The sequence below is a fragment of the Rhizobium rhizogenes NBRC 13257 genome, from assembly GCF_000696095.1.
GTDB lineage: Bacteria > Pseudomonadota > Alphaproteobacteria > Rhizobiales > Rhizobiaceae > Rhizobium > Rhizobium rhizogenes.
The window spans coordinates 1-115,343 of the sequence record NZ_BAYX01000004.1 but is presented as its reverse complement, the minus strand read 5'-3'; the positions used below and the strand labels follow the sequence as shown (position 1 = coordinate 115,343).

Here is a 115,343-nt window from a genome sequence, read left to right as displayed (position 1 = left end):
CGGCATGACCGCTCTTTACGCGCAACAATTGCCGGGCTGCAGCTAAGGACGGCGCGGGCCTCTACAGCCGCGCCTCCAGCAGGTTCAAACCACCATCCTCGCCCCAGATATCGGCGATCGAAACCTGCTGGCCGGTGCGACTGCTTTCCAGCGCCGCGATGCCACAGAGAACCGACATTGCGCCCGCGCGTGAACCGGCGCGTTGTCTGAGTTCATCGTTCGGCCCCGAGCGCAGCAGCATGTTGCGCAGCCGGTCGTCGCCGCCATAGTGGCCGCCGGAGGAATGCGGCACCCAGATGCGCTCGACATCGCCGAAATTCTTCATGACGACGATTTCGTCCGCCGGTGGCGTTGTCCATTTCTGCTTCTCATATTGCCGCATCTCGATACGGCCCTTGTGACCGTTGAAGGCGATGTGGTGGCCTTCGATCGGCATGTAGGTGTTCAGCGAGTAGGAGACGTTGACGCCGTTGCGGTAGCGGATCGAGGAAACCATCGTGTCGGGGATATCGATATCCTCGCGGAAAACGCAGGCGTCACGGACATAGCCATCGACCGTCGACGGATCCTCATAGAGACTTTCGAGCAGCGGTGTCGCGCTGATATCGAGATAGTAGTCGCACTCGTCCTTGTACCGACAGCTACGACAGCGCTCGCCGCGGAAGGGACCCTTGCGACCGTAATGCTTGAGATCGGCGAAGGCCGAGACCGTCTCGGGATCGGAATCCAGATACCAGTTCAAAAGATCGAAATGATGCGTCGCCTTATGGACGAAGAGGCTGCCGGAATTTTCGACGAAGGCATGCCAGCGGCGGAAATAATCGGCACCATGGCTGGTATCGAGATACCAGTGAAAATCGACGGAGGTGACATCGCCGATGACGCCTGAATTGATCAGTTCTTTGATCTTCGCTGCCGTCGGCGCGAAGCGGTAGTTGAAGGAGATGTCGAGCCGCTTGCCGGTCCGCGCCTCGGCGTCGAGAATGCGCTTAATCTTGTCGACCGTCGTCGTCATCGGCTTTTCGCTGATGACATTGGCGCCGGCCTCCATCGCCTTGACGATCAGGTCGTCATGGGAGGAATCGCGCGTACAGACAATGACGAGATCCGGCTTTTCGACCCGCAGCAGTTCGTCGAAATCGGTATAGATCGGCACCCGGGCGCCGATATAGTCCAGAGCGCGCTTGGCGCGCATCGCATTGAGATCGCAGACGGCGACAAGCTCGACCTCGTTGCCCCAGCGCTCGACTAGATCCTTGCCCCACATGGTAGCGCCGCGATTGCCGGTTCCGACCAGGGCATAGCGCTTCTTCGATGACGACGGCATGTTCTTCCTCCAGAGTCTGGTTACTCCTTCTCCCCCGAGGGAAGAAGGTGATTACGACCTCTCCATCGCACTCCAATCGGGCGCGACGGACGAACCGAGACCGATGGCGCCGATGACCGAGCCGATGGCGATCCTGCCGCCTTCGATCCTCAGCCGCGTCCGCCCGTCGCGAACGGCATAGAGATCGTCATGCGCCCGCGCGAAAGCCGCCTGCTCGGCCTCGGGGGCACCGGCCATGCCGTCGACATAGTGGTGACCGTTGCGCTCGATATGCGTCATGCCGATCAGCGAGGCGAGCGCCAGATCCTGCTGCACGGCAAGGCCGCCCTGCGTCGTCAGGTCTTCCGCCGACATGAAATAGGCAATGCCGTCGTCAGCGCTCCAGTTGGCAACGCGCGCCCGGTTCAATAGCGAGCGATAGAAACCCTTGCAGGATTTGGAGGAGATGCCGGTATAGCCAAGCCGCCTCGCCGTGATGAAAGCGTCGATATCGGCATCGGATTCATCGATTTCGACCGGCTTGAAGGCGGCAAGCGCCGTTACCGGCTTCTCGAAAGCATAGGCGCGAGCGATCGGCTGCTCGACGAACAGGATCGACGAGGCGAACCGCGCCAGTTTTGGCTCGGCCCGGATACGCGCCAACAGATCGGCCACCGCCTCGGCGGACGCGAATTGCTCGTTGCCATCAAGCGTTACCGAATAGGCCGGCACCTTGGCGTCGATCACCGCGGTAATGCGGCAAAGACGATCGATATCGGCGTCCAGAACGCCCGACACCTTCACCTTGAAGAAGGTCAGGCCATAGGCATCGATCGCCTCTTCAAAGCTTTCCGGCAGCCCGTCATTGAGGCGTTCACCCGCTGCAATATCGCGCGTCTCTATGGCATCGACGAGGCCGACGGTGTGGCGGGCGGCAAGGCTCCTGGCCGGCGCCAATGTCGAAAGGAAGCCTGAGAGATCAAAACCTTCAAGATCGGGCGTGGTCGAGGCGTCGATACCGGGGCGGTTGGCCTTGATCGCCTGCGCCACCGTCAACCCCTCCAGCCGGCAGAGAGCGTCGAGCACCGCCCTGTTGGCGAGCGCCAGGCCGAAAGAGGCGACCAGACCGTTCAGCCTCTCGGCGGCGGCGCGCGCATGATGGGCCGCTTCGACAGCCGCATGCAGCGTGAAGGCTGTCTCCAATCCCGCACCTTGCAAGGCATCAAGCGCTAAGGCCAGCGAGCGGCGAAGCTGGTTTTCATTATCGGCATTGGTGAGCTCAGGCGACTTGTCGAACCATTTCGGCACCATCAGCTCGGCCGCCATCCCGCTTGCCGAACGGCCGTGGGCATCCTCGATGCGGACCCGCAGAAAAATCTGTCGCGCCTCCCGCAGCGTCGCCGCCCCAAAGCGGAAGGGAAGCCGCAGCTTGACGGGGCGTTCGAAAGCTTCCGCCTCGACAAGTCTGATTTTCAATGGCTCGGTCATAGCAGGACATTCCTCTTGTGGCGGTGAGCCGGCTTAAATCTCCAGCGGCTCGACATCCAGCCAGCGGCGCTCGGCCCAGCTTTTCAGGCCGAGAGAGGCGAGCTGCACGCCCTTGGCGCCTTCCGTCAGCGTGTAGCGCCAGGGCGCGTCCTCGAGCACATGGCGCAGGAACATTTCCCACTGGATCTTGAAGCCGTTGTCATAGACCTGATTGTCCGGCACCTCGTCCCAGGTATCGAAGAAATCGATCGTCTGCGGCTGATCCGGGTTCCACACCGGCTTCGGCGTGTTGACACGGTGCTGCGTGAAGCAACGGGTCAAGCCGGCCACCGCCGAGCCATGCGTACCGTCCACCTGGAAGGTGACGAGATCGTCGCGGCGAACGCGGACAGCCCAGGAGGAATTGATATGGGCGACAATGCCGCCTTCAAGCTCGAAGGTGGCGTAGGCCGCATCGTCGGCATCGGCGACATAGCGCCGGCCGGCCTCGTCGACACGTTCGGGGATATGGGTGGCGCCGAGGCAGCTGATCGCCTTCACCGGCCCGAAGAGATTGTCGAGCACATAGCGCCAGTGGCAGAGCATATCGAGGATGATACCGCCGCCATCCGCCTTGCGGTAATTCCACGACGGCCGCTGCGCCGTCTGCCAGTCACCCTCGAACACCCAATAGCCGAACTCGCCGCGCACGGAGAGGATCTTGCCGAAGAAACCGCTGTCGCGCAGCATGGCGATCTTGCGAAGACCGGGCAGGAACAGCTTGTCTTGCACTACGCCGTTTTTCAGTCCGGACGCCTTGGCCTTGCGGGCGAGCTCCACGGCCGTGTCGAGATCGTCCGAAATCGGCTTTTCGCAATAGATATGCTTGCCGGCGTCTAGAGCCTTGGAGACCAGTTCGGCGCGCATCTGCGTCGTTGCAGCATCGAAGAAGATCGCATCGTCAGGATCGGCGAGCGCGCCGTCGAGATCTGTGGTCCAGCGCTCGATGCCATATTTGCGGGCCAGCTCCTCCAATCGCGCCGCATTGCGGCCGACAAGGACCGGATCGGGCATGACGCGTTCGCCGTTCGACAGCAGCACGCCGCCCTCGGCGCGCAACGCCACGATCGAGCGAATGAGATGCTGGTTCAGCCCCATGCGTCCCGTGACGCCGTGCATGATGATCCCGATGCGTTTCATGATCCCTCCCGATCGTTTGATCCGACTCCCTCCCGAGTCAGGAAAAGCAAAGGTTTGGCCGCGCAGCCAATGTAACTATATAGTTACACGATGGCGCGATCCGTCCGGGCTTGTCAATCGCCTTTCGAAAATTTCTCTAGGCCTTGATCGAGGCGAGCGTCACCGAGACGATATGCTCGCCCCAGGCCTTCAGCGCATCAGGCGCCGTCAGCTTGCGGGCAAAAATCGTCGATAGCGTATGGCGGTTGGACAGATAGAAGAAACCGAGTGCCGCGACGGTCAGGTAGACGGATACCGGATCGACAGCGGGCCTGAAGATGCCAGCTGCTTCACCACGTCGCAGCACCCCGGCCAACTCGGCGATGAAATGCGAATGCATCGCCAGGATCTTGTCGGAACGTTTGAGGTAACGCGCCTCATGCAGGTTCTCGGTGACGAGCAGGCTCAGGAACTCCGGATGCTCGAGAAAATGATGCCAGGTGAACAGCGCCAGCTCCCGCATTCCCTCCTCGGGATTGCGGTTTGCGAGATCCAGATGTTTCTCGGCGCTGCGGATTTCCGCATAGGTCGCCTCCAGCACGGCGACATAAAGCCCCTCCTTGTCGCCGAAATAATGGTAGAGCATGCGCTTGTTGGTCTGCGCCCGTGCCGCGATCGCATCCACCCTGGCGCCGCCGAAACCATGCGCGGCGAATTCCGCCGTCGCCGCATCCAGGATCGTGGCATGGGTGCGCTGCGGATTGCGTGGCACCTTCGTCGGCTTGGCGATCACATCGCCATCCGCACCGGTCTTTGAGGATTTTTCAGGTCCTTGCCTCGCCTTTGTCGCCATTGGCATTTCTCCTCCCCGATCCATCTCTCTCACGTCGGACGCCTCAAGCTTCAGCGCACGCCGTTTTGAGTGTGATACGATTGGCGCTTGACAGCGGTCGTGTTTCTATCCAACTTGTAACCAAATAGTTATATCTTGCAAAGCAGTTCGTAGATCATCGGTTAACTGGGGAGGAGACCAGGATGACTTTAACGATCGACCGCCGGCAATTGCTTGCCAGCATGGCAGCAACGCTTGCTTTCGGCAGTATCGGACTTGGCCGCGCCAATGCGGCAACCGCGATGCGGCTTCTTTGGTGGGGGTCCAAGGAACGCGCCGACCGCACATTCGCAGCCGTGAAAGCCTATCAGGCCAAGAATCCGGATGTTTCCATCGCCGGCGAAACCTTCGGCTGGGACAGCTATTGGACGCGTCTCGCCACGCAGACCGCCGGCGGCAATGCGCCCGACCTCATCCAGATGGACTATCGCTACATCTTCGAATATGCGCGCCGCGGCACGCTGCTCGACATGACGCCCTATCTCGGCAAGAGCCTTACGATCGAGGATTTCGGCGCCCCGAACATCGATTCCGGCAAAGTCGACGGCAAGATCTATGGCGTCAATCTCGGGGTCAATTCCTCCATGGTCGTCGTCAACGCCGCCGCCTGGCAGGAAACCGGCGTCGAGCAACCGCATGACGGCCTCACCTGGGAGCAGCTCGGTGACGCCTGCGCCAAATTCACGGCCGCCAAGAAGCGCCGCGGCGTCTACGGCACCGGCGATGAAAGCGGCGGCGAACCCGCCCTCGAATGCTGGCTGCGCCAGCACGGCAAGGCGCTCTACACCAATGACGGCAAGCTCGGCTTCGAGGCCAAGGACGCCGCCGATTGGTTCGCTTTCTGGGCCGAATTGCGCAAAAGCGGCGCCTGCGTGCCGGCCGATGTACAGGCGCTCGACCAGCAGACCATTGAAACCGACACGCTCGTGACCAAGAAGTCGGCTGTCAGCTACGCCCACTCCAATCAGTTCGTCGCCATCCAGGGCCTCGTCAAGGAAAAGCTGGATCTGATCGCTTATCCCAGCAATCCGGATAGCAAGCCCGGCCAATATCTGAAGCCGTCGATGCTGATGTCGGTTTCGGCGAGTTCTGCCAACAAGGACGCCGCCGTCGCCTTCATCAATTATCTGGTCGAAAGTCCAGACGGTGCCAAGACACTCGGCGTCGAGCGCGGCGTTCCCGCCTCGCCGAAGATCCGCGATCTTCTGACACAGGACCTCGATGCGACGAGCAAGCAGGTCGTCGACTATATCGGCCGCCTGACACCGCATGTCGGAGCATTGCCGCCGTCTCCGCCGAACGGCGCCGGCGAAAATGCGTTCCTCTTGAAGAAGATCGCCGAGGAAGTCGCCTTCGGCAAAAGCAGCGCGCAGGACGGCGCAACGAAATTCGTCGAACAGGCAGCAGCAAACATAACGCGAGGCTGATACCGTGGGTACAAACAGCAACAGCGTTGCCGGTGGCCTGGCCATCGGCGCGAACGCGCGAGCGCGCACAGAGACCATTTACAAGGCGCCGAGCGCATTCTCGCGCAATGCACCGGGCTACCTCTTTCTCCTGCCCTGGCTGATCGGCTTCTTCGGCCTGACGCTGGGGCCGGCGATCGCCTCGCTCTATCTGTCCTTGACCGACTATAACCTGCTGCAGGCGCCGGATTGGGTCGGGCTGGACAATTACGTGCGTATCGCCACCGCCGACGACAAGTTCATCTCGTCGATGAAGGTGACGCTGTTCTACGTGGTCTGTTCCGTGCCGCTGAAGCTGACCTTCGCGCTGCTGGTGGCGCTGTTGCTCAACCGCGGCATTCGCGGCCTGCCGGTCTATCGCGCCATCTTCTACCTGCCGTCGCTACTCGGCTCCAGCGTCGCCATCGCCGTGCTCTGGCGGCAGATTTTCGATGCCGACGGCGTCGTCAACACGCTGCTCTGGTACTTGTTCGGCATCAACGGCCCGAGCTGGATCTCCAATCCGGACTATTCGCTCTATACGCTCGTGATCCTCGCCGTCTGGCAGTTCGGCTCGCCGATGATCATCTTCCTGGCCGGTCTTAGGCAGATCCCCACCGATCTCTATGAGGCCGCCAGCCTCGACGGCGCGTCCAAGGTGCGGATCTTCTTCAAGATCACCCTGCCGCTTTTGACACCGGTGATCTTCTTCAACGCCGTCGTGCAGACCATCGACGCCTTCAAGGCCTTCACGCCGGCCTATGTCATCTCTTCAGGCACCGGCGGGCCGATCGACTCGACGCTGTTCTACACCCTCTACCTCTACCAGGAAGCCTTCGGCTATTTCCGCATGGGCTATGCCTCGGCGCTCGCCTGGATCCTGGTGATCATCATCGCGATCTTCACCGCCTTCTCCTTCCTCTCCGCTCGTTATTGGGTCCACTACGATGACTGACGCGAAGCTCACCCACTTTCCCGAAGACCTGAGCCCGCCGCGCGAGCGTCCCTGGTTCTTCTCCATCCTCATCCACATCGCGCTGATCGGCGCGTCGATCGTGATGCTTTATCCGCTGCTGTGGATGCTCTCCGGTTCGATCAAGGACCAGAACGAGATCTTCGGCACGGCATCGCTAATCCCGTCGCATTTCGACTTCAGCTCGTTTCCGCGCGGCTGGTTCGGCGGGCAGGTGAACTTCGGCTCCTTCGTCTGGAACTCCGTCGTCATCGCCGTGCTCTCGGTCATCGGCAACGTCATCTCCTGCTCGCTGGCGGCCTATGCCTTCGCTCGGCTGAACTTCTGGGGCAAGAATTTCTGGTTCGCGCTGATGCTCGGCACGCTGATGCTGCCCTATCACGTGACGCTGATCCCGCAATATATCCTCTTCCTGAAGCTCGGCTGGGTGAAGACCATGCTGCCACTGGTCGTGCCGAAATTCCTTGCGGTCGATGCCTTCTTCATCTTCCTAATGGTGCAGTTCTTCCGCGGCATCCCGCGCGAGCTGGACGAAGCGGCAATGATGGACGGCTGCAGCCCCTGGCGCATCTACTGGCGCATCATGCTGCCGCTGTCGCTGCCGGTCCTTGCCACCGCTGCCATCTTCTCCTTCATCTGGACCTGGGACGACTTCTTCGGTCCGCTGATCTATCTCTCCGATATCAACACCTACACGGTTCAGCTCGGCCTGCGCTCCTTCGTGGACTCGACCGGAAGCTCCGACTGGAGCAGCCTGTTCGCCATGTCGAGCCTCTCGCTGATCCCCGTCTTCCTGATCTTCCTGTTCTTCCAGAGGCTGCTGATCGACGGCATCGCCACGGCCGGTCTCAAACGCTGAAAACGAAAACGCAATCCCAAAAGCCTGAGAGCAATTGGGATCGCATCGCAAAATCCACTGAAAGGAATATCGCATGAGCGCCCTGCGCTTCGCCGCCATCGGTATCAACCACGATCACATCTACGGTCAGGTCAACGTCATGCTCCGGGCAGGCGCGGAACTGGTCGCCTTCCACGCCATCGAGGACGACCTTGCGGCCGTCTTCGCGGAGCGCTTTCCGCAGGCAAAGCGCGTTGCCGACAAGAAAGAGATCCTCGAAGATCGCTCCATCGCGCTGATCGTCAGCGCCGCGATTTCCAGCGAGCGTGCCGGTCTCGCGATCGAGGCCATGCACCACGGCAAGGACGTGATGCTCGACAAGCCGGGCATGGTGACGCTGGATCAGCTTGCTGAAGTCCGCAGGGTGCAGGCCGAGACCAAGCGTATCGTCTCCATCCTCTATTCCGAGCATTTCGAGACGGCGTCGACCGTCAAGGCCGGCGAACTGGTCAAGGCCGGTGCCATCGGCAAGGTCATCCACACCACCGGTCTCGGCCCACACCGGCTGCGCAAGCCGACCCGGCCGGAGTGGTTCTTCGACCGCAAGCGCTATGGCGGCATCATCGCCGACATCGCCTCGCATCAATGCGAGCAGTTCCTGTTCTTCGCCGGTTCGCTCGAAGCCGAGATCCTGTCGGCCACCGTCTCGAACCGCGCCAATCCCGAGACACCAGGGCTGCAGGACTATGGCGATTTCCATGTGAGAACGCCCGACGTCACCGGCTATGTCCGCGTTGACTGGTTCACGCCCGACGGCCTCTCCACCTGGGGCGACGGCCGCCTGTTCATTGTCGGCACCGAAGGCACGATCGAGCTCAGAAAATATATCGACGTCGCCGGCCGCCCCGGCACGGACCATCTCTTCCTCACCGACCGCAAAGGCATGCAGCATATCGATTGCAGCCAGGTCGACCTGCCCTTTGGCCGGCAACTGGCCGCCGATATCCGCGACCGCACCGAAACCGCGATGGGGCAGGAACATTGCTTCAAGGCCATGGAGCTGGCGTTGAAGGCCCAGGCTCTGGCCGAAGCGACATCGCTCAACAGCTTGCAGAGGTAATTGGACATGTCCGACATCAAGAAAGTCGCGGTCATCGGTCTCGGCATCGGCCGCTCCCACATTGTCGAGGGCTATCTGCCGCATTCCGATCGCTTCGAGGTCGCCGTGCTTTGCGATCTCAACGAGGAACGCCTGAACGCTGTCGGTGACGAATTCGGCATCGCCAGACGCCTCAAGGATTTCGTCGAGGTGCTGAACATGCCGGATATCGACATCATCGATATCTGCACGCCGCCCGGCTCGCATTTCGAAATGATCCAGCAGGCGCTCGCCGCCGGCAAGAGCGTCGTCTGCGAAAAGCCGCTGGTCGGCTCGCTCGCGGATATCGACGCCGTGATCGCCGCGGAGAAGACGGCAAAGGGCCGGCTGATGCCGATCTTCCAGTATCGTTATGGCGACGGCATCCAGAAGGCCAAGCGCATCATTGAGGCCGGTATTGCAGGCAAAGCCTATGTCGCGACCTCAGAAACCCATTGGGTACGCGGCGCCGACTATTATGCGGTCCCCTGGCGCGGCAAATGGGCGACGGAACTCGGCGGCGTGCTGATGACGCATTCGATCCACCTGCACGACATGCTGACCTATCTGATGGGACCGATCGCCGGCCTCTTCGGCCGCGTTGCCACCCGCGTCAACGATATCGAAGTGGAAGATTGCGCCAGCGCCAGCCTGCTGATGGAGAACGGCGCGCTTGCGACGATCAGCGCCACGCTCGGCTCGCAGGAGCAGATCAGCCGCCTGCGCCTCTGCTTCGAAAACGTGATGATCGAGAGCAACCACGAACCTTATAGCCCCGGCCAGGACCCATGGAAAATCGTGCCCGCCAATGACGAGATTGCGGAGAAGATCGACGCTTTGCTCGCAGACTGGCAGCCTGTGCCGATCCGCTTCAACACACAGATGAAGCTGTTCCATGAGGCACTGGTGTCCGGCGGCCCGCTGCCGGTGACCACCGTCGACGCCCGTCAGGCGCTGGAACTGGTCACCGCCTTTTACGAATCGTCGGAAACGCGTACCGAAGTCCGCTTTCCGGTCGGCCCGGAAAGCACGAAATACAAGAGCTGGAGGCCGGCATGAACGTTGCCCCGCGAGCGATCAGGAACAAGGAGGATGCGCCCATGGCGACCAGCGTCTCGCTGCAAAAGATCATCAAGCGCTATGGCGAGCTTCAGGTCGTCCACGGCATTGACCTCGAGATCGAACCGGGGGAATTCACCGTCTTCGTCGGCCCGTCCGGCTGCGGCAAGTCCACGCTGCTGCGCATGATCGCCGGGCTGGAGCCGATTTCCGGCGGCGCGCTCTATCTCGACGGCACCCGCATGAACGATGTTCCCGCCTCCAAGCGCGGCATCGCCATGGTGTTCCAGTCCTATGCGCTTTACCCGCATATGTCGGTCTACAAGAACCTCGCCTTCGGCCTGGAAACCGCCGGCATGAAGAAGCAGGAGATCCATCCGCGCGTCGAAAAGGCGGCCGAGGTTCTACAGATCACGCAGCTCCTGCAACGCAAGCCGAAGCAGCTTTCCGGCGGCCAGCGCCAGCGCGTGGCCATCGGCCGCGCCATCGTGCGCGAGCCCAATATCTTCCTCTTCGACGAACCGCTCTCCAACCTTGACGCCGAGTTGCGCGTGCAGATGCGCGTCGAAATCGCCCGCTTGCACCAGCGGCTCGGCAACACGATGATCTACGTCACCCACGACCAGACCGAGGCCATGACCATGGCCGACAAGATCGTCGTGCTGAACGGCGGCAAAATCGAGCAGGTCGGCGCGCCGCTCGATCTCTACAACAAGCCGAAGAACAAGTTCGTCGCCGGCTTCATCGGTTCGCCGAAAATGAACTTCCTCGGAGCAAAGATCGTCGCCTCGGACGATGGCTCCGCCGTCATCGATCTCAACGGCCAGACCATCCGCTTGCCGCGCCGGCTGGGCGGCATCCAGCCCGGAGACACCGTCACGCTCGGCGCGCGGCCGGAACACCTGAACGTCGGCGATCGCGGCCTGGCGCTTGGCAGCGCCCATGTCGATCTGGTCGAGCATCTCGGCGGCCAGACGATCCTCTATGCCACCCTGCACGGAGGCCAGTCACTGACCATCGCGCTGGAAGACCAACAGGCGATCCGCGCCGGCGAAACGGTGAATATCCGCATCGATCCCGAGCGCTGTCATTTGTTCGGACCGGATGGGACAACGTTGTAAGAAGGCTGCTGACGCAGGTGGGGCCTGTCTCGCCCCTGATGGGCGAGAACGCAGAAGCTGGGGATTAGGCGAGGGTTCGTCCCTCGTCTAGTTCCTGGTTTTACAAGAGCGGGGTAGGCAGAGACGCATTCAGTTTCCGGCCTACCAGCGCGAAAAACAAACCTCTGCTCTTGCAATTTCAATGACTTGGAATTTGCCACCGACCATCAAACTTCGATTATTCGCCGGCTACCGATAGTTTTGACCTGACCTGTCGGAACGGTCCCGATCGCAGTTCCGGCTCTCGGCTGAAGTCGCAGCCGTCGTTTCAAACCAGGCGCCAGATGGAACCAGTCATCCTCAGCCCGATAGGCTTCGAAATCGACTTGGAGCGACTGAGCCAGCCGGTCACCGCGCAGATCGAGGAACCAGTGGCCATCCTGCTGTGAAACGGATGCCATGATTTCCGCCTCGTGAAAGGCTTTCGTCCTGCCCAGAGGAAAATGGAAAGCCTCGGCGATCAGCGAACCCGTGTCGCGCGCCGTAATCTGCGCCACCGTGACATCATGCGACGGCGGGCCGAAGCGGAAGGCATAGGTGGTGTCGAAGAAGGCGCCGAACAGATCCGTGCAGGCGATCTTGTTCTTGGAACGAGCCTCGATCGACAGCTCTCGTTTTCCACCCACGACCCTCTGCCGTCCGTCTCTCAGGCACGAGACGTCAAGATCGAGCTCAAGCGCCGCATCGCTCTCGTTGATCACATGCACATCGAGGCCATTGGTGCCCTCGTCGGTGAGCAGCACCTGCACCGGCCGGAAGGCGCGGCGTAGCGCATACCATACGGGCTTCGGCTCGCCGGTCGAATCGATCACGCCCCAGCCGGGGCCGGGGAGCAGGTCCTGCAGCGTCCAGACGAGAGCGCCGTTGCAGCCCGAACCCTGCCGGCGCCATTCCGCATAGGTCTCTTGCGCGACCTCGCCGGTGACGGCCCGCGACAGAGCGAGATAGAGATCGGGATCCTCCCGCCGCAGCCGGTCCGGCTCGAAACCGTAGAGTTCGCAAAGATAATGATCACGCACATCCTCGAAATCCCAGGAAGCGCCGCGATCGCGCGGTACGCGCTCCTTCCATAGCGGACTATGCACCACCGGGACCGGCAGATGCCGCGACAACGTCCGGGCCTGCGGCACATGCGCGAAAGCCAGGCTTTCCGCCGCGAAACGGACATCGGCGCGACGCGCATCGTCGAGCGGCCGCATATAGGCGCCGACGCCGTAGTAGTGCGTCACCCCTTCATTCGCGGAAAACGGCATGGGCCCGCCGGAGGGGGAGTTGACGACATAGGGCACGTCGGGCCGCAGCGATTGCGCGACCGCCGGAATGATCTCCTCCACGATCGGACTTGCCCAGAACCTTTCCGGCAGGCCGAGCATCGCCGCCTGCTGATGCATCTCGCTGCCGCCGCAAAGCACAGCGAGCGATGGTGACAGGCGTGTATGGCCAAGAAATTGCGCCACTTCCGCCTCGACATGGGTGTTGAAACCCTTGTCGCCCTTCGGATAATCGAAATTGGCGAACATGAAATCCTGCCAGACCAGCAGGCCGAGCTCGTCGCAGAGCCGAAAAAACTCCGGCGTCTCATAGGCCATGGTGCCGCCGATGCGGATCATGTTCATGCCCGCTTCCGCCGCCAGCCGCAGCCAAGGCTCGTAATCCTCGCGGCCACCGGGCAGCCGCACGATATCCGCCGTAGTCCAGACCGCGCCACGGCAGAAGATGCGCTCGCCATTGACGATCAGGCCGAAATCCCGGCCATCGGCACCGCGATCGACAGCCAGCCGGCGAAAACCGGTTCGCCCAAGCGGATGCTCGACACCATCGACGACCAGCGTCACGTCATAAAGATACGGCGTGCCATGCGTGCGCGGCCACCATGGCGTCACACGGGGGATTTTCAGGATCGCTGTGCAGCGGCCATGACTGTCTAGCTCGAAAGCCTGTTCGACCTCGCCACAGCGAAGCGTGACGTCGCTCACATGTCCTTCGATCGACAACGAGGCATAGAGCCGGCCCTCGCCGTCCTCCAACAGATCCGGACGCAGCGAAAGATCGCGAATGACAGGTCTATGCGGATGCAGCAGCGACACCGGTCGCCATGGCCCGACGGCATCGATTTCCGGGCACCAGCCGGGCATATGGCCGAGCAGCGTCGTTCGTACCAGCCGCAGTCCCTGCGGCGTGATCATCTGCGGCCGCCAGCGGGCGCGCGGGCCGGGCTCGGCAAGGCGCGGCTCCAGCGCTCGAAAACACAGGGCCAGCTCATCGCCGCCCAGCAGATGAACGGCAAGATTATGCGTTTCGAACATGCTCTCGGAGACGAGAATTTTGCGTCCGTTCAGGAAGACTTCGCAGAGCGTTGCCAATCCCTCAAGCCGCAGCACGGCATTGCCAGCCTCGGCATCGACCAACCGGCAGAGATACCAGGCGTCCCGGTCGTTCAACGGATGCGGATGCTCCCGATTAAAAAGCCCGGCCTTTTCCAATGCCTCGGCCACGGTACCCGGCACTGGCGCGGGGATGAGGCCAGCCGAAAACGACAGGTCCGAAGGCGAAGCGCAGACGCTCGCATCCGTCAGAACCAGATTCCATCCTTCGCTCAGCGGCGTCTTGCCGCTGATATCAGCCAAACGCCCGTGCATTGGATCCCTAAAGCTTTTGTTCCAGCAGCCCCATCATGGAATCCCATGCATCCGCCGCCGGATCAAGCGCCGTCTGCAACGGCTCGAATTTCTTGCGCGTGATGGCGCGGGCAAGCTGGAACTGTACCGATTTCGCCACTTCCGAAATCCGCCGTGCCTGGGCAGCAACCTCGGCAAAATCCGCAGACAACCAATCGAGATGGCTGCCCGCCAGCTCGAAATTAGCGCCGACTTGGCGCAGCGTGTTGAAGGCATATTTATGGAAGAAGCCGAAGGGTCGCTCGGCCAAGGCTTCGACCTGCGCCGGGAAAACCGCCGCGAAGGAGCGGATGGGATTGGCGACGGGCCGGCGGCGGAAATGGAAGGCCAGCAGCTGCCTGGATGTTTGCCGGATAGCCGCCTCGCCGGGCTTGATCTCCGGGAACTTCGCGAATTCCGTATAGGGTAGGAAGGGCAGATCCTCGTCCGTCAGATGCAGTTGGAACAGCCCGTCGAAATCCTCGCCCGACAGCTGAAAGAAGCCGCCATTGTGGAAATAGTCGAGCTCGCGGCCCGCCAGATTCAGCCGGTTGATGGCAACGGTCGTCTTGCCATGCTCGCGGCGATAGCCGACACCCTGGGTGTCCGGCATGTAGAAGGAATCCATCTCGACCAGGCAGAGCCGGCCGCGACCGATCTGCTCGGCGACATGGCGCTCGACCTTGTCGTAGATCGCAAGCTCCGTGCAGCGGATGCCGTAGAGCGCTTCGAGATCCTCGAGCGGCACCTTGAAGAAGGTGAATTGATCGCCCTCGAAATCCTGACCCATCGTAAAACCAAGCATGGCTTCCGGCGGCAGTTTCAGACTCGCCAGCACTTCGATCCAGAGATCGATATAGCAATTGGTTTCCGGCCACATGCGCTCACTGTCGTGCAGTGCGTGCGGTTGATAGGCGGCAGGGTCCAGGCCCGCAAAGATGGAAGCCACGATCAGCCCCACAGCGCCTTGCGCACGCCCTCGGGCCAATCCTTCGTATCGAGACCATGGTGATGGAACAGCGCCAGCGCGATACGCTCCAGGCCGAAGCCGACGCAGGCCGTATGCGCGACACTGCCGTCGGCAAAATTCAGACCCCATTTCGCGCCGAAGGCGTCCTGGTGATAGTTGAAGCTCATGCAGGCGGTCGGATTGGCCGACGAAGTGATCGGGATCAGCAACTCGAACTTCAGGTTCTGGTCGCGCTGGTTGTTGGCGAGCATCTTGCCGGCGCGGCCGAAGAACGGATCATTAGCGACATCGATGACGACGTCGAGACCAACGGCCTTCATCATCTCGATACCGCGATCCATCCAGCTCTGGCGGAAGTCGGTCACATGCTTGTCGGTGCCCATGCAGACATATTCGCGCATGCGGAACAGTTGCTGGCGGGCCGGATCCTTGGAAGGCTCATGGCGGAAGCAATAGGACTGCAGATCGAAGAGCGCACCAGCTTCCGGCAGGGAACCACGCTTGGCGACCGTTGGATAAAGCGGATAGCAGGCCGCCGGCGTCAGCACGATATCGGTCGCTTGCTGATCTTTCGTCCAGTCCTCTCCGACTTCCATGCACTTCAAGAGGCTCATATGGTCGAGCTCATTGCCGCAGAAGCTATGCACCGTGCCGGCAAGCTGCGGAAAGCTCTTCATATAGCCGCTCGTCTCGAAGAAAGCGCGGTTCATGCCCGGCGGAAAGCGGATGGCTTCGGCGCCATCGGCACCGCCGAACCTGTCGATCAGCCGCTCGAAGGCGGCGATGACATCTTCGAACTGGCCGCTGCGGCCATAAAGACCGTCAACGCCGGTGTCGATCAGAAGACCGGATTCGAAAAGGCGGTCGAGAAACGATGTTTGCATATCCATGACGATTACCCCAACAGGCTGGTATCTTGTTTGTGGACGAGCAGCATGGTCGACGTATTGCCGAGAATGCGGTCATTCGAGATCATCAATTGAGCGGAATGCGCGTCGCGCAGATGGCGACCGAGGCTATAGGGCGTGCCGTTCTTGTAGCCCATGATGCCGCAGATCAGCATGGCGTGGTTGATGATCGGCAGGATCATCTCCGACGACGCGATCTTGACGTTGTTCATCGCGACGGCAAAGGCCATCGAGGAGAGACGATCGGCATCAGCCTTCGCCTCTTCATAGGTTTTCAGGCCGGCGACGACATTGGATTTCACCATTTGCAGCAGGCCGGAGACCTCCGCCAGCCGCAGCGCGCCGGGCGGTTGAGTGCCGGGCGATTTGCGGGCGGCGGCGCGCACGAAAGCCTGGGCGCGAGCGACGGCGTCGGCGGCGATGCCATACCAGACGCCGCTCCACAGCAGATGCGAGCTTGCCAGCATCGACTGCGCGGCAATCTCGGCAAAGGGTTTCGGCAAGATCTGCACGGCAGGCGCTTCGCCCTTGAACAGGAAGCCGTCGGAGCAGGTGCCGCGCATGCCGAGCGTGTTCCACTCGACGGTGCGTTCAAGCGTATATTGATCTCTCAAGAAAACGGTCAGCACCTGGTCGGAAGAGACCGCTTCGGCATGGCTGCGCGAGGTAATCAGGATCGCATCCGCATGGGCGCCATAGGAGATGACGGTCGCGTCTTTCTCTAGAAAGCAACTGTCACCCTCGACCTTGATGGCGCAGGTGCTGTTGCGCAGATTGCCGCCGATACCGCCTTCCGTGGTCGCCGAGGCCAGCAGAAGCTGTTCTTTGGCGATGCGGCGCATGAAGTCGCGGTGCCAGTCGCTGCCGGCGCCGTGTTCGACCAGGCTCGACAGCTTGATCTGATGCATGGCGAAAACCATGGCGCTGGCGGCACAGGCCTGACCGAGGATGGAGCAAAGCTCGGCGATCTCGGTGATCGACGCGCCCTCGCCGCCAAGTTCGTCGGAGATCTGGACCGACAGCAGCTTCTCCGCTCGCATCGCCTCGACTGCCTCACGGGGGAAGCGGCCTTCGACATCGACCGAATCGGCATGCTTGCCCGCAATCGCCGCGACGCGCGCGGCCCGCGCCGTCATCTTGTCGCCGGCCCCAGCATCAACCAAAGCGACCGCCACGTTCATCAGGCGACCTTTCGGCTATCCAGGATCATGCCGACCGTTTTTTCGATGGCGACGATACTGGCAAAGGATTTGCGGTTGAGCAGATTGTCGGGAAATTCGATGTCGAAGGCATCCTCGATGCCGAGCATCAGTTGCACTGATGCAAAGGAGGAGAGCCCCGCCGCATAGAGATCGGCATCGTCGGCAATCTGATCCATCGTAACGGGAAGTGCGCCGAACTTGGCCAGCAAATCGCGAATCGTCTCATTCATCCTGTCGTCCCTCCAGGCAATCACAAACACGACCACAGTAACGCGGCCTTATCTTCGCCTGAGAAGTAACAGGTAAAATAGAACATTCCACTAAGCGACGTGGTAAATATAACGACGCTATACTTAGCAAGAATATCTTTAATATAAGATTTATCTAAATGAAATTTACGATATTTAAGCCATGCAACCTGTCGTTTATAGCGCAATATTTCAGAATGCTAAAATTTATCCGCTGTGATGCGAGAAAGAACGGCACGTCGCAGCAAGGTTAATGTGCCAAATTTCCACGCGAGTTCCTATGAAATTTGGAGTTGCAGACAGCGCAAAACAACACAGGAACGGAAAACCGCTTCACTATCCCTCCGGCGGATAGAGATGCTCACCGCCGCGATAGTCCGAGACGGAATAGCAGCCTTCGCCAAGCTCGCGAACCGCACTCTTGCCAATATCCGCCTTGCCGTGACCGCCGGGAATGTCGAGGATATAAGTCGGCTGGCAAAGGCCTGAGATACGGCCCCGCAGCGCCGCGACGATTGCCTGGCCTTCCGCGATCGTCAGGCGGAAATGGCTGGTGCCGGGAGCAAGATCAGGGTGGTGCAGATAATAGGGCTTGATCCGCGTTTCGACGAAGGCCTTCATCAATGAAGCCAGCACATCCGGATCGTCATTGACGCCCTTCAGCAGCACGGATTGGCTGACCAGCACGATGCCGGCATCCACCAGCCGGGCACAGGCGGCGCGCGCCTCCGCCGTCAGTTCGCGCGGATGGTTGGCATGCAGCGCCACATAGACGGTCTTGCCGCTCGCCTTCAGCGCCGCAATCAGCGCCCCGTCGATCTTCAGCGGATCGACCACAGGCACGCGGGTATGGAAGCGAACGATCTTCACATGCTCGATATCGGCAAGCTGCCGCAGCATCTCTTCGAGCCGGCGCGGCGACAGCACCAACGGATCGCCGCCGGTGAGGATCACCTCCCAGATCTCCTCATGGTCACGGATATAGGCAAAGGCAGCATCGAGCGCCGCGCCATCCAGCGTCCCGAGCCCCTGCGGCCCGACCATCTCGCGGCGGAAGCAGAAGCGGCAATAGACCGGGCAGACATGCACGGCCTTCAACAGCACACGGTCGGGATAGCGATGGACGATGCCCTCGACCGGGCTATAGGCATGATCGCTGATCGGATCGGCCCGCTCCTCAGGCGTAACGACGAGTTCGGCCATGTCGGGCACGAATTGCCGGGCGATCGGGTCGGCGGGATCGGCCTTATCGATCAACCGGGCAACCGTCGGCGTCAGGGCGATGGCATAACGCTCCGCCACCACTTCCAGCGAAAGTGCCTCGGCGCTATCGATCAGTCCGGCCTGCTCGAGGTCATCGACAGTTCTGATTGGGCGCATCACATTCATGAACCAAACTCCGATACTGGCGCCCAGAGCACCTGCTCGATCCTGGAAGCCCCGGTCGCCAACATTACCAGCCGGTCGAAGCCGAGCGCAATGCCGCTCGCTTCCGGCATGACGGCAAGGGCCTGCAGAAAGTCCTCGTCCAGCGGATAGGTCTCGCCATAGATCCGCGCTTTCTCCGCCATCTCGATCTCGAACCGCCGCCGCTGCTCTTGTGCATTGGTGAGTTCGCCGAACGCATTGGCGAGCTCGACGCCGCAGGCATAGAGCTCGAAGCGCTCGGCCACTCGATGGTCCGCAGCCGAAGGCCGGGCAAGAGCCGCCTCCGAGACCGGATATTCATCAAGGATCGTCGCCCGGCCAAAGCCGAGATAGGGCTCGACCTTCTCGACCAGCACACGGCTGAAGAGATCTGCCCAATGGTCGTCGGCGGCAACGCGCATGCCGACACGCCGCATCTCGGCCGCCAGATGCTCGCGATCCGTGGAACCGTCGGGGCCGACCGAGCCGAGCAAATCGATCCCGGCATGACGCTCGAAGGCGGCGGCGACGCTGATGCGTTCCGGCGCGAGAAACGGATCGGTCTCCGCGCCGCGATAGGTAAGCTTCTTCGCCCCAACTGTCTCCGCTGCTAGCGCCAGCAAGACGGCGCAATCATTCATCAGCGTCTCATAGGTCTCGCCGGCCCGGTACCATTCCAGCATGGTGAATTCCGGATGATGCAGCGGCCCGCGCTCGCGATTGCGATAGACATGGGCGAAACAGGCGATGCGCTCCTCGCCGGCGGCCAGCAGCTTCTTGCAGGCAAATTCCGGCGAGGTGTGCAGATAGAACGGCGCCGCCTGGCCATCCGTCGTCAGCGCCTCGGTGGCAAAAGCATGCAGATGCGCCTCGTTGCCCGGAGACACCTGCAGCGTCGCCGTGTCGACCTCGATAAAGTCGTTGCGCGCGAAGAAACCGCGCAGCGCCGCCTGGATGGCGTTACGGCCAAGAAGGAACGGCCGCCGGTCCGCATGGACGCTGCGGGTCCACCAGGGGGACGCTTTGCTGCTCGTTGGCTCCATCGATGCTTTCTTCTTAAGACCGCCGGGGTTGGGGGGGTGGCTATTTCCGCTGATTTAGGGTAGTTGCGCCCCCAAGCAAACAATAGCTGCGTCCTGGGGTGTATTTCGACAGTCCTCTACGACGCGACAAGCTGAGTTACAAGGAAGTCTTATGGTAAAGGTCATCGCCTCTTCAGTCCGCAAGGGCAACGTTCTCGACGTCGACGGCAAGCTCTACGTCGTTCTCACCGCCGCGAACTTTCATCCGGGCAAGGGTACACCGGTCACGCAGGTCGACATGCGCCGCATCGTCGATGGCGTGAAGGTATCCGAGCGCTGGCGCACCACCGAGCAGGTCGAGCGCGCCTTCGTCGAAGACGTGAACTTCCAGTATCTCTATGAAGACGGCGAAGGCTTCCACTTCATGAACCCGGCCACCTACGACCAGGTTGTCGTCGATGTCGAAACCATGGGCGACCAGAAGGCCTTCCTGCAGGAAGGCATGACCTGCGTCCTGTCGATCCATGAAGGCATTCCGCTGGCCATTCAGCTGCCGCGCCACGTCACGCTGGAAATCGCCGAGACGGAACCGGTCGTCAAGGGTCAGACGGCCTCCTCCTCCTATAAGCCTGCGATCCTGTCGAACGGCGTACGCACCCTGGTGCCGCCGCACATCAACGCCGGCACCCGCGTCGTCATCGCCACGGAAGACGTTTCCTACGTCGAGCGCGCCAAGGACTGAGCAATCGGCCTTGTGATTTCATGAAAAACGCCCTGTCTTACGACGGGGCGTTTTTATTTTGGGGTCTTGGTATGATGATGGCCAGATGGGTGGCCACGCAAATAGTCGCAACATCGACGGCCATGCTCGGCGACCACCCCCAATTACCTCGACGGCGCATTCGCCTTCTTACTATTCACCTCCGGCTCCTCGGCCGGTTCCTGCGGAGCGGTTGCGGCAGCGACCTCTTCCTCATGCGGCACCAGCGCCTGCAGATGCAGCACGCGCGGCGACATCGCCTGGAGGTAGGCATCGGAGCGGCCGATATAGATCACGGTCGCATCGGTAAATTCCGTCAGCAGTGCTGAGAACTTGGCCTGGACATCCAGCTCCAGCCCTTCCATGACTTCATCGAGGATGATCCATTTCGGCTTTGCCAGTAGCAGATGCGCAAAGGCGATGGCCTTCTGCTCATCATTGTCCAGCAACCGGTCCCAGCGCGCCTGCGTATCGAGCCGGCCCTTCAGCCGGCCAAGGCCTACCTTGTCCATCGCGGCTTCGACAGCGGCATCATCATAGGCATCCCGATCCTCGGGGAAACAGATCGCTTCGCGGAGCGTACCGCCCGGCACATAGGGCGTGTGCGGCATGAACAGCATGTCTTCCATCGGCGGCATGCTGATTGTGCCGGAGCCGCAATTCCATTGATGCGCCAGCGACTGGAACAGCAGCCTGCGGTTCACGCCATGATCGCCATTGACCATGACATGCTCGCCGGCGGCAATGGTCACCGAGCCCTCGCGAATGCGGAAGCCGTTTTCCATGGCATCCTCGCTGGTCTTGGTGGAAATCTCCATGTCGGTCCATGCCATCGTGCCGGGAGGCGCCTGGTCGAAGGTGATGGTGTGCGGCATCGGCGTCGTATCGTCCATTTCCATCAGCGCCTGGCGGAAATCGGTAACGCGCATAAGCGTCGCGCGCCATTCGGCGATCGGGCCGAAATTGGCGACATACCAGCGCAAGGCCGTGTTGACCTGATTGAAGGCGCCGACAGCCACCATCAGCTGGCCGAAGGTCAGCCCGCCGGAGAAATAGGCGGGCGCGGCCACCAGGATCGGGATGATAAGCACCAGCCAGCCGTAACCGGCCGAGACCCAGGTTAGATTGGTGTTGGCGATGGCAAGCTGGCGGATGACGGCAAGCACGGCGGAAATATCGAGATTGATCCGCCGGCGCTCATTCTCCTGGCCGCCGGCAATGGTGATCGCCGGCATGTGTTCGTTGGCATGCATCAGCGCAAAGCGCAGCTCGGCTTCCTTGGAATAGCGGTCGGCGTTCAGCCGTACCAGTCGACGGCCGACGAACTGGCTGAGAAACGACGCCGAACCGGCATAGATAATCGCCGCCCAGACCATGTAGCCGGGGATCGAAAAGCTCATGTCGTTGTAATGGAAGACCATGCCGCTGGACAATTCCCAGAGCACGCCGATGAAGCTCAGGAGCAGGATGGTCGCCTGCACCAGGCCGATCGCCAGGCCCGTGGTGCTCTCTGCGAGATTGCGCGCATCCTCGTGCAGCCGCTGGTCCGGATTGACGCCGATCAGGCCAGAAGAGGCAAGCCGAAGCGCGCGCTTGGCCTTCAGCCATTGATCGACGAGATCACGCGCCAGACCCTCGCGCATATAGAGCGCGGTCATCTGGTTGAACCAGGCCTGGATGACATTGAGGACAAGAAGCGAGCCGGCAATCATGCCGAAAACGCCGAGCTGATGGAAGAAGGCGCCGGTATCGCGCCGCGCCAGCGAATCATAGAAGGGCGCATTCCAGCTGTTGAGCAGGACCTGAACATAGGCCGTGACCAGAATGATCACGAACAGCGCGACCGTGAGCGAAATGATCCTGATGCGGACCGCCGAACCCCAAAAGGCGGAAAACATCATCCTCAGCCGATAGAGAACGCTGAAATCGTATCCGACTCGGTCGTTCCCCTGAATATTCGGCGCGGCTTGCGTTTCAACTGCCATCAACACTTCCCTGCGACGCACGTATCGTCAGTTAACCATCACCTGCCCACATGTCCATCCATGCAGCTCATCAGGGCGATCACGTTCAATATATACACCGTCTCATGCCTTGAACCGAGTAAGGCCAGAAGCTAGCTTGCACCTCAAATATTGATGAAAGCCTTCCGATGCAATTTCAGGGAACTGCGGACTACATCGCCGACAAGGATTTGATGGTTGCCGTCAATGCCGCCATCCGGCTGGAACGGCCGCTTCTGGTCAAGGGTGAGCCGGGCACCGGCAAGACGGAACTGGCCCGTCAGGTGGCAACCGCCCTCGGCCTCGACCTGATCGAATGGAACATCAAATCGACCACCAAGGCGCAGCAGGGCCTCTACGAATATGATGCCGTCTCGCGCCTGCGCGACAGCCAGTTGGGCGACGAGCGCGTCCATGACGTCCGCAATTACATTCGGCAGGGCAAGCTCTGGCAGGCTTTTACCGCGCAGAAGAAATGCGTGCTGCTGATCGACGAGATCGACAAGGCCGACATCGAATTCCCGAACGATCTGCTGCAGGAACTCGACCGCATGGAGTTCCATGTCTACGAGACCGGCGAAACCATCCGCGCCGCCATCCGGCCGATCGTCATCATCACCTCGAACAACGAAAAAGAGCTGCCGGACGCCTTCCTGCGCCGCTGCTTCTTCCATTATATCCGCTTTCCCGATGTCGAGACGCTGACTCGCATCGTCGAGGTGCACTATCCCGGCATCAAGCAGGCTTTGGTGCGGGCGGCGCTTACCCAATTCTTCGAGATCCGCGATGTGCCGGGCCTGAAGAAGAAGCCGTCTACCTCCGAAGCCCTCGACTGGATCCGCCTCCTCGTCGCCGATGATATCGACCCAGTGACCTTGCGCAGTGACGCCAAAACGGTCCTGCCGAAGCTGCACGGCGCGCTGTTGAAGAACGAGCAGGATGTCCACCTCTTCGAACGCCTCGCCTTCATGGCGCGGGGTCAAGGGAAATGACGCAGCCGGATGCCATTAAAGTCCTGATCCATGCGCTGCGCGGCCGGCATCTGCTGGTCTTCGACGAGCCGGACTTTCCCACCGTCAAGCTGCAGGTTCCCGGCGGTACCGTTGAGCCGGGCGAAGATCTAGCGACCGCCGCAGCGCGTGAATTCGAGGAAGAGACCGGTCTTGCGGCAGTTGATCTTCATCCGCTCGGCATTCAGGACTACCGCTTCGAGAAGGACGGGCGCGAATACCATCATCAGAGACACTATTTCCGCTGTACCCTGCCCGAAGCGGTACCCGATACCTGGCTCCATCTCGAAATGACGCCGTTCGACGGCAGCGACCCGATCCGCTTCCGCTTCTTCTGGCTGCCGATCCCCATAGCGAGGCAGCGTCTCGGCTATGGCATGCAGCACTTCCTAGAACATCTGTAGAGGTCGGCGGTATGAGGCATGATATCGACCTTTTCCCTCAAGAGCTCCCCCATTGACCGATAGAGGCCGCGGGTTTATTGAATTTCCCTTGTGGTGATTTGGCCGGCCGGCTTGCAGCCACGTTAAATAAGTCGCTAAAGGGCCGCGTGCGGACCGGTAGCGATTCATGATCGCGGCCGGTTTTTTGTTTTTTGGTCGAGTGATAACGATGCCCATCAAGATTCCCGATACGCTTCCCGCGTTCGAAGCCCTTCAAAACGAGGGTGTGCGGGTGATGACTGAGACGATGGCGATCCGTCAGGATATCCGTCCCCTTCAGATCGGGCTTCTCAATCTCATGCCGAATAAGATCAAGACCGAGGTGCAGATGGCGCGCCTGGTCGGCGCCTCGCCGCTACAGGTCGAGTTCTCGCTGGTGCGCGTCGGCGGCCACAAGGCCAAGAATACCTCCGAAGAGCATCTGCTCTCCTTCTACCAGACCTGGGAAGAGGTGAAGCACCGCAAGTTCGACGGCTTCATCATCACCGGCGCGCCGATCGAGCTGCTGGAGTATGAAGACGTTACCTATTGGGACGAGATGAAGCAGATCCTCGATTGGACCATGACCAACGTGCATTCGACGCTGAACGTCTGCTGGGGCGCCATGGCGGCGATCTACCACTTTCATGGCGTACCCAAATATACACTGAAGGAGAAAGCCTTCGGCGTCTATCGCCACCAGAACCTGAAGCCGTCCTCCGTCTATCTCAATGGTTTCTCCGACGACTTCGCCGTGCCGGTGTCGCGCTGGACGGAAGTGCGTCGCGCCGACATCGAGAAGGTGCCGAACCTCGAGATTCTGATGGAGTCGAGCGAGATGGGCGTCTGTCTGGTGCACGAGCAGGCCTGCAACCGGCTCTACATGTTCAATCATGTGGAGTATGATTCCACCTCGCTGGCGGACGAATATTTCCGGGACGTGCATGCCGGCGTGCCGATCAAGATGCCGCATAATTATTTCCCGCATAACGACCCGGAAATCCCGCCGCAGAACCGCTGGCGCAGCCATGCCCATCTGTTCTTCGGCAACTGGATCAACGAACTCTACCAGACCACGCCCTATGATCTGGAGGATATCGGCGAAGAGAGGCTCTGACCCTTGTTCATTCCCTTCTTCCTGAAACTGAAGGAAGCGAAGGTTCCGGTGACCCTCCGGGAATTCCTGTCGCTTCTGGAGGGAATGGAAGAGGGGATCGCCGATTATGATGTCGAAGCCTTCTACTATCTGGCCCGCGCGACGCTGATCAAGGACGAGCGCTTCATCGACCGTTTCGATCAGGTCTTTGCCGATTACTTCCGCGGCGTCGAGGCGATTGGCGGCGGCCCGGAGACGGTCGAGGCGGCCACCATTCCCGAGGAATGGCTGCGCAAACTCACTGAGAAACATCTGACGGAAGAAGAAAAGAAGCTCGTCGAGGCGCTCGGCGGCTTCGAGAAACTGATGGAAACGCTGCGCCAGCGCCTCGACGAACAGAAAGGCCGGCATCAGGGCGGCTCGAAATGGATCGGCACCGCGGGCACCTCGCCTTTCGGCGCGCATGGCTACAATCCCGAGGGCGTCCGCATCGGCCAGGAAACCTCCAATCACCGCAAGACGGTGAAGGTCTGGGACCGGCGCGAGTTTCAAAATCTTGACGACGGCGTCGAGCTCGGCACCCGCAACATCAAGCTGGCGCTGAAGCGGCTGCGTCGCTGGGTGCGCGAAGGTGCCGCCGACGAACTCGACCTGTCCGGCACGATCCGCTCCACCGCCGAACACGGCTATCTCGACGTGCAGACACGGCCGGAGCGGCGCAACGCGGTCAAGCTGCTGATGTTCTTCGATATTGGCGGCTCGATGGACGATCATATTCGCGTGGTCGAGGAACTCTTCTCCGCCGCCTGCGCCGAATTCCGGCACATGGAATATTTCTACTTCCACAATTGCCTCTATGAAGGCGTGTGGAAGGACAATCGCCGCCGTCGCATCGACATCACCGCGACATCAGACCTGATCCGCACCTTCGGCTCCGACTACCGCATCGTCTTCGTCGGCGACGCCTCCATGAGTCCCTACGAAGTCACTCACACCGGCGGCTCGGTCGAACACTGGAACAAGGAAGCCGGCGAGGTCTGGCTCAACCGCATGACCGGCCATTTCCGCAAATGCGTCTGGCTCAATCCCGTGCCCGAGGATTATTGGAGCCACACCACCTCAATCTCGATCATCCGCCGCCTGTTGGCCGACCGGATGTATCCGCTGACCCTCGGCGGCCTGGAAAAGGCGACGAGGGAATTGTCGCGGTGATCTCGATCAGCGCCTAGTTTGGTGATGGTCAGGCACAGAGCTTGATCGACGAGAATGGACCACGCCTATGCGTTTGCGTTGCGATAGGCCGCGACGGCAAGCCAGATTGCCGAAAGCAGGAAGTAGAAGGCGCCGAACCCGACATAAGGAGTGATGTCCAGAATCGTCGGCGCTGCGGTGCCAAGGGATCGACTGATCATGAAGCCACCGGCAAGCGCCGACTGGACACCACTCAGGATCATCACCCATTGCGCGCCATAGTGACGCCAACGCCTTACCGCCGTGTACAGTTGCAGGAGGCCGGAGAGGATTGCCCAAACCCCAAATACGGCCAGAACGGCATAGGTGCTGTTGCTGACTGCCACGATCACGGCGAGCGCGGTTATCGTGCTGACCACGACATTCAAGGCCTGGGACGAGTTGGCTTTCAGGCCGCCATTGACCCGGGCATCGACCAGATTGGCGAGGGCGTCCCACGCCGGATAGATCACAAGCAGAAAGGCGGTGAGATGAGATTGCCCGCTGAAGAGAATGGCGGCGGCAATCCAGGCGATAGAAAATATGGCGCGCACGAAATAATAGGATCGCAGCCAGCTGGGCTGGGTCGAAGATTGGTTCTGCATCGGTAGACTCCATGTTGCAATCTACCTACTAGTAGGGAGGCATAATTTTTGTGTCAACTCGACACTCGAACACCTCTTTGTGAGCAGCGGAAGCGCCGCATCGATCTTGACAAACGACCTACCAGAAGGTAGGCAGCGACATGAAATCAATGACTTCGACTTCGGAAAAAATTCTCGACACCGCGCAGTCTCTCATCGTTGCGGGAGGCTACAACGGGTTCAGCTATGCCGACATCTCAGCTGCAATCGGCATCAGGAAGGCGAGTATCCATCATCACTTTCCGACAAAGGCCGAGTTGGTCGCCGTGCTGGTGGATCGCTACAGGCAGCAGGCTGAAACAGGTTTAAATTCTCTTCGTGAGCAATTCTTAAGCCCTGCCGAACAACTGCGGGCCTACCTGAATTTCTGGCAAACATGCATTCGCGATACCTCGCTGCCCTTCTGCATCTGTGCCATGCTCGCTGGCGAGATGCAGATGCTGCCGGAGGAGGTCGCGTCGCGCGTCCGCGCCCATTTCCATAGTCTCGCGAGATGGCTTAAGTCGGTGCTTGCGACTGGAGCAGAGCAGGGCCTATTCCGTTTGGACAAGCAGCCGGAAGAGGAGGCCCAGATGCTGATGGCTTCAGTTCATGGGGCAATGCTCTCTGCAAGAGCGTTCAGCGATCCCGAACTGTTCACCACAATCGTCATCCCCCAGTTCACCAGGCTTCTGACACCGGCTCGCTAAGGAACTGGCAGGTAAAGGCATTCAATGGATGACTGCATAAGCCCAAACAGGAACCAATGCACTCACCTGTCATACGCCTTGCAAATTTCCAGCGCAGTCTGGCAAATCTGAAGCCAATGAAACAAAGCCGAAGCAAGCCTTGATAGGCATTCCATCACACCTAAATTTCGCATTCGAACTGGTTGCGGATCGGCGCGAATGGGGGCAGGGTCTGACCTCGAATTTCTGATAGGAATGGATGAGCTGATATGACGGAAAACAGTTTGCAACGGGAAGTTTTCGGAACGACGCCAACCGGTGAAACAGTCTATCGCGCCAAGATCGTCGGCGGTGGGCTTACGGCGTATATCATCAGCTGGGGCGCCGTCATTCAGGACCTGCGGCTCGACGGCCACGGCCCGGCCTTGCTGCTCGGCTTCGACAATTTCGCCGATTATCCGGCCCATTCGTCCTATTTCGGCGCCACGCCCGGCCGCTGCGCCAACCGCATCGGCGCCGGCCGCTTCACGCTTGATGGCAAGGACTACCAGCTCGAGCTCAACGAGAAGGGCGTCACCCACCTGCACGGCGGCAAGGACAATATCGCCAAGCGCAACTGGACGATCGTCGAGCATGCGGTCGATCGCGTCGTGCTGAAGATCGTCGATCCCGACGGCCGCGCCGGCTATCCCGGCAATTGCACGATCCAGGCGACCTATCGGGTGCATGGCAATGGCGAATTGTCCGTTACCTATGAATCGACCAGCGACCAACCGACACTCGCCAATGTCTGCCAGCACGCCTATTTCAACCTCGACGGCCGCGACGACGCGCTCGGCCACGACATCATGATCGCCGCCGATCACTATACCCCGACGGACGAAAAGCAGGTGCCGACGGGCGAAGTGCGCTCGGTCGAAGGCACCGTCTTCGACTTCCGCGAAATGGCGTCGATGAAGCGCTTTGACGGCGCCGAACAGGCGCTCTACGACCATAATTTCTGCCTGTCGCCGGAACGCACCGCCAAGCGCTCCGTGGTGCTGGCGCGCAGCGTCAATTCCGGCGTCTCGCTGGAAGTGCGTACCACCGAGCCCGGCGTGCAGTTCTATGCAGGCTTCAAGCTCGATGTTCCCGTTCCCGGCCATGACGGTCAGAAGATCGGCCCCTTCGCTGGCTTCTGCCTCGAAACCCAGGTCTGGCCCGACGCCATCAACCATGAAGGCTTCCCGAATGCCGTGCTTCGCCCCGGCGAAGTGCTGCGGCAGGAAACCGATTATATCTTCACGAAAAACTGAGCTGACAGCACTTCATTCCCCTTGGCATTGGCCGGGCGCACCTCGCGTCCGGCCGATTCATTTTCAGCCAGCACGTCAGAATCATCTTGCAGACTGGTTCTAAATAGGTTCTATGTAATCTCCATGGATAGAACCAGTTTAATCGCTGAGCTGAACAGCCGTGGCCTGCGCGACGAGGCGGGGACCGGGCCGCTGTACAAGCGCCTGGCGCAAGCGCTTGCGGGCCTCATTCAGGAAGGTCTGCTGAAAGCTGGAGCGGCGCTGCCGGGCGAACGAGATCTTGCTGAAGCGCTCCAGGTCGGCCGCGTTACGGTCCGCACCGCCTATCGCGACCTGCTTGCCTCCGGCGCCATCGAATCGCGCCACGGCAGCGGCACCTTCGTGTCGCAGCATGTCGAGCGCATCGAGCAATCGCTCTGGCGCCTCTCCTCCTTTTCCGCCGATATGCGCTCGCGCGGCCGCGAGCCGGCCGCAAGGATCCTGTCGCGCACCGTCAGCGCGCCCGCCCCGGAAGAATCCTTCCTGCTCGGCCTTCGCCTCGATGAGCCGGTGCTAAGGCTCGACCGGTTGCGCCTGGCAGACGGCCAGCCGCTTGCCATCGAGCGCGCTGTCGTTCCGATCAAATTTCTGGGCGAGGATGCCGTTTCCGACGGTTCGCTCTATGATGCGCTGGCGGGGAACGGCTTCAAGCCGGTCCGCGCGTTACAGCGACTGACGGCGGTGACGCTCGATCCGTCCTCCGCGTCGATCCTGAATGTGAAATCCGGCGCGCCCGCGCTTTTGATCGAACGTATTTCGCGCTTGGAAGACCAGCGCGTCGTTGAATACACCCGCTCGCACTATCGTGGCGATGCCTACGATTTCGTTGCTGAATTGAGAATCGGAGAAGACCTATGAGCGACACCCAATCCTTGATGCTGACCGAGGCCGGCCAGTCGCCGGACGTGGTCGCAACCCTGCTTGAGAAGGAAAAGCCCGTCTTTGCCGAAATCGCAAAGCTCGTCTCCTCGACCCGCCCGTCCCTGATCACCACGGCGGCGCGCGGCTCTTCCGACCATGCCGCCACCTTCTTCAAATATCTCTTCGAAATCTCCTGCGGCGTGCCCGTCGCCTCGATCGGCCCGTCGATCGCCTCGGTCTATGGCACACCCCTGCACCTGAAGGGCGGCATCCACTTCACCGTGTCGCAATCCGGCGGCAGCCCCGATATCATCGCGTTGCAGGCCGCCGCCAAGCTCGGCGGCGCCACGACCATCGCCGTCGTCAACGTCACCGACAGCCCGCTCGCCAAGGAAGCCGATATCGTGCTCGGGCTAAATGCCGGCCCGGAAAAGAGCGTCGCCGCCACCAAATCCTTTATCGCCGCCGTTGCAGCGCTGACCGGCGTCACGGCAGCGATTTCGGGCGACCAGGCGCTCGCCACCGGTCTCGCCAAACTGCCGGAAGCATTGGCTGCGACACAGGGTATCGACGGCAAGGCGGCCGAGGATGTGCTCTTCAACGCCACCTCGCTCTATACTGGCGGCCGCGGCCCGGCCTTCGCCATTGCGCTGGAAGCAGCGCTCAAGGCCAAGGAAACCGCCGGCCTGCATGCCGAAGCCTTCTCGCTTGCAGAACTGATGCATGGACCGATGCGGCTGGTGCAGCCTGGCTTTCCGATCGTCGCCTTCTCGCCCGATGATGCGGCCTTCGCCAACAATGCCCAGGCATTGGAGCGCCTGCAGCAGCTCGGCGCCACCGCCGTCTCCTTCTCCACCGCGGCCCTCCCCGGCATCAACCTGCGCATGCCCACCACCGGCAACGGCCTGCTCGACCCGCTGGTGTCACTGCTCTGCTATTATCGTCTCATTGAAGCAGTGACGCGGCGCAAGGGTTTCGACCCGGATAAGCCGGCTAATCTTCTCAAGGTCACGGAGACCATGTGATGGACTATCAGGTCTTTACCGGCGCGCGCATCTTCGACGGCGACCGGTTTCACGAGGATAGCGCGCTCGTGACCGGCAATGGCCGGGTGCAGGCGATCACCGCCGCCAATGATGTCCCCGACAATGCCGAGGTGGTCCGCCTTGCCGGCGGCGTGCTGTCTCCCGGCTTCATCGACGCGCAGGTGAACGGCGGCGGCGGCCGCATGCTGAACGACGACCCGTCGCCCGAATCCATGTACTTGATCGCCGAGGGGCATCGCCCCTTTGGCACCACGGCGTTGCTGCCGACGCTGATCACCGATGTCGCTGCCGCCACCACGGCGGCGATTGAAGCCGCGATCGAAGCCGTCAAGGCCAATCGCGGCGTCGCCGGCCTGCATCTCGAAGGCCCGCATCTGGCGCCGGCCCGCAAGGGCGCGCATCTGGCCGAACTGATGCGCCCCGTCGAGGACAGCGATGTCAAGACCTTCATCCGCGCCCGCGAGGCGATCGGCACGCTGCTGATCACCATGGCCGCGGAACAGGTGACCGCACGTCAGGTGCAGGCGCTGAGCGAAGGCGGCGTCATCGTCAGCATCGGCCACAGCGACTGCACGGCGGATGCGGCGGATGCCCGTTTCGACGCCGGTGCGCGAGGCGTCACCCATCTCTTCAACGCCATGAGCCAGATGGGCCATCGCGCGCCCGGCCTCGTGGGTGCCGCAATCGACCATCCGGTCCCCTGGTGCGGCATCATTGCCGACGGCCATCATGTCGATCCGCGCGCACTGAGAATTGCCTTGCGTGCAAAACGCGGTGAAGGTCGGCTGTTCTTCGTCACCGACGCCATGTCGCTGGTCGGCACAGCCCTCGACAGTTTCACGCTGAACGGCCGCACCGTCTATCGCGTCAGGGGCGGCTACTGCTCGAAGCTGACTTTGGATGACGGCACGCTCGCCGGCTCCGACGTCGATATGGCCTCGACCATCCGTTACGGCATCAACATCCTCGAATTGCCGCTGGCGGAGGCGCTACGGATGGCGACGTCCTATCCCGCCCGCTTCCTGAGGCTTGCCGATCGCGGATATCTGACACCCGGTGCCCGCGCCGATATCGTCCACATCACCGACGGCATCGAAGTGACCAAGACCTGGATCTCGGGCCAGCCATCGGCCTGAGACCACAAATGAGGAACTCGGCATGACCGCAGTCACGGACAGCTATTTCTCCGCCTTGATCGGCCGGCTGGAAACCCTGCGCGAGGCGCTTGCCGAGCCAATGGCGAAAGCGGCTAGCGTCATCAGTGCGGCGGCGCGCGCCGACCGGCGCGTCTATGTCTTCGGCACCGGCCATTCGCATATGCTGGCCGAAGAAGTGCATTATCGCGCAGGCGGTCTGGCCTTTACCATCCCGGTGCTGGTCGGCTCCGCCATGCTGCACGAGGGCGCCGTTATCAGCTCGGTCTACGAGCGCACGGAGGGCCTGATCCGGCCGATTTTCGAACGCTATGGGATGCAGCCGGGCGATGTGCTGATCATCGCCTCCAATTCCGGCGTCAACGCCGCCCCGGTCGAGGCCGCCGATTACGGCCGTGAACTCGGCACGACCGTCATCGCCATCACCTCGCTTGCCTATTCCGCCGCCATCGCCAATGGTCGTCGCAGGCTCGCCGATATCGCCGACATCGTGCTCGACAACGGTCTGCCGCCGGGCGACGCCATCATCGATCTGCCGGGGAGCGAGCTGAAGGTGGGGCCGGCATCGACCGCGATCGGCGCCTCCCTACTCAACGCCATCTTCGCCGAAGTCGCCGCCGAACTCTCCAAGGACGGCGACCCGCCCGTCTATCTCAGCGCCAACATGCCGGGCGCCAAGGAAACCAACCAGCGGCTGGTGAAGAAATACCGGCCGCGCAATCCTCATCTTTGATCGGCATCAGTGCACGGCAGCATCCGGGACCACGGTCTCCGCCGCCGGAGCCTCCGGCTGCTTGCGCCGCCTGCGCAACACGACATAGAAGACCGGGGTCAGGAACAGGCCGAACAGCGTCACGCCAAGCATGCCGGAGAAGACCGCCGTCCCAAGCGATTGGCGCATTTCGGCGCCGGGGCCGGTGGCGATCATCAGCGGCACGACGCCGAAGATGAAGGCGAAGGCTGTCATCAGGATCGGCCGCAGGCGCAGATGGCTAGCCTCGATCGCCGCCTCGACGGCGCTCTTGCCCTCCAATTGTGCCTGACGCGCAAATTCCACGATCAGGATCGCGTTCTTGGCCGCAAGCCCGATCAGTACGATCAGGCCGATCTGCGTCAGGATATTGTTGTCCATGCCCCTTAAATGCACCCCGATCAACGCGGCCAGCACCGCCAGCGGCACGATCAGGATGATGGCGAGCGGCAGGGTCCAGCTTTCATACTGGGCCGCAAGCGCCAGGAAGACGAAGATGACCGACAGGGCGAAGATGTAGACCGCCGTATTGCCGGTATTTCTTTCCTGATAGGCAAGCTCTGTCCATTCGAAGGTCGTGCCCGTCGGCAAGAGGTTCTTCGCCAGTCCTTCCATGGTGTCGAGCGCGCTGCCCGTCGAAACCCCCGGTCCGGGATTGCCCTGGAGGGGAACCGAGACATACATGTTGTAGCGCTGCACGAGCGTCGGCCCCGTCGTGTCCCTGATATCAACAAGGGTTCCAAGAGGCACCAGAGCGCCGGTGGCGGAGCGAACCTTCAGCGCCAGAATATCCTCGCGGTCCATGCGATATTGCTGGTCGGCCTGTGCCCGCACCTGGTAGACGCGGCCAAAAGCGTTGAAGTCGTTGACATAGGATGTGCCGAGGTTGATCGACAGCGTCTCGAAGATATTCGGGATCGGCACATTCAGCGCCCGCGCCTTGTCGCGGTCGACCGCCAGGAAATATTGCGGACTACTGGCCGAGAAGGTGGTGAAGACGCCACTGACCCCCTTGTTCTGCGCGGCCGCTCCCATGAGCTGGTAGGCAAGCGGCAGGATCCGGCGCATATCGGGATTTTCCCGGTCCATGATCTGCATCTTGAAGCCGCCCGAATTGCCGACGCCGCGGATGGAGGGCGGCGGAATGGCGATGATGAAGGCCTCCTGAATGCCCTGCAGATTGCCGAAGAGCTGGCCGATGATCTTGCTGGCCGTCTCTCCGCTCTTCAAGCGCTCCTCGAAGGGTTTGAACGGCGTGAAGATGACGCCCGAGTTGGAGGCGTTGGTGAAGGTCGCGCCGTTGAAGCCGGCAAAGGCGACGGCGTTTTCCACGCCGGGCGTCTTGTTGATGATCGCGGTTGCCTTCTGGATGACCGCGTTGGTGCGCGCCAGCGACGCGCCGTCAGGCAATTGCACGACGACGATGGCATAGCCCTGGTCCATGGTGGGCACGAAGCCTTGGGGCACGATCCTGCCCATATACCACGTCGCGCCGAGCAGCCCGACGAAGACGAGAAGGGCACAGCCAAGCGCGACCCAGGTGGTAACGAGATGGCGGATGACCCAGGAATAGCCCCGGCTCATCGCCTCGAAGCCTCGATTGAACCCGTCACCCAAAGCGTGGCCGAAGCGCGAGACGATATTGTTGGATTTCTTGTGATCGTGCGGACGCAGCACGATGGCGGCGATCGCCGGCGACAGTGTCAGCGAATTCAGGCAGGAAATCGCCGTCGCAATGGAGATGGTCACCGCGAACTGCCGGTAGAACTGCCCCGTTATGCCAGGGATGAAGGCCGTCGGCAGGAAGACGGCGATCAGCACCAGCGAAATCGCCAGCACCGCGGTGCCGACCTCGTTCATCGTCACATGCGACGCCTCCTTCGGCGTCATTCCGAGCGCCAGGTTGCGCTCGACATTCTCGACCACCACGATCGCGTCGTCGACGACGATACCGATGGCAAGCACCAGGCCGAACAGCGTCAGCATGTTCAGTGAGAAGCCGAAGGCGAGCAAGAAGGCGAAGGTGCCGATCAACGACACCGGAATGGCAATGATCGGTATGATCGCCGTGCGCCAGGATTGCAGGAAGACCAGCACGACGATGGCAACGAGCACGGCGGCTTCGAAGATCGTCTTGTAGACCTCGTTGATCGATTCCGCGATGAATTCGGTCGGATTGTAGATGATGCGGTATTCGAGACCCTGCGGAAAATCCTGCGCCAGGTTCTTCATCGTCTTTTCGATGTCGGCGGCGGCATCGAGAGCATTGGTGCCGGGCCGGGCGAAGACGCCGAGTGCAACGGCCGGACTGCCGTTCAGATAGCTGTTGGTGACGTAATCCTGCGCACCGAGCTCGATGCGCGCCACGTCCTGTAGCTGCACGAGCCGGCCGCTATCCGTCGCCTTGACGATGACGTAGCGGAATTGCCGCGCATCGGAAAAGCGCCCCTGTGTCGTCACCGTATATTGAAAGGCGTTGGTGCCCGAGACCGGCGGCCCGCCGATCGAGCCGCCAGACACCTGCACGTTCTGGTCCCGCAAGGCCTGCACGATATCGCCGGCGGTCATGCCGTAGGAAGCGAGCTTTTCCGGGTCGAGCCAGATACGCAGCGAATATTGCCGCTCGCCGAAGAGCTGTACGTCACCGACACCGTCGAGGCGGACAAGAAGGTCGCGGATGCGCGAGCGGGCATAGTTGGAGATGTAGAGCTGGTCGTAGCGGTTGCTCGGCGACAGTAGATGCACGACCATCATCAGGTCGGGCGAGCTTTTGACCGTGGTGATGCCGATGCGGCGGACTTCTTCCGGCAGACGCGGCTCGGCGATGGCGACGCGGTTCTGGACCAGAACCTGCGCCTTGTCGAGATCGGTGCCGAGCTTGAAGGTGATAGTCAGCGACATAGAGCCATCAGCGCTCGAATAGGAAGACATGTAGAGCATGTCCTCGACGCCGTTGACCTCCTGCTCGATCGGCGTCGCCACCGTATCGGCGATGGTCTGGGAATCGGCGCCAGGATAGGATGTTCGAATGACGATGGTCGGTGGCGCAACCTCGGGATATTGCGCGACCGGAAGCTGGAAATAGGCGATGCCGCCGACGATCAGCAACACGATGGACAGGACCGACGCGAAAATCGGTCGGTCGACGAAGAAATGGGAAAACCTCATTGGTCCGTCCCCTGGTCCGCCTGGGCTGGCGCGTCAGGATTCGATGCCTCCTGCGGCAGCTCGATCAATTGTGGCGCGACCTTGACGCCGGGCCGGATACGCATCAGCCCGTTGACGACGATGGTCTCGTCGCCGGTCATGCCCTCGCGGATGACGCGGTAGCCATAAAGCTTCGGTCCGAGCCGGACGGCCTTCGGCGTCACGTTGCCATCCGTGCTGACGGTATAGACGACACGCTGGTTCTGGTCGGAACCGATGGCTTCATCGGGAACGAGGATCGCCTTGTAGCTGTTGGAGCCCTCGACCTGAACGCGGCCGAAAAGGCCCGGCTGCAACACGAGAGCCGGATTGGGGAAGCGAGCGCGCACGCGTATCGTGCCGGTTTGATTGTCCACCCGGTTTTCCGCGAAATCGAGCTTGCCCTTGAACGCCTTCTGCGCGGCATCGGCAATCGTCACGGTGACATCGAGGCCGCCGCCACCCTGCTGCAGGGCGCTGCCATGCTTGCGCGCCTCGTCGGCATAGGACAGCAGCCGGCGTTCATCGACGTCGAAATAGAAATCGATCGGGTCGAGCGAGACGATGGTCGTCAGCACCGTCTGGTCGGCCTGAACGAGATTGCCGACCGAAATCAGCCGCCGGTCGATGCGGCCGCCGAGCGGCGCAGTGATCTTGGTGAAATCCATGTCGAGATTGGCGCGATCGACAGACGCCTGCGCGCCGCGGACATTGGCTTGCGCCGAGATAAGATCACGGCGGCGGTCATCCAGCGTCGAGGCCGACTGGCTGCCGGTCGTCGACAGCGATTGCGCGCGCTTGAACTGCGCATCGGCGAGCGTCAGCGACGAATTCGCCACCTCCAGCGATGCCGTCGCCTCGTTGAGCGCGGTGACAAACGGCCGCTGGTCGATGACGAAGAGCAGGTCTCCCTGCTTGACCATCGTGCCGTCCTCGAAATGCACTTCCTGGAGATAGCCGCCGACACGCGAGCGGACGGAGACCTCATCGACCGCCTGGAAGCGCCCGATGAACTCATCGCTATCGATGACGTCGCGGACCACGGGCTTGGCAACAGTGACCGGTGCGGCGGGCGGGGCGCTCTGCGCCAGCGCCTGAGACCCGGTGAAATGAGACCCAGCAAGAATAGCAATTGTGAAGCTGAATATAGCGATATGCGCCAGCGTCTTCGGCATGAATGCCCCCCTAGAACAACAAGCCACCCACGGCCGGAAGCCGCGTCAAGCATTCGTCATGTCTGCCTGCAATCTTCCGCGAAGGACCTGTCGCCACTGACGGCGAAATCCAATCAAGTCCTTCGGATTCCCCACTGCATCGCAGGTCGTGCCGACCCGCGTATCACCCAACCCGAAGGCTGGTATTTCAGCATAATGTATAAACGGTTTATCGAATTCGACAACAGAGATTAGCGTGTTGCGGCCATGCGCAACCATTTGTTTTTTCTAATATAGGTGAACACCCAGGAGCTGAAACAGCGGGATGGGTGAGACGTCAGTGGCTCCTCAGCCTTCCAGCTCTTCGCGCAGCATTTCCAGCTCCAGCCATTCCTCTTCCATCTTCGTGAGGCTGTCGCGCAGCTTTTCCATTTCGGCCGCCAGGCGATTGAAGCTCGTTGGATCCTTGGTAAAGAGGTTGGGGTCGGCCATCTTCTTTTCGCGGGCGGCGATCTCCGCCTCGGCCTTGGCCATTTCCTTCGGCAGGTTTTCCAGGGCGAATTTCTGTTTGAAAGAGAGCTTTCCCTTGCCCTTCGAAGCATCAGAGGCAGACGCTGATGTCCCGGCCGCCTTCGGCTTCTCGGCGGCCTTTTCAGCCCGCTTGCGCTCCTCAAGCGCGCCCTTGCGCTGAGCGAGCATGTCGGAATAGCCGCCGGCATATTCGATCCAGCGGCCGTCCGGATCATCCGGATTGGCGGGCGCGATGGTCGAGGTCACGGTACGGTCGAGGAAATCGCGGTCGTGGCTGACGAGGATAACGGTACCGTTGAAGCCAGCGACGATCTCCTGCAGCAGGTCCAGCGTCTCGATGTCGAGGTCGTTGGTCGGTTCGTCGAGGATCAGAAGATTGGTCGGCCGCGACAGGATGCGCGCCAGCATCAGCCGGGCGCGCTCGCCGCCGGAGAGATTCTTGATCGGCGTACGGGCCTGTTCCGGCTGGAACAGGAATTCCTTCATATAGCCGGTGACATGCCGCTGCTCGCCATTGACCAGCAGGTTTTCACCGCGCCCATCGGTTAGGTAGTTGGCGAGGGTATCCTCCGGATTGAGCTCCTCGCGCTTCTGGTCGAGGGTGGCGATCTCCAAATTGGTACCGAGCTTCACCTTGCCGCTGTCCGGCTTCAATTGGCCGGTCAGCATCTTCAGCAACGTCGTCTTGCCGGCGCCGTTCGGGCCGACGAGACCGATACAGTCGCCACGATGCACACGGATCGAGAACGGCGCGACGATGACGCGCTCGTCATAGGCCTTGGTGATCTTGTCGGCCTCGATCACCAGCTTGCCGCTCTCCTGCGCATCGGCCGCAGCTGCCTGCACAGAGCCCAGAGCGCCTCTGTGGCCGCGATGGCGTGATCGCATGTCATGCAATTCGCCGAGGCGGCGCATGTTGCGCTTGCGCCGCGCCGTCACGCCGTAGCGCAGCCAATGCTCCTCGCGCTCGATCGCCTTGCCGAGCTTGTGCTGCTCCAGCTCTTCGGCTTCCAGCACCTGGTCGCGCCAGGCTTCGAAATGGGCAAAGCCCCTGTCCAGCCGCCGCGAGGTGCCGCGATCGAGCCAGACGGTTGCGGTGGAGACTTTTTCGAGGAACCGACGGTCGTGCGAGATCAGCACCAGGGCGCTGCGGGTCTTCTGCAGCTCGCCTTCCAGCCACTCGATGGTCGGCAGGTCCAAATGGTTGGTCGGCTCGTCGAGCAGAAGAATATCCGGTTCCGGCGCCATGACGCGGGCAAGCGCCGCGCGGCGCGCTTCGCCGCCGGAGAGCGTCTTCGGATCCTCCTCGCCCGTGAGGCCAAGGTGGGACAGCAGATAGGTGACGCGATAGGGATCGTCGCCCGGCCCGAGCCCGGCCTCGGCATAGGCGGCTACCGTCTTGTAATCGCCGAAATCCGGTGCCTGCTCGAGATAGCGCACGGTCGACGACGGATGACGGAACACTTCGCCGGACTGCGCCTCGACTATGCCGGCGGCGATCTTCAGGAGCGTCGACTTGCCCGAGCCGTTGCGGCCGACCAGGCAGATCTTGTCACCCGGCTCCACCTGCAACCCGGCTCCAGCCAGAAGTGGCGCGCCGCCGAAGCTCAGGAAGATATCGTCGAGTTTCAAAATAGGAGGGGCCAAGATCAGACTCCGGTAAGATCATAAGGGCGGGCAAGGACGATCGCCCTGCCGCTGCCGAGCGAAAAGCGCACAGCGCCTTCCGCAACATTGGAAATGGTGCGCGACGCCCCGAAGGGCAGATTGAAATCGCGCAGGGGATAGCGGACGTTATGAATGAACAGCCCCGTCAGATCGCTGAAGCCGAGAACGGAAAACAGCGAGCCGGGGGGCAGCGCCAGCTCCATGTCGCCCGGCAGCAGCGGCACCGCCTCCTCGTCGCCCGAGGTCAACAGCACGTCGAAGCCCTTTTCGGCAAGCTGGATGCCGTAGAGCAGATGCTGGATCGCATGATCTGACCGTTCTCCGCCCATCGCGCCGGCAAGAATCAGCCGCTTGGCGCCGCGATCGATTGCCTCCGTGATGGCGATCTCGCCGTCCGTCGCCGCCTTCGCCGCCGGATAGGGCTGCTTTGGCACATCGGGAAAGGCGCCGCGCAGGTCCGGCGGTGTCGAGTCGAAATCGCCGACCCAGAGCTCGGGCGTCGCATTGAGCGCCACGGCATGGCGCATGCCGCCATCCGCCGCGATGAAACGGCTGCCGGCCGTCTCAGCGCGCAGCCGGTCCGTCAGGCGCAACTCGCCGCCGAGGAGGATGGTAAAGGTCGTGGATTGGCTCATGTGCCAAGCCCATAGCGCAAAGACATGTCCCTAGGAAGAGCGCTCTTCAGCGCCAAGCCGGCATTCAGTCGGCGGTTTCCTTGAGACGTGTCTGAAAAGCATGTTCGTAGCCACCGATGAAGCGGTCGAACAGGTGCGAAAAGACCGCGATATCCTCGGCCGACCAATCCGCAAGGATGCTTTCGATGAGAGCGAACTTCTGCGCCTGGATTTCGGCAAGCAGCCTTTGGCCGAGCGTGGTCAGCACAACGACGATGCGCCGTGCATCCGCCTGTGATGCCTTGCGGCGCAGCACGCCGCGCGTCACCATCTCGGCGACGATGCGGCTTGCCCGCGAAGGGTCGATGCGCAGGATCTCGGCGATCGTCCCGACGGTGACCTCACCGGACCCTTCCGCCCGCCTGACGGCATCGATGACGTCGAGATGCGAAAGCTCCAGCCCCGGCGCAACATTCTGGATCGCCAGCCGCCCGATCATACGGCGACCCGTCATCAGGCGCATGCGCGTCATCACCTGGCCGATGCGCAGCAGATTTTCGTCCTCAGGCAGCGGCGTTGCTTCAATTTCTCGTGTGGTCGTTGCTGATGTCATCCCGCCAGCATATCAAAGATGGGCAGACATTAAAATATGCAAACGGCATTCATCTGCCGTTGACAATTATATGCCAATAGCACATATATTGCCTTGCAACATGTTGCCCTCGAATAGCCCACCCGAAAGCAAGATGCTGCGGATTCAGGAACTGGAGCGACCCATGCCCGTTCGGTCGAACGCGCGGCACTCCAGGCAAGCTCGGATTTCTCGTTCCATGGACATGCAGACTACGCCCGCGCCGCTCGTTGCGGATCACCGCCGCCGGCTTATCCTCTTTCTCTTCCTGATGACCGCCATGTTCATGGCAACGCTCGACAACCAGATCGTCTCGACGGCACTGCCGACGATCGTCGGCGAATTCGGACATCTGGAGCGTTTCGGCTGGATCGGCTCTGCCTATCTGCTGTCCCTGTCCGCCGTCATGCCGGTCTATGGCAAGCTCGGCGACCTCTTCGGCCGCAAATATGTAATGATGACCGCGATCGCGATCTTCACCGTCGGCTCGACCGTCTGCGGCCTCGCGGTGTCGATGGATACGCTGATCGCCGCCCGCGTGCTGCAGGGTCTTGGTGGCGGCGGCATCCTGGTGTCGATCTTCGCCGTCAACGCCGATCTTTTCGAGCCTCGTGAGCGCGCCCGCTACCAGAGCTATTCCAGCCTAGTCCTGATGGCGTCCGGCGCCATCGGCCCGGTTCTCGGCGGCACGATGAGCGACCTCTTCGGCTGGCGCTCGATCTTCCTCGTCAACGTACCGATCGGCTTCATCGTCCTTGCCGGTCTCGCCTTCATGCTGCCCTACCGCAAGCCGGCCCGTAAGCCGAAGATCGACTATGCCGGCGCGATACTGCTGGCGCTCACCACCACCAGCATCGTCCTTGCCGCCGACGGCACGGAACTCTTCGGGTCGCTGCTGTCACCGCAATGCCTCGGCATCATCGCCTTCGGCGCGCTCTCAGCACTCGCCTGGGTCTTCGTCGAGCGCCGTGCGCCGGAGCCGATCGTACCACTGACGCTGTTTCGTAACCCGACCTTTGGCCTACTCTTGATCACCTCGATCACCAGCGGCGCGGTCGCGATCGGCATGGTCAATTATTTCGCGCTCTTTTTGCAGACGACGACGGGCCTGTCGCCGTCCGTCGCCGGTCTGCTCTTCATCCTGTTGACCGGCGGTATCGTCTGCGGCTCGCTTTCGGCCGGCCGGCTGATTTCGGCGAAGGGCCGCTACAAGCCCTTTGCCATCGCCAGCGCCGCCTGCAGCACCATCGCCTTCGCAACGCTGGCACAGGTCCATGCCGGCACGCCGATCGCCTTCATCGGCGCCTTGATGCTGCTGCATGGCATCGGCATCGGTCTTGCCCAGCAGGTACCGGTCATCGGCATCCAGAACACCGCCGCCAGCCGTGACGTCGGAGCCGCCACCGGCGCCGTAACGCTGTCGCGCATGGGCGGCGCCTCTATCGCCATCTCCATCTACGGCGCCATCATCGCCGCCAAGCTCGGCAATGTCGGTGTCTCCATCCCCGGTGTTCCCAACATCAAGGAGCTGACGCCGAAGATGATGGCCGCCCTGCCGGACGCGACACGCGAAGCGGTTGCCAGCGCCTATGCCAGTGCCTTCAGCCCGCTGTTCATGACCGCCGCCGCCATCTGCTTCGTCGGCCTGCTGACCGCGCTCACGCTGAAAAATGTCCAGCTTCCGAGCGCCACCAAGAAGATCGACAGCCAAGCCGCTGCCCACGCCGCCGAGTAAGTCGCGCATCCTCGCAATCGACAAGGGAATCATCCCCCTTGTCATCCCTTCGTCACGGGGCTAAATCTGCCAACGCTCTAACGGGGTGCCTTGTATCCATTCGGATATCTGGCTGAGAGGCTTTCACCGGCCAACCCGCGGAACCTGATCCGGCTAACACCGGCGGAGGGATTAGACGCGTGACGAAATCATAGCGCCCTTTTCCCGTTCAAGACGAAACCAAGAGGAGGCGCTGCCATGCCCAACCGATCGCTGATGACATTCTTTGCCGGCCTGGCCTTTGCCGCCGGCACCACGCTTCTTGCCGCACAGGCCGCAGAGGCCGCCGACAAGACGCTCACCATCTACACCTATGAAAGCTTCACCGCCGAGTGGGGTCCGGGCGCCAAGATCAAGGCCGCCTTCGAGAAGACCTGCGGCTGCACGGTCAATTACGTCAGCGTCACCGACGGCGTGGCGCTGCTCTCCCGGCTGAAGCTGGAAGGTGCCGGCACCAAGGCCGACGTCGTTCTCGGCCTCGACACCAACCTCGTTGACGAGGCCAAGGATACCGGCCTGTTCGATACCAGCGGCGTCGATACCTCCGCCCTCAAGGTTCCCGGCGAATTCAAGGACGACGTTTTCGTCCCCTATGACTACGGCCATTTCGCCGTGATCTACGACACCCAGACGATCAAGAACCCGCCGAAGAGCCTGAAGGAACTGGTCGAGGGCGATCCGTCGCAGAAGATCGTCATCGAAGACCCGCGCACTTCAACGCCGGGCCTCGGCCTGCTGCTCTGGGTCAAGTCGGTCTATGGCGACAAGGCGGCCGACGCCTGGACGAAGCTCAAGGGCCGTATCCTGACGGTGACGCCTGGCTGGTCGGAGGCTTATGGCCTCTTCACCAAGGGCGAAGCGCCGATGGTGCTCTCCTATACAACGTCGCCGGCCTATCACATGATTGAGGAAAAGACCGACCGTTATCAGGCCGCCTCCTTCTCGGAAGGTCATTACATCCAGATCGAAGTCGCCGGCCTGATCAAGTCGTCGCCGAACAAGGAGCTTGCCCGCGATTTCCTGAAGTTCATGGTCTCGCCGGGCTTCCAGGACACCATCCCGACCAACAACTGGATGATGCCGGTCTCGGCAACCTCGGAGCCGCTGCCGGATGCCTTCAGCAAGCTGGTCGTTCCCGCCAAGACTTTCCTGATGAGCCCGGACGAAGTCGAGAAGAACCGCAAGGCCTGGATCGACGAATGGCTGGCCGCCACCAGCACCAACTGACGCCAACATGATACTGACGGCACCCGAGAGACGACATGCCATTGCCGGCGGGGCATTCAGCCTCGCCGGCATCACCGTCTTCATCGGTGTCGCCATCGTCACCCTGCTTGCCACCGGCATCGGATCCGGCGACGGCAATCCGCTTGCCGACCCCTATATCCTCCGCGTCCTGCGCTTCACCCTGCTGCAGGCGACGCTCTCCACCCTGCTCTCCATCCTCCTTGCGATCCCAGTTGCCCGCGCTTTAGCCCGTCAGCCACGTTTCCCCGGCCGGCTCTGGCTGATCCGGCTGATGGCCATCCCCATGGGCCTGCCGGTGCTGATCGGTGCGCTCGGCCTGCTCGGCATCTGGGGACGTCAGGGCATTCTCAATCAGGCGCTGACGGGCCTCGGTCTGTCGCAGCCGATCAGTATTTACGGGCTGACAGGCATCCTGCTCGCGCATGTCTTCTTCAACTTGCCGCTGGCCGCCCGCCTGATGTTGGCCGGACTGGAGCGCGTGCCGACGGAATATTGGCTGGTGGCCGGCGGGCTCGGCATGCGCCCCGCCTCCGTCTTCCGCTTCATCGAATGGCCGGTGCTGCGCGGCTTGATCCCCGGTATCGCCGGCCTGATCTTCATGCTCTGCGCCACCAGCTTCACGCTGGTGCTGACGCTGGGCGGCGGCCCCGCCGCGACCACGATCGAGGTGGCGATCTATCAGGCGCTGCGCTTCGATTTCGATCCCAGCCGCGCCGTCACGCTGTCGCTGCTGCAAATCGTCGTCACCGCCGCCATTCTCGGCGCGATGGCACTGATGCCGGCACCGGACGACCACGGGCTGACGAGCGGCCGCGCAACACGGCGGATCGACGGGACATTGCCTGCCGCGAGATGGATCGACGGCGCACTACTGCTGCTCGCCGCTTTGTTCATCGGCCTGCCGCTCGCCTCGGTCGTCATCACTGGTCTCAAGGCCGATCTTCTGAAGCTCGTCAGCCAGACGATCTTCCTGCAGGCGACCGCAACGAGCCTTGCCATCGCCCTTGCCGCCGGCCTTCTGGCAGTCCTGACCTCCTTCGCCATTGTCCGCGCCCGCGCAACCGTATCAGCCGAGCGCCGGAAAGCGCCCGGCCTGCGCGGGTTGGCGATCGCCCTTAGCGGCACCTCCTCGCTGGTTCTTCTGGTGCCGCCGATCGTGCTGGCGACAGGATGGTTCCTGGCGCTCCGGCCGCTCGGCGATCCCGCCCGTTTCGCAGCCCTGCTGATCGTCATCATAAACGCCCTTATGGCAATCCCCTTCGTCATCCGCGTCATCGAACCAGCCTATATCGTTCACCGCCGCCGCACCGAACGCCTCGCCGCCAGTCTCGGGCTTCAGGGCGCGGCACGGCTGCGGCTAGTCGACTGGCCCGGCCTGCGCAAGCCCTTCTTCACGGCGCTCTCCTTCGCCATGGCGCTGTCGCTCGGCGATCTCGGCGCTGTCGCCCTCTTCGGCTCCGACAGTCTGATGACGCTGCCCTGGCTGGTCTACAGCAAGCTCGGCAGCTATCGCACCAACGATGCCGACGGGCTTGCTTTCATCCTGGGGCTGGTATGTCTTCTGCTGACCATCGCCGGCACTGCTGGCCAAGGTAGGCATGAGGATGAAGGCAGGCGGAATGACTGACGGGCAAGACATGGCGGAACGCAGCATCGCGATGACCGGCGTCGAGCTGCGGCTCGGCACGCATGATTTCCGCTTCGATTGCGATTTGCCGCAGGGTAGGATCATCGCCATCACCGGCCCATCCGGATCGGGCAAGTCGACCTTCCTCAATCTGCTCGCCGGCTTCGAGACGCCGGATCGCGGCCGCATCCTGCTGGCCGGGCAGGATGCCACCAGCCTGCATCCCTCCGAGCGGCCGGTATCGCTGGTCTTCCAGGACAACAACCTCTTCGCCCATCTCGATCTTTTCACCAATGTCGGTCTCGGCATCAGCCCGTCACTGAAACTTTCGACAGAGGATCGGAAACGGATATCGGAAGCTCTTGCGCGCGTCGGCCTTGCCGGTTTCGAGCGACGCAAGCCGGGCACGCTCTCCGGCGGCGAACGGCAACGCACCGCCTTTGCCCGGGCGCTGGTGCGCGACAAGCCGATCCTGCTGCTCGACGAACCCTTTGCCGCGCTCGACCCGGGCCTGCGCTCCGGCATGGCCGAGCTTCTGGCCGCGCTCCATCGCGAAACCGGCAACACGGTGTTGATCGTCTCGCATGATCCCTCGGAGGTCCGACGCCTTGCCGATCACGCCGTCTTCATCGACGGCGGCACGATCCGGCTTTCGGCCCCCATCGACCGCTTCCTGACCCAGGAGAGCATCCCGGCGCTGACCACATTTTTACAACATTAGGCGCAATGCAGCATTTCAGCGGCGATTTTGCCTTAATTTCGTCGCGGCATCCGGCTGAAAGTCCTGGTAAATGCTTGCCAAAATACAACGCAGTCACAATTAAGCGGAGTCTCGCTATGCAACGGCTGCCGAAATCGGCTACAGCAAAAGCTTGGATCATCCGGTCGAACTCAGGTCTGATCGCGGTGGATGCAATCTTAAACGACACGCGGCTATGATCGGCCCGATCATGAGCAAGCAAGTCTGGCATGATCAAGCAAGTTTGGCGCCCAGCCGGTATGGCAGCGAAATGAGTGGGATACAGGCACTGAAGCAGAGTAAGCACGCAGGACGAAGGATCAGTGCGACTACCGCGGCCCATGCGCGCCGCTTCGCTCTCGTCTTTCTCGCCGCGACGGTGCTGAACAGCTGCCAGTCGGTGATGGACCAGTCCTACCAGCCGAACGTGTCGCCTTCCGCCAATCCGCAGATCGTCTCCGAAGTGCAAAAGAACGATCCGCGCGCACAGATGGGCGCCCGCGAGCATCCCCGCATTCTGGCAAGCTACGGCGGCGAATATAAGGACGCCAAGACCGAGCGCCTCGTCGCCCGCATCGCCGGCGCTCTCACCAGCGTCTCGGAAAACCCGCAGCAGTCCTACCGCATCACCATCCTGAACTCGCCCTCGATCAACGCCTTCGCGCTGCCGGGTGGCTATCTCTACGTCACCCGCGGCCTGCTGGCGCTTGCCAACGACGCCTCGGAAGTCGCCGCCGTGCTGTCGCATGAGATGGCGCACGTCACCGCCAATCACGGCATCGAACGCCAGAAGCGTGAAGAGGCCGAGGTCATCGCCAGCCGCGTCGTCGCCGAGGTCCTGTCGAGCGATCTCGCCGGCAAGCAGGCACTCGCCCGCGGCAAGCTGCGGCTCGCCGCCTTCTCGCGCCAGCAGGAGCTGCAGGCCGACGAGATCGGCATCCGCACGCTCGGCCAGGCCGGCTATGACCCTTACGCCGCATCCCGCTTCCTCAATGCCATGGAAGACTACAGCCGCTTCATGACGGCAAACTCCGACGCCGACCAGAGCCTGGACTTCCTGTCGAGCCATCCGAGCACGCCGCAGCGCATCGATCTCGCCAAAGCGCATGCCCGCGAATTCGGCGAGGAAGGTAAGGTCGGCGACACCGGGCGCGATTATTATCTGAACGGCATCGACGGCCTGCTTTATGGCGACAGCCCGGAGGAAGGCTATGTACGTGGCCAGACCTTCCTGCATGGCGGGCTCGGCATCCGCTTCGACGTGCCGCCCGAGTTCCGCATCGACAACAAGGTCGAGGCGGTCATGGCGACAGGCCCCGGCGACATCGCCGTCCGCTTCGACGGCGTCGCCGACAGCCAGAACCAGAACCTGACGAACTATATTTCCAGTGGCTGGGTCACCGGCCTCGATCCGACATCGATCAAGTCGATCACGGTCAACGGCATGGAAGCAGCAACCGCGCGCGCTTCGGCCGACCGTTGGGATTTCGATGTCACCGTCGTGCGCGACCGCGCGCAGATCTTCCGTTTCCTGACGGCGGTGCCGAAGGGCAGCATTACCCAGCTCGAGCAGACGGCCGATGTGCTGCGCTCAAGCTTCCGGCACATGACGCCGGAGGAAGCTTCGTCGCTGAAGCCGCTGCGTGTGCGCGTCGTCACCGTCAAGGCGGGAGACACAACCACCACGCTCGCCGCTCGAATGATGGGCACCGACCGCAAGCTTGATCTCTTCAAGCTGATCAATGCAATGCCGACCGGTGCGTCGATCGCGCCCGGCGACAGGGTCAAGATTATCTCTGAATAGGGAAAAAGTGGCTTCGCCCCAACGGGGAGAAGGCGCGCAGCAGGCGCAGGCTGTGCTGGGCATCAGACTGCCCTCAACCCGCGCCAAAGGCGTTGGAGACGAACGCTCCTCGTCCCGTTATTGCCCCCGGCACCTTCTCCCCGAGGGGAGAAGGATGTCACGCATAGCTTGCCATGCGTGGATCGGCATCGACCAGGGCGCTGCGGAGCTTCTCCATGGCGCGGCTTTCGATCTGACGGACACGCTCCTTGGAAATACCGAGATCGGCGCCCAGCTCCTCCAGCGTCGCGCCATCCTCCACCAGGCGGCGCGCGCGGATAATCTTCATTTCGCGTTCGTTCAGATGCTTCAGCGCGGAAGCAAGCCAGACGCGGCGGCGTTCGCCGTCGATCATGTTGGAGACCTGTTCGTCCGGCAAAGGCTCGTCGCTGATCAGGAAATCCATGCGTTCGGCACTTTCGGCATCGCCGGATATCGATGGCGCCTGCAGGGAGGCGTCATTGCCGGAAAGGCGGGCATCCATGGTCTGCACGTCGGAGAGGCTGACCCCGAGGGCGACGGCGATTTCCTCATGGATGGACTGGACGGTAACGCCGGCATTGCCTCTGGCGAGCTTGGCGCGCAGGCGGCGAAGATTGAAAAACAGCGCCTTCTGCGCCGAACTCGTCCCGCCACGCACAATGGACCAGTTGCGCAGGATGTAATCCTGGATCGAAGCGCGGATCCACCAGCTTGCGTAAGTGGAAAATCTCACCTCCCGCTCGGGCTCAAACCTTGCCGCCGCCTCCAGGAGCCCTACATAACCTTCTTGTACAAGGTCGCTCATCGGCAGGCCGAAATTGCGGAATTTCCCCGCCATGGAGATCACCAGGCGCATATGGGCGGTGGCGATCTTGTTGCGGGCGCCACGATCCTCGTGGTCCTTCCAGCGAATGGCAAGATCGTGCTCTTCGTCACGGGCGAGATAGGGAGCGGCCATCGCCATCTTTATCATACGCCGATCTGCAGACATATTCATATGCATCTCCCTAAATTCGGCCTCAAAATCATCTCTGTGCCGCGGGTCGACGGAAAAGGCAGCAAATATCGTTTCCGAACATCGCTGCGCGGATGAAAAGCTATGAATGGAATTCTGTAGAAGACCGATGTCCAGAACCGGACGGTCGGTTACCGGTCTAGTTCAATGTCATCGAAATAACCTGGCAACGGAAACAACTTTAGATCGCCAGGAAATTTCCTATCAGAATGCATCGGCCGGCCCTCATGAGCGTCAGGGGGGAACGGCTAGTCCGAGAGTTCACTCCACGAGAAAACTCACACCAGCCGCAAACACGTGGCTTAAACGCGGCAGATCGCAAAAGGTTCCAAAGAAAAAACCCGGCACGAGGGCCGGGTTTTTTGGATGTGGTATTTTGACTTTCGTCCTATGCGGCTTCGTCCTGGGAATCGTCTTCTTCGACGACCTTACCGCGCTTCGGACCCTTGTTCAGATTGGTCTCGACCAGGCGAACGGCCTCGGTTTCGGACATCTTGTTGACAGCGGCGATTTCGCGCGCCATGCGATCGAGCGCGGCTTCGTAGAGCTGACGTTCGGAATAGGACTGCTCCGGCTGGTTCTCGGCGCGATAGAGATCGCGAACCACCTCGGCAATGGAAATCAGATCGCCGGAATTGATCTTGGCATCATATTCCTGGGCGCGACGCGACCACATGGTCCGCTTGACGCGGGCCTTGCCCTGGACGACCTTCAGCGCCCGTTCGACGAAATCCGTCTCGGAAAGCTTACGCATGCCAATGCTCATGGCCTTGGCCACAGGCACCTTCAGACGCATTTTGTCTTTTTCGAAGTCGATTACAAAAAGCTCAAGCTTCATGCCTGCGACTTCTTGCTCTTCAATCGCGGTGATCGTACCAACGCCATGAGCGGGATATACGATCGATTCACCAGTCTTGAAGCCATGGCGTGCTGCTGAAGGTTTTTTCTGCTGGGTCGTCATTCTTTTCAAAAACTCCCTGTTACGCACCCGGTGAGGGCCGGGGCCGGGTCAGTCAGGCCCGGATGAGACGGAAGCACCGTCGGGGTGACTTCATTCTGTTCCAACCATACGCATAAAAAAAGAAATCCGTTCATCGCGATCCCCGACCCGACAACTCAAATCGTTGATATGTCAAGGAAACCGCGTACGGATTGGTTATTTGCTTTCGTGATGGTTCAGGGCATGCGAAATGCCGCAGTGGATCAGTGTGAAGAAGATATCACAAAAATCTGAGGAAATCAATAATTTGCTTTACACGCGGCAAAACGGCCACGTTGACCGCTCAGCAAGCCAACGGCGATGATTCGTCTCGATGACAACCGACTACACCCTTATCGATTGCCTGTCACGGCCTTCGATCAGTCGCCGGCGCCGGGATTAGCCGAGAAATACTTCTCGAACTTGCCTTCTTCGCCATCCAATTCCTTGGCCTCGGGCAGCGCGTCGCGCTTCACCGTTATGTTCGGCCAGATCGCCGCGTAGTCCGCATTGATCTTCAGCCACTTGTCCAGGCCCGGCTCCGTATCGGGCTTGATCGCCTCGGCGGGACATTCCGGCTCGCAAACACCACAGTCGATGCACTCGTCCGGATGGATGACAAGAAAATTCTCACCTTCGTAGAAGCAGTCGACTGGGCAGACTTCCACGCAGTCGGTGTATTTGCAGCGAACGCAATTGTCGGTCACGACATATGTCATGAAGCACTCCAGGAATGACTCTCATTTTCCGTGGACGGGCAACCTGGAACGTCGCGCCTTTCCCCCGGAAGCCGGAACGGACAAGCGGATGTGCTGAGCACAAGCATGCCGCCCGGCCGGATTACCAACGGGTTGACCGTCAGGTATCCACTTTGACAGCCAATTTCAAGGATAAACAATCCTGAAAAATCCCAGAGGGCGACAGAGTTTTCTATTCGTCGCCGGAAGTGAGTCGGTCAATGGCGCGCCGTTCGCGTTTCGTCGGCCGTCCGCTGCCCGGCGAACGCAGTGCCTGCTCGAATGGCGTGAAGCGTTTTGTCGGGTCCGGCGGTGGCGTCAGGTCCTCGTAAAGCAGCTTCGCTTCCTCGAAAGGACCTCGGCGATCGCCTGGCAGGCGCACGATCAGGATGACGTCGCGTCGCTCCAGCGACAGCTCGATACGGTCGCCCGCCTTGACGCCGTGGCTCGGCTGCGTGATCCGCTCGCCGTTCACCCGCACATTGCCCTTCTGGACATAAACCTGCGCGAGCGAACGGGATTTCAGCATACGGGCGAAGAACAGCCACTTGTCGATGCGCTGTCGCGAACCGGAAGATGACTGCCTTTCGTCCGTCATGGCCTACTTCTTCATCTGCTCCTTGAGCACCGCGAGCTTGGCGAAGGGAGAATCCGGATCGATCGGCTTTTCCTTGCGCGGCGGCTTGGCTTCGAAACGCAGCGGCTGCGGCGCGCCGCGATTGTTGCGGTCGTTCCGGTCATTGCGCTCTTTCCGCTCGCCGCGATCCTGACGGTCGCCGCGTTCGGGGCGGTTGCCTTGATTCTGAGGACGGCCGCCGTCGCGGTTGTTGCCACGCGGGCCGCGATTGTCGCCACGGGCTTCGCGCCCTTCGCGATTGCCTTCGCCGCTCGGCTGCTGTTCACCTGAGCTGTTGCGGCGATTGCCCTGATGACCACGTCCCTCGCCCTGGCCCTGCTGGCCGCGGCGATCACCCTGGCCACGTCCACCCTGGCGCTGCTGGTTGTCGTTGCGTCCGCCAAGACGCCAGAGCAGAACCGGCTTCGGTTCGACCGGTTCGGCATCAGCAGCGTCGGTGGCAGAGGCTTCCACAGATTCAACAGCAGCAGCGGCAACAGCCGGTTCCGCCGGAGCTTCAGCGGCAGGCGCTTCCGTGGCCGGAGCTGCGCCCTCGGCAACGGTCTCGCTTTCCGCGGCCGGCTCGTCGCTGGCGCCATCGGCATCGTCATGATCGGCAGCAGCTTCCGCGGCCTGCGGCGCCGGAGCCGGCGTCGAGGAAGCATCCTGCTGTGCGAGGTAGGCCGTCGCATCCTCTGCCTTCACGGCATCGGCGCGATAGCCTAGACCCTTGAGGATCTCTTCCATGTCTTCCAGCGTTGCGCCGAGGATGGAGAGCATCGCCGTCGTCGTCGTAAAGCGGCGGCCGTCATAAGCGCCTTCCGGACGCGACGCCTGACCCGGCTTCCATTGCAGCAGCGGACGAATGATATCCGCCAGGCGCTCGAGGATGTCGATACGCACCGCGCGCTTGCCGAGGAAACGGAAGCCGGCGAGCTTGTAGAAGGTGCGCTCATAGGTCGGGTCGGTGACGACGGAGGTCCGGCCGGCGGCAAGCACCGGGATCAGGTCGCCGTAGCCTGGCTTGTCGAGTCCGTCATTCTTCAGCGCCCAGAGCAGAGTGATGAGCTCGGCCGGCGCCGGCTTCAACAGGGCGGGTACAAAGATATGATAGGCGCCGAAGCGAACGCCATAGCGACGCATCGAGGCACGGCCATCCTGATCCAGCGACTTCACCTCTTCGGTGACATCGCGGCGGAACAGAACGCCGAGATTTTCAACGAGCTGGAAGGCCAGCCCCTTGGCAAGCCCCTGCAGGTCCTCGGCGCGCGACAGATCGTCGAGCGGCTTCAGGACCGTGCTGATATGATGGTTCACGAAGCGCTCAATGCGCGCGGCGACATGATCACGCGCATTGCCCGTCAACTGCTCGTCGGCGAGCAGGATGACGCGCGGCCGCATGATGTGATCGCTACCCGACAGACGCGCCACGGGATCGCCGAGCCAACGGACGAGACCGTCCGCACTGATCGCCAGATCGCTATTGCCGGCCGCATGCATCCGGGCGGCGCGCGCCTCGAATTCCAGCGCGAGCGCCTTTAGCGAGGCGGTCTGGACTGCCTTGGCGTCCGGCCCCTCGGTTCCCGAGACCGGCGTAAACCGGAATCCGGTCAACTGTCCCACATGATGCCCCTCAACGAAGACATCCCCATTCACACTGATTTCAGCTTCCAGCATCGCATTCTCTCTCAGGCGCTTCATGAGCACAGATGTCCTGCGATCAACAAAGCGGTTCGTCAACCTTTCATGTAACGCGTCGGACAATCGATCTTCGATTTCCCGCGTCTTTTCTTGCCAGTGTGTCGGATCGGCAAGCCAACCGGGCCGGTTCGACACATAGGTCCAAGTTCTTATCTGCGCGATTCGCGCCGAAAGCGTGTCGATCTCACCATCTGTCCGATCGGCACGGTGCACCTGCTCGGCAAGAAATTCCTCCTTTACCGTGCCATAGCGAACGAGGTCGGAAAAGAGGGTAGCGATAAGATCGGCATGCTGGGCGGGCGTAATACGCCGATAGTCGGGAAGCGCACAGGCTTCCCATAATTTTTCGACCCGCGCCGGGCTGCTGGCGAGATCGGCAGTCTCCAGATCACGCGACAGCGCTTCCAGCGCTTGCTGATCGACCGCCGGCAGCGCGCGCGTCAGGCCCGGTACTCGGGGCGCCTCCTCAAGGCTCGCACGGAGCGAAGCGATCGACGAAAAATCGAACTGCTTGGTGCGCCACTGTAGCACCTTAACATTATCGAACTCGTGACCCTCGATGCGCCGCACTAGTTCGTCGTCGAAGGGATCGACCTGCCCCGTCACGCCAAAGGTACCGTCCTTCAGATGGCGGCCGGCACGACCAGCAATCTGGCCGAGTTCGCCCGGGTTGAGATTGCGGAACTGATAGCCGTCGAACTTGCGGTCCTGGGCAAAGGCAACGTGATCGACATCGAGATTGAGGCCCATGCCGATCGCATCGGTCGCCACCAGATATTCGACGTCGCCGGCCTGATAGAGCGCCACCTGGGCGTTGCGGGTGCGCGGGCTGAGAGCGCCGAGCACGACGGCCGCCCCGCCGCGCTGGCGGCGGATGAGCTCGGCGATGGCGTAGACCTCGTCGGCGGAAAAGGCAACGATCGCGGTGCGCTGCGGCAGGCGGGTGATCTTTTTCTGCCCGGCATAGAAGAGATGCGACAGGCGGGGCCGCTCGACGACGGTAATTCCCGGCAGCAATTGTTCAAGGATCGGCCGCATCGTGCCGGCACCGAGCAGCAGCGTCTCGTCGCGGCCACGCAGATGCAGGATACGGTCGGTGAAGATATGGCCGCGCTCGAGATCGCCGGCGAGCTGCACTTCGTCGATGGCAACGAAGGAGGCGCGGGTCTCGCGCGGCATGGCCTCGACGGTACAGACCGAATAGCGCGCATTGGGCGGCGAAATCTTCTCTTCGCCGGTGACCAACGCAACATTCTGCACTCCGACCTTCTCGACGACACGCGTATAGACCTCGCGCGCCAGCAGCCGCAGCGGCAGGCCGATCACGCCGTTGCCATGCGCCACCATGCGCTCGATAGCGTAATGGGTTTTGCCGGTATTGGTCGGTCCGAGCACCGCGGTTACGCCGCGTCCGCTCAGGATCATTGGCTGCGAGGTCTGAGTCATAGGTCCATGCATGGGCGAGAAACCACTGTCTTGCGATCAGCAAGCTCCCCTGGGAAGAGAAGAAGAGATGACGACCATATGTGACAAAGGCAAGACCTGAATCAAAAAACAACCGCCGCAACATTCGATTTCATAAATAACAAGCTCAACCAAAAGCTACATTATCGCTACATCCCAGGCGAGTCCCGACGAGTCCGGAACAGCTTGAGAACGAATCAGCGACGAATCGCTGACTCTGAAGAGTTCCCATTTTGTTCACTACAACATATGGATTTTGATTCATAGAGTCCCACCAGATGCTGAATCGTCTTTTCACCCGCTTTTCCGATGAGAGGAGAGTCAATCGGCTATTCGGCAGGGATCGAGTTCACCTTGCAAAACATGGTTAACCATTTGTAAATATGGCGACTTCCTTTACGAATCCGGCTCGCGAAAGCGCCCCGTTAAGATTCGGGTCAAAGCCGGAACGAATCGGCGACGAATCACCGACTTCCTCGGATTCTGCCTTTGTTCTCCACAATATCTAGCGCATTTACGGAGGAAACACACAGGACTCTGGATGGTTGAAGCGCAGAATCAGCCCGAATCGTGGATTGCAATTAACCTTTAAGCGAAGTCGAATAAAATAAATCAATAAATTCCCGCAATAATTGCGCCCGTTAACACCTCGACCAAAGCCGGAACGAATCGGCGACGAATCGCTGATTCCGCGCTGTATTCTATTTGTTCACGGCTACATGTAGCGATCGGACGAGGAAGCCGATCCAGATGGAGAATGGGCTGACGGAGTGGACGAGCCCGAAAGCGCGCGATTTTAACGATTTCCATCGATGGAGCACTACCTTGCGGCGATCGGGCCAAATGCCCACATATCGGAAGGCTATCATCGCTTCGAGGCCCAATCGCCTACCGGCGTTAACCAAAGCCCAAATGCAGAACGAATCGCTGACGAATCGCGGACAGGCCCATCTTCCCGTTTCGTTCACCGCAACATATTGTATTTAAATAAATTTTTAACCATAAGAAGAGGTCGTCGAAGGGCATTTTCGCGCGCGCGATGCGCTGCTCCGTTAACCTTTGCCTCGTCCTGCCGACGCGTCCCCACATCGCCGGTTATTTCTGAGCCGGAACAATTTCGTGCGGCGCGAGTTTCTTCGGGTAGCGAACACGGTGCGCCGCCCGTTTTGTATAAACGAGGTAGATGGGCACACCGATTGGAGCAACCACTGGAGTGAAGTCTCACGCCAGCGGGAGCTTCAAGCGCTGGACGCGGAGGAAATAAGCCATGCTTGGTACCATTTTACTCATAATAGTGATTCTCATGCTGATCGGTGCATTCCCGAGCTGGGGTTACAGCCGAAGCTGGGGATATGGTCCATCCGGCGGTCTCGGCCTCGTTCTTGTCATTGTTCTCATTCTATTGCTGATGGGCCGGATCTGATCGGGCTGATAACGTTGAAAACCTCGTCATACCAGGGAGCAAATACCATGAAAAAAATCATCGTCGCGATCGCCATCGTGGGCGCACTCGCCTCATGCAGTGCCACGGAGAGAGGCACGGCCATCGGTGCCGGAACCGGCGCAGTCATCGGCGGTGTTGCCACCAATAGCTGGGGTGGTGCCGCAGTCGGCGCCGTGGCCGGCGGTGTTGTCGGCAACCTCATCGGCCGGTCTCATGAGCGCCGCGGCTATTGCGTCTACCGCGACCGCTACGGCAGCCGCTACGAGGCTCGCTGCCGCTAAGGCAATGACAGGCTAAGACAGATTTCACGGCCGGCCGTCAGCACGTTGTTGACGACCGGCCGTGAAAGCCAAATGGTCATGCCAAAAACTTCGAACCGGAATTTTCTGGCGAATACAAGCACCCGCGCCGATCGCGCAGGGATGGGTCAACGTTTTTGAAAAGGGACGGACACCATGATTGCAATCATCGCAGGCACCGCAGCGCTCGCTCTCGTCGGCACCAGCTTCGTCGTGCTGATCTACGCCTCGCGGGTGCGTGACAGGGAAATGCGCCGGATGGTGTTCAAGCCCGTCATCCTGGAATTCAAACCCAGGCAGCAGCGCTCCGGGAATTCAGGCCGGAACTGATTGCCGGACACTCCCGACAATCAGCCAACTTGTCACTCCCATGCTCAAACGACGAACTGGCCGCCATTGGCGCTGATCGTCGATCCCGTGATGAAACCGGCATCATCGGCGGCAAGGAAGACAACAACGCGCGCGATCTCTTCCGGCTCACCCAACCGTCCCACGGGGATCTGCGGAATGATGCGCTCGTTCAGCACCTTTTCCGGCACTGCGAGCACCATTTCCGTGCCAATATAGCCGGGGCAAATGGCATTGACGGTGATGTTCTTGGCCGCCCCTTCCTGTGCCAGCGCCTTGGTGAAGCCGAGGTCGCCGGCCTTGGCGGCGGAATAGTTCGCCTGGCCCATCTGGCCTTTCTGGCCGTTGATCGACGAGATATTGATGACACGGCCGAAGCTTCGGTCGCGCATGCCCTGCCAGACATGATGCGTCATGTTGAACAGGCCGGTAAGGTTGGTATTGATGACCTCGTTCCATTGCTGCGGCGTCATCTTGTGGAACATGGCGTCGCGGGTAATGCCGGCATTGTTGACGAGGATCTCGACAGGACCAAGCTCGTCCTGCACCTTGGCGATACCTCTGCCGCAAGCCTCGTAGTCGGTCACATCCCATTTGTGGACGGAAATACCCGTCACCTCGTGGAAAGCCCGGGCCTTCTCCTCGTTGCCGGCATAGGTTGCCGCGACCTTGTAGCCGGCATTGCGCAGCGCCATCGAAATCGCTGCTCCGATGCCGCGCGTCCCACCCGTCACCAACGCCACTCTGCTCATGTGCCACTCCCCTTGTTGCGGCAGGGACGGGAACGACCGATCTTCGGTCGTCCGCTCCGCCTTCATCGTTTCTTCTGGAAAATTATTCGAAACCGTCTTGCGCGGCGCTGACGCGCGAAACGCGTCAGAACGCCTCGAAGCACATGGCAACACCCATGCCGCCACCGATGCAAAGTGTCGCGAGACCCTTCTTGGCACCCCGGCGCTTCATCTCGAACAGCAGCGTGTTGAGAACACGGGCACCGGACGCGCCGATCGGGTGGCCGATGGCGATCGCGCCACCATTGACGTTGACGATCGACGTATCCCAGCCGAGATCCTTGTTGACGGCGCAAGCCTGGGCGGCAAAGGCCTCGTTGGCCTCGACAAGATCGAGTTCGCCGACCGACCAGCCGGCCTTCTCCAGTGCCTTGCGCGAGGCCGGGATCGGGCCTGAGCCCATGATCTTGGGATCGACGCCCGCCGTTGCCCAGGAGACGATGCGCGCGAGCGGCTGGATGCCGCGACGCGAGGCTTCCGCCTCGGACATCAGAACGGCGGCGGCGGCGCCGTCATTGAGGCCGGATGCGTTGGCCGCCGTCACCGTGCCGTCCTTGTCGAAGGCCGGGCGCAGCTTAGCCATGCTGTCCAGCGTCGCGCCGTGACGGATATATTCATCGGTATCGACGATAATGTCGCCCTTGCGGGTCTGGATCGTGAAGGGAACGATCTCATCCTTGAACCGCCCGGCCGTCTGCGCAGCCTCGGCCTTGTTCTGGGAAGCGACGGCGAACTGGTCCTGTTCCTCGCGCGACAGCTGCCACTGGCGGGCGATGTTCTCCGCCGTGATGCCCATGTGATAGCCATAGAAGGCGTCGGTCAGGCCATCCTTGATCATCGTATCAATCATCTTCATGTCGCCCATCTTGGTGCCGGCGCGAAGATGGGCGGCATGCGGGGCCATCGACATGGACTCCTGACCGCCGGCAACGATGATTTTGGCATCGCCCGTAGCGATCTGCTGCATGCCGAGCGCGACGGCGCGCAAGCCAGAGCCGCAAAGCTGGTTGACGCTCCAGGCGGTCGCTTCCTGCGGGATACCGGCCTTCATCGCGGCCTGGCGGGCCGGATTCTGCCCTTCGGCGGCCTGCAGCACCTGGCCGAGAATCACTTCATCGACGTCCTGGGCATCGACGCCGGCGCGCTCCAGCGCGCCCTTGATGGCGGCAGCACCGAGTTCATGGGCCGGAACAGCCGCAAAAGCACCGTTGAAGGAGCCGACGGCGGTGCGGGCAGCACTGGCGATGACGATGGATGGATTGCTCATGGAAGCCTCCTCACAGGATGAACATATATGAGGCGAAACTGTCAAAGCTTTGCGCCCGAGTCAAACTGCAAGACGGCGGTTGCCCATATTTCATCCAGCCCGTCACCACCAACGAAAAATACAACCAGTAGAAAGGGCTTGCCGCATCGCACAAAGCGATTGTCACCAAGCTTCTTTTGCGTCTACACTTGGTAATGGAGGAGTATTCCATACAATCAGACGGGGTCAGGAGACTGAGTAATGGCGAAGAATGAGGGCCAGATCGTAATCAAGAAATATGCCAACCGCCGCCTATACAATACCGGCACCAGCACATACGTGACCTTGGATGACCTGGCGGAAATGGTGAAAAAGGGAGAAGAATTTACCGTTCAGGATGCGAAAAGCGGCGAAGACATCACGCATTCGGTCCTGACGCAGATCATTTTCGAACAGGAATCGAAAACCGGAAACACGCTCCTGCCGATCTCCTTCCTCCGGCAGCTGATCGGCTTTTACGGCGATCAGATGCAGATGGTCGTGCCGAGTTTCCTCGAGCACTCCATGCGCTCCTTCACCGAGCAGCAGGTGCAGATGCGCGAACAGATCAACCGCGCCTTTGGCGAGACGCCGCTCGTCAAGAATTTGCAACTGCCGATCCAGATGGTCGAGGAACAGGTGCGCCGCAACACCGAAATGTTCCAGCAGGCCATGCAGATGTTCTCGCCCTTCATGAAACCGCCGGCGAAGGAAAGCCGCAAGGCGGAAGCAAAGGACATCGACGAGCTGAAGGAGCAGCTCCGCGCCATGCAAAGCAAGCTGGATAGTTTGTGAGATAAAGAGCGCACGAGAAAATCGGCTGTGAATTTGCGGAGAGTGTTCACCCCCCTCTGTCACTGACGTGACATCTCCCCCACAAAGGGAGTTTGGTAATTCGTGGAACCCTCTTATCTCGAACGAACATCGAATCCGCAGAGACTGCAGTTTTTCGCCTTGCGAGTGGCGGGCGGCATCCTCCCACCAATCTCCCCCCTTGTGGGGGAGATGTCACGAAGTGACAGGGGGGTATCAGCGGTTCGGCATATCAACAGGCCGCTTTTCTTCCATCCATACAACCCGATCAAAACAGAAAAAGGCCGGCGAAACGCCAGCCTCTTCAATCTCACCCCTTAGGGGAGCGCTAGATTATGCGCTTTCCTTCGGCGTCAGAACCTGACGGCCACGGTACATGCCGGTCTTCAGGTCGATGTGATGCGGGCGACGCAGTTCGCCGGAGTTCTTGTCTTCAACGTAGGTCGAAGCCTTCAGCGCATCAGCCGAACGGCGCATACCGCGCTTGGACGGGCTTGTTTTTCTCTTCGGTACAGCCATTTTCGTTACTCCACTTTGCGGACGAAACATGTCAGCGGCCAGCCAGGCGGCCGAAACAGACATGGATCAATTTCGGAATTTGGTGGGGCTTATACATACCTTGCAGGGCTTTGACCAGTCCCTCACAGCATTTTTTGCCCGCGCCACCGGATTCAGATGGATTGACGCCGAATCGGCGCTCAAGCCTCGTCCACCGCCACGCGCCAGGTCTCTTCAAGGGCTGCCTTTTCCCATTTCTGCCAGGCGGGCAGTGCCTTCATCACTGCCATGTAGTCCAGCGTGTCGGCGGCGTTGACGAGGTCATAGCACTCGAAGCGGCTGACCACCGGCGCAAACATCGCATCTGCACCGGAAAACGCGCCAAACAGGAAGGGGCCGCCGGAACGATCCCGCGCCCCGCGCCAGATCGTCTCGATGCGCGCTACGTCGTCCAGGACGCCCCTCGGCAGGTCGAGCCGGCCGACCGGACGGCGCATGTTCATCGGGCAGGCGCCGCGCAGGGCGCCGAACCCCGCCAGCATCTCCATGCTGTAGGACCGGGCAACCGCGCGCGCCTGCCGATCCCCAGGCCAGAGCCCCACCTCAGGAAAAAGCTCGGCCGCATATTCGATGATAGCCAGCGATTCCCAGACCTTGAGCCCGCCATGAACCAGCATCGGCACCTTGCCCGTCGGCGAGACCGCGCGGATGCTCGGATTGCCAGCCTCGAAATCGAAGGGGATCAGCACCTCCTGGAAAGGGACACCGCACGCCTCCAGCGCGATCCATGGCCGGAACGACCATGAGGAATAGTTCTTGTTACCGATGTAGAGGGTCAGTCTGTCCATGGTTCGTCCCTTCTAGTCCCCGAAAGGCCGGCGGGCGCAGTTCGAGCGGCGTCATAATTCCAGCCGAAAATGCCAGATGTCGGTCACGCAATCGAACGACAAGTTCTGATATCAGTTATAAAGGCATTTGATGTACTCGCCGGAATTCGCCGCCCGGCGCTGGATCAGCGAGGCGAGCTGACGCAGCCCGCGTCCCGGCTTGCTCGCCACCCGGTCGATCGGATTGGGCAGGGAGACGGCGAGAAGGGCTGCCTGGCGCGCGTTGAGTTTCGAGGCCGGCACCTTGAAATGATAGCGCGCGGCCGCCTCGATGCCGTAAATGCCCGGCCCCCATTCGGCGATGTTCAGATAGACTTCCATCATCCGCCGCTTCGACCAGACGAAGGAGGAGGAGACCGACAGCGGCAGTTCCATCGCCTTGCGCACGAAAGAGCGGCCGTTCCAGAGAAACAGATTCTTCGAGGTCTGCATCGGGATCGTGCTGCCGCCGCGCGTCGACTGGCCCTTCAGCGTCTGCTGTACGAGCGCGCGCATCTCGCCCCAGTCGACGCCGCCGTGAAAGCAGAATTGCCCGTCCTCGGACGCCATGACCGACCGCACCAGCACCGGCGATATCTCGTCGAAGGAAACCCAGCGGCGGTCATACCCTTGAAAGGTCACGACATCGCGCAGCATCAGGGTCGAGATCGGATGAACGAAGGGCAGGATGTAGAACACGATCAGCACATAGGGCAGCAGCAGCACACCGGCGACGACGAGGACGATGCGCTGCGCGAGCGGACGGGCCATAAACCGCGCAAGCAGGGCCGACCGTCGTGGCATCTCGGCTTCCTCCTCGCTGTCCGTCGATATGTCCAATTGCCGAAGGTCCACCATCACCCCATCCCGGAACACACCTTGCACATTCGGGGAACGCGCTGGGAATGCTCCAATCGTCATACCGTCTACACAAAGCGATGACCAGAGTGCGACGAGATTCCCACCCCGGCTGTTGACAATTCCCGTTGCCAGCGACCGGCACTCATGCCAAACAGCGGCCATGGACAGCACCATCTCCTCCTTCGAACATCACCTCAGAGACAATGCCGGCAAGGTCGAGGCTGTGTTGAGCTGGCTTCTCGCGGATGCCCGCCTGAACGACGAGATCGCCCGCCCCGCCCGCCTGCTCGAGGCGATGCGCCATGGCGTGCTGAACGGCGGCAAGCGGCTGAGGCCCTTTCTGGTGATGGAAACCGCAGCACTTCTAGGCGGCAATGCCGATGCGGCGCTGCGGATCGGTGCAGCGCTCGAATGCGTTCACTGCTATTCCCTGGTGCATGACGACCTGCCGGCCATGGACGACGACGATCTGCGCCGCGGCCAGCCGACCGTGCATATCGCCTTCGACTATGCGACCGCGATCCTTGCCGGCGACAGCTTGCTGACCTACGCCTTCGACATCATCGCCGCACCGGAAACGGACCTGCCCGCAGACCGCAAGATGGAGCTTGTGCTGGCGCTGTCACGCGCCGCCGGCATCGGCGGAATGGCCGGCGGCCAGGCGCTCGATCTCGCCGCCGAGAAGGTGACACCGGACGAGCAAGGCATCACCACGCTGCAGGCCATGAAGACCGGCGCGCTGATCCGCTTTGCCTGCGAAGCCGGCGCCATCATGGCCGGCGCCTCGGCCGGGGACCGTCAACGGCTGCGCAGCTTCGGCGAAAAGATCGGCCTTGCCTTCCAGCTTGCCGACGACCTGCTCGACCTCACCGCCGACGCCGCCACCATGGGCAAGGCGACCGGCAAGGATGCCGCCCGCGGCAAGGGCACGCTGGTGGCACTGCACGGCCGGGAGTGGGCCGAGACGACGCTTGCGAGACTGGTGAGCGAAGCGGCGGGCTTATTGTCCGGTTACGGCGACAAGGCGGATGTGCTGGTGGAAACGGCGCGGTTCGTGGCGAACCGCAAGAACTGAGCCTTCGCGTCAGGCGCTTTCGGATCGCCGGACATGTCTCCATGACAAGAAATCACGCGAAAAACGGGTGACCTTCAGGCGTTTCCATGGCAGGTATCGTCGCCTGAAATCCCCCGGAGCCATCCCATGCATGAGGCGCTTGCCTATCTGCCGCAGATCCTGCCGGCCTATATCGCCTATCTCGTCGCCGTCGCGAGCCCTGGCCCGGCCGTCATGGCCATTATCGCCACGTCGATGACGCACGGCCGCAAGGCGGGCATGACGATCGCACTCGGCATCTTCGGCGGCTCGCTGACATGGGCGATCGCCGCTGCCGCCGGCCTTGCCACCTTGTTGCAGACCTATGCGATGGCGCTGGAGGTTTTGAAGATCTTCGGCGGACTCTATCTGCTCTATCTCGCGTACAAGGCATTGCGCGCGGCTCGCGCGGCCGGCGACTTGCAAACAGCCGTGACGGACGCAAAAGCACCGACCTTCAGGTCGCTGATCCTGCGCGGCTACGGCATCCACGTCACCAATCCGAAGGCGATCTTCGCCTGGCTCGCCATCATCGCGCTCGGCATGCCGCAGGGCGCGCCAGGCTCGGTCGCGATACTGATCATCACTGTCTGCGGGGCAACCGGCTTCGTCGCCTTCATGGGCTATGCGGTGCTGTTCTCGACACCGCATGCGCTGAAGATCTACAGGAGCGCGCGCCGGTGGATCGAAGGCGCCATGGCCGGCTTCTATTGCTTCGCCGGCATCAAGCTGCTGACCAGCAACATCTAAGAGGAGGATTGGCGGCGGATCACTCCGCCGCGACGCTCTTCTGGCCGAAACGTTTCTCGATATAGTCGGCGACCAGCGCTTCGAAATCCGAAGCGATATTCGGGCCACGCAGCGTCATCGCCTTCTGGCCGTCGATGAAGACGGGGGCAGCGGGCGATTCACCGGTGCCGGGCAGCGAGATGCCGATATCGGCATGCTTGCTCTCGCCGGGACCGTTGACGATGCAGCCCATGACGGCGACGTTGAGCGCTTCGACACCCGGATATTTGTCGCGCCAGACCGGCATGTTCTTGCGCAGGTCGTTCTGGATGTTCTGCGCCAGCTCCTGAAACACGGTCGACGTCGTGCGGCCGCAGCCGGGACAAGCCGCGACAACGGGCACGAACTGACGGAAACCCATCACCTGCAGCAGCTCCTGCGCCACCTGCACCTCGCGGGTGCGGTCGCCATTCGGCTCCGGCGTCAGCGAGACGCGGACGGTATCGCCGATGCCATGCTGCAGCACATAGCCCATGGCGGCCGAGGAGGCGACGATGCCCTTGCTGCCCATGCCGGCCTCGGTCAGGCCGAGATGCAGCGCATGATTGGAACGCTCAGACAGCATGGAATAGACGGCGATCAGGTCTTGCACCTGGCTGACCTTGGCCGAAAGAATGATGCGGTTGCGCGGCAGGCCGATTTCTTCGGCGAGATCGGCCGAGATCAGCGCCGACTGCACGATCGTCTCGCGCGTCACCTGGCGGGCGGAGAGCGGCGAGCCGGCGGCGGAATTCTGGTCCATCAGCGCCGTTAGCAGATCCTGATCGAGCGAACCCCAGTTGACGCCGATGCGAACCGGCTTGTCATAGCGGATCGCCATCTCGATGATCTCGGCGAACTGCTTGTCCTTCTTGTCCTTGAAGCCGACATTGCCGGGATTGATGCGGTATTTCGCCAAGGCCTCGGCGCAGGCCGGATGGTCGGCCAGGAGCTTGTGGCCGATATAATGGAAATCGCCGATCAACGGCACGTCCATGCCGAGCCGCAGCAGCCGTTCGCGGATCTTCGGCACGGCGGCGGCACTTTCGTCACGGTCGACGGTGATGCGAACCAGCTCCGATCCGGCCTTGAAGAGAGCGGCAACCTGCGCCACCGTCGAATCGATATCGGCGGTATCGGTATTGGTCATGGACTGCACGACCACAGGCGCGCCGCCGCCAACGATGACGCCGCCGACATCGACGGCAACGGAGGAACGGCGCGGCTTCGGATCAAAATCGGTGGCGGACGACATGGAAAACTCTCGTTAGCCTCAGGTAATCAGTGCCTTTCAGGTGGATCACGAAGCGGTCGTTGTCAACCGCTTCGGATATCACTTTCTCAGGCTGTAACATGACCATAACAGGTCAAGACGGCCGAATTAATGCGAATTCTCGCCGATGCCGTCGGCGTAGCGCGCCAGCGATGACAGCGCCAGCACGACGAGCAGCAGCACCGGCAACGCCAGCAGGACCGGCGAGAAGCCGACATGCTCGGCGGCGAAACCGATCGCCGAGGGTGCCACCAGCATGCCGGAATAACCGAGCGTGGTGACGACGGAGATGCTGATGCCCGGCTGCAGACCCGGAATGTTGCCGGCGGCCGAAAAGGCGATCGGCACCATGTTTGAAATGCCGATGCCGCAGAGCGCAAACCCGACAATGGCCAGTTCCGCATTCGGCGCCAGCGCCGCGATCACCATGCCGACGATCGCGAAAACCGTGCAGACGCGCAGTGTCTTGACCGCGCCCAGCTGATCACGGACGAAATCGCCGGCAAAGCGCATTGCCGCCATGGTCAGCGAGAAGGCAGCAAAGCCGAAACCAGACAGAGTGACCGACGCGGCCTTTTCCTGGCTGAGATAGAGCGCGCTCCAATCGAGCACCGCTCCTTCGGGCATCATGGAGAACAATGCCATGAGGCCGAGCAGCCAGGGCAGCGGGACCATCGGCAACCGCGCCTTCGGTTTCGCCTCGTCCGGATGCGGCTGGTCGCCGAGGATCATCGGCCATGCCACAGCCAGGATGAGGATGGAAAGGACGGTGACGACCTCGGCGTGACCGAGGTAGCCCAGATGCGAGATCAGGAAACCGCCGATCGCCGCACCGAGCAGACCGCCAAGGCTCCAGAAGGCATGGCAGGACGACATGATGGCCCGGCGCATGGATTTTTCCACCGAGACGGCATTGGCATTCATCGCCACGTCCATGGCGCCGATGAAACCGCCAAACAGGAAGATGGCGATAGCCGCAGTCCACACGCTCTCGACCAAGGTCATGGCGAGCAGCATCGGCACGAGCAGCACGGCGAAGGCCTTGACGACGATCTTCGAGCCGCGTCCGGCAATCTGTGCGCCGGCAATCGGCATCATCACCAGCGAGCCGACACCGAAGACCAGGATCATCAGGCCGAGTTCGAACTTGCTCAGTTGCAGCCGCTCGGCAAATTCCGGAATCTTCGGCGCCCAGCAGCCGACGCTGAAGCCATTCATCAGAAATAGCAGCGAGACGGCCGCGCGCGGTTTCGTAAAGAATCCGCTTCTGCGTGCCTGAAGACTCTCGGATTGCATCATATCATTCATGGAAAATCCCCCAAATCAGTGCTCGCAACATATTTAAATCGATTGAAATCGCAATATCCGAAAACAGGCACATTAGTCACGTTTCATCACCATCTGTTAAAACGGAGGCAACGGAGCCACAACCACGAATAAATATTTCCAACCCGATCTGCCTCGTTCATATGGCCTATTGACGACGAAAAGGTAGGCTCCTATCGCTTGAGCCGGACAAGATTCCTCGACTGCTTCGCATCGGCCTTCCCCCCTTGGTGCTCTAGTGAAAAACCCCATCAGCTACGGCATTCTGCTTACGGCGTTCGGCTATATGCTGTTTACCGCCCATGACTCGGCGGTGAAATTGCTCGTCGTCACCATTCCGGTCTGGCAGGTCCTGTTCCTTCGAAGCTGCGCCATCCTTGCGGGCTGCTTCGTCTATGAAGGACCGTCGCTGGTGCGCAAGGTGGCGCGCTCGCCGGTGGTCAAGCCGATGATCGTGCGCAGCATGCTATTGCTGATCGCCTGGATCTCCTATTATTCGGCCGCCAAGTATCTCCAGCTCGCCGAGGTCACCACCCTCTACTATGCCGCCCCGATCGTCGGCACGATCCTTGCGACCATCGTGCTTAGGGAAAAGGTCACCGTCGCCCGCTGGATGGCGGTCGGCGTCGGCTTCTGCGGCGTGGTCATCGCTTCCAATCCCGTGGGACTCTCAATCTCCTGGCCGGTCTATCTGGCCTTGCAGGCTGCCGTTCTCTGGGCAACGGGCATGGTGCTGCTGCGCAAGACCGCTCTGCATGAAAAGAGCCACATCCAGATGGCCGTTTCCAATATCATGCTGATTCTGATGACGGGCACGATGGCGATCCTGCACTGGAAAACGCCGACGGCCTACGAACTCATCCTGCTCTGCGCCACCGGGATCTTCGCCGGTATTGGCCAACTGGCACTGTTCGAAGGCATGCGCCAGGCCCCGGTCTCGGTGCTCGCGCCATTCGAATATACCTCGCTCGTCTGGGCCTTTGGGCTCGGCTATTTCATCTGGGGAGACGTCCCCAAGATCAATACCTTCATGGGCGCAATCCTGATCCTCAGCGCCGGGCTGATCATCATCGTCAGCGAACGGAAGCGGCGGCGGGTGTCGGCGGCTTGAACGGCAACGGCATCAAGCTCAATCGACATTCAGGCTTCAGGTCTGTTGTGATGCGTAATCCATTCGCCGGTGTAACAGCAAAAGGCCGAGAAGCGTGCAGAAGGCAAAGATCGAGATGACCAAGGCCAGCCACAGAGCAGCGTGGGGACCGGCGGAGGTCAGGATGGCGGTGAAGACCGGCGGTGCAGCAGCAAAGGAAAGATTGAGCGGCACGGCCAGTTGCGCCGATGCGCGAGCATAGGCGCCGGTGGGGAAAATCTCTAACGGCAGCGTGGCGCGGGTGACGGCGGTGGCGCCGCTTGCAATGCCGTAGAGCGTGGCAAACAGCATGGCGCCGACGAAGTTGCTGGTCAGCAGAAGAACGATGAAGCTCAACGGAAACAGGGCAGAGCCGGCAAGACCGATGATGAAGCCCGACCAACGCCGCCCACCGAGGGAATCGATCATGCGCCCCGCCCATCGAGCAATCCCCATGAAGGCCGCGACCGCCAACGCACTGGCGTGATCGAGGCCTGCAGCCTCGAACAGGATGACGATTGTGAGGGCAAAACCCCAGGTCACGAAACCATTGGCGGCAAAGCTCGCAGCCAGCAGGACGAAGCGGGGGCAGTCGATAAGGGCAGGTTCGGCCTCCGTCTTGGTAATCGATTTTTGCCCAGGCCGGCGGGCAAGCGTGGCCCAATGCAGTGGCATGCAGACAATCAGCGTGACGGCGGCATAGGCCAGCGTCGTCGCGCGCCAGCCCCATTGAGCCTGCAGAAGCCCTGTCAGCGGCCAGACGATGGTTGGTGTCAGCCCGCCGGCCAGGATCAGCACACCGAGCGCCTGGCGGGCTTTCTCGCCGGCGATCTCCGTCACCGCGATCTGCGCCGGTGTCGATAACATACAGGCACCGGCGAGGCCGAGAATGAGCCACGACAGGACGAAGGACACCGGACCATTGGCCAGCCCCATGACCAGCAGGCCGGCTGCGCCCAGGGACGATCCCAATACCATGATCGGCCGCGTGCCATGGCGCTCGAAGATTGCGCTCAGCGGCCAGGACACCATGGCCATGACGACAAGCATAACCGTCGGTCCCGCCATGACCATCGGCAGCGCCATGCCCAGTTCGCCGGCCATGGCAGGTCCTGTGACCGCGGGCAAATAGAACGTGGCGCCCCAACCAATGAGTTGGGTCAGAGATAGGGCAGCAACAGCGCGGGCTGTGGGCGAGCGGAATCGCATCCCGGCAATCGGCGCGGAAAGCATAATCGAGTCGCGGGAGCGGCGTAGAAGGGGAAGCATCAAGGGCCTTTGGACACGAGTAGCTTTTGTTTCTGAGACATGACGAAAGGACTGCACTTCCGTCAGCGAGCGAAGACTAAAGAAAATAATGCTGTTCCAGCCGCTACCCATGCGATGGCTTTAGTGTTGGTGTAAAATCGGCTTGATCGCGTCGCAGTTTCTGAAGGGCTTTTGACGTTCGCTTGTGCTAGATTTTCGTGTGATGCTCAAACGAGGAATTTGAGGGGAGCCTGAGGAAAATTCATGCAGGAAAAGCATCGCGTCTCTCTCAATGCCATCAGGGTATTCGCGATCGCGGCACGCACTGGGAGCCTGACGGCCGCCGGTGCCGAACTCGGCGTTACCTCTGGCGCGGTAAGTCACCAGCTCAAAAAGCTCGAAGACGAGCTTGGGGTGAGCCTCTTCCGCCGTGGAAACAACACCGCTTCCCTGACCGACGTGGGACGGCGGTTCTATGAGGAGGTCGCGCCGGCGATCAGGCTCATCGAGCGTTCAGCCGACGCCCTTTATCGCGACGAAAGCGAAATCAGCGTCCATGCGACGACGTCGCTTGCGCTGCGCTGGCTCATCCCATCTCTGGATCGGTTTCGCGCGCTCTGCCCACAGGTCCGCGTTCGGGTGGAAACGAGTTCGGCGCGAGGTTTCCCGGCCGTCTCCGACTCCGATGTCAGCATTCGTCATTTCCGGGCAGGGGCAGCGGCCGAGGGATGGGAATTCCTTGCTCGCGACCGGCGCCGCCCGGTTGTTTCTCCGCGTCTGCTGGCAGGAGGAACCGGTCAGGCGATTGGCATTCCGGACGTACCAGCTCTTCAATGCTGCGTTGGAAACTGGGACTGGAAGCTCTGGTGCGAGACGTTCAATATCTCGCTGGCCGACCTTTCCCTCACCCATGCATTCGACACGGACGACGCTGCTCTTCATGCCTGTGTTGCCGGCCTTGGTATGGTGCTCGCGCCGACAATTCTCACAAGCCGGGAAACGACGTCGGGCGCATTGGTGACATTGTCCGGATATGAACCGGTCGAGACCGGAACATATCGTTACCAGCGCCGCTCCGAATCGAAGGCGGTGCGGCAATTCTGCGGCTGGATGGACACCGAAATGCGGACCCTCGAATGAAGGCATCCAGCGCAGAGAACGGCAGCTTTGACTGCGGATGATTTCTGCGGCCTTCGCTCACGACGCCGATCCTATTATGAGCGACCATCATCGGAATCTCCGATGATGCCATCGTTTTTCTCCGTTTCCCCTCCCCCACAACTCTCTGCCAAGTCTTCGCCCGCAATCATTTACCTTCGGGACCAAAAGACATGGCACTTGCAGACATCGCGAACTCACGAATCCTCATCGTCGGCGGCAGCTCCGGGATGGGCTTGGCGCTGGCAAAATGCGCGCTTGCCGCCGGGGCGGAGGTGATCATCGTCGGGCGGAACGAGGACAGGCTCCGGCGCGCCAGCGCGGAGCTGCAAAATTCGGCTCTCTCTACGATCGCGGTCGATATCACGCGGGAAGCGCAGGTCGCTGACCTGTTCGAGCGGATCGGCCGGCTCGATCATATCGTCAGCACCGCCGCCGATATCGAAGGCGCCTATGAACTGCTGCCTTCGCTGGATCTGAGAGCGGCGCAACGGGTCGTGGAGAGCAAATTCTACGGGCCGCTGCTGCTCGCCAAATATGGCGCGCCAAAGCTCGCACCCAAAGGCTCCATCACCTTCACCTCCGGCATCGCGGCCTATCGTCCAGCGGCGCGAGGTTCGGTCGTTGCCGCCGTCAACGCGGCGCTCGAGGGGCTGGTGCGTGCGCTTGCGGTCGAGTTGGCACCGATCCGCGTCAATGCCGTTTCGCCCGGCTGGGTCGACACCCCCATCTGGACATTCGTCGCTGGCGACAGGAAGGACGAGACGCTGGACGCCATGGCAAAGCGGCTGCCGGTCGGGCGCGTCGGACAACCGGAGGATATCGCCGATGCTATCACCTATCTGATGGGCAACGGCTTTACGACGGGGACGACCTTGCATGTCGAGGGCGGACATCGGCTGATCTAGCCGGCGCGAAATGGTCGCTCGCGGCCGCCAGCAACGATAGCAACGCCGGCGGCTGCACGCGCCGCCGCCGCCAGATCGTCACCAGCGAGACCACTTGCGTCGGCCCCGGCCAAGGCAGCTCGATGATCTCACCGCGATCAAGCGCCTCGGCAACCGCAAGGCGCGGCACCAGCCCGATACCGGCGCCGGCCGTCACAAGCCGCGCGATGGCGCCGATACTGCCGACCTCGGCGGCGGGCTTCGGAGCCACTATACCAGCCTCGGCGAACGCCTTGTCGAACATGGCCCGATAGGCGCAGCCGACTTCGGTGGTCAAAAACTCCATCGCGGCAAGCTCGGCCCAATCCGGCTTCCCCGCCGCGAATTGACCTGCGGGAGCTGTCGCAAGGATCAGCAGCTCGGTCGCGATTACACGGCTGACGAAACGCGCGTCCAGACCACCCTGATCGAAACAGAAGGCGACATCGATCTCGCCGCTCTCGAGCTTTCGCAGGAGATCGCCGCTGCCGGCGACCTTCAGCCGGAGATTGATATCGGGATGGTCGTTCTGGAACGCGGAGAGCCATGCCGGAAGTTTGACGGCGGCAATCGTCTCCAGCGCGCCGATCGTCACCGATCCGGCCACATGCCCGGCAGTTGCCTCGACGGCAGAACGCGCCTCATCCGTCAACGCCAATATCTCCTGCGCATAGGAAACCAGTGTCTCACCCGCCTGCGTCAGCTCCAGACCCTGCTTCGAGCGGGTGAAAAGTGCCGTGCCCAGCTCAGCCTCCAGCGACTGCATCTGGTCACTGACGCTCGATTGCGCCAGATGAACCTCTTCGGCTGCCCGGGTGAAGCTTTTGCTCCGGGTAACCGCGAGGAATGTCTTGAGAAGTCGAGGATGCATCGGGACGCGCCGCATTTGTTTCGGGCCTGGCACCGCAGCGTCAAGATGACGAGGCGGCGCCCACTACCGGGAACGCTGCCACATCGCCGACATCGCCGTCAACAAGCCCGGCCTGTGCGACCGAGCGCGGCAGAATACCTTCTATATCCAGAGATCGTTCTGCGCTGTCCTGTCGCCGCCCTCATGGCCGGTGTTCAAGGTGCCACGCGGTTCGATCAGCATCATCCGGACTTCCTTCTCGGCGAAAGGCTTGTGCTCCATGCCCTTCGGGACGACGAACATCTCGCCGGGTCCGACATGGACGGCACCATCGCGAAAATCGATCCGCAGCTGCCCCTCCAGAACGATGAAGGTCTCGTCGGTCTCTGGATGATCGTGCCAGATGAAATCCCCCTCGATGCGGACGAGCTTGAACTGATAGTCGTTCATCTCGGCGATGACACGGGGTTGCCAGAACCCCTGAAGCTTTCCAAGCTTTTCCTGGAAGTTGATGGGCTGCCTGGTCGATGCTGCGGTTGCGTCTGTCATGGTCTTCCCTTTCGAATACAGGAAAGGGGGTTATGAACCGCAGCCTTGGATCGTTCTTGAACGTTTGTGCAAAGAGAGAAAAGTCTTGCGAATCGCATAAGTGCGTGCTTATGTGTTGGCATGATAGAGAACGACATATTCCGCGCCTTGGCCGACCCGACCCGACGCGCAATCTTTGAAAAGCTGGCGGCAGGCAGCACGAACGCCAGCGCCCTGCGCGAGGGCATGGAGATCAGCCAGCCGGCAATGTCCCAGCACCTCTCGGCTCTTCGCAGCGCCGGGCTTATCAAGGAAGAACGACAGGGGCGCTTCGTGAATTATGAGGTTGATCCGGATGGGCTGGCTCTCATCGCCCAATGGTTGGCAAAATATCGCGCCTATTGGCCCGCGCGCATCGACGCTCTCAAGCTATTGCTGAAGGATATGGACCAATGAACGACGAAAAGACCAAGGAGCCGAAAACCGGGATCGCGCTTGAGTATGAGCTCGATGAGCCCCCACAAAAGGTCTGGCGCGCAATCAGCATTCCGGAGTTTCGCGAAAACTGGTTGCCGAAGGAAGCGTTGGCGGATCCCGAAGCGACCTTTGTCACGCCCGGCGAGGAGGTTCGCTACAGGATGCGCGACCACGCACCGCCATTCCTCGAAAGCACCGTGACATTCAGGATTACCCCGAACGCGACCGGGGGAACCAGCCTGCGGATCATCCACGAACTGACTGACATGAGGTTCGACCGGATGACGAGGGCCGCCGGAAACAACAACAGCCCGCCTCTCATGCTCGCTGCCTGACGCAACGAGACTCCCCCGCAAATCCTGGAAGATTGGAGTTCGCCGATGAGCGAAGCGATGCAACTCGTCCCTATGGTCATAGAGCAATCCAGCAGAGGAGAGCGATCTTTCGACATCTATTCCCGCCTCCTGCGTGAGAGGATCATTTTTCTCAATGGCGAAGTGAACGATACCGTTTCCGCCCTGGTCTGCGCGCAATTGCTGTTTCTTGAAGCGGAAAACTCCAGGAAACCGATCAGTCTCTACATCAATTCGCCGGGCGGCGTCGTGACCAGCGGCCTCGCCATGTATGACACCATGCGCTACATCCGCGCGCCGGTGCACACACTCTGCATGGGGACCGCCCGTTCGATGGGGTCGTTCCTTCTGATGGCCGGCCAAGCCGGTGAGCGATCCGCACTACCCAACTCCAGCATCCATATCCATCAGCCGTTAGGTGGCTTCCAAGGGCAGGCTTCGGATATGCTGATCCATGCTGCGGAAATGGAGCGGACCAAGCACCGCATGACGCGACTCTATGCCGAACATTGTGGACGCACCTATGAGGAGTTCGAGCGCGCGATGGACCGCGACCATTTCATGACCGCGGAACAAGCTCTGGAATGGGGCCTTATCGACCGTATCCTCCAGGTTCGCGAGGAAGACCTGCCTATAGCCCCGGAGAGCTGAGTGCGATCAAGGCTCTGACCGGCGATGTCGCAGAATAGGGGGGTCGCAACCGCTGGACTATGGCCGTCTGGCTAGCCCGCAGGTGCGGTATGCTCGGCAAAGCTGTCTAAACCACCATCTCTTGAGAAAAATATTCGCAATTGCCGATTTCTTTCGCAGTTTTCTACGCTTCCCCGGTCCATTTTTTCTGCGATGTATGCAACATTGATTGCAACATGTTCCAGAAACGGAAGAAAACGATGAACTGGTTGAAGACCGTTGCCGCCGCTGCCCTCGTGCAGGCCGCTTTCCTTTTGCCCGCCCATGCTGGCGACAATCTCAAGGCGATCCAGGACGCCGGCGTGCTGAAGGTTGGCACGGAAGGCACCTATGCGCCCTTCACCTTTCATGATGCAAGCGGCAAGCTTGTCGGCTTCGATGTCGAGATCGCCGAAGCCATCGCTTCCAAGCTCGGCGTCAAGGCCGAGTTCCTGGAAGGCAAGTGGGACGGCCTGATCGCCGGCCTCGACGCCAAGCGCTACGACACCGTCATCAACGAAGTCGGCGTCACCGACGCCCGCAAGCAGAAATATGACTTCTCCGATCCCTACATCGCCTCCAAGGCCGTGCTGATCGTCAAGGAAAGCAACACCGACATCAAGGATTTCGCCGATCTCAAGGGCAAGAAGTCCGCACAGTCGCTGACCAGCAATTTCGGCAAGCTCGCTCAAACGTCCGGCGCCGAGCTCGTCGGCACCGATGGTTTCGACCAGTCGATCCAGCTCGTACTCACCGGCCGCGCCGACGCCACGATCAACGACAGCCTGTCCTTCCTCGATTTCAAGAAGCACAAGCCCGACGCGCCGGTGAAGATCGTCGCCCAGCAGGCCAATGCCGATTTTTCCGCCGCCATCATCCGCAAGGGCGAGCCGGAACTGCAGGCCGCCATCAACAAGGCGCTGGCCGACATCAAGGCTGACGGCACCTACGCCAAGATCTCCGACAAATACTTCGGCCAGGACGTTTCAAAGTAAGTGGGAATAGGCAGAAACGCCAAATTGTGAAAAAGATGCGTCCGGGGCCATCCCCGGACGCATTCTGTTATGGAAAGGTCGCTTCTCCGTGGAGCACTGGTTGCAATTGATGTGGGAGTCGCTGGGCACGCTGCTTTGGGCGGGGCTCGTCTTCACCATCCCGCTCACTCTGATCACCTTCGTTCTCGGCCTGCTGCTCGGCCTCGTCACCGCCGTCACACGGCTGTTCGGCCCAAAGCCGCTCGTCGCCGTCGCGCGCTTCTATGTCTGGGTGATCCGCGGCACGCCGCTTTTGGTGCAGCTTTTCGTCATTTTCTACGGCCTGCCGAGCATGGGCATCCTGCTTGACGCCTTTCCGGCCGCCATCATCGGCTTCACGCTGAATGTCGGCGCCTATTCGTCCGAGATCATCCGCGCCGTCATCTCCTCCGTGCCGAAAGGCCAGTGGGAAGCGGCTTATTCCATCGGCATGAACTGGCGCCAGGCGATGAGCCGCACCATCCTGCCGCAGGCGGCCCGCGTCGCCGTGCCGCCGCTGTCGAACACCTTCATCTCGCTGGTCAAGGACACCTCGCTTGCCGCCGCGATTACCGTACCGGAGCTGTTCCAGGCCGCGCAGCGCATCGTCGCGACCACCTATGAGCCGCTGATCCTCTATATCGAGGCCGCCATCATCTATCTCGTGCTCAGCACCTTCCTCTCGACGCTGCAGGGCTACCTCGAACGCCGTTTCGCCCGCTCCGGCGGCACGCTGGAGGCGCGGACATGATCGAGCTATCACATATCGAAAAGCGCTTCGGCGACAGTGTCATCTTGAAGGATATCAGCCTGACCATTCCGGAAGGTACGGTGACGGCGCTGGTCGGCCCTTCCGGCGGCGGCAAGAGCACGCTTTTGCGCTGCATCAACCTTCTGGAAATCCCCACGGCCGGCACCATCCGCATCGGCGAAGTGAGCACCACCTTCCAGCCGGGCAAGAAGACCGCCTGGCAGGACATCCAGAAGATTCGCCGCCAGACCGGCATGGTCTTCCAGAATTTCCAGCTCTTTCCGCACAGGACCGCTATCGAAAACGTCATGGAGGGCCTGACTACCGTGCTGCGCTGGCCGGCCGACAAGGCCCGCGCCCGCGCCGTCGAGCTTCTGACCAAGGTCGGCATGGCGCACAAGATCGACGCCTGGCCCTCGACGCTCTCCGGCGGGCAGCAGCAGCGTGTGGCGATCGCCCGCGCGCTCGCCCCCTCGCCCCGCGTCCTCCTTTGCGACGAGCCGACCTCGGCGCTCGATCCGGAACTGGCCGCCGAAGTCGTCGATGTTCTCGGCAAGCTCGCCAATGAAGGCACGACCATGGTGATGGCGACGCATGATCTGCGCCTCGCCTCGAAGATCGCCACCAGTGTCGTTTTCCTCGAAGCCGGCAACATCGTCGAAACCGGCCCCTCCCGCACCATCTTCGGCGCCCCTCAGCAGGAGCGGACGAAACAGTTCATCTCGACGCTAAATGCTGGGCACAGCTACGACATATGAGAGCGGGGCTTCCTCTCTGAGTGAACAACGTGAAGAGAGGCCGGAGGCTTGGCGAGTCGTCTCCTCGATCGCTCGGAGCTAAAACGGCTCCTTTCGCGGCGTTCCATCCTTTTCCCATACATCGAAACTAAAGTCTTTTGGGCGATCTGTCCGTTGATCCCTACCAGAAGTCCCTCATATAGACCCGAGGTGCCGTTGTAGTCGGTCCGGATTTTCAGCTAGACGCCTCCTGCTATGCGCCATTGCGCTTTCAACCATGGAAGGCGTCAAGGAAATCGCTTAGCCGTTCCGACAGCACGCCGGCGACTATGAAATAGTCAGCCATCGCACATCCAAATGGACGGTACACGGATCCGTTCATCCATGCTCACGGCTACGCGAACGTACCGTCACTCACATAGGTTCTGCCTTCGAAAACCCCAAACTCCAGATAATGCTCAAGAGGATTAATTCCGGCAGCAGCAACGTCTGGATTGAGTTTCAAATAGCCCGCCGCATCGAAGTTGCGGGAGGGGTCGCGTCCTTCATGCCAGCCGTACTGCAGATAGTGGGTGAACGGATTGACGCCAGCAGCAGCCACATCGTGGTACGCTGCGAGATATCCCGATGTATCAAAAAACGGGTTGGGGTCACGCCCTTCATGCCAGCCGAATTGATTGTAGTGCTGCTCGGGATCCGCATGGGCTGTTTCCACATCTGGATTGTTCTTGAAATAGAACGTGTCGTCGATCAACAGGTCTTTGGCATTAACATTGCGACCCTCGTAGATACCAAACTTCAGATAGTGCTCAAGTGGATCGATCTTGGCCGCAGCAACGTCTGGATTGAGCCGTAGATATTCCGACGTATGGAAGAGGCTCGATGGATCTCGTCCCTCCTTCCAGCCGAACTGGTCGTAGTGCTGAAGCGGATTAATGCCGGCAGCCGCGACATCATGATACTTCGCCAGATATTCGGAAGTATCAAAGAATTTGTTCGGATCAAGGCCCTCACGCCATCCGACGTTTGAGTAATGCTGATCCGCGTCAGCACCCGCGTCAAAAACGTCATGGTTGTGAGTATAGTAAAACATATCATCGACCAGGGCGGAGCCGTCATCTTGAACGATTGTCCTGTCGGAAAACTGCAGCTTCTCAATCCAGACCAAGCTGTCATGACCTTCGCTACCGTTAAGCAGCATCGCGCGATTACCATAATCGACCGTTGCTTGCTTCAGGCTGAAGTTGAACACCGCCGTGTCGACACCCGCGCCTCCGCTGAGCCAATCGTTTCCACCTCCCCCCGTTAGCGAATTGTTGGCAGCATTGCCGATAATCGTGTCGCTGCCGGATCCACCGATCGCATTTTCGATCAACGAGCGATTGTCGCCATTATACTGGAGGGCATTGTAGACGTTTCCATGCGCAAAGTGGCCGTCACCAAGATAAGCGAGCTGTGATCTCGACATCGCGGACCAGCCGCCGGGTGCCAAATTTATGGATTGAGCCGAGATATAGTTCGAGAAATCATAGGTATCGACACCGCCACCATCCCACACGGTGAGGAAGACACGGTTGTCTCCAGGCTTTCCCTGCCCGACTCCGTCGATGAACATCTCGCCAGTCGTGGAAGAAAAGGTGTAGGTGGTATTGCCAGCGTGCGCAGAAAAATCAGCTCCATACAGTTTTTGGATCGCCGCGATATCGTACATCATCAGCGATTGTGCAAAGCCGAAGTCTTCATTTGTATAGCCGGCATACAAAGACGCTCCTGTATAGGAGCGATAGCTCATGACCGTAAATTCCATGCTGTCGTGCGCAAGGCTCGTTGTCACGAAGTTAGTACTTAAAAAATCGTGCGGATGCTTGAGGCCAAGTGCATGCCCAATTTCATGCAGCGTGGATATCCACGCATAATTGCCCTTGACCGGATTGGTCATGGCACTTAGGCCGCTCTGTGTACCGAACCAGACATCGCCACCCTGAGCACTTTCCGAAGGGAAATAGGTATAAGCGGAGTTCTGCGCCTCGTCCGACATGCCAAAACGCAATGTAGCGTTTCCCGGAACCGACGTTTCTTCCATGAAAGTGAGATTCGAGATCGAACTGTACTGCGCCAAGGCCGAGTGCACTGCTGCCTGCATGGTTGCATTGAGGGGCTGGAACGTCAGCTGCTCCCCGCTGTAACTACCATATTGCGCACCGCTGGTGGTAAACGAAAAATCCAGCGCGGAGGACGCCCAATACCGACCGTAGATCAGGCCATCAACATCATTCGAAGTGCTAGGCCACGGAACCGGAAAATACGAAGTAAGCATTCAAAACGTCCCCTAACGTCCCGTGAATTTAATAGCCGCCGTTCATCGAGATGCTTAAACGGCAAGTAAGTGATCTGCAAGTAGGAGTAGCATTTTCCGTTAACATCTTTCACCACCATGTGAGGATGAGAGCGATCGACGCTGCGCAACACCGGCGAATTACTGCCAGTTCTGGACCGGAATCTTGAGAACAAGCCACATTCGACATCGTCACTCTTCTCTAAACGCCCGAGCCATTTGGTCCGTCAACGGCTTTGCCAAATATGCCAGTGCAGTACGCTCACCCGTCTGAATGAACGCCTCCACCGGCATCCCGACCACCGGTGCTAGATTGCCCAACCGAGCCCATTCGGTCGCCGAGACGGCGACCCTGAGGCTATAATAGCCTTGCCCGGTGCGCTGATCAGTGGTGAGATCGGCTGCAATCCTCGTAATGCGGCCACTCAATTCCGGTGTAGTGCGCTGATTGAACGCAGAAAATCGAAGCGTTACGTCCTGCCCTACAACCACCTGATCGATATCCTGCGGCGACAGCTTGAGTTCCGGTGTCAGCACATCGTTGTCAGGCACAATTTGCATGATCGCTTCACTGGGCGTAACGACTGCCCCTGATGCATGCACGGCCAGTTGATGAACGATGCCTGCCTGTGGTGCGCGGATATCGATGTGTCTCAACTCGTCCTCAGCAGCAACGAAACGCTCGGAATATTCACCGATTTCGCTTTCGGCCTGGCGCAGTTGGTCCGATACCTCGGTTCTTTGATCGTCATCAACCTGAATGATCTGCAGCTGGGTTTCAGCGATCTTGCCGTTGGTTTGGGCCGCGGAGGCGATCAGACTGCCGAGCTCACCGGTGAGGTCTGCTGCATCGCGCTGTAAGTTATAGACTCGGGTCGCCGGGATAATGCCCTGATCGAGCAACGGTTGCAGGCTGGTGAGTTCCTTGTTGATAATGGCAATCGCTTGCCGTTTGCCGTCCTGTTGGGCGCTCAGCCCCTCCGCCTCCTTCGAAAGCTGGCGCACCCGCTCGGCCAACTGCGCTTTGCGCCCCATCTTGGAAGACCGCCGATCATGAAACAGCCGCTGCTCACCATCGAGCATCGCTGCCACTTCGACAATCTCCCGCTCCTTTAAAAGGCCCTCAGGAAAGGTGATATCCTCTTTAGAATCTCGTTCGGCTGAAAGCCGTGCGGTCCGCGCGGCAAGTTCCTTCAGACGCTTCGAAACGATCGCAAGATTAGCACGCGCTTGGGTGTCATCGAGATGTATGAGTATTTGGCCAGGTTCGACACGATCCCCGTTCTTGACGAACACTTGACCGACAGTTCCGCCCTTTTGGTGCTGAACGGGTTTAACGTAGCTGTCGACGACCAACGTGCCGGCGGCAATGACAGCGCCCTGAAGGCGAATGGTAGCAGCTAGACCTCCCAGGACCCCAACGAGAAAGATAATTGCGGTGATCGCGACGAACGTCAGGCGACGGATGGCGTGCTCGGCAAGCGGCGCGTGATCATCCTTCATTGCGTCCTCTCCTCGCCGGCGATCATTAGTCGAACAGGCTGCAGCCCGGACGGCGCTGGCTGCGTCGTCTTCCTGAGGACTTCATCCTTCGGCCCAAATGCCTGCATCTGACCATTCGCCAGGACAAGAACCTTGTCGACAACACCAAGTGCACTTGGGCGATGAGCGATAATGATAGCAATGCCGCCACGCGCCTTCACATCCAGTATCGCACGTGACAACGCCGCCTCCCCCTCCGCGTCGAGGTTTGAGTTAGGCTCATCGAGAACGATCAGGAACGGCTCGCCATAGAGCGCACGTGCCAGCGCGATACGCTGCCGCTGTCCGCCCGACAGCGCCGATCCTTGTTCGCCGATCTTCGTGTCGAAGCCTTCGGGGAACTGCACAATCATGTCGTAGACACCAGCCGCCTTCGCAGCAGCAATGATTTTTTCTGACGGCGCATCCGGATCGAAACGGGCTATGTTTTCGGCGATAGATCCACCAAACAACGAAACATCCTGCGGCAAATATCCAATGTGTTGGCCAAGCGCTCGCAGATCCCATTGTGACAGAGATGCCCCATCCAGGCGGACCGCGCCTGAAATCGGCGGCCAAATCCCGACGAGGCCCCGCGCGAGTGAGGATTTACCTGATGCGCTTGGACCGATGACACCGACGGCTTCTCCTGCCCGAAGCTCAAAGGAAACGCCGCGCACAATCGCGAGCTTTAAGCCCGGCGCCGCGAGATGCAGGTTTTCAGCTTTCAGGGCGCTTTCGGGCCTGGGAAGGGAAACTTCTTTTTCATCAGCCTGCATCAGTTGCGCGAGCTTCATCAGCCGTGACCAGCTATCACGCGCTGCGGCGAAACCCTTCCATTGGCCGATCGCCAGTTCGACCGGCGCCAACGCCCGACTAACAAGGATGGAACTTGCTATCATAATGCCGCCCGAGGCCTCTTGGCGGATGACAAGTATGGCCCCAACAGCAAGCACCGCTGACTGCAGTACCATTCGCAAGATCTTGGAAATTGTCCCGAGTATGCCTGTTACGTTTGACGCACGCAGATGGTTACTGAGATAGCGGCGATTGATTTCGCTCCACTGCCTACCAAGCAGATGGCCAAAACCCATCGCAAGCACGGCTTCTGAATTGCGACGCGTTGCTTCCGCAAGAGCCATTCGCTCGGAAGCGATTTTCGCGGCCTCCTTAGCCGGCTGACGTGACTTCAGTTCGGCCAAGATCGTCAGACCGATGAGCATTAGGGCTCCGGCCAAGGCCGTCATACCGATCCACACATGAAACAGGAAGCATAAACCGAGATAAAACGCCATCCAGGGAATATCGAACAAAGCAGTTGGCCCCGGCCCCGAAAGAAACATTCGTACAGTATCCAGGTCGTGCACCGACTGAAGACCATTTCCGGGCACCTGCATGCGCGACGGAAATAAGACGAGGGAATCGTAGACAGCTGTTCCAAAGCGCTCATCCACCGATAGGCCGACGCGCACCAAAAGCATCGAACGGACGAGCTCGAGGATTCCCTGAAACGCGTAAAGTGTGGCCGTTATGATGCCCAGACCAACCAGCGTAGGCAGACTGTGGCCTGGAATGACGCGATCGTAGACCTGCAGCATGAAGAAGGAGCCGGTCAAGGCGAGAACGTTGACAAGCGCGCTGGTCGCACCGATCCCGAGAAAGGCTTTCTTCAAGGAGGATAAAACGGCCACAAGGAACATCTGTGGAGTCTTCGTAGTCGTGCTAGACAAGCTCAAACCCCGCTCACGCTGCCGCAATGAAACGGAAGTCATCCTGATGGAAGATTGCCAAGGCAACGTTCTTCAACAAGATCGAGCTGTTCGCGTCCTTGGAAATTTCAGATAACTCTTCGCGCTCGTTAGCCATACGCTCTAGAATGCTCTTGATAGTTGATCGGTTAATCGTCGGGCCGTTGGTTAGAGGCTAGTTCCACTCGCAATCTGGATGATCCGCAGAAAAAGGACGGCGGACTCGATACGAAAGCGTGGTGTGCAACAGAAGCCGGGATCAATATGCATCCGAGAGGTAAGAGATTTGTAAAACCGCAAAGCGTTCTATTCAAGCGGAGTGAGAAAACATCGTCGTCCCGTCGACGAATCCGCATCCGTTACGCATAATTACGCTTAATAAAGCGAAAAATAAATTCGACGATCTGGGTTCTTCCGCCTATTTGCCAGAGGCAGATTCCTGCATCCCGCGAATAAACTCATAGATTCGGGATTGTCGTCTATAAAGTGATTTACGCATACTTCAGATTTTCAGTTCGCGCTCCCACTGAACTTTGAGAGATAGTGTGACGATGAAGCAACAATGTCATCTCGGCATGGTCGATTTGGGCTTCATCGTCCACACGCACAAATCAATCGGATCTTCTGCAACAGGCATGGCGACGGGATAGGAGCAAATTGGCCGGGTTTCACACCGGCACGATCCGATAGCCCTCTGAGGCCCGTTCCACGCGGCCGAAGCCGGTGATATGGCCGCCGGCGACAATCCAGCCTTCGCGGACGGCGTGTTCCAGCGTAGCCTGACGCGTTTGTACCGCCATCTCGGGGTCGATATCGTAAATCAGGCCGATCTTCGGATCGCCGGGTTGAAGGTCTTCCAGATGCAAGGTGTCGCCCCAGATCAGAAGATCCTTGTCCCCGCCGCGCACCAGATAGCCGGTGTGGCCGGGAGTGTGACCCGGCAGAGGGCGGGCCTCTATGCCGGCGAGCACCGGGCCATCAGGAAGCTGCCGGACTCGGGACCCATAGACGCGGACGAGTTGCTCAGCCACCTTGAAGCCACCGCGGCGCGCCTCAGGTGTTGCCTCTCGAACGGCCGGATCGGTGAAAAAGGCAAAATCCCTGGCCGGCACGACTATTTCGGCATTCGGGAAATACGAAGCGTCTCCGTCGAACAGGCCGAGTGCATGATCGCCATGGATATGGGTCAGCAATATCAGCCGTATCTGGTCCGGCGTAATGCCGGCCTCCTGCAACGCCGACCGCGCATGGCCGTATTTTGGTCCCCACGCAGTCCCGGTACCGGCATCCACCAGAATGATGCCGTCGGCGCTGCGCAGGGCAAAACAGTTTACATCCACCTGAAGCATCGGCTTGCCCAACGCTTCGATCGCACGCTGCCGGGCCGGACTGCCATCCGCATGGATCAGCACCTGCGCTGGCGCTTCGAAGACACCGTCGCGCAAAAGGATAACGTCATACTGCCCGAAATGCCGGAGACTGTCTGTCATTGATGCGATCTCGCCTTGAAGGCCAGGTTCAGGAAAAGGCCGGCCCGAGAGCCATCCCTTTCCTTTGTCTTGTGACGGACGATCAAGCCCCGTAGACGACCAGCAAGTCCTTTGCGTCGATCTGGTCGCCGGCAAGCACGAGGACTTCGGTTATGGTGCCGTCCTTCTCCGCATGCAGTGCCGTTTCCATCTTCATCGCTTCGATGGAGACGAGCACGTCGCCAGCCTTGATGGCCTGACCGGGGGTGACGAAGACGCGGGAGATGACGCCCGGCATCGGCGCGCCGACATGCGCGGCATTGCCGGGCTCCGCCTTGCGGCGCACGGCACTGCCCGAGGCGCCATGGGCACGGTCCGGCACCTTGATGCGACGCGGCTGGCCGTTGAGCTCAAAGAACACCGTCACCATGCCCTTTTCATCGGTCGCCGTCATCGCCTGGTTGACGACCACCAGCGTCTTGCCCTTCTCGATCTCCGCAAAGAGCTCGCCGCCTTCCTTCAAGCCGTAGAAATAAGCAGGCGTCGGCAGCACCGAGACCGGGCCGTAGGTATCGGCGGCCAGCGCATAGTCGGTGAAGACCTTCGGATACATCAGGTAGGAAGCGAATTCGAAGTCATCGACCTTGCGCTCCAGCTTGGTCTCGATGACCTTGCGCTCGGCATCGAGATCGGCCTCGGCCAACAGCGAACCCGGGCGCACCGTATAGGGTGCCTCACCCTTCAGCGCCTTCTTCTGCAAGGCCACCGGCCATCCGCCCGGCGGCTGGCCGAGATCGCCCTTCAGCATCGAGACCACCGATTCCGGGAAGGACACTTCGCGGTCGGGATTGACCACGTCGGCAACCGTCAGATCCTGGGAGACCATCATCAGCGCCATGTCGCCGACCACCTTGGAAGAGGGGGTGACCTTGACGATATCGCCAAACATCTGGTTGGCGTCGGCATAAGCCTGCGCCACCTGATGCCAGCGGGTCTCGAGACCGAGCGAGCGCGCCTGTTCCTTGAGGTTGGTGAACTGGCCGCCTGGCATTTCATGCAGATAGACTTCCGAGGCCGGCCCCTTGAGATCGCTCTCGAAGGCCGCGTACTGATGGCGTACCGCTTCCCAGTAGAAGGAGACCCGGCGGATCCATTCAGGATCGAGGCCCGGATCGCGCTCAGTGCCCTTCAAAGCTTCGACGATCGAGCCGAGGCAGGGCTGCGAGGTATTGCCGGAAAGCGCATCCATCGCCGCATCGACCGCATCGACGCCCGCGTCCACGGCCGCCAGCACCGTGGCGGCGGCAATGCCCGAGGTATCATGCGTGTGGAAGTGGATCGGCAGGCTGGTCGCCTCGCGCAACGCCTTGAACAGCACCTTGGCAGCGGCAGGCTTCAGAAGCCCGGCCATGTCCTTCAGCGCGATGATATGGGCACCGGCCTTTTCCAGTTCGACGGCGAGATCGGTATAGTACTTCAGATCATACTTCGGACGGGCGGAGTTCAGAATATCGCCGGTATAGCAGATCGCCGCCTCGCAGAGCTTGTTCTCCTCGATGATGGCATCCATCGACACGCGCATGTTCTCGACCCAGTTCAGGCAGTCGAAGACGCGGAAGAGATCGATACCGCCCTTGGCGGCTTGGCGGACAAAGTATTTGACGACATTGTCGGGATAGTTGGTGTAGCCGACGCCGTTGGCACCACGCAAAAGCATCTGCAGAAGCAGGTTCGGCGCGCCCTCGCGGATCAGCGACAGGCGCTCCCACGGATCTTCGGTGAGGAAGCGCATGGAGACGTCGAAGGTGGCGCCGCCCCAGCATTCCAGCGACAGCAGTTGCGGCAGAGCGCGGGCATAGGTCCCGGCGACCTGGGCGATATCGAAGGTCCGCATGCGGGTGGCGAGCAGCGATTGATGGCCGTCGCGCATCGTCGTGTCGGTCAGAAGCACGCGCTTCTCATTGCGCATCCATTCGGCGAACTTCTGCGGACCGAGCTGGTCGAGCCGCTGCTTGCTGCCGTCGGGAACTTTGCCGTCAATATAGGGCAGAATAGGCTCCGAGGCCTTCGGCGACGGCGCGGGCCGGCCACGGGCTTCCGGATGGCCGTTGACGGTGACGTCGGCCAGATAGGTGAGCAGCTTGGTGGCGCGGTCCTGGCGCTTGACCTGCTGGAACAGCTCCGGCGTCGTATCGATGAAGCGCGTCGTATAGCTGTTATCGCGGAATTTTGGGTGGGTGATGATCGCTTCGAGGAAGGTGAGGTTGGTCGCCACGCCGCGAATACGGAATTCGCGCAGCGCCCGGTCCATGCGGGCAATCGTCTCGTCCGGCGTCGAGGCCCAAGCGGTCACCTTGACCAGCAGCGGATCATAGAAGCGGGTGATGATCGCGCCCGAATAGGCGGTACCGCCATCCAGACGAATGCCGAAGCCGGCAGCCGAGCGATAGGCGGTGATGCGGCCGTAATCGGGAATGAAGTTATGTTCCGGATCCTCGGTGGTGACGCGGCACTGCAGGGCATGGCCATTGAGGCGGATATCCGCCTGCTTCGGCACGCCCGATTCCGGCGTGCCGATGGCAAAACCGTCGAGGATGTGGATCTGCGCCTTGACGATGTCGATACCGGTGACAACTTCGGTCACCGTATGCTCGACCTGGATGCGCGGATTGACTTCGATGAAGTAGAATTTGCCGGTATCGGCATCCATCAGATATTCGACCGTGCCGGCGCCGACATAACCGGTCGCACCGGCGATCTTCAGCGAATAGGCGGCCAGTTCCTGGCGCTGCGCGTCCGTGAGATAAGGTGCAGGCGCGCGCTCGACGACCTTCTGGTTGCGACGCTGGACCGAACAGTCGCGCTCGAACAGGTGCACGACATTGCCATGGGTGTCGCCGAGAACCTGGCTTTCGACGTGGCGCGCACGCTCGACCAGCTTTTCCAGATAGACCTCGTCCTTGCCGAAAGCGGCCATCGCCTCACGCTTGGCTTCCGTCACTTCCTTGGCGAGATCCTTGGGATCACGGATGGCACGCATGCCGCGACCGCCGCCGCCCCAGGAGGCCTTGAGCATTACCGGATAGCCGATCTCCTCGGCCATCTTCGCCACGAGCTTCATATCGTCGGGCAGCGGTTCGGTGGCAGGCACGACCGGCACGCCAACCGAGATCGCCAGGTTGCGGGCCGCGACCTTGTTGCCAAGCTGGCGCATCGTATCTGCGCGCGGGCCGATGAAGATAATGCCGGCGGCATCGCAGGCGTCAACGAACTCGGGGCTTTCCGACAGGAGGCCGTAGCCCGGATGAATGGCGTCGGCACCGGACAGCTTGGCGACACGGATGATCTCGTCGATCGACAGATAGCTTTCGATCGGCCCGAGGTCGCGGGAAAGATGCGGGCCGCGGCCGACCTGATAGCTCTCGTCCGCCTTGAAGCGGTGCAATGCCAGTTTGTCTTCCTCGGCCCAGATGGCGACTGTTTTAATCCCGAGCTCATTGGCAGCGCGAAATACGCGAATGGCAATCTCGGAACGGTTGGCAACCAGGATCTTGGATATGGGCAATGCAGTCTCCTCACGGCATCGAAACGGGCAATGCTGCACCCGCGAAGAGAATTCTTAACTTCTTGTCACGGGAAGTTCAATTTCCCGTAGCGTCAGAAATCAAAATAGTTGCGGCTATGGAACAAGTCCGTTTCTGAAGGCGATTGCGACGATATGCTGGCGGTTCCGGGCGTTCAGCTTGTCCTGGATGCTATTCATATACCAATCGACGGTGTGATTGGAGATCTTGAGCGTGCGGCTGATATCCATCGAGGTCATACCTTCCGCCAGATGATTGAGCACCTCGATCTCGCGCCTGGTCAGCTTGGCCTCGATCGCGGGGGCTTCCTCAAGCGGCCGTGCCTCGTCACGCAACTCCAGAAGCCGCCAGAAGACTTTCTTGGCAACGGCGTCGAACAGCGAAAGTTCGGCGGGCGACAGATCGACCGAATTGCCGCCGATCGTCATCGTGCCGAGCAGGCCGCTGCGCCCGAAAATGGGAAAGATATAGCCGTCGACGAGCCCGTTGGCTCGGGCATCGGCCATCATCTGCTCCATACGGCGGCGGAGCGGATCACCCTTCAGCGCCGCCATCGCGTCGCGCCAACGGAAAGGCCGCTGCGCCTGGCCGAGATAGCGCATGGTCGGATCGACCAGCACATATTTCCGGGCGACATAGGTAAGCGGCCATTTGTCTGGCCAACGACCCGCAAGCATGACGCTGACAATGTCGACCGCCGGCCGCGGATGCCTCAGCAGACCATAGAAATCGAACTTATAGGAGCGCAGCACCGACTCGAGTTCCGTCACGACATTCTTGGGCTGATTGCATTCTTCAACGACCACAAGCAATTGCATTAACGAATGAATATTCACACATACCCCCTGGCCCGAAAAGCCTGGTTCCTCGTCGACGGACGCCCCACCGATATCCGCACCGCCTCCGGCACGGCGGATGGCGGGCAAACATACTCGGATCGAAATAAATTTGAACGTCTGTGGCGAGAAATTCAGAATTCAACTTCGCATAGCAATCGCTTCGCCGCGCGACAATGCTAATGTAAGAAAGTATTCCTGAATCCTCATACTTCTCAAGTGGCCGAAGGGCTGTCCTGGCGACCAGGCGCGTAACCCATGAAATTTCCTCTGAAAAAGCAGCGCCGGATTCCGTTAATCGCCGGTTCAGGTAGCAATCTGTAGTGTCGCCAACATTCCGAAATTGCTGATGCACAGAGGTTGCCAGACGTGTCTCTTTTCAAAGTCTATGCAAGAGCCCTGAAGTATCTTGGCGCGTATCGTTACCGCGTGTGGATGGTCGTTGTCGCCAACATCGCGTTGGCGATGACCACGATCTATGAGCCGGTTCTGTTCGGCCGCATCTTCGACGCCATCGGCAAGAAAGAGCCCGTGACGCCGACCATGATGCTGTGGGCCGGCTTTGCCGTCTTCAGCGCGGTCGCCTTCATCATCGTTTCCCGCGAGGCGGACCGCCTCGCCCATGGCCGTCGCGCATCGCTGCTGACGGAAGCCTTCAGCCGCATCATCTCCATGCCCCTGTCCTGGCACAGCCAGCGCGGCACGGCCAGTGCGTTGAACACGCTGCTGCGTGCCTGTGAAGCCCTGTTCGGCCTGTGGCTCGAATTCATGCGCAATCACCTGACGACGGCCGTCGCCCTCGTCGTGATGATCCCGACCGCCATGGCCATGGACTTGCGCCTGTCCGCCGTCCTCGTTCTGCTCGGTATCTTCTACTGGATCATCGGCAGTGTGGTCATGAACCGTACCAAGGACGGCCAGACCTCGGTCGAAAGCCATTACAACACCGTCTTCTCGCATGTCAGCGACTCGATCAGCAACGTCTCGGTGCTGCACAGCTACAACCGCATCGAAGCCGAAACCAAGGCGCTGAAGTCCTTCACCGAACGCCTGCTTGCCGCTCAGTATCCGGTCCTCGACTGGTGGGCGCTGGCCGGCGCGCTGAACCGCACCGCCTCGACCATTGCGATGATGGCGATCCTCATGATCGGCACCGTACTTGTCCAGGGCGGCAGCCTCAGCATCGGCGCGCTGATCACTTTCATCGCCTTCGCCAACGTACTGATCGGTCGCCTGGAACTGCTGCGCAACTTCGCCAACCAGATCTTCGAAGCCCGCGCCAAGCTGGTGGACTTCTATACGCTGGAAGATTCCGTCCGCGACCGTGAAGAGCCGGCTGGCCTTGCCGAGATCAAGGACGTCAAGGGTGAAGTCGAGTTCCGCAACGTTTCCTTCGGCTTCGGCAACAGCGCCCAGGGCCTGCACAACATCAACTTCACGGTGAAGGCCGGCCAGACCGTCGCTATCGTCGGCCCGACCGGCGCCGGCAAGACGACGCTGGTCAACCTCCTGCAGCGTGTCTACGATCCGCAGGGTGGCCAGATCCTCGTCGACGGCAACGACATTACCAAGGTGACACGCAAGTCGCTGCGCCGCTACATCGCCACCGTCTTCCAGGATGCCGGCCTGCTGAACCGTTCGATCAGCGACAACATCCGTCTCGGCCGCGAGGGTGCGACCGAAGAAGAGATGATGCGCGCTGCCGAAGCGGCCGCCGCCAACGACTTCATCGAGACGCGTGAAAGCGGCTACGAAACCCGTGTCGGCGAACGCGGCAACAAGCTCTCCGGTGGCGAACGCCAACGTATTGCCATTGCCCGCGCCATCCTCAAGGACGCGCCGATCCTCGTGCTCGACGAGGCGACCAGCGCGCTCGACGTGGAGACGGAGAACAGGGTCAAGGCGGCGATCGACAATCTGCGGCAGAACCGCACGACATTCATCATCGCCCACCGCCTGTCGACGGTTCGCGAGGCCGATATCGTCCTCTTCCTCGAAAACGGACGCGTTATCGAGAATGGCAGCTTCAGCGCGCTCAGCCAGAGCAACGGCCGCTTTGCCGCCCTGCTGCGCGCCAGCGGTATCCTGACGGACGAGGAAGTCCGCAAGGCACATACCACGGAACACGAAGCCGCCTGATCATTCGCATGGGGCCCAAAGTCGAAGCCGGGGGAGCAATGCTCCCCCGGTTTTTTTTGCGCGAGTGCATTCGCACTGGCAAAAGCCTCTGGGAAACACAAGAAAGGCCCGGCAGGGAAAACCGGACCTTTCTCCTTCTCTGATCGGAGGTCAAATCGGTCATGACGTCAGCGGAGTTATGACGGACGTCAAACCGGTTATGATTTGGCATCAAGCCGGGTAGGAACGGCCTGACGCCCAGGATCAGATTAGAACTTGCGCTCGAAACGCAGAGCGCCTGTCCACTGGTCGGTATTGGCAGCATCGTAACGCATGTAGGTAAGTTCCGGCGTGACGACCAGATCCTTGACCGGACGCCAGGCCAGGTTCGTCGTCGCCTGCAGAATGCCGCTGTCGGTATAGGCGACCATCGTGGTGTTCTGCAGCTTCGGTGTGAAAGTGTAGCTGAAGCCGGTCCAGAAGGCCCAGTCACCCCATCCGCAGTCCGCGCCATTCTTCGGGCAAGCCGCCGCATTGGTGTTGAGGAAGGATCCGGCATATTTGTTCAGCTTGTCGCCATCCGTATTCCAGCCACCCATGAAGAACGGCTTGAATGCACCGAAGTCACCATCGATACGCGCCTTGATGGCACCCTCCTCGACGACGGAATCATAGCCGCCGACGATCCTGAACTGGAACATGCTGCCCTTATAGCCGGCACCAGCCACGACGTCCGGAGCGTAGTGATCAGACTTTCCGGTCTGCCATGCGCCGCGATAGGAAGAGCTATTTGCCGAGGAATTGGAATCTTCCAGCGACACCAGCGCGGTAAAGCCGTTGCCGGAATCATATTTGTAGGTGAGCTGGTTCAGCTCCTTCGGACCTTCATAGACCACCTCGTCGTTTATGAGACTGGTCGTGTAGCCCATGTACATCGTATATTGGGAGTCGAGCTTGCCGACGGTGAAGCCACCGAGGCTGATATTGGCAAACAACAGCCGGGCGTTGGTCGTGCCGCCATCCTGCCAATCCCACCGGTAAACGGTGTTGGTCTTGAGCGGACCATATTCCGTATCGGTCGCTGTATCGAAGGAAAGCTCCGCGCGGGTATGCCATTGCGTGCCGATGTTGCTTGCCGCGTTCCTCGGATCCTTCCAATAACCCTCGGTACGGACCTTGCCGCCGACCTTCAAACAGGTTTCTGTGCCGGGAATGAAGAAATATCCCGCGCCAAAAGCATCGCAAATGCGGACATATTCCAGCGGTTCCGGCTCGGCGGCCACGATGGCGTCAGCCGCCTGCGCTCCCGAGACGGCGACCAGGGCGGCAGCGGAACCGAGAAGAAGACTTCTGATATTCATAGATCACTCCAATCCAGTAGCGATTGGGCTTGAGTCATCGCGCCGAAAATTCGACGTTCCCTACCCCATTCCCGTTTTGACGATCCCCACGATTGCGTCACACACCCATTCGGGCGCGTGTGGCGCCGGGATGGCGTTACTCCCCGAGCACCGCCACGGCGTCGATGTAGGCGCTTAAGTTTTGCACAACAAGATTTTGAACAATGGAATTTTCGCAGCTTCGTACCGAAACGCCGCCGCGTTGCAGAAACATCACGTCACATATCGTTCACGAAAGTGTCGTGAATGGATTTTCTTTGGGAATTAATCTGTTGCCCATTGCGGCACTGAAGGCACCAAGCGGATTATCGACGCTGCTCGATCCGCAACGGCAAAGGCAGCGCAGCCGCTGCCGTCTTGGTGGGACGATTGCTGGCGGTATCCAGCCGCTTGTGCTCCAGATAATAGGCATAGGCAAACTGCAGGACAATGCCGACGACGACATAGGCGGCGCCGACGGCCGGATCCTTCTCGGTAACATAGAGAATGACCTGCCCCGCCATGGCGAGGATGGTGCCGGCAACGAAGATGCTGAGGGAATGCCGCCCGAGGATCGCTAGCGGATGGTCGGCCGGCCGGCGCAGTGCACGCGAGACCGATGGTATGCAGATGATGAGATAGGCGAGCGCCAGCACATGCAGCAGTCGCGGCAGCGACAGGAACGTCTTGTCGAAACCGGTGATGACCGGGGGCAGACCGAGCGCGGCCAACTGGTCGCCTAGCACCCAGAGCTTGTCGGTGACCCAGATGAAGGACAGCATGACATAGGCGAGCGACAGCGCGAACAGGATCGGGTTATAGGCAATCCGACCACCGCGTTTCACATGCATGACGGCAACGAAGCCGATGACGAACAGGAACTGCCAGGAAAGCGGGTTCAGGAACCAGAAGCCGTCGAGCAGCGTCGTATGCGGCGCGATCTGATAGATGCCGGCCAGCAGCCAGACGCCAGCGGAAGCCAGCAGCAGAAACAGCGGGCTTCTCGCCTCCACCACCAGCATCAGCGGCAGCATCAGGAACAGCGCCCCATACATCGGCAGGATATTGTTATAGCCGATCTGATGGCCGAGCAGCAGCAGGGCTTGAATGCCACGCGCCGGATTCATCAGCACCGCGAGGATGTTCACCTCGCAGAGCAGGCCCACCTGGCGGAAGATCCAGGCGCCGGAGATGAACAGCACCAGTGTGATGAAGGTGGTGATCATATGCGCCGTATAGAGCGTGAAGGCGCGCTTGACCGCCTTCCAGGCTGTCAGGAGCCGATTGCCGGGCTTGAAGCGCGTGCCATAGGCGAGGCCGACCGAGATGCCGGAGATCAGCACGAAGGCTTCGGCGCCATCGGAGAAGCCGAAATTCTTCGTCGTCAGATGCTCGAAGAACTGACCGGGAACATGGTTGATGAAGATCGTGATCAGAGCCAAAGCCCTTAGAACATCCAGCCTCGTATCGCGCCCCGTCGACATCTTCGGCGAGCCGCTGGCGCTTCCCGACCGTGTGTCGATATGTGCCCTGATGTTCATGAACATCTCCTGTTCCGGCATTCAAATGCGGATAGGGCCAAAGAGTTCCCTCTTTGGCCCTATCGATCAATGCAAAACAGTGCACAAAAGCGTTACTGTTCGATCGGATAGCCCTCTTCGGGATTAGCAAGCGCCCTATCATTCACTGCGACTGAGTATCCGCTCGCATCGGGCGCTTTTGAGACGGAAATGCGGTATTTTCCGCTCGGCAGATCGAGGTCCGCCGCAAAGCCATCCCACGTCGACGGCAGCGCCGGCTTGACATAAAGGTGGCCATTCTTGACGCGGATGCCGAGAATGCCCTCGATCGCCACGCGATAGAACCAGCCGGCCGAGCCCGTATACCAGGTCCAACCGCCACGACCGGTCAATTGCCCCTCGCCATAGACGTCGGCGGCAATGACGTAAGGCTCGACGCGGTAGGTATCGGCCTGCTCGCGATCAAGTGCGTGGTTGACCGGGTTCAGCATCTCGAAGCAATGCCAGGCATCGTCGCCACGGTTCATTTCCGCCAGCGCCATGACCACCCAGGTGGCGGCATGGGTATATTGGCCGCCGTTTTCGCGGACACCCGGCGGATAGGACTTGATGTAGCCGGGATCGCGCGCCGACTTGGAGAAGGGCGGCGTGAACAGCCGGATCATCCGGTTGTCGTCGTCGACCAGCTTTTCAAGAACGGCGTTCATCGCCGTCTCGCCGCGCTTTGGGTCGCCCTCGCCGGAGAGAATGTTCCACGACTGCGCGATCGAATCGATCTGGCATTCGAAATTCTCGCTGGAGCCGAGCGGGCTGCCGTCGTCGAAATAGCCACGGCGATAATGGTTGCCGTCCCAGCCCGCCGTTTCGAGCGACTTGCGCAATTCGGGCAGATGCTTGGTCCAGCGCTCGACGCGCTCCTTGTCGCCGCGTGCTTCCGCATAGGGCAGGAAGGCGGTGAGCGTGCCGGCGAGGAACCAGCCGAGCCAGACGCTTTCACCACGTCCCTGAATGCCGACACGGTTCATGCCGTCGTTCCAGTCGCCGCCGAGGATCAACGGCAGGCCGTTGCCGCCCTTGCGCTTGATGGCAAGATCGAGCGCCAGCGCCGCATGCTCGTAGACGCTGACCTTATCCTGCGACACCGTCGGCTGGTAGAAGGCGTCATGCGTGCCGGGCATGAGAGCGGCGCCCTCGACGAAGGCAAGCTCTTCATCCAGCAGCGACTTGTCGCCCGTCACCGTGCAATACTGGTTGATCGCATAGGCAAGCCAGACGACGTCGTCCGAAATATGCGTACGCACGCCTGCGCCGCTGCCCGGCAGCCACCAATGTTGCACGTCACCTTCGCGGAACTGGCGCTGGGCCGCGTTGACGATCTGCTTGCGCGCAAGTTCCGGCGCATGCATCAGGAAGGCCAACGTATCCTGTAGCTGGTCGCGGAAGCCGAAGGCGCCCGAGGCCTGGTAGAAGGCGGTGCGCGCCATGATACGGCAGCCGAGGCTCTGATAGGGGAGCCAGGCGTTGATCATGTTGTTCATCGCCTTGTCCGGCGTCGAGATCTGCAGACGGCCGGTAAAGCCGTCCCAGAAGCCGCGGGTCGCCGACAGCACGGTCTCGAAATCCGCCTTGCGGATCTCGGAGACCAGTGCGCGCGCCTCTTCGAGAGAGGCGGTGTCGCCCATGTAGAAGCAGATATCCTTTTCTTCACCCGCGCCGATGCTCAGGTCGAAGGCGAGTACCGCGCAGGGATCGCCGTCGAGATCGGTGGAATTGGAGAGGACGGCACCGGAGATAACCGCTTCCGGCATCTGCACCGTGCCGTGACGGCCGATGAATTCGCGGCGGCTAGCCGAGAAGCTCGAATGCGCCTCGCTTGCCGCCATGAAGGCGACCCGCTTGGAATAATCGATGCTGTAGGGATTGTTGGCAAACAGCGCACCCGTCTCCTCGTCCAGCGACGAGAGGATGAAGGGCTTGGTCTTGTGCGGATTGATGCCGAGCACCCATTCCGCATAATTATAAAGCCGCAGCCGCCGGGTGCCCTTGCCCTTGTTGCTGACCCGCAGGCGGAAGACCTTCACGGGACGCTCGCGGTCGACCGTCTGCGTCAGTTCCAGCCCGATGCCGTTCTCTTCGCTCGAGAACACCGAATAGCCGAGGCCGTGGCGGGTCTCGTACTGCACCTTCGGATTGCGCGACAGGCCGGCATAAGGGGTCATCACCGCATTGCTGTCGAGATCGGTCACATAAAGCGCCTCACCCGGACGGTTGATGACCATGTCGTTGGTCCATGGGGTCAGCTGATAGTCGCGAGAATTGTGGCTCCAGGTGAAACCGCCACCTTCGGCGGGCACATGGAAACCGAAACGCTCGTTGGTGATGACGTTGATCCACGGATGCGGCGTCGACTGGCCGCCGGCAAGCCGGACGACATATTCGCGACCGTTTTCGGCAAAGCCGCCATAACCGTTCCAGAAGTCGAGATCGGCCTGTGCTCCGAGTTCCGTCGCAACAAACACCGATTCCTGCGGCGCGAGCGCCACGGCACGGCGATCGACCGGAGCCTCATCGCCCTGCGGCGTCGAACCGAACAGCGTCGCCGCGCGGGCGATCTGGTCGACCAGCTTGCCATTGCGGGCATGGAAGACGACACGCGAAGCGGCGAGGATCTGCTGGTAGGTCTCGTTCTCGATCAGATCCTTGCGCACCGCGAAGATGTGCTGGCGCAGCCCATCCCCCTGGTTGTGACGGATATGATCCGCAAGCGCATCCAGCTGATGCTGCATCGCCTGCGCATGCTCGGCGGCGCATTCGTTCAGGATCACCAGATCGGCGGCAATACCGCGCGAGCGCAGATACTCTCCGGCACTCAGCGCTTCCTTGGCGATTTCGATGTCGATTTCGTCATTGATGCGTAGCGTGAAGATCGGGAAATCGCCCGAAATGGTCACCGGCCACAGCGCCGACTGCGAATGCAGGCCGGCAAGGACGGTGGCGCTGTCGGCGCGCAGATGCATGTCGGGATAGACGAGATAGCGGGCAAGCTTCTGGAAAGCGGCCGCCTGCTGCGAGGAAACGCCGACATGGCGCATCTGCATCTGCGTGCGGGTCCAGGCCTGCGTCAGCTCGGCTGCGAAGGCATCCGGATTGCGGTAGCGGTCGACTGCCTTATCAACCTCTTCGCGGTTCGGCGCGGCGATCGTCCAGAAGATCACACTGACCTTCTTGCCGGCCGGCACGCGCACGACGCGGCGCAGCGACAGGCAGGCATCCATCGTGAAGCCTTGCGTGCCCGAGAGCGTTGCGCCCGGATCGAAGGCGGCGGCTTCCGCGAGCGTGCGGCCACGGCCGAGGAACTTGCGGCGATCCGTCTCGAATTCCGTCGGGCGCTCCGAGCCGGCATTGTCGACGACCAGATGCGCGATCGCCATGTCCGGCTCGTTATACTCGCGCTTGTTGCGCTCGGCGCGGAGCACGTCGCCGCTACTACCAACTTCGGTGCGAACGAACATGCGCGCGAAAACCGGATGGCCGGAATCGACGTCGTCGCTGGCAATCGCCGGCTCGAGATATGAGGTCACTTCGATGAAGCGGTCTTCCGACCCCATGTTGAGCAGCGTGACGCGGCGGCCTTCGGCATCGTTTTCGGTGGCGACGATGCATTCGACCTCACTGGTGAAGTCGCCGATGGTCTTGCTGTATTCCGCCTTTTCGTCGCTGAAGGCGACCTTGACCTTTTCGCCTTCGATGCTGCGCGGCTCCGCGGTCGCCGACCACCATTGGCCGGATGTGGTATCGCGCAGGAAGATGAAAGTGCCCCAGCGGTCTTCCGTCGGATCGGGCCGCCAGCGCGACACGGACAGGCCGTTCCAGCGCGAATAGCCGGCGCCGGTCGCCGTCAGCATGACGGAGTAATGGCCGTTGGACAGGAAGGCGAGTTCGCGGTCCTGCGTGGCCGGATCGGCGATCTTGCGGATCTCCGGACGCAGCATGTCTTCCTGGATATTGGCCGGCTGATCACTTTCGTGCTTGGCGGCCATGACCGGAATATCGCGCGGCGCCTTTTCCTGCAGCAGCAGTTCGGCCGCTTCGATCACCGGATCGGCGTGGAAGAGTTCGCGCAGGCGGCCGTTGAAGGCAACGTTGGCAATAGCGGCAATCGACATGCCATGGTGGTGGGCATAGTAGTTGAAGACCACCGCGCATTTCTTGCCTTCGGGAACGCGGGTCGGCGTGAAGTCGACGGCATCATGGAAACCATAGATGCCGAGAGCGCCGACCTTGCGCAGCTTCTGCAGGTTTTCGAGCGCCGCTTCCGGCCGGTACTGGCTGGCGAGGATGGAGGCATAGGGCGCGATGACCGCATTCTGGCCGAGGCCACGCTTCAGGCCGAGCGAGGGCACGCCGAAGTTAGTGTACTGATATTGCATCTGATGGTCGCGGGCGTTGAAGGCCGCTTCCGAAATGCCCCAGGGGATGCCGGCGCCGAGACGCTTGGCGTAGTTCATCTGTTCCTGGACGATCAGATTATTGGTCTGGTTGAGAATACCGCCCTGACGCTCCTGCATGACGAGCGGCGGCATCAGATATTCGAACATCGAGCCGGACCAGGAGACCAGCGCACCGCGCGAGCCCACAGGTACGACCTGACGGCCGAGGCGATACCAATGCTCCGTCGGCAGGTCGCCCTTGGCGATGGCGAACAGGCTGGTAAGGCGGGCTTCCGACGCCAGCAAGTCGTAGCAGGCGGCATCGAGCTCGTTGGTTTCCACACGGAAGCCGATGGAGAGCAGGCGCCGTTCCGGACGATAGAGGAAGGCGAATTCCATGCCGAAGGCAGTTTCGCGCATGCGGTCGCGCAGCTTTGCCAGGCGCTGGCGCAATGCGTCGACATTGGCGAGATCGAAGACGCTGTCGGCGATATGGCCTTCGCAGACCTTCACCAGCGATTGCGACCAGGTGAGCACCTCGCCGCTCTGCGGCGACTTGACCTCGTGGTCGAGGTTGGCGGCAAGCTTCTCGATGTCATGCGCCAGGACCGAAAGGTTGATGATGCGGATCGAGGCAAACTCATGCTCGCGCTTGACTGCGGCCAGCGCATTCTGGAAGCCGACGATGCGCTCTTCCAGGCGATGACGCAGCGGGCGCACGGTCTTGCGGTCATCAGGAAGCTCGGCAAGTATTTCGCCGAGGATGCCGGCGACATCGCCGATGCCGTCGAGATTGCCTTGCATGTGCGCGGAAGGAGCTTCCGCCCAGATGCGGCAGGCCGAGGACACGGCGATGAGATGGCCGGCGAAATTGCCGCTGTCGACCGCCGAGACGTAGCGCGCGCCCATCGGCTTCAGCGTATCGGTATGATACCAGTTGCAGAGATGGCCACGGAACTTTTCGAGCTTCTCGACCGTCGCCATGGTCTTTTCCATGCGATCGATGGTTTCCTCGAAGGAAATCCAGCCGAAATGGCGGGCCGAGATAATCGAGAGCAAGTAGACGCCGATATTGGTCGGCGAGGTGCGCGATGCCACGACCGGATGCGGCGTCTGCTGCACGTTGTCCGGCGGCAGATGGTTTTGCTGCTCGACCACGAAGGTGTCGAAATAGCGCCAGGTGCGCCGCGCGATCTTGCGCAGCTCCGACGAGACGCTTTCCGGTACTTCGAGCTTGTCCTCGGTTTCCGCCGTTTGGCTGACATACCAGGCGATCGCCGGCGACAGGACCCAGAGCAGCGCAAAGGGAATGCCGACGAGGAAAGCATTGTCGCCCGACAGCGACGCGAAGGCGAGCGCCAGCAACGCCAGCACCGGTGCATGCCACATGACGCGGTAATGACCGAGAATGGTGGTCTGCGCCGCGGCCTGAGCGCTGGCGGCGGTGCGCCATTGCAGCATCAGCTTACGGCTGACGAAGGCGCGGTAGAGCGAACGCCCGATGGCGTCGGCCATGATGCAGGCGCCGTCTGCGATGAAGACGATGCGCAGCGCCACCTGCGCGTTGGCGGCGCGGATATCCGTCCAGACCGTATAGAGATGGGCGCGGGCGACGATATCGCTGGTGCGCGGAATGATGCCGTTGATCAAGGACAAGGTCGGCGCCACGAACAGGCAGAAAATCAGCAGGATCTGCCAGATCAGGGCAGCGAACGGCCCCATAAAGTACCAGCCGAGAACCGAGGCGAAGAACCAGGCGATCGGCGTCAGCGAGCGACGCAGATTGTCCATCATCTTCCAGCGGCCGAGACCGGTGACGCCGCGCTTCGGATTGAAGAGGTAAGGAAGGAGCTGCCAGTCGCCACGCGCCCAGCGATGCTGGCGCGAAACTTCGACTTCGTAGCGGATCGGGAAGTCTTCCACGAGCTCACAGTCGGTCACCAGCGCGCAACGCGCCATCGAGCCTTCGAGCAGATCGTGGCTGAGAACGGCGTTCTCGTCGATCTTGCCCTTCAGCGAGGCCTCAAAGGCATCAATATGATAGAGGCCCTTGCCGGTAAACGTGCCTTCCTCGACCAGATCCTGATAGACGTCGGAAACGGCGAAGACATAGGGGTCGAGACCGCGATTGACGGAGAAAACGCGCTGGAACACCGAGGCGTCCTTGCCCGTCGTCAGCGACGGGGTGACGCGCGGCTGCAAGACGCCGTAGCCGCGAACGACACGCTTGGTCTCGGGGTCGAAGACCGGCCGGTTGATCGGATGATGCAGCTTGCCGACGAGCTTCGTGACCGTATCGCGCACCAGGCGCGTGTCGGAATCGAGCGTCATGACGTATTTCACGTCCTTCGGCACGGTATTGGCGCCGGGCAGGAAGGTCGTGTCGCGGTCGCCGCGCAGGAGCAGGTTCAGCTCGTGCAGCTTGCCGCGCTTGCGCTCCCAGCCCATCCAGGAGCCTTCGGCGGGATTATAGAGGCGGCGGCGATGCAGGAGATAGAAGCGCTGCGTGCCGTCCTCGGCGTAGCGGGCCGCAAGGTTGGCGACTTCGCGGCGAGCATAGTCGAGGATTTCCAGATCGCGTTCGCTCTCTTCCTCCTGGCTGTCCGGCCAATCGCTGAGCAGCGCATAATAGACTTCGCCGCGCGGATTGGCGAGGTAATGGACTTCGAGATTGCGCACGAGTTCATCGACGCTGTCGCGGTTGCCGATCAGCGTCGGCACGACGACCAGCGTGCGGGCCTCTTCCGGAATGCCTTCCTTGAACTCATAGCCGACGAGGCGCGCCGGCGTCAGGTACATGGTGACCACGAAATTGAACAGGCCCGTCGCCCCTTCGGACGCCGGCAGCGAAAACATCAGCAGCATGAGAATGGTTTCAGCCCAGCCCATGCCGGCCTGAATCATGAAATAGCCGACGGCAGCCAGTGCAAGGGCTGTCAAAAACATCACGGGCGCTGCGATCGCCAGCCAGTTGAGCTTGCGCCACTGGCGCACGAAGCGCGCCGACAAGAAGGGGCGATAGCCGATCGCCTTTTCCAGCTTTTCCGTCTGCTGGCCCATGATGTAGTCGCCGATATTCGGCTCTTGCGGCTGCGGTTCGCCCGAAGCCTTGGCCGCTTCCGTCATCGCCATGGCGACCTGGGCGATCTCCATCTCGGTCTTCTTGGAGCGACGGGCAAGCTTTTCGATGCGGCGGCGATAGCTGTTGCGCGAGCCGGGATCGAGCTTGGCGTAGTCGGTCTCGTCCCAAAGCAGCTTGTCAACCGCGCTCACCTCTTCGACCCAGACCGACCAGTCGGTATCGTCGATCAGGCGCAGGCTCTTGATGATGTTGCCCATCGTCACATTGCCGGACGACAGCCGGTTATGCTCGGCCATCATGACGCTTTCGGCGTCCGTGCCGGCATCCGCCATGCGCTTTTCCATCCAGGTGACGGCGAGACCCGAGGTGTGCGAGCCGTCACGCAGGCGATAGAGGAATTGCGTCGCGAAGGTATTGTCCGACGTATAGGGCTCGAGCGTCTTCAGGAATTCGGTGACCTTGGCATCGTCATTGAGACGGATCAGCTCGTCGACGGCCTCGTTGGCCTTCTTGCGCGTGATGCGGCTCTGTTCGACGCGGCTGGAGATGCGGCGCAAATTGTCGACGAGGATATAGCGCACCAGCGACGGGACAGCCCAGAGCTCGCCGATCTTCAGCATCTCCACGGACTGGAAGCCTTCAACCAGTGCCAGCAGGCCCTGGTTGGACACGGTGCTGTGCGTATGGGCGACATAAAGCCAGGCCAGCGCCATGGTGCGCGGCATGACCATGCCGCCGATGGTGATCGTCTGGAGCTGATCGTAGAACTTCTTCGGGAAGTCGCGGCGGACTTCCTGGATCGCCTCTTCGATGACATAGTGGTTGTCGAGCAGCCATTCGGCGGCCGGCGTGATCGATTCGCCCGCGTCGACATCGGCATTGGCCGAACGATAGACCCGCAGGATCTCCTTCTCGTTCTCCTTATGACGCGCAAAGAAGTCGAAGGGCGCAAAGCCCGGCAGCGTCGTTTTGGCGCCGTTGCGGGCGAAGGTCGCTCCGCATTCGCGTATCTGCTCGTTGGAGAAATAGGTCGCCCGGATCGAATCGTTGTGATCGATCTGCTTAGCTTCAGAATCGCGTAGCGAGACAGTGGAGAGATTTTGAGTCGTCATGGATTCGGGTTCTGGGTCCAAACAGAGTGACAGGCATTATCGCCTTTGATGTCTTTGTCCTGCCCGACACAACCATTCACACATTTGGACCCTTTTGCTTCGCTTCCCGGCGCGCGAAGGGGGTGAATTCGAGGTGGCGGCTTAGAACAAACGATTCAGGCGAAGATTTTCATGGGTCTTCTTCGAGGTCGTGGCGATTTTGCGCCATCATTCGAAACAGGCTTGCCATGAAACTTGAGACGCGGCCGGATGGTTCCGACAGCAGTCCCGGTGTGTCAAAAACAATCGATCAGAGTCACGAGGCATTCTCCTTTGGCTGACTTCTTGCAAACAGGAATCAGGGTATTTCAGACTGAGCCCTCCATATCCCGTGGAAGATGAACTTAAACTGAACTCCCTCAAAAGATTCGCAAATTCGTCTCAAGCGCCGCTTTTCTCCGGATAGGAAATAATCGACAGGAAACGGATCGGCAGACTGACCAGCACTTCCGGGCCATGCGGCGCATCGGCGTCGAAGAACAGGCTGTCGCCGGGCAACATGGCATAGAGCTTGTCGGCGTGGCGATATTTGACCTCGCCTTCCAGCATATAGATCAATTCCAGCCCCGCGTGTTGAAACGCCGGAAAAACATCCGAATCGGCCGTCAGGGTAATGAGATAGGGCTCGACCTGCAGGCCGTTGGACCCGTTGCCGATATGGCCGAGCAGATTGTACTGATGACCGGCGCGCGTCCCCCGCCGCTCCATCTCCAGACCCTCGCCGGCCTTGACGAAGACGGCATTGCGCTTCTCTTCAAATCGCCGGAAGAATGCGGTGACGGGCACGCCGAGCGCCCGCGCCAGGGACTGCAACGTGGTGAGCGACGGCGAGGTATTGCCGTTTTCGATCTTGGACAGCATGCCCAGCGATATGCCGGTGGCCGAGGCGAGATCGGCGCCGGTAATACCGAGCTTCTTGCGATAGGCGCGAACCTCATGGCCGATCGCCATTTCGAGGTTGTTCTCCTTCGCATCACGCAGGGCGTGCGGATCCTGTTTCAGAATTGCCTTCGCATCGTGAGCCCCACTCCGCCTGCTGCTGCGCCCCGCCTCCACCTTGGTCATGCCTCCGCCCCAATCTATTTTTGTATTTTGGCGGAGCTTACTGTTTTAACGAAGCGCATTCCATTGGGCAGGGCAAAATTTCTTTGCCCGGCAAAGTTCTGGTGGCGTGCGGGAAGAAGAATTGCCGTGTGGGAGGAATGAATCTGGAAAGAGGCGGATCAAACCGCCTGTTATAGCCGGCCGGACCCGAGCCTCGGTCCAATGAAATACTACGTCCCTGGGGACAAGCGAGAGAAGAACACTTCAGCCACGACCGGCCAAAACCGGTCGCATCACTCTCGACAGAAATCAGACCACGATGCCGCAAACGATGGCGGCGACGAAAATGAACGCGGCGGAACACAGCGCAACGTTGATCGCGGTGTGAATCTTGTGCCGCGTTGCGGCAGCACGCTTCGAAGCATCGAACCGGTTCACATGCGTATTCGACATACCCAAATTCGCCATGTGTTGCCTCCGTTGATTTTTTATTGTCGCAAGGGACGAGCCCATGCCTGACATTTATATAGTCTCTATCAATTAGGTAGAGATAATTTTCCGTCCAGAGGGCGGCGAGGAAAAAAATAAACCACTGGGGTTCAGGTGGGGCTCGATAATCGGCGAAGCAGAAGCTCAGCAGAGAATGCGGCGAGCCCAGATCAAGGTGCGCTCCACGGCGCTTGATTCAGAAGCCGGGGCCTCGGTTTGACCGATCAGGTGACGGCTCTTTTCTTCCGGCAGAGTGACGGTCAAGACGTCCTCTTCCTTCTCCGGGATCGGCGGATGAAGATAGCCCATGGTCATGCCACCCATGAAAAACATGCCTGCCTCCACTCGTGTACGACCCGGTAAGGATCACGAAAGTTAACCGTCATTAACAACATCATGACAGAAATGCGGCAGGTGTCAATAGTCTATACGATTGGTCGTCTTTTGGGTGGATATCGACAAAAAGTAAAATAATTACAGATGCTTAATCGCGAACAAAACCTTTGCTCGCGATCATCAGATTGCGCGTGTAGTCTTCCTCGACCTTGCCGGCCGCCAGGTCTTTCGCGCTCAGCCGCTCGACGATAGCGCCGTTCTGCATGACCACGAGGCGCTCGCACATATGGGTGACGACGCCGAGATCGTGGCTGACCATGACGAATGTCAGATGGCGATCCCTGCGCACCTGCTCGAGCAGATTGAGCACTTCCGCCTGCACGGAGGCATCCAGCGCCGAGGTCGGCTCATCAAGCAGCAGAATGGACGGCTCGACGATCAGGGCGCGGGCGATTGCCACGCGTTGGCGCTGGCCGCCGGAAAGCTGATGTGGATAACGAAACCGGAAGCCGGTGCCGAGACCGACTTCGTCGAGCGCTCTGGCAATCCGCGTCTCGCTGTCGCCGATGCCATGGATCGCCAGCGGCTCCAGCAGCAACCGGTCGATGGTCTGGCGCGGATGCAGCGAACCGTAGGGGTCCTGAAATACCATCTGGACTTGCCGATAGAACGACTTGGCGCGCTTCGAGCCCTTCAGTGCCGCGCCGTCGATGCGGATTGTGCCGCCGCTGACCGGCGCCAGACCCGCGACGGCCCGCAGCAAGGTGGACTTGCCGGAACCGGACTCGCCGACGAGGCCGAAGGATTCGCCGCGGTTCACATCGATGCTGACCGCATCCAGGGCATAGTAACCGTCATAGACGACGCTGAGGCCGTCAACCGCAAGCGCCGCCGTCATGCCGCCCACTCCGGCTTGCGATCGAGAACCGGCAACGGATGGCGGTTCTCGCCGATCACGGGCATGCAGTTCAAGAGGCCGCGCGTATAGGGATGCTGCGCATTGTTAAGCTCGGAGGCTTTCAGTTCCTCGACGATCTTGCCGGCATACATGACAATCACTCGGTCACAGAAGGAGGAGACCAGCCGCAGATCGTGCGACACGAAAATCAGCCCCATGCCGCGCTCCGACACCAGTTTGTCCATGATTCGGAGCACATCGAGCTGCACGGTAACGTCCAGCGCCGAGGTCGGCTCGTCGGCGATCAGCAGTTCCGGCCCGGCGATCAGCATCATCGCAATCATCACGCGCTGGCCCATGCCACCGGAGACTTCATGCGGATGTAGGTCGTAGACACGCTTCGGATCGCGGATTTGCACGGCCTCCAGCATGGCCAAGGCGCGGTCGCGCGCTTCTCCCCTGCCGACCTTTTCGTGCGTGCGCAACGTCTCGGTGATCTGCTTGCCGATGGGCATCACCGGGTCCAGCGAATATTTCGGATCCTGCAGCACCATGGCGATGCGTTTGCCGCGCAGCGACCGGCGCTCCTTGGCCGAGATCGACAACAAATCGATGCCGCTGAAATTCAGCCTGTCGGCGCTGACGAGCGCGTGCGGCGGTGTCAGCCCCATGATGGCGCGGCCGGTCTGCGATTTGCCGGAGCCGCTCTCACCAACGATGCCGAGCCGCTCGCGACCGAGCGTGAAGGAGACGCCGCGCACCGCCTCGATGACGCCAGTGCGAGTGGGATAACGAACTCTGAGGTTCTCGACCGTCAGCATCGTCGTCATTGTCCGCTCTCCTTCGGATCAAGCGCATCGCGCAGGCCGTCGCCGAGCAGGTTGAAGCCGAGGCTGACGATCAGGATGGCGATGCCGGGCATAGCCGCCACCCACCATTGGTCGAGATAATATTTGAAGCCGCTGGCGATCATCACGCCCCATTCCGGTAGTGGCGGCTGCGCGCCAAGGCCGAGAAAGCCGAGGCCGGCGGCCGTCAGGATGACGCCGGCCATGTCGAGCGTGACGCGCACGATCAACGAGGAAATGCAGAGCGGCATGACATGGCGGAAGATGATGCGCAGCGGCGAGGCGCCCATCAGCTGCACGGCGGCAATATAGTCCGAGCGCCGCACCGTCATCGTCTCGGCCCGCGCCAGACGCGCATAGGGCGGCCAGGAGGTGATGGCGATGGCAATGATGGCGTTTTCGATGCCTGCCCCGAGCGCGCCGGCGAAGGCGAGCGCCAACACCAGTTTCGGGAAGGCGAGGAAGATGTCGGTGATCCGCATCAGCGCGGTATCGACCCAGCCGCCCAGATAGCCGGCGACCATGCCGATGATCAGCCCGATCGGCGCGGAAATGATCGCGACGAGCACGACGATATAGAGCGTCCATCGCGACCCGTAGATCAACCGCGAAAGGATATCGCGGCCAAGATCATCGGTGCCGAGGAGATAGCCCGGGGTGCCCGGTGGCTTCAGATAGGCGTTGGTGAGATCGCCGATCACGGGCGAATGCGGGGCGATGACATCGGCAAGGGCGGCGATCAGCGCCAGCGCGAGGATAATCAGCAGCCCGACGACAGCAAGGTGATTGGCGGAGAACTGCCGCCAGGTGACATAGGCGCGCCCGAGCCTTGCCTGCCGGCGCGACTGCGGCCGGTCCGACAGCAGCCAGTCACGCCAGCTAATTTGCGTGGTCCCAGCCGTCATTTACGTCGCGTCCTTGGATCGAGGGTCCGATACAGCAGATCGGACAGCAGGTTGATGCCGATAAAAACCGTGCCGATGACGATGGTGCCGCCAAGCACGGCGTTCATGTCGGCATTGCGCAGCGAACTGGTGATATAAAAGCCGATACCCGGCCAGGAGAACACGATCTCCGTCAGCACCGATCCCTCCAGCAGCGAGGCATAGGAGAGCGCGATCACCGTGATCAGCGGCACGGCGGCGCTGCGCAGCGCATGCGCCCAGATCACCCGCGTTTCCGATAGGCCCTTGGCGCGGGCAGCGACGATATATTCCTGACCCAGTTCGTTCAGCATGAAGCTGCGCGTCATGCGGCTGATATAGGCAAGCGACAAATAGCCGAGCAGCGAAGCGGGCAGGATGATGTGGCGGAACACGTCCCAGAACACGTCCCACTGCCCCTGCATGGCGCTATCCAGCAGGTAAAAGCCGGTGACCGGCGTGAAGGTATATTCGTAGGCAATGTCGATGCGGCCGGGATAGGCCACCCAGCGCAGCTGTGCATAAAAGATGACGAGCGTCACCATCGCCAGCCAAAAGACCGGCACCGAATAGCCAACGAGACCAATGACGCGGACGATCTGGTCGATGAAACTGTTGCGGCGCACGGCGGCAAGCACGCCGAAAGGAACCCCGAAAACCGCGCCGATGATCGTGCCGACGGTCGCAAGCTCCATCGTCGCCGGAAAGACGCGCCGGATATCGTCCATCACCGGATTGGTCGTCAGCACCGAGGTGCCGAAATCGCCGGTGAGCGCGCTCACCAGATAGAAGTAGAACTGCTGATAGAGCGGCTGGTCGAGATGCATTTCGCGGCGCAGGCGTTCGATCACCTGCGCAGGCGCATGGTCGCCGGCAATCGCCAGCGCCGGATCGATCGGGATCACCCGTCCGATGAAGAAGGTGACGGCCAGAAGGCCGAGATAGGTCGTGACGGCGACGACCAGGAAGCGCAAGACGCCCATTAGAATGGGCGCGGTGCGGCCCTTCTTGGGCCGCACCTCCATTTTCCGTTCGACGGTGCTCAAAGAACTAATCCTGCCGGATTACTACTTCGAGATCGGCCATACGAAATTCGTGTCGAAGCTTGGACCGAGCTTGAAATCCTTCACGTCCTTGCGATAGCCGGCCACTTCCGTCTGCTGATAGAGGAAGATGAAGGGGCTGGCTTCCAGGTACTTCTTCTGGATATCCTGATACATGGCAGCGCGCTTGGCGGTATCGACCTCGAACAGGGCGGCCTTTGTTTCCTTGTCGAGCTCCGGCGTCGTCCAGGTATTACGCCAGGCAAGCGTCTTGTTCGTGCCGGCGTCGGAGTTGTCAGGATTGTTCGTGAACGTATCGGCGTTGGAATGGGGATCCCAATAGTCGTTGCCCCACTGACCGTAATAAATGTCGTGATTGCGGGCGCGATACTTGGTCAGCTTCTGCTTGCCATCACCGGGGATGATCTCCACCTTGATGCCGGCCTGGCCGAGCGTCTGCTGGATCGTGGTGGCGATGCCGGTATCCGGCTCGATGCTGCGTGCGTCCATGGTGACGGTGAAGCCGTCCGGCAGGCCGGCCTTGGCCAGCAATTCCTTCGCCTTGGCGACATCCAGCTTGAACGGATTTTCGTCCAGCGCGCCGAGCAGGCCCTTCGGCTCGAAAGTCTGGTGGATTTCGCCGATCCCCTTGATCAGCGTCTTGCCGATGGCGTCATAGTCGACCAGGTACTTGAAAGCCTGCTGCACTTCCGGCTTGGCAAGGTTTGGGTTCTTCTGGTTGAGGCTGATGTAATAGATCGTACCCTTCGGCGCACTGGTCGAGGCAAGCTGCGCGTTCTTCTCGACGGCGGCGAGATCGTTCGGCGACAGGTTGCGGGCAATGTCGATATCGCCGTTCTCCAGCGCCAGGCGCTGCGCCGAGCTTTCCTTCATAAAGCGGTAAATGACGCGGGCAAGCTTCGGCTTGTCGCCGTAGTAACTTTCATTACGCTCGAGAACCACGGCCTCGTTGGCGCGCCATTCGCGCAGCTTGAATGGTCCTGAGCCGGCAAAGCCGGTCTTCAGCCAGCTATTGCCGAAGTCGTTGTCATACTTGAAATCCGCCGTCGGCGTCGCCGGCTTGACGTGTTGCAGAACCAGCTTCTTGTCGACCACATTCGCGACGGTGGCCGTCAGGCAGTTCAGCACGAAGCTCGGTGCGTAAGGCTTGTCGACGGTGAAGACGAAGGTGTTCGGATCGGTTGCCTTGGCCTTTTCCGTGACGTTGTCGCCGGTGAGGCCGAACTGGCTGAGAATGAAGGCCGGGCTCTTGTCGAGCTTGATAACACGCTCGAAGGACCATGCAACATCCTCGGCGGTAATCGGATTGCCGGAGGCGAATTTCAGGCCGGGCTTCAGCTTGAACGTATAGGTCAGATGATCGTCGGAGACCGACCAGCTCTCGGCAAGATCGCCCTGGATCTTGGAGGTATCCTTGATATCGAGGCGGACGAGCAGGCTGTAGGTGTTGCCGGTGATTTCGGCAGTGGAGAGCTCGTAGGCCTCAGCCGGGTCCATGCTGAGGATGTCGTCGAAGGCGAAACCCTCGACCAGCGTATCCTTCGGCGTTTCGGCGAAGGCGCTCGGCGCAGCCATCAGCAAAATCGAGAGAGCCGCGCCGGCCGAAAGGGCGCGGAAGCTGCGGTTCATCCTGGTCATCATCATATTTTCGTTCCCTTATTTGGACTTTTATCAGTCTGATTATGCACGCGGCGCGCTGCCCTCTCCCCAGGCGGACGCCAGAATACGAAGCCAGTTCTCCCTGCACAGCTTCGCAAGATCGGCCTCACCATAGCCAACGTTCCGGAGCGCAGCAATCAGCTTTTGATTGCCGGCGGCATCGCCGATATCCGCCGGAATCGTCGCCCCGTCGAAGTCCGATCCAAGGCCGACGCAATCGATGCCGACGCGTTTGATGAGATGGTCGAGATGACGGATCATCACCTCGATCGGCGTGTCGGCATCCGAGCGACCGTCCTCGCGCAGCATGGCGGTCGCATAGTTGAGACCGACGATCCCACGGCTCTCCTTGATGGCATCGAGCTGCTTGTCGGTGAGGTTGCGCGCGACCGGGGTCAGCGCATGGGCATTGGAATGGCTGGCGACCAGCGGCTGGTCCGATGTCTTCGCCACATCCCAGAAACCCTTTTCGGTGATATGGGCGAGATCGATGACGATGCCGAGCCTATTGCATGCGCGCACCAGCGCGAAACCTGCGTCCGTCAGGCCTGGGCCGGTATCCGGCGAACTTGGATAGGCGAAGGGCACACCATGAGCAAACACATTGTTGCGGCTCCATACGGGACCGAGCGAGCGCAGACCGGCGGCATAGAAGGTCTCGAGCGCGACGAGATCCGCGTCGATCGCCTCGCAGCCTTCCATGTGCATGACGGCGGCGAAAATGCCCTTTTCCATGCTGTCGCGGATGTCTGCGGTCGACCGGCAAAGCTTCCAGGCGCCGGCACGGTCGAGCTTGAGTGCGATCGCCGCCATTTCCAATGCGATATCGAGCGACGGCGCCCGCTCCAGCGGTGCGGCGAGCGGCGTCGAATAGTGGCCGTTGCGGTCGGGTTCGGCAAAGACGAGATGGCCGGAGGGGATATAGATGGCACAAAGCCCGCCGGCGAGACCGCCAGCCTTGGCGCGCGGCGCATCGATATGGCCGATCGATACCCCATCCCTGAATTCGGCGACCGGATCGGCGCCTTCGTTTGTATGATGCCAGAGCCTCAGCAGAACATCGTTGTGGCCATCGAATACGGATTGCATCGTCTATCCTGGATAAAGCGCTCGAACGAGCGGAGGGAAAGCGGCCAGAATAGAAAAGATGACAGAATTCGCCATCCCTAAATGAAAAAAATCTTCATGGGCATGAAGGGTGCGGGCAGACTGGAAGCGGGAGCAAAGGTCAGAGGCAACCGCGTTGCTTCAATCAGAAATTTTGCGACAGCGCTTGCCAAGCATTTGGTCTTGTGGATTGCTCCCTGGAAATAGTTGGGAGCATCACATGTCTATCGAACACTGGCTTGCCTTTGTCGCCGCATCCGCCGTGCTGCTGGCGATCCCCGGACCGACAATCCTTCTCGTCATATCCTATGCGCTCGGGCATGGCCGCAAGGCGACCACAGCCACCGTTGCAGGGGTCGCGCTCGGCGACTTCACGGCAATGACCGCTTCCATGCTGGGCCTTGGCGCATTGCTGGCCGCATCGGCTGCGATCTTCACCGGGCTCAAGTGGATCGGCGCGGCATATCTCATCTATCTCGGCATCAAGCTCTGGCGCGTGCCGGTCTCCGACAGATCCGCCGATGCGGAAGATGCCGAGACGGCTAAAGAGCGGCCGTTGCGAATTTTCCTGCACACCTATGCAGTGACCGCGCTCAATCCGAAGAGCATCATTTTCTTCGTCGCCTTTCTTCCGCAATTTCTCGATACCTCGAAGCCCATCGCTTTTCAGATGATCGTCTTTGAGGTGACATTCCTGGCGCTGGCGACATTGAATGCCACCACCTATGGTCTCATGGCCTCGATGGCCCGAAAGACGATCCGTAAGCCAAGCGTGCAACGCCTGGTCAATCGGACTGGCGGAACGCTGATGATTGGCGCCGGTCTGCTCGCAGCGGGATGGAAAAAGGCCGCGGTTTAATGGCCGCAAATACTCTGGTGTCCGCAGCAAGTTTGGACTCGCCACGGACCTTCGAAGCCTTCAGCATTACGGCAAAAAGATCAGAACAGTGGTTGCCACCACGGAGCCGCATAGTTCAGATTGAATCCCTCATGTCCGCAATGGTAGCCGACAGTAGTCAACAGTTGGGTCAATTCTTCCCAGGATGCAGGTCAAAACTTGACCGCATTGGGATTCTATCACTGCGCAACAGAGAGGATGGCACCCAATTGCAATTATTGTGATCCGGATGGCCGCTTCTTATGGCGATCCGAGGCTCCCAACAGGGCGTCGACCACATCTTGATGATACGCATTTCTGTCGAAGCGGCTGTCGGCTGCCAGTTGCATGAGACCGTTGAAGGCCGCCTTGGCCGGAGGCTTGTTCCCTTCACCACGAAGATAAGCGGACAGGCGATGATAATCGGCTCCAGTCTTGATTTCGAGCGGGTTGCCCGCGCCGATCTTTTTTAACGGCCACCACGACCAACCGATACCGTTCCTTTCTTGCAGTGCGACGGCGCGCGCGTACCAATCGTTGCTGTTCTCGCCGGACTCGCCGTTCCATAGCGGCATGTCATATTGTTCCCGCAACTTCAGGAATGGTTCGATCGACCCCTGCGTCGTGGGGGTCCAGTACTTGTGGAAGCTGAGCGCGGTGTTGCGATCGGCTATGGGCAGCATGCCAAGGTAATTGTTGCCCCAGCAATTGCCCTCAATAATCAGCATATGATTGCTATCGATCGCTCGTATGGCGCGGATGGTGCGTTCATAGAGATCGCGCAGCGGCTCGTTGCCGGTTTCTCGGCAGCCACCTTTATCGTTCTTGTCCTGAAAACCCCAATTTGGCTCGTTGAGCAGATCGTAACCCGCAATGGTCGGCTCGTCCTTATAGCGCCGGGCAATCTCGCTCCAAAGTGCGATCATTTTCTCTTGATTGTCGCGACTGTCCCAGAGGGAGGGCTTGTCCGGATCGCGATCGGAAATAGCAGTATCATGACCCTGGCCACCCGGAGCGGCGTGCATGTCGAGGATCAGGAACATGTCGTTGGCCTTCAGCCAGGCGATCAGCGCATCGACGCGCCGAAAGCCCTCTTCGTTCCAGGCGATCCTGCCCGTCGCGTTGCGGCCGGGCGTGCCCTTGATGAACAGGTTCCAATGCATCGGCAGGCGCACGCTATTGAAGCCCCACCCGGCCATTGCGTCGATGTCGGCCTTCGTCACAGCGTTGTCGCGCCAAGACTGATAGAATTGCTCGGTCTTTTTCTCGCCGATGATGCGGGAAATGCGGCTACGAATGATATGCTGCGCCTTCAGATTGGACAGGCCCATCATATAGCCTTCCTGGACCATCCAGCCTCCGAGACCCAGTCCGCGCAAGATCAAGGGATCGCCCTTGCCATCCACGATGTGCTGATGGTCGGCACGAACAAATCCCTGCGCGTGTGTTGACGGAGCAAGCGAGATCAGGCAGGCGATAAGCAGGCCGGTTAGCCAGAGCGGAAAATGCCTCATGAAATTCCAGTCCTTCGAAAGTTTGACACGATGTGGGCATGTTGTGCCGGTTCTGTCACAAACTTTTCTGTAATGGTCGCCACACCGTACACTCCCGAAGTCTGGAGGCGAAATGTCGTGATTTTCGAGAGAGGGCTGGTGATCGCGGATCGTAGAAGGGCTTATTTGCTGCTTTACCGTTATCGGCCGCCAGTTTACTCCCAGGCTCGGTGATTGTTTTTCACAGATTTTTGTAATGGTGATAGATTTGCGCGAATTGTGAAGGATCTTCACAGCCGGGTTGAGACCAAGTGATCCAGTTTCGCGGGAGCGTTTATGGGTGAATGGCCTACGCAAAGTGTGAGGGATTTTCACGGACGGCCTCTGCCTGAGCGCGGTGAACCGTCTGGCTATGCCGCGATCATGGCACGCTACGACCTAATCTTGCCGCCGCCTATACGGATGGCCGCGATCGCCGAGCGACATCACCCGACCTCAACCGAGGCGTGGCTGATGCTGACGCCCCGGTATCGTCCGGAAGCCGCGCTTGGCCCTCATCTGGTTTTTGCCTTCAGATACGAAGGCCTCGATCTCCAGGTGTTGTCGGCTCTGTTCCAGGTTATAGAGCCTGACGAGATCGAGGCTATCATCCGGGCGACGCCGACCGGCGCTTTCGCGCGACGCCTCTGGTTCCTGTACGAGTGGCTGACCGATCGGCAACTCAATGTTCCCGATCCCGGTAAGGTACGGATGGTGCCGATCCTCGATCCAAATCAACAATATGCATTGGATGAAGGCGATCCATCACCGCGGCACAAGGTCTCGAACAATCTTCCGGGCACGCCAGCGTTCTGCCCCCTGGTTCGCCGGACGCCAGATCTCGTCGCATTCTCGCAGAAGGCGCTCGGTGAGCGGGCACGCGAGGCGATAGGTCGCGTCCGTCCCGATCTGGTAGTGCGAGCCGCTGCATTTATCCTGCTCAACGATTCAAAGTCCTCCTTCGCCATCGAAGGGGAGCGGCCATCAGGCCAAAGGGCAGCTCGCTGGGGCCAGGCCATCGCGCAAGCGGGCGTGCGTCCGCTAAGCCTCGACGAACTCGATCGCCTTCAGCGCATCGTCATCGGAGACGCCCGCTTCGTGCGTCTCGGCCTGCGAGATGAAGGCGGTTTCATCGGCGTACATGACCGAGACACTAATATGCCCATCTCGGATCACATCAGCGCACGGCATGAGGATCTAGAAAGCCTAGTCGGCGGTCTGATCGCATTCGCCGACCGCGCCACGCGGGGCGCGATGGACCCAGTAGTGGCAGCGGCATGTCTCGCATTCGGCTTCGTTTACATTCATCCTTACGTGGACGGTAACGGGCGCCTGCATCGCTGGCTGATCCACCATGCGCTTGCCGCCGCCTCCTACAGTCCTCCCGGCCTCGTGTTTCCAGTTAGCGCGGCGATCTTGCGCAACATCGACCGGTACAGAGCAGTGCTGAAGTCCTGGTCCGCGCCGCTACTTCCCTTCATAGAATGGCGTCCGACGGTCTCGGGCAATGTGGAGGTGCTGAACGACACCGCCGCCTTCTACCGCTATTTCGATGCCACAGCGCATACAACTTTCCTCTATGCCTGCGTCGAACAGACGGTCGAACACGACCTACCGCAAGAGATTCGCTTCCTGCAGGGGTTCGATATCTTTTCCGAAGGGGTCCAGCAGATCGTCGACATGCCAACAGCTCAAGTCGAACTGCTACACAAGTTCCTCGACCAGAACGACGGCCGGCTATCGCAAAGAGCACGCACGAAGGAGTTCGCCGCATTGGACGACGTCGAGGTCGAACGGATCGAGGCGCTCTATGCCGACGCATTCGAGCGAGACCGGGCCTGACCACCAAACCCAGGCGCTTCAATATGTTCGGGTCAACGTAAAGCATCCACAATTGATCTTTGCTTCACGGAGGCGCCAATTCCTGACACATTTGTGCGAAGGCGGTTCACGCCATCGTGGAAATCGCTTCGTGGATTGACCAGCATGGAGGAATGCAACATGCGCGCGCCGGCAGGTTCCGTTACAGGGCTTTGCTCTGCCTCTGCAACCATGTTCGCAGTGGGGATGGCGTTCCTGGGGTACTGGGGTGTTTATGAGCCCGGCCACTGGCGCGGCTCCGATTTTGTCGTCGTGATTTTGGCGCTCGTCGGATTTGCGGCGCTTGGCTCGGTACCCTGGATTGTGACAACCCCTGTTGCAGAAGAAGGCGAAGAGAAGGTCGTAGCCGCCAGGCGAGCATTGGCGGTGGGAGTAGCCTTGATCTGGCTGTCCGTTCTCATCGCAGTATTTGCCTAGCCTCGTCCCGCTATTGGTTAGGGTGACCAAGGTTCATAGGGCATCCATCGAGTTGACAGCTTTAGTGGCGTCATATTCGCGGATATCCGCGGCACGTCAGCCCTTGAATAAAAGCTCCGCGCCGGCTCACAAATCTCGATGGCCATATATGTGAGTAGAACCGCGTGCGGACATCAGTCACGCAATGTTCCACCTATACAATCGCTGCCTATAACGGATTAGGAAAAGAAGTTCAGACACAATGATATCGATGAAACGCTATTTCCGAATGTACTGGTCCCTATTCTGGCGATTTTGGGCAATCATATTCCCGATAGGCACCGCATTTAATATTATTAGAATCAGGCCCCCTTGGGACTCATTTTTGGAATGGATTAGGTCAGAATATTATTTTGATCATTCGGCGTTGGAGATCATACTAGAGCCAACGCTGCGAGCGATATCATTTGCAGCAGTATTTTTCATATTTGCCATTTTTCGAGCGATTCCGCGATCACTTCTCAAAGAGGAGGGATCATTATTATCTAGCAGGCAGTGGTCTATAACATATGTGTTGCTTGCTGTCTGGGAGCTGTTTCTGGGATCACTGAATGTTTTGGTTATCGTTCAGGGTTCCATGGCGATGTGGTTTTTGATTTGGAACTCCGGGATTATGCTTCTTATGAACTGTCTATTCCTTGCAACACTCACATTTGTATACATCAACAAGAACACAGTTGGCGAAAAAGATCAGACGTTGGAAATGCCAAGCGTCGCTCCCAAACGTAAATGGCGATATGAGGAGGCGCCATCAGCGGAGGGATCTGCGCGAAAAATTCCTGACTTTTCGCCGATAGACATGGAAGTCCGCATCCCTGGCGGTTTGGTCGTATCGACAAAGACAAACAAGCCTAAGGATCCACCATGAGGCAACAGCAATCGCCACGCCTTCTAATAGATTTGGCCGCCGACTGAAGCCGATCCCTTCTGAGCCATCAACATTTCCCATAAGTCGACGCGAAGCAGCAATGACCCATGGCATAAGCCAACCGACCTCCAGCAAACGCAACGCAGCTTGCCTCCACGATGTCATCATTAAATCATTTGATGATCGCCCAAGGAGCTGTTCCGTTAGGATTAGAACCCTTACCTAGGTCTTGAGATCCGAACCCTCGTTCCGGTGGTTTGAGTGCCAAACCTTGGTCTCAACAACCAGCTATCTCGCATCTAGACAGCTAGGTAATCTCGCCTTC

The 115,343-nt window shown here is 60.5% G+C and carries 94 protein-coding genes, 1 pseudogene and 2 riboswitches (1 of these 97 running past the window's edge); of the genes and pseudogenes, 43 read left to right on the top strand and 52 right to left on the bottom strand.

Features of this window, described 5'->3' with window-relative positions; all coding sequences use genetic code 11:
• Positions 1 to 46 carry the end of a transglycosylase SLT domain-containing protein gene (locus RRH01S_RS10015; RefSeq protein WP_034521964.1) on the top strand. The gene continues 542 nt to the left of window position 1, outside the view, so 46 of the gene's 588 nt are visible here — the last part of the coding sequence; the start codon falls outside the window, past its left edge; it ends in the stop codon at positions 44 to 46.
• Positions 47 to 61: 15 nt separating this feature from the next.
• Here RRH01S_RS10015 and RRH01S_RS10010 read toward each other — a convergent pair whose 3' ends face one another.
• From RRH01S_RS10010 to RRH01S_RS09995, 4 genes are all read right to left on the bottom strand, one after another.
• Positions 62 to 1,327 (bottom strand): Gfo/Idh/MocA family protein, encoded by a 1,266-nt coding sequence (locus tag RRH01S_RS10010; protein ID WP_034521967.1) that lies wholly within the window; start codon positions 1,325 to 1,327, stop codon positions 62 to 64.
• 51 nt (positions 1,328 to 1,378) lie between these two features.
• Positions 1,379 to 2,794, bottom strand: coding sequence for a mandelate racemase (locus RRH01S_RS10005; protein WP_042471407.1), 1,416 nt, complete (start codon positions 2,792 to 2,794; stop codon positions 1,379 to 1,381).
• 33 nt (positions 2,795 to 2,827) lie between these two features.
• Complete coding sequence (locus tag RRH01S_RS10000) at positions 2,828 to 3,973, bottom strand: Gfo/Idh/MocA family protein (RefSeq protein ID WP_007692229.1); 1,146 nt, start codon at positions 3,971 to 3,973, stop codon at positions 2,828 to 2,830.
• 136 nt (positions 3,974 to 4,109) lie between these two features.
• Entirely contained in the window at positions 4,110 to 4,805 is a 696-nt protein-coding gene (locus tag RRH01S_RS09995) for a TetR/AcrR family transcriptional regulator (protein ID WP_007692230.1), read from the bottom strand.
• Positions 4,806 to 4,987: 182 nt separating this feature from the next.
• On the opposite strand from RRH01S_RS09995, the gene RRH01S_RS09990 reads away from it, so the two are divergent.
• The 6 genes from RRH01S_RS09990 to RRH01S_RS09965 all read left to right on the top strand — a co-directional run bounded on the left by RRH01S_RS09990 (position 4,988) and on the right by RRH01S_RS09965 (position 11,418).
• Positions 4,988 to 6,271 (top strand): ABC transporter substrate-binding protein, encoded by a 1,284-nt coding sequence (locus RRH01S_RS09990; RefSeq protein ID WP_042471404.1) that lies wholly within the window; start codon positions 4,988 to 4,990, stop codon positions 6,269 to 6,271.
• A 37-nt stretch (positions 6,272 to 6,308) separates the two neighbouring features.
• Entirely contained in the window at positions 6,309 to 7,244 is a 936-nt protein-coding gene (locus tag RRH01S_RS09985; RefSeq protein WP_085946446.1) for a carbohydrate ABC transporter permease, read from the top strand.
• On the top strand, positions 7,237 to 8,121 hold the full coding sequence (locus RRH01S_RS09980) for a carbohydrate ABC transporter permease (protein ID WP_007692235.1): 885 nt from the start codon (positions 7,237 to 7,239) through the stop codon (positions 8,119 to 8,121). Before RRH01S_RS09985 ends, RRH01S_RS09980 begins: the two co-directional genes overlap by 8 nt.
• Before the next feature lie 73 nt (positions 8,122 to 8,194).
• Entirely contained in the window at positions 8,195 to 9,220 is a 1,026-nt protein-coding gene (locus RRH01S_RS09975; RefSeq protein ID WP_042471401.1) for a Gfo/Idh/MocA family protein, read from the top strand.
• A 6-nt stretch (positions 9,221 to 9,226) separates the two neighbouring features.
• The gene (locus tag RRH01S_RS09970; RefSeq protein ID WP_034522144.1) at positions 9,227 to 10,297 is read left to right on the top strand and encodes a Gfo/Idh/MocA family protein; all 1,071 of its coding nucleotides are present in this window, start codon (positions 9,227 to 9,229) and stop codon (positions 10,295 to 10,297) included.
• 41 nt (positions 10,298 to 10,338) lie between these two features.
• Positions 10,339 to 11,418: an ABC transporter ATP-binding protein gene (locus RRH01S_RS09965; protein WP_012652838.1), complete on the top strand. Its 1,080-nt coding sequence runs from the start codon at positions 10,339 to 10,341 to the stop codon at positions 11,416 to 11,418.
• Positions 11,419 to 11,624: 206 nt separating this feature from the next.
• Here the strand turns inward: RRH01S_RS09965 and RRH01S_RS09960 are convergent, their stop codons facing one another.
• The 7 genes from RRH01S_RS09960 to epmA form a co-directional block, all read right to left on the bottom strand.
• A complete protein-coding gene (locus tag RRH01S_RS09960) occupies positions 11,625 to 14,096 on the bottom strand; it encodes a glycoside hydrolase family 2 protein (protein WP_042471398.1) in 2,472 nt (823 codons plus the stop codon).
• A 7-nt stretch (positions 14,097 to 14,103) separates the two neighbouring features.
• Positions 14,104 to 15,063 carry a DUF1839 family protein gene (locus RRH01S_RS09955; protein WP_012652840.1) on the bottom strand — a complete coding sequence of 320 codons (960 nt, stop codon included), beginning with the start codon at positions 15,061 to 15,063 and terminating at the stop codon, positions 14,104 to 14,106.
• Positions 15,064 to 15,065: 2 nt separating this feature from the next.
• Positions 15,066 to 15,974 carry an amino acid--[acyl-carrier-protein] ligase gene (locus RRH01S_RS09950; RefSeq protein ID WP_012652841.1) on the bottom strand — a complete coding sequence of 303 codons (909 nt, stop codon included), beginning with the start codon at positions 15,972 to 15,974 and terminating at the stop codon, positions 15,066 to 15,068.
• A 5-nt stretch (positions 15,975 to 15,979) separates the two neighbouring features.
• Positions 15,980 to 17,173, bottom strand: coding sequence for an acyl-CoA dehydrogenase family protein (locus RRH01S_RS09945; RefSeq protein ID WP_042471395.1), 1,194 nt, complete (start codon positions 17,171 to 17,173; stop codon positions 15,980 to 15,982).
• Complete coding sequence (locus RRH01S_RS09940; RefSeq protein WP_007692247.1) at positions 17,173 to 17,424, bottom strand: acyl carrier protein; 252 nt, start codon at positions 17,422 to 17,424, stop codon at positions 17,173 to 17,175. The genes RRH01S_RS09945 and RRH01S_RS09940 overlap by 1 nt, the downstream gene beginning before the upstream one ends.
• Before the next feature lie 354 nt (positions 17,425 to 17,778).
• A complete protein-coding gene (locus tag RRH01S_RS09935) occupies positions 17,779 to 18,831 on the bottom strand; it encodes a lysine-2,3-aminomutase-like protein (RefSeq protein ID WP_012652843.1) in 1,053 nt (350 codons plus the stop codon).
• Positions 18,828 to 19,892: an EF-P lysine aminoacylase EpmA gene (epmA, locus tag RRH01S_RS09930; protein WP_037219138.1), complete on the bottom strand. Its 1,065-nt coding sequence runs from the start codon at positions 19,890 to 19,892 to the stop codon at positions 18,828 to 18,830. The genes RRH01S_RS09935 and epmA overlap by 4 nt, the downstream gene beginning before the upstream one ends.
• Before the next feature lie 151 nt (positions 19,893 to 20,043).
• Between epmA and efp the strand changes: the two genes are divergently transcribed.
• Positions 20,044 to 20,613 (top strand): elongation factor P, encoded by a 570-nt coding sequence (gene efp, locus RRH01S_RS09925; RefSeq protein ID WP_037219139.1) that lies wholly within the window; start codon positions 20,044 to 20,046, stop codon positions 20,611 to 20,613.
• Between the two features lie 143 nt (positions 20,614 to 20,756).
• On the opposite strand, the gene RRH01S_RS09920 is transcribed toward efp, so the two are convergent.
• Positions 20,757 to 22,616, bottom strand: coding sequence for an ABC transporter ATP-binding protein/permease (locus RRH01S_RS09920; RefSeq protein WP_042471390.1), 1,860 nt, complete (start codon positions 22,614 to 22,616; stop codon positions 20,757 to 20,759).
• 167 nt (positions 22,617 to 22,783) lie between these two features.
• On the opposite strand from RRH01S_RS09920, the gene RRH01S_RS09915 reads away from it, so the two are divergent.
• The 4 genes from RRH01S_RS09915 to RRH01S_RS09900 all read left to right on the top strand — a co-directional run bounded on the left by RRH01S_RS09915 (position 22,784) and on the right by RRH01S_RS09900 (position 26,374).
• Entirely contained in the window at positions 22,784 to 23,626 is an 843-nt protein-coding gene (locus tag RRH01S_RS09915; protein ID WP_042471386.1) for an AAA family ATPase, read from the top strand.
• Positions 23,623 to 24,048, top strand: a complete 426-nt coding sequence (locus RRH01S_RS09910) for an NUDIX hydrolase (RefSeq protein WP_042471383.1) — start codon at positions 23,623 to 23,625, stop codon at positions 24,046 to 24,048. The genes RRH01S_RS09915 and RRH01S_RS09910 overlap by 4 nt, the downstream gene beginning before the upstream one ends.
• A gap of 80 nt (positions 24,049 to 24,128) precedes the next feature.
• A riboswitch (SAM riboswitch) is annotated at positions 24,129 to 24,206 on the top strand.
• Between the two features lie 50 nt (positions 24,207 to 24,256).
• Positions 24,257 to 25,183, top strand: coding sequence for a homoserine O-acetyltransferase MetA (gene metA / locus RRH01S_RS09905; protein WP_042471379.1), 927 nt, complete (start codon positions 24,257 to 24,259; stop codon positions 25,181 to 25,183).
• Between the two features lie 3 nt (positions 25,184 to 25,186).
• Positions 25,187 to 26,374 carry a vWA domain-containing protein gene (locus tag RRH01S_RS09900; protein WP_042471374.1) on the top strand — a complete coding sequence of 396 codons (1,188 nt, stop codon included), beginning with the start codon at positions 25,187 to 25,189 and terminating at the stop codon, positions 26,372 to 26,374.
• 65 nt (positions 26,375 to 26,439) lie between these two features.
• Here RRH01S_RS09900 and RRH01S_RS09895 read toward each other — a convergent pair whose 3' ends face one another.
• On the bottom strand, positions 26,440 to 26,997 hold the full coding sequence (locus RRH01S_RS09895) for a DUF308 domain-containing protein (RefSeq protein WP_042471371.1): 558 nt from the start codon (positions 26,995 to 26,997) through the stop codon (positions 26,440 to 26,442).
• A gap of 140 nt (positions 26,998 to 27,137) precedes the next feature.
• Here RRH01S_RS09895 and RRH01S_RS09890 point away from each other — a divergent pair, with 140 nt between their 5' ends.
• The 6 genes from RRH01S_RS09890 (at position 27,138) to RRH01S_RS09865 (ending at position 32,832) form a co-directional block, all read left to right on the top strand.
• Positions 27,138 to 27,725, top strand: coding sequence for a TetR/AcrR family transcriptional regulator (locus RRH01S_RS09890; RefSeq protein ID WP_034521998.1), 588 nt, complete (start codon positions 27,138 to 27,140; stop codon positions 27,723 to 27,725).
• A gap of 248 nt (positions 27,726 to 27,973) precedes the next feature.
• Entirely contained in the window at positions 27,974 to 28,999 is a 1,026-nt protein-coding gene (locus RRH01S_RS09885; protein ID WP_034522001.1) for an aldose epimerase family protein, read from the top strand.
• A 123-nt stretch (positions 29,000 to 29,122) separates the two neighbouring features.
• Positions 29,123 to 29,896, top strand: a complete 774-nt coding sequence (locus RRH01S_RS09880; protein WP_034522003.1) for a GntR family transcriptional regulator — start codon at positions 29,123 to 29,125, stop codon at positions 29,894 to 29,896.
• Complete coding sequence (locus RRH01S_RS09875; RefSeq protein ID WP_042471366.1) at positions 29,893 to 30,924, top strand: SIS domain-containing protein; 1,032 nt, start codon at positions 29,893 to 29,895, stop codon at positions 30,922 to 30,924. The genes RRH01S_RS09880 and RRH01S_RS09875 overlap by 4 nt, the downstream gene beginning before the upstream one ends.
• Complete coding sequence (gene nagA, locus RRH01S_RS09870; protein WP_034522006.1) at positions 30,924 to 32,081, top strand: N-acetylglucosamine-6-phosphate deacetylase; 1,158 nt, start codon at positions 30,924 to 30,926, stop codon at positions 32,079 to 32,081. Before RRH01S_RS09875 ends, nagA begins: the two co-directional genes overlap by 1 nt.
• 22 nt (positions 32,082 to 32,103) lie before the next feature.
• A complete protein-coding gene (locus tag RRH01S_RS09865; RefSeq protein WP_007692272.1) occupies positions 32,104 to 32,832 on the top strand; it encodes an SIS domain-containing protein in 729 nt (242 codons plus the stop codon).
• A 6-nt stretch (positions 32,833 to 32,838) separates the two neighbouring features.
• On the opposite strand, the gene RRH01S_RS09860 is transcribed toward RRH01S_RS09865, so the two are convergent.
• From RRH01S_RS09860 to RRH01S_RS09840, 5 genes are all read right to left on the bottom strand, one after another.
• Positions 32,839 to 36,018 (bottom strand): efflux RND transporter permease subunit, encoded by a 3,180-nt coding sequence (locus RRH01S_RS09860; RefSeq protein ID WP_042471363.1) that lies wholly within the window; start codon positions 36,016 to 36,018, stop codon positions 32,839 to 32,841.
• Positions 36,015 to 37,211 carry an efflux RND transporter periplasmic adaptor subunit gene (locus tag RRH01S_RS09855; protein ID WP_012652857.1) on the bottom strand — a complete coding sequence of 399 codons (1,197 nt, stop codon included), beginning with the start codon at positions 37,209 to 37,211 and terminating at the stop codon, positions 36,015 to 36,017. The genes RRH01S_RS09860 and RRH01S_RS09855 overlap by 4 nt, the downstream gene beginning before the upstream one ends.
• A gap of 327 nt (positions 37,212 to 37,538) precedes the next feature.
• Complete coding sequence (locus tag RRH01S_RS09850; protein ID WP_042471360.1) at positions 37,539 to 39,368, bottom strand: ABC-F family ATP-binding cassette domain-containing protein; 1,830 nt, start codon at positions 39,366 to 39,368, stop codon at positions 37,539 to 37,541.
• 2 nt (positions 39,369 to 39,370) lie between these two features.
• The gene (locus RRH01S_RS09845; protein WP_007692278.1) at positions 39,371 to 40,024 is read right to left on the bottom strand and encodes a thiamine diphosphokinase; all 654 of its coding nucleotides are present in this window, start codon (positions 40,022 to 40,024) and stop codon (positions 39,371 to 39,373) included.
• A 64-nt stretch (positions 40,025 to 40,088) separates the two neighbouring features.
• On the bottom strand, positions 40,089 to 40,616 hold the full coding sequence (locus tag RRH01S_RS09840; protein ID WP_007692281.1) for a MarR family winged helix-turn-helix transcriptional regulator: 528 nt from the start codon (positions 40,614 to 40,616) through the stop codon (positions 40,089 to 40,091).
• A gap of 217 nt (positions 40,617 to 40,833) precedes the next feature.
• Between RRH01S_RS09840 and RRH01S_RS09835 the strand changes: the two genes are divergently transcribed.
• The 5 genes from RRH01S_RS09835 (at position 40,834) to RRH01S_RS09815 (ending at position 47,826) form a co-directional block, all read left to right on the top strand.
• A complete protein-coding gene (locus RRH01S_RS09835; RefSeq protein WP_037219160.1) occupies positions 40,834 to 42,369 on the top strand; it encodes an MDR family MFS transporter in 1,536 nt (511 codons plus the stop codon).
• A gap of 71 nt (positions 42,370 to 42,440) precedes the next feature.
• Positions 42,441 to 42,557, top strand: a riboswitch (TPP riboswitch).
• Positions 42,558 to 42,606: 49 nt separating this feature from the next.
• Positions 42,607 to 43,635 (top strand): thiamine ABC transporter substrate binding subunit, encoded by a 1,029-nt coding sequence (gene thiB, locus RRH01S_RS09830; RefSeq protein WP_042471357.1) that lies wholly within the window; start codon positions 42,607 to 42,609, stop codon positions 43,633 to 43,635.
• 7 nt (positions 43,636 to 43,642) lie between these two features.
• A complete protein-coding gene (gene thiP / locus RRH01S_RS09825) occupies positions 43,643 to 45,283 on the top strand; it encodes a thiamine/thiamine pyrophosphate ABC transporter permease ThiP (protein ID WP_042471352.1) in 1,641 nt (546 codons plus the stop codon).
• A complete protein-coding gene (locus RRH01S_RS09820) occupies positions 45,276 to 46,004 on the top strand; it encodes a thiamine ABC transporter ATP-binding protein (RefSeq protein WP_042471349.1) in 729 nt (242 codons plus the stop codon). Before thiP ends, RRH01S_RS09820 begins: the two co-directional genes overlap by 8 nt.
• A gap of 289 nt (positions 46,005 to 46,293) precedes the next feature.
• Entirely contained in the window at positions 46,294 to 47,826 is a 1,533-nt protein-coding gene (locus RRH01S_RS09815; protein ID WP_449080830.1) for a M48 family metalloprotease, read from the top strand.
• 157 nt (positions 47,827 to 47,983) lie between these two features.
• Here RRH01S_RS09815 and RRH01S_RS09810 read toward each other — a convergent pair whose 3' ends face one another.
• The 5 genes from RRH01S_RS09810 to RRH01S_RS09790 all read right to left on the bottom strand — a co-directional run bounded on the left by RRH01S_RS09810 (position 47,984) and on the right by RRH01S_RS09790 (position 54,341).
• A complete protein-coding gene (locus RRH01S_RS09810; protein WP_034522017.1) occupies positions 47,984 to 48,844 on the bottom strand; it encodes an RNA polymerase factor sigma-32 in 861 nt (286 codons plus the stop codon).
• A 406-nt stretch (positions 48,845 to 49,250) separates the two neighbouring features.
• Positions 49,251 to 49,823 carry a CarD family transcriptional regulator gene (locus tag RRH01S_RS09805; protein WP_007692291.1) on the bottom strand — a complete coding sequence of 191 codons (573 nt, stop codon included), beginning with the start codon at positions 49,821 to 49,823 and terminating at the stop codon, positions 49,251 to 49,253.
• 398 nt (positions 49,824 to 50,221) lie between these two features.
• Positions 50,222 to 50,560, bottom strand: coding sequence for a ferredoxin FdxA (gene fdxA, locus RRH01S_RS09800; RefSeq protein WP_007692292.1), 339 nt, complete (start codon positions 50,558 to 50,560; stop codon positions 50,222 to 50,224).
• Between the two features lie 211 nt (positions 50,561 to 50,771).
• Positions 50,772 to 51,176, bottom strand: coding sequence for an RNA-binding S4 domain-containing protein (locus tag RRH01S_RS09795; RefSeq protein WP_042471343.1), 405 nt, complete (start codon positions 51,174 to 51,176; stop codon positions 50,772 to 50,774).
• Between the two features lie 3 nt (positions 51,177 to 51,179).
• Positions 51,180 to 54,341 carry a helicase-related protein gene (locus tag RRH01S_RS09790; RefSeq protein ID WP_034522021.1) on the bottom strand — a complete coding sequence of 1,054 codons (3,162 nt, stop codon included), beginning with the start codon at positions 54,339 to 54,341 and terminating at the stop codon, positions 51,180 to 51,182.
• Between the two features lie 1,285 nt (positions 54,342 to 55,626).
• Here RRH01S_RS09790 and RRH01S_RS33425 point away from each other — a divergent pair.
• The 3 genes from RRH01S_RS33425 to RRH01S_RS34365 all read left to right on the top strand — a co-directional run bounded on the left by RRH01S_RS33425 (position 55,627) and on the right by RRH01S_RS34365 (position 56,432).
• Positions 55,627 to 55,782 carry a DUF3309 family protein gene (locus tag RRH01S_RS33425; RefSeq protein ID WP_007692296.1) on the top strand — a complete coding sequence of 52 codons (156 nt, stop codon included), beginning with the start codon at positions 55,627 to 55,629 and terminating at the stop codon, positions 55,780 to 55,782.
• A 47-nt stretch (positions 55,783 to 55,829) separates the two neighbouring features.
• The gene (locus RRH01S_RS09780; RefSeq protein ID WP_007692297.1) at positions 55,830 to 56,084 is read left to right on the top strand and encodes a YMGG-like glycine zipper-containing protein; all 255 of its coding nucleotides are present in this window, start codon (positions 55,830 to 55,832) and stop codon (positions 56,082 to 56,084) included.
• Between the two features lie 174 nt (positions 56,085 to 56,258).
• Positions 56,259 to 56,432: a hypothetical protein gene (locus RRH01S_RS34365; RefSeq protein ID WP_007692298.1), complete on the top strand. Its 174-nt coding sequence runs from the start codon at positions 56,259 to 56,261 to the stop codon at positions 56,430 to 56,432.
• 44 nt (positions 56,433 to 56,476) lie between these two features.
• Here RRH01S_RS34365 and phbB read toward each other — a convergent pair whose 3' ends face one another.
• Both phbB and RRH01S_RS09770 read right to left on the bottom strand, forming a co-directional pair.
• A complete protein-coding gene (gene phbB, locus RRH01S_RS09775; protein WP_007692299.1) occupies positions 56,477 to 57,202 on the bottom strand; it encodes an acetoacetyl-CoA reductase in 726 nt (241 codons plus the stop codon).
• A 124-nt stretch (positions 57,203 to 57,326) separates the two neighbouring features.
• Positions 57,327 to 58,508 carry an acetyl-CoA C-acetyltransferase gene (locus tag RRH01S_RS09770; protein ID WP_007692300.1) on the bottom strand — a complete coding sequence of 394 codons (1,182 nt, stop codon included), beginning with the start codon at positions 58,506 to 58,508 and terminating at the stop codon, positions 57,327 to 57,329.
• 240 nt (positions 58,509 to 58,748) lie between these two features.
• Between RRH01S_RS09770 and phaR the strand changes: the two genes are divergently transcribed.
• Complete coding sequence (phaR, locus tag RRH01S_RS09765) at positions 58,749 to 59,321, top strand: polyhydroxyalkanoate synthesis repressor PhaR (protein WP_007692303.1); 573 nt, start codon at positions 58,749 to 58,751, stop codon at positions 59,319 to 59,321.
• A 351-nt stretch (positions 59,322 to 59,672) separates the two neighbouring features.
• Here the strand turns inward: phaR and rpmF are convergent, their stop codons facing one another.
• From rpmF to mtgA, 3 genes are all read right to left on the bottom strand, one after another.
• The gene (rpmF, locus tag RRH01S_RS09760; protein WP_006724402.1) at positions 59,673 to 59,858 is read right to left on the bottom strand and encodes a 50S ribosomal protein L32; all 186 of its coding nucleotides are present in this window, start codon (positions 59,856 to 59,858) and stop codon (positions 59,673 to 59,675) included.
• A gap of 179 nt (positions 59,859 to 60,037) precedes the next feature.
• Entirely contained in the window at positions 60,038 to 60,685 is a 648-nt protein-coding gene (locus RRH01S_RS09755; RefSeq protein ID WP_042471329.1) for a glutathione S-transferase family protein, read from the bottom strand.
• Positions 60,686 to 60,796: 111 nt separating this feature from the next.
• Positions 60,797 to 61,543 (bottom strand): monofunctional biosynthetic peptidoglycan transglycosylase, encoded by a 747-nt coding sequence (gene mtgA / locus RRH01S_RS09750; protein WP_039973723.1) that lies wholly within the window; start codon positions 61,541 to 61,543, stop codon positions 60,797 to 60,799.
• Positions 61,544 to 61,724: 181 nt separating this feature from the next.
• On the opposite strand from mtgA, the gene RRH01S_RS09745 reads away from it, so the two are divergent.
• Together RRH01S_RS09745 and RRH01S_RS09740 are read left to right on the top strand one after the other, a co-directional pair.
• Positions 61,725 to 62,639, top strand: a complete 915-nt coding sequence (locus RRH01S_RS09745) for a polyprenyl synthetase family protein (protein ID WP_042471326.1) — start codon at positions 61,725 to 61,727, stop codon at positions 62,637 to 62,639.
• A gap of 126 nt (positions 62,640 to 62,765) precedes the next feature.
• Positions 62,766 to 63,407, top strand: coding sequence for a LysE family translocator (locus tag RRH01S_RS09740; protein ID WP_007692316.1), 642 nt, complete (start codon positions 62,766 to 62,768; stop codon positions 63,405 to 63,407).
• A gap of 19 nt (positions 63,408 to 63,426) precedes the next feature.
• Here RRH01S_RS09740 and ispG read toward each other — a convergent pair whose 3' ends face one another.
• Positions 63,427 to 64,680 carry a flavodoxin-dependent (E)-4-hydroxy-3-methylbut-2-enyl-diphosphate synthase gene (ispG, locus tag RRH01S_RS09735; RefSeq protein ID WP_007692318.1) on the bottom strand — a complete coding sequence of 418 codons (1,254 nt, stop codon included), beginning with the start codon at positions 64,678 to 64,680 and terminating at the stop codon, positions 63,427 to 63,429.
• Between the two features lie 126 nt (positions 64,681 to 64,806).
• On the bottom strand, positions 64,807 to 66,006 hold the full coding sequence (locus RRH01S_RS09730; protein ID WP_007692320.1) for an MFS transporter: 1,200 nt from the start codon (positions 66,004 to 66,006) through the stop codon (positions 64,807 to 64,809).
• 256 nt (positions 66,007 to 66,262) lie between these two features.
• On the opposite strand from RRH01S_RS09730, the gene RRH01S_RS09725 reads away from it, so the two are divergent.
• Positions 66,263 to 67,135, top strand: coding sequence for a DMT family transporter (locus RRH01S_RS09725; protein ID WP_034522030.1), 873 nt, complete (start codon positions 66,263 to 66,265; stop codon positions 67,133 to 67,135).
• 36 nt (positions 67,136 to 67,171) lie between these two features.
• Here the strand turns inward: RRH01S_RS09725 and RRH01S_RS09720 are convergent, their stop codons facing one another.
• The gene (locus RRH01S_RS09720) at positions 67,172 to 68,362 is read right to left on the bottom strand and encodes an MFS transporter (RefSeq protein ID WP_042471794.1); all 1,191 of its coding nucleotides are present in this window, start codon (positions 68,360 to 68,362) and stop codon (positions 67,172 to 67,174) included.
• A gap of 303 nt (positions 68,363 to 68,665) precedes the next feature.
• On the opposite strand from RRH01S_RS09720, the gene RRH01S_RS09715 reads away from it, so the two are divergent.
• Both RRH01S_RS09715 and RRH01S_RS09710 read left to right on the top strand, forming a co-directional pair.
• Complete coding sequence (locus RRH01S_RS09715; protein ID WP_042471323.1) at positions 68,666 to 69,541, top strand: LysR substrate-binding domain-containing protein; 876 nt, start codon at positions 68,666 to 68,668, stop codon at positions 69,539 to 69,541.
• Between the two features lie 191 nt (positions 69,542 to 69,732).
• Complete coding sequence (locus RRH01S_RS09710) at positions 69,733 to 70,467, top strand: SDR family oxidoreductase (RefSeq protein WP_037219176.1); 735 nt, start codon at positions 69,733 to 69,735, stop codon at positions 70,465 to 70,467.
• Here the strand turns inward: RRH01S_RS09710 and RRH01S_RS09705 are convergent.
• Positions 70,418 to 71,356 carry a LysR family transcriptional regulator gene (locus RRH01S_RS09705; protein ID WP_042471790.1) on the bottom strand — a complete coding sequence of 313 codons (939 nt, stop codon included), beginning with the start codon at positions 71,354 to 71,356 and terminating at the stop codon, positions 70,418 to 70,420. The two genes, RRH01S_RS09710 and RRH01S_RS09705, sit on opposite strands and share 50 nt — an antisense overlap.
• Positions 71,357 to 71,497: 141 nt before the next feature.
• Positions 71,498 to 71,884 carry a cupin domain-containing protein gene (locus RRH01S_RS09700; RefSeq protein WP_042471320.1) on the bottom strand — a complete coding sequence of 129 codons (387 nt, stop codon included), beginning with the start codon at positions 71,882 to 71,884 and terminating at the stop codon, positions 71,498 to 71,500.
• A gap of 120 nt (positions 71,885 to 72,004) precedes the next feature.
• Here RRH01S_RS09700 and RRH01S_RS09695 point away from each other — a divergent pair, with 120 nt between their 5' ends.
• From RRH01S_RS09695 to RRH01S_RS09670, 6 genes are all read left to right on the top strand, one after another.
• Positions 72,005 to 72,319, top strand: coding sequence for an ArsR/SmtB family transcription factor (locus tag RRH01S_RS09695; protein ID WP_007692334.1), 315 nt, complete (start codon positions 72,005 to 72,007; stop codon positions 72,317 to 72,319).
• Positions 72,316 to 72,675 (top strand): SRPBCC family protein, encoded by a 360-nt coding sequence (locus RRH01S_RS09690; RefSeq protein ID WP_037219180.1) that lies wholly within the window; start codon positions 72,316 to 72,318, stop codon positions 72,673 to 72,675. The genes RRH01S_RS09695 and RRH01S_RS09690 overlap by 4 nt, the downstream gene beginning before the upstream one ends.
• A gap of 45 nt (positions 72,676 to 72,720) precedes the next feature.
• Complete coding sequence (locus tag RRH01S_RS09685; RefSeq protein WP_007692338.1) at positions 72,721 to 73,344, top strand: ATP-dependent Clp protease proteolytic subunit; 624 nt, start codon at positions 72,721 to 72,723, stop codon at positions 73,342 to 73,344.
• 239 nt (positions 73,345 to 73,583) lie between these two features.
• Positions 73,584 to 74,357 (top strand): amino acid ABC transporter substrate-binding protein, encoded by a 774-nt coding sequence (locus RRH01S_RS09680; protein ID WP_042471315.1) that lies wholly within the window; start codon positions 73,584 to 73,586, stop codon positions 74,355 to 74,357.
• Between the two features lie 88 nt (positions 74,358 to 74,445).
• Positions 74,446 to 75,126 (top strand): amino acid ABC transporter permease, encoded by a 681-nt coding sequence (locus RRH01S_RS09675; RefSeq protein WP_042471312.1) that lies wholly within the window; start codon positions 74,446 to 74,448, stop codon positions 75,124 to 75,126.
• On the top strand, positions 75,123 to 75,884 hold the full coding sequence (locus RRH01S_RS09670; protein WP_034522044.1) for an amino acid ABC transporter ATP-binding protein: 762 nt from the start codon (positions 75,123 to 75,125) through the stop codon (positions 75,882 to 75,884). Before RRH01S_RS09675 ends, RRH01S_RS09670 begins: the two co-directional genes overlap by 4 nt.
• A 373-nt stretch (positions 75,885 to 76,257) precedes the next feature.
• Here RRH01S_RS09670 and RRH01S_RS09665 read toward each other — a convergent pair whose 3' ends face one another.
• From RRH01S_RS09665 to RRH01S_RS09640, 6 genes are all read right to left on the bottom strand, one after another.
• Positions 76,258 to 78,180 carry a M10 family metallopeptidase gene (locus tag RRH01S_RS09665; RefSeq protein WP_042471310.1) on the bottom strand — a complete coding sequence of 641 codons (1,923 nt, stop codon included), beginning with the start codon at positions 78,178 to 78,180 and terminating at the stop codon, positions 76,258 to 76,260.
• Positions 78,181 to 78,390: 210 nt separating this feature from the next.
• Complete coding sequence (locus RRH01S_RS09660) at positions 78,391 to 79,701, bottom strand: HlyD family type I secretion periplasmic adaptor subunit (protein WP_012652882.1); 1,311 nt, start codon at positions 79,699 to 79,701, stop codon at positions 78,391 to 78,393.
• Positions 79,698 to 81,419: a type I secretion system permease/ATPase gene (locus tag RRH01S_RS09655; RefSeq protein WP_080705423.1), complete on the bottom strand. Its 1,722-nt coding sequence runs from the start codon at positions 81,417 to 81,419 to the stop codon at positions 79,698 to 79,700. The genes RRH01S_RS09660 and RRH01S_RS09655 overlap by 4 nt, the downstream gene beginning before the upstream one ends.
• A 716-nt stretch (positions 81,420 to 82,135) precedes the next feature.
• Positions 82,136 to 82,957, bottom strand: coding sequence for an AidB family quorum-quenching N-acyl homoserine lactonase (aidB, locus tag RRH01S_RS09650; RefSeq protein WP_042471305.1), 822 nt, complete (start codon positions 82,955 to 82,957; stop codon positions 82,136 to 82,138).
• 82 nt (positions 82,958 to 83,039) lie between these two features.
• Positions 83,040 to 86,501 (bottom strand): pyruvate carboxylase, encoded by a 3,462-nt coding sequence (pyc, locus tag RRH01S_RS09645; RefSeq protein WP_007692354.1) that lies wholly within the window; start codon positions 86,499 to 86,501, stop codon positions 83,040 to 83,042.
• A gap of 114 nt (positions 86,502 to 86,615) precedes the next feature.
• Positions 86,616 to 87,356 (bottom strand): helix-turn-helix transcriptional regulator, encoded by a 741-nt coding sequence (locus RRH01S_RS09640; RefSeq protein ID WP_007692356.1) that lies wholly within the window; start codon positions 87,354 to 87,356, stop codon positions 86,616 to 86,618.
• Positions 87,357 to 87,725: 369 nt separating this feature from the next.
• Between RRH01S_RS09640 and RRH01S_RS09635 the strand changes: the two genes are divergently transcribed.
• Positions 87,726 to 89,495: a glucan ABC transporter ATP-binding protein/ permease gene (locus RRH01S_RS09635; RefSeq protein ID WP_007692358.1), complete on the top strand. Its 1,770-nt coding sequence runs from the start codon at positions 87,726 to 87,728 to the stop codon at positions 89,493 to 89,495.
• A gap of 248 nt (positions 89,496 to 89,743) precedes the next feature.
• Here the strand turns inward: RRH01S_RS09635 and RRH01S_RS09630 are convergent, their stop codons facing one another.
• The 12 genes and pseudogenes from RRH01S_RS09630 to RRH01S_RS09580 form a co-directional block, all read right to left on the bottom strand.
• A complete protein-coding gene (locus RRH01S_RS09630) occupies positions 89,744 to 90,835 on the bottom strand; it encodes a porin (protein ID WP_042471301.1) in 1,092 nt (363 codons plus the stop codon).
• A 344-nt stretch (positions 90,836 to 91,179) separates the two neighbouring features.
• Positions 91,180 to 92,337 carry an OpgC family protein gene (locus RRH01S_RS09625; protein WP_042471781.1) on the bottom strand — a complete coding sequence of 386 codons (1,158 nt, stop codon included), beginning with the start codon at positions 92,335 to 92,337 and terminating at the stop codon, positions 91,180 to 91,182.
• A gap of 283 nt (positions 92,338 to 92,620) precedes the next feature.
• Positions 92,621 to 100,997, bottom strand: a pseudogene (locus RRH01S_RS09620) (glycoside hydrolase family 94 protein); the annotation flags it as partial.
• 420 nt (positions 100,998 to 101,417) lie between these two features.
• On the bottom strand, positions 101,418 to 102,101 hold the full coding sequence (locus RRH01S_RS09615; protein ID WP_012652888.1) for a helix-turn-helix domain-containing protein: 684 nt from the start codon (positions 102,099 to 102,101) through the stop codon (positions 101,418 to 101,420).
• Positions 102,102 to 102,389: 288 nt separating this feature from the next.
• The gene (locus RRH01S_RS34360; protein WP_007692368.1) at positions 102,390 to 102,548 is read right to left on the bottom strand and encodes a hypothetical protein; all 159 of its coding nucleotides are present in this window, start codon (positions 102,546 to 102,548) and stop codon (positions 102,390 to 102,392) included.
• A 165-nt stretch (positions 102,549 to 102,713) separates the two neighbouring features.
• Positions 102,714 to 102,902: a hypothetical protein gene (locus tag RRH01S_RS09610; protein WP_007692370.1), complete on the bottom strand. Its 189-nt coding sequence runs from the start codon at positions 102,900 to 102,902 to the stop codon at positions 102,714 to 102,716.
• A 151-nt stretch (positions 102,903 to 103,053) separates the two neighbouring features.
• Positions 103,054 to 103,803, bottom strand: a complete 750-nt coding sequence (locus RRH01S_RS09605; protein ID WP_007692372.1) for an ABC transporter ATP-binding protein — start codon at positions 103,801 to 103,803, stop codon at positions 103,054 to 103,056.
• Entirely contained in the window at positions 103,800 to 104,633 is an 834-nt protein-coding gene (locus RRH01S_RS09600; protein ID WP_007692374.1) for an ABC transporter ATP-binding protein, read from the bottom strand. Before RRH01S_RS09600 ends, RRH01S_RS09605 begins: the two co-directional genes overlap by 4 nt.
• Entirely contained in the window at positions 104,630 to 105,556 is a 927-nt protein-coding gene (locus tag RRH01S_RS09595) for an ABC transporter permease (RefSeq protein WP_007692376.1), read from the bottom strand. The genes RRH01S_RS09600 and RRH01S_RS09595 overlap by 4 nt, the downstream gene beginning before the upstream one ends.
• Entirely contained in the window at positions 105,553 to 106,620 is a 1,068-nt protein-coding gene (locus tag RRH01S_RS09590; RefSeq protein ID WP_042471293.1) for an ABC transporter permease, read from the bottom strand. Before RRH01S_RS09590 ends, RRH01S_RS09595 begins: the two co-directional genes overlap by 4 nt.
• 21 nt (positions 106,621 to 106,641) lie before the next feature.
• Entirely contained in the window at positions 106,642 to 108,282 is a 1,641-nt protein-coding gene (locus tag RRH01S_RS09585) for an ABC transporter substrate-binding protein (RefSeq protein WP_034522079.1), read from the bottom strand.
• Between the two features lie 36 nt (positions 108,283 to 108,318).
• On the bottom strand, positions 108,319 to 109,386 hold the full coding sequence (locus tag RRH01S_RS09580; RefSeq protein WP_042471289.1) for a dipeptidase: 1,068 nt from the start codon (positions 109,384 to 109,386) through the stop codon (positions 108,319 to 108,321).
• 238 nt (positions 109,387 to 109,624) lie between these two features.
• Between RRH01S_RS09580 and RRH01S_RS09575 the strand changes: the two genes are divergently transcribed.
• A complete protein-coding gene (locus RRH01S_RS09575; protein ID WP_007692380.1) occupies positions 109,625 to 110,263 on the top strand; it encodes a LysE family translocator in 639 nt (212 codons plus the stop codon).
• Between the two features lie 254 nt (positions 110,264 to 110,517).
• On the opposite strand, the gene RRH01S_RS09570 is transcribed toward RRH01S_RS09575, so the two are convergent.
• On the bottom strand, positions 110,518 to 112,149 hold the full coding sequence (locus tag RRH01S_RS09570; RefSeq protein WP_234711673.1) for a glycoside hydrolase family 5 protein: 1,632 nt from the start codon (positions 112,147 to 112,149) through the stop codon (positions 110,518 to 110,520).
• On the opposite strand from RRH01S_RS09570, the gene RRH01S_RS09565 reads away from it, so the two are divergent.
• From RRH01S_RS09565 to RRH01S_RS09555, 3 genes are all read left to right on the top strand, one after another.
• Complete coding sequence (locus tag RRH01S_RS09565; RefSeq protein ID WP_042471279.1) at positions 112,111 to 113,655, top strand: Fic family protein; 1,545 nt, start codon at positions 112,111 to 112,113, stop codon at positions 113,653 to 113,655. The genes RRH01S_RS09570 and RRH01S_RS09565 overlap by 39 nt on opposite strands.
• 159 nt (positions 113,656 to 113,814) lie before the next feature.
• Positions 113,815 to 114,111 carry a hypothetical protein gene (locus RRH01S_RS09560; RefSeq protein ID WP_007689557.1) on the top strand — a complete coding sequence of 99 codons (297 nt, stop codon included), beginning with the start codon at positions 113,815 to 113,817 and terminating at the stop codon, positions 114,109 to 114,111.
• A gap of 250 nt (positions 114,112 to 114,361) precedes the next feature.
• Positions 114,362 to 115,018, top strand: a complete 657-nt coding sequence (locus tag RRH01S_RS09555; RefSeq protein WP_131597832.1) for a hypothetical protein — start codon at positions 114,362 to 114,364, stop codon at positions 115,016 to 115,018.
• Positions 115,019 to 115,343: the final 325 nt, after the last annotated feature.

Excerpts from the sequence above, each read along its gene's own strand:
- RRH01S_RS09865 (WP_007692272.1), top strand. The coding sequence starts at position 32,104 with ATGACCGCAGTCACGGACAGCTATTTCTCCGCCTTGATCGGCCGGCTG.
- RRH01S_RS09605 (WP_007692372.1), bottom strand. The coding sequence starts at position 103,803 with ATGACGGCGGCGCTTGCGGTTGACGGCCTCAGCGTCGTCTATGACGGT.
- RRH01S_RS09840 (WP_007692281.1), bottom strand. The coding sequence starts at position 40,616 with ATGACATCAGCAACGACCACACGAGAAATTGAAGCAACGCCGCTGCCT.
- efp (WP_037219139.1), top strand. The coding sequence starts at position 20,044 with ATGGTAAAGGTCATCGCCTCTTCAGTCCGCAAGGGCAACGTTCTCGAC.
- RRH01S_RS09880 (WP_034522003.1), top strand. The coding sequence starts at position 29,123 with ATGGATAGAACCAGTTTAATCGCTGAGCTGAACAGCCGTGGCCTGCGC.
- RRH01S_RS10005 (WP_042471407.1), bottom strand. The coding sequence starts at position 2,794 with ATGACCGAGCCATTGAAAATCAGACTTGTCGAGGCGGAAGCTTTCGAA.
- RRH01S_RS09950 (WP_012652841.1), bottom strand. The coding sequence starts at position 15,974 with ATGGATATGCAAACATCGTTTCTCGACCGCCTTTTCGAATCCGGTCTT.
- RRH01S_RS09965 (WP_012652838.1), top strand. The coding sequence starts at position 10,339 with ATGGCGACCAGCGTCTCGCTGCAAAAGATCATCAAGCGCTATGGCGAG.
- RRH01S_RS09805 (WP_007692291.1), bottom strand. The coding sequence starts at position 49,823 with ATGACGACCCAGCAGAAAAAACCTTCAGCAGCACGCCATGGCTTCAAG.
- RRH01S_RS09970 (WP_034522144.1), top strand. The coding sequence starts at position 9,227 with ATGTCCGACATCAAGAAAGTCGCGGTCATCGGTCTCGGCATCGGCCGC.
- ispG (WP_007692318.1), bottom strand. The coding sequence starts at position 64,680 with ATGTCGTCCGCCACCGATTTTGATCCGAAGCCGCGCCGTTCCTCCGTT.
- RRH01S_RS09680 (WP_042471315.1), top strand. The coding sequence starts at position 73,584 with ATGAACTGGTTGAAGACCGTTGCCGCCGCTGCCCTCGTGCAGGCCGCT.
- RRH01S_RS09945 (WP_042471395.1), bottom strand. The coding sequence starts at position 17,173 with ATGAACGTGGCGGTCGCTTTGGTTGATGCTGGGGCCGGCGACAAGATG.
- fdxA (WP_007692292.1), bottom strand. The coding sequence starts at position 50,560 with ATGACATATGTCGTGACCGACAATTGCGTTCGCTGCAAATACACCGAC.
- RRH01S_RS09770 (WP_007692300.1), bottom strand. The coding sequence starts at position 58,508 with ATGAGCAATCCATCCATCGTCATCGCCAGTGCTGCCCGCACCGCCGTC.
- RRH01S_RS09700 (WP_042471320.1), bottom strand. The coding sequence starts at position 71,884 with ATGACAGACGCAACCGCAGCATCGACCAGGCAGCCCATCAACTTCCAG.
- RRH01S_RS09795 (WP_042471343.1), bottom strand. The coding sequence starts at position 51,176 with ATGACGGACGAAAGGCAGTCATCTTCCGGTTCGCGACAGCGCATCGAC.
- RRH01S_RS09810 (WP_034522017.1), bottom strand. The coding sequence starts at position 48,844 with ATGAATATGTCTGCAGATCGGCGTATGATAAAGATGGCGATGGCCGCT.
- epmA (WP_037219138.1), bottom strand. The coding sequence starts at position 19,892 with ATGGAGCCAACGAGCAGCAAAGCGTCCCCCTGGTGGACCCGCAGCGTC.
- rpmF (WP_006724402.1), bottom strand. The coding sequence starts at position 59,858 with ATGGCTGTACCGAAGAGAAAAACAAGCCCGTCCAAGCGCGGTATGCGC.
- RRH01S_RS09755 (WP_042471329.1), bottom strand. The coding sequence starts at position 60,685 with ATGGACAGACTGACCCTCTACATCGGTAACAAGAACTATTCCTCATGG.
- RRH01S_RS10010 (WP_034521967.1), bottom strand. The coding sequence starts at position 1,327 with ATGCCGTCGTCATCGAAGAAGCGCTATGCCCTGGTCGGAACCGGCAAT.
- RRH01S_RS09820 (WP_042471349.1), top strand. The coding sequence starts at position 45,276 with ATGACTGACGGGCAAGACATGGCGGAACGCAGCATCGCGATGACCGGC.
- RRH01S_RS09565 (WP_042471279.1), top strand. The coding sequence starts at position 112,111 with ATGGGTGAATGGCCTACGCAAAGTGTGAGGGATTTTCACGGACGGCCT.
- RRH01S_RS09625 (WP_042471781.1), bottom strand. The coding sequence starts at position 92,337 with ATGTCGACGGGGCGCGATACGAGGCTGGATGTTCTAAGGGCTTTGGCT.
- RRH01S_RS09555 (WP_131597832.1), top strand. The coding sequence starts at position 114,362 with ATGAAACGCTATTTCCGAATGTACTGGTCCCTATTCTGGCGATTTTGG.
- thiB (WP_042471357.1), top strand. The coding sequence starts at position 42,607 with ATGCCCAACCGATCGCTGATGACATTCTTTGCCGGCCTGGCCTTTGCC.
- RRH01S_RS09655 (WP_080705423.1), bottom strand. The coding sequence starts at position 81,419 with ATGTTCCTTGTGGCCGTTTTATCCTCCTTGAAGAAAGCCTTTCTCGGG.
- RRH01S_RS09660 (WP_012652882.1), bottom strand. The coding sequence starts at position 79,701 with ATGAAGGATGATCACGCGCCGCTTGCCGAGCACGCCATCCGTCGCCTG.
- RRH01S_RS09715 (WP_042471323.1), top strand. The coding sequence starts at position 68,666 with ATGCAGGAAAAGCATCGCGTCTCTCTCAATGCCATCAGGGTATTCGCG.
- thiP (WP_042471352.1), top strand. The coding sequence starts at position 43,643 with ATGATACTGACGGCACCCGAGAGACGACATGCCATTGCCGGCGGGGCA.
- RRH01S_RS09920 (WP_042471390.1), bottom strand. The coding sequence starts at position 22,616 with ATGGCAGTTGAAACGCAAGCCGCGCCGAATATTCAGGGGAACGACCGA.
- RRH01S_RS09585 (WP_034522079.1), bottom strand. The coding sequence starts at position 108,282 with ATGATGATGACCAGGATGAACCGCAGCTTCCGCGCCCTTTCGGCCGGC.
- RRH01S_RS09685 (WP_007692338.1), top strand. The coding sequence starts at position 72,721 with ATGAGCGAAGCGATGCAACTCGTCCCTATGGTCATAGAGCAATCCAGC.
- RRH01S_RS09710 (WP_037219176.1), top strand. The coding sequence starts at position 69,733 with ATGGCACTTGCAGACATCGCGAACTCACGAATCCTCATCGTCGGCGGC.
- RRH01S_RS09990 (WP_042471404.1), top strand. The coding sequence starts at position 4,988 with ATGACTTTAACGATCGACCGCCGGCAATTGCTTGCCAGCATGGCAGCA.
- RRH01S_RS09895 (WP_042471371.1), bottom strand. The coding sequence starts at position 26,997 with ATGCAGAACCAATCTTCGACCCAGCCCAGCTGGCTGCGATCCTATTAT.
- RRH01S_RS09960 (WP_042471398.1), bottom strand. The coding sequence starts at position 14,096 with ATGCACGGGCGTTTGGCTGATATCAGCGGCAAGACGCCGCTGAGCGAA.
- RRH01S_RS09580 (WP_042471289.1), bottom strand. The coding sequence starts at position 109,386 with ATGCAATCCGTATTCGATGGCCACAACGATGTTCTGCTGAGGCTCTGG.
- RRH01S_RS09730 (WP_007692320.1), bottom strand. The coding sequence starts at position 66,006 with ATGAATGATATGATGCAATCCGAGAGTCTTCAGGCACGCAGAAGCGGA.
- RRH01S_RS09915 (WP_042471386.1), top strand. The coding sequence starts at position 22,784 with ATGCAATTTCAGGGAACTGCGGACTACATCGCCGACAAGGATTTGATG.
- RRH01S_RS09790 (WP_034522021.1), bottom strand. The coding sequence starts at position 54,341 with ATGACTCAGACCTCGCAGCCAATGATCCTGAGCGGACGCGGCGTAACC.
- RRH01S_RS09665 (WP_042471310.1), bottom strand. The coding sequence starts at position 78,180 with ATGCTTACTTCGTATTTTCCGGTTCCGTGGCCTAGCACTTCGAATGAT.
- RRH01S_RS09845 (WP_007692278.1), bottom strand. The coding sequence starts at position 40,024 with ATGAGCCAATCCACGACCTTTACCATCCTCCTCGGCGGCGAGTTGCGC.
- RRH01S_RS09670 (WP_034522044.1), top strand. The coding sequence starts at position 75,123 with ATGATCGAGCTATCACATATCGAAAAGCGCTTCGGCGACAGTGTCATC.
- RRH01S_RS09980 (WP_007692235.1), top strand. The coding sequence starts at position 7,237 with ATGACTGACGCGAAGCTCACCCACTTTCCCGAAGACCTGAGCCCGCCG.
- phaR (WP_007692303.1), top strand. The coding sequence starts at position 58,749 with ATGGCGAAGAATGAGGGCCAGATCGTAATCAAGAAATATGCCAACCGC.
- RRH01S_RS09740 (WP_007692316.1), top strand. The coding sequence starts at position 62,766 with ATGCATGAGGCGCTTGCCTATCTGCCGCAGATCCTGCCGGCCTATATC.
- RRH01S_RS09935 (WP_012652843.1), bottom strand. The coding sequence starts at position 18,831 with ATGAATGTGATGCGCCCAATCAGAACTGTCGATGACCTCGAGCAGGCC.
- RRH01S_RS09705 (WP_042471790.1), bottom strand. The coding sequence starts at position 71,356 with ATGCATCCTCGACTTCTCAAGACATTCCTCGCGGTTACCCGGAGCAAA.
- RRH01S_RS09560 (WP_007689557.1), top strand. The coding sequence starts at position 113,815 with ATGCGCGCGCCGGCAGGTTCCGTTACAGGGCTTTGCTCTGCCTCTGCA.
- RRH01S_RS09890 (WP_034521998.1), top strand. The coding sequence starts at position 27,138 with ATGAAATCAATGACTTCGACTTCGGAAAAAATTCTCGACACCGCGCAG.
- RRH01S_RS34365 (WP_007692298.1), top strand. The coding sequence starts at position 56,259 with ATGATTGCAATCATCGCAGGCACCGCAGCGCTCGCTCTCGTCGGCACC.
- RRH01S_RS09860 (WP_042471363.1), bottom strand. The coding sequence starts at position 36,018 with ATGAGGTTTTCCCATTTCTTCGTCGACCGACCGATTTTCGCGTCGGTC.
- phbB (WP_007692299.1), bottom strand. The coding sequence starts at position 57,202 with ATGAGCAGAGTGGCGTTGGTGACGGGTGGGACGCGCGGCATCGGAGCA.
- RRH01S_RS09815 (WP_449080830.1), top strand. The coding sequence starts at position 46,294 with ATGAGTGGGATACAGGCACTGAAGCAGAGTAAGCACGCAGGACGAAGG.
- RRH01S_RS09745 (WP_042471326.1), top strand. The coding sequence starts at position 61,725 with ATGGACAGCACCATCTCCTCCTTCGAACATCACCTCAGAGACAATGCC.
- metA (WP_042471379.1), top strand. The coding sequence starts at position 24,257 with ATGCCCATCAAGATTCCCGATACGCTTCCCGCGTTCGAAGCCCTTCAA.
- RRH01S_RS09910 (WP_042471383.1), top strand. The coding sequence starts at position 23,623 with ATGACGCAGCCGGATGCCATTAAAGTCCTGATCCATGCGCTGCGCGGC.
- RRH01S_RS33425 (WP_007692296.1), top strand. The coding sequence starts at position 55,627 with ATGCTTGGTACCATTTTACTCATAATAGTGATTCTCATGCTGATCGGT.
- RRH01S_RS34360 (WP_007692368.1), bottom strand. The coding sequence starts at position 102,548 with ATGGCGAATTTGGGTATGTCGAATACGCATGTGAACCGGTTCGATGCT.
- RRH01S_RS09855 (WP_012652857.1), bottom strand. The coding sequence starts at position 37,211 with ATGCCGAAGACGCTGGCGCATATCGCTATATTCAGCTTCACAATTGCT.
- RRH01S_RS09575 (WP_007692380.1), top strand. The coding sequence starts at position 109,625 with ATGTCTATCGAACACTGGCTTGCCTTTGTCGCCGCATCCGCCGTGCTG.
- RRH01S_RS09875 (WP_042471366.1), top strand. The coding sequence starts at position 29,893 with ATGAGCGACACCCAATCCTTGATGCTGACCGAGGCCGGCCAGTCGCCG.
- RRH01S_RS09695 (WP_007692334.1), top strand. The coding sequence starts at position 72,005 with ATGATAGAGAACGACATATTCCGCGCCTTGGCCGACCCGACCCGACGC.
- RRH01S_RS09600 (WP_007692374.1), bottom strand. The coding sequence starts at position 104,633 with ATGACGACGATGCTGACGGTCGAGAACCTCAGAGTTCGTTATCCCACT.
- RRH01S_RS09940 (WP_007692247.1), bottom strand. The coding sequence starts at position 17,424 with ATGAATGAGACGATTCGCGATTTGCTGGCCAAGTTCGGCGCACTTCCC.
- RRH01S_RS09630 (WP_042471301.1), bottom strand. The coding sequence starts at position 90,835 with ATGAATATCAGAAGTCTTCTTCTCGGTTCCGCTGCCGCCCTGGTCGCC.
- RRH01S_RS09610 (WP_007692370.1), bottom strand. The coding sequence starts at position 102,902 with ATGTTTTTCATGGGTGGCATGACCATGGGCTATCTTCATCCGCCGATC.
- RRH01S_RS09885 (WP_034522001.1), top strand. The coding sequence starts at position 27,974 with ATGACGGAAAACAGTTTGCAACGGGAAGTTTTCGGAACGACGCCAACC.
- aidB (WP_042471305.1), bottom strand. The coding sequence starts at position 82,957 with ATGACAGACAGTCTCCGGCATTTCGGGCAGTATGACGTTATCCTTTTG.
- RRH01S_RS09995 (WP_007692230.1), bottom strand. The coding sequence starts at position 4,805 with ATGGCGACAAAGGCGAGGCAAGGACCTGAAAAATCCTCAAAGACCGGT.
- RRH01S_RS09780 (WP_007692297.1), top strand. The coding sequence starts at position 55,830 with ATGAAAAAAATCATCGTCGCGATCGCCATCGTGGGCGCACTCGCCTCA.
- RRH01S_RS09595 (WP_007692376.1), bottom strand. The coding sequence starts at position 105,556 with ATGACGGCTGGGACCACGCAAATTAGCTGGCGTGACTGGCTGCTGTCG.
- RRH01S_RS10000 (WP_007692229.1), bottom strand. The coding sequence starts at position 3,973 with ATGAAACGCATCGGGATCATCATGCACGGCGTCACGGGACGCATGGGG.
- RRH01S_RS09720 (WP_042471794.1), bottom strand. The coding sequence starts at position 68,362 with ATGCGATTCCGCTCGCCCACAGCCCGCGCTGTTGCTGCCCTATCTCTG.
- RRH01S_RS09615 (WP_012652888.1), bottom strand. The coding sequence starts at position 102,101 with ATGACCAAGGTGGAGGCGGGGCGCAGCAGCAGGCGGAGTGGGGCTCAC.
- nagA (WP_034522006.1), top strand. The coding sequence starts at position 30,924 with ATGGACTATCAGGTCTTTACCGGCGCGCGCATCTTCGACGGCGACCGG.
- RRH01S_RS09975 (WP_042471401.1), top strand. The coding sequence starts at position 8,195 with ATGAGCGCCCTGCGCTTCGCCGCCATCGGTATCAACCACGATCACATC.
- RRH01S_RS09835 (WP_037219160.1), top strand. The coding sequence starts at position 40,834 with ATGGACATGCAGACTACGCCCGCGCCGCTCGTTGCGGATCACCGCCGC.
- RRH01S_RS09690 (WP_037219180.1), top strand. The coding sequence starts at position 72,316 with ATGAACGACGAAAAGACCAAGGAGCCGAAAACCGGGATCGCGCTTGAG.